An 85,751-nucleotide genomic window follows, 5' to 3' on the forward strand; every position below is an offset into this window, starting at 1 on the left:
GGGGGGGGGGGCGGGGGTATTCCCCACGTCCCGCCGGGCGCCCCGCGGCCGCGCGGGGGGGGGCGGGGGGGGGGGGGGGCGGCCCGGGGGGGGGGGGCGGGCCCCCCCCCCCCCCCCCCACTCGCGTGCCCGCTTCGGCCTCACTCGCCGGCGACCAGCTCCACCGGCACCGCGACGACGTCCACGAGCGCGCCGGAGCGCAGGGCCGTCAGGGCCAGCGGCACTCCTATGGCGTCCTCGAGCATCAGCCGCTGCAGAGCCTGGGCGCTGGTCACCGGGGCGCCGTCGGCGCTGAGCAGCAGGTCGCCGTCCCGCAGGCCCGCGCGGTCGGCGGGCGAGGCGGGCACGACCTCGATGATCCTCAGGCCCGTGGACCGGCCGGTGCGGGCCTGGACCGGCGGAGGCAGCGGTGCGGGCAGGCAGGCGAGGCCGAGATAGGCGCGGCGGACCCGACCCTCGGAGAGCAGGGTCGCGATGATCTGCCGGCTGGTGCCGTTCACCGGGACGGCCAGGCCCAGGCCGACGTCGGCGATGGCCGTGTTGATGCCGACGACGCTGCCGTCGGCCGTTGCGAGGGCCCCGCCCGAGCTGCCCGGGTGGAGCGTGGCGTCGGTCTGGACGACGTTGTCGATGACGCGTGTGGCCCGGCCCGCGCCGGCCGGCAGCGACCGGCCCAGCGCGCTGACGACACCGGCGGTGACGCTGCCGGTCAGCCGAGCGGGTTGCCGACCGCCACGACCAGCTGCCCCACCCGCAGCGTGTCGGCCTCGCCGAGCGTGGCCGGGGGCGGAGTGGGCCCGTCGGCGCGGACCACGGCGAGATCGGAGAGCGGGTCGGCGCCGATGACGTGGAAGGGGATGGTCGTGCCGTCGGCGAAGGACGCCGTACCGGCATCGGAGTGCCCGACGACATGGGCGTTCGTGAGCAGGAAACCGTCGTCGGTGAAGACCACCGCGGAGCCGGTTCCCCTCACGAACCGCCCTCTGGAGCGGCGGTGCGCGACGTTCAGGGCCGCCACCTTCGGCGTGAGTTCGGCGGCGACCGACGTGACGATCTGCGAGTAGGAGTCGAGCGCGGCCTGCTCCCTGCCGGAGCGGTCGGGCCCGGAAAACGTGGTGGCCACTGGTCGACCTTTCCGCTTGCCCCAAGGCGTGTATTACATGCTTACACCCTTGCAGGGACAGGCGAAGAGGACTTCGCTGCGGGCTGACGCCGGCCCGCGATCAGCCGACGTCCGGTCGGCCGGCACGCGATCAGCGGGCGCGGGGTCCCTCGTCGCCGGGGTCCGCCCGTCTCGACGTACGCAGTGTGCCGACCGTCTTCAGCAGACGGTCGGCTGGTGCGCGCAGTTCGGGATGGGCGTTCACCGTGTTCCGCAGGCCCCGCACGGGTCTGCGCCACAGCTGGTGGGCCGCCGCGACCGGATGGGGCCGGGTGGCGAATCCTTCCGCCACGCGCAGCTCCCTGGTCTTGAGCCAGTCCTTGTACTCCTTGTCGCCGCGACCCAGGTCGAGCAGCGTCACGCCGTGCCGGGCCGCCGCCTCGGCGGTGCGCAGATGCATCATCAGGCCGGGCGAGTAGCGGTGGAACTCGGGGTCGTAGGCGGTGAACCAGGCGGCCAGCACCGTGCGCGAGCGGGGCCCGAAGTGCGCCGCCACCGGGCGGTCACCGGCGTAGAGCACCGACAGGACGCCGGTGAAGTGCTCCTCGCGGACCTGATGGAGATGGCGCACGAGGTCCACGATCCATGGCCGGGCGAACCGGTCCATCCGGCCCGTCCTGCGGTACTGGGCGGACTTCCACTGCATGAGCCGGCGCAACATCTGCGGATCACGCTCGTCGAACTCGAAGCGCACCTCGCCCACGTCGCGCCCGAGGCGGCGCTCCTTCTTCAGCGTGGTCTTGGCGAGGCCCGGGTAGGCGCCGCGCAGCCACGGCGCGTACCCGCTCTCGTCGGGCTTGAGGTCGACCACCGGGGAGGCGAACATGCCCGTGACGTGCCGGCCGAACGGCTTCTGCTCCTCGACGAGATGATCGAACTCGAAGACGGACAGCCGGCAGGCCTTCAGCAGTTCCTGTGCGTCCCAGGTGAATCCGGGGCGGTGCACGAGCGCCTGGCAGTCGGACAGGCCGAGGCCGATGGCGCGGCCGACGCCGAAGGCGTTGCGCTCGTAGGGAAGGAAGCCGACGGGATCGCCGTCCTCGCGCAGGACGGCGATCCGTGTCCCGGCGCGGTACCTGCCGATCCCGGCCGTGAACTCCGGCGCCAGGAACGGATTGGCGTATTCCGGAGACTCGTCCATCGCCGTGTGCCATGCCGCGCGTACTGCCGCGGTCAGCTCGTCGGCTCTGTGGATCGTGACGTCCACGTCAGATCATCCGCCCTTCCGCAGGCTCCGCGAGAGACGTCCCGACCGCGGCACGGGCCGGCAGAGCATGTGGACCCCTGTTCATCGATCGCATCGGCGATCGCTCCCCCCGTGACGTCCCCCCACGGCGCAGTCTCCGCCGTGGATCAAACCTCGCGAAACAGTACGCATGTTGTCAAGAGTGCCTGCCGCAACAAAGACCGCACTGTGACGAGGCGCCCGGATTCGGCCCGATCGATGTCCTGTCCTGCGGTTGAAGGGAAATCGTCAGGTGGGTGGGATTGCCTGGCGCGGGAGCCCCAACCCCCAGATTGACTCCCCAATCCCCCCTGCGGAAGCGCGAGATGACCAAAGATGGGGCCAGTGGTCCGTGGTGGTGCAGGCGCTGCCGTTGAGGGTGAACGCGGTCGGTGAGGTGTTCGTGCCCCCTTGGCCGCGATCAAGCCAACGGTGACCGAGCCGCCGCTCTGCGTAAGGCGCTGCGCGAGACGATCACCGCCTGGTGCGAGCGGATTCAACCTCGTACCCGCCTCCGCCGCCCTGCACATCCACGACCATGGCCCTCCACCTCGCCTGCCTGGCGGAGCGGCGCGGCGGCGGCTGACACCCAACTCCCGCTGCCAGAGGCCCCGTTGACACCGAACGCGATCCGGGTCACGGTGAGCATCCGTCGTGTCCGGAGGTCGTCCATGGCTCCGTCCTCAGCACTCCCCACCGACGCGGGCCTCGTCGAACGCGCCACGGCGCTGCGGCCCCTCGTGCGCGCGCATGCGCTGCGCACCGAGCAGGAGCGAACGGTGCCGAGTGAGGTCGTCGCGGCGCTCACGGACGCCGGAATCTATCGCATGAACGTCCCCCGGCGGTACGGCGGTTACCAGACCCCGCTGCACACCCAGGTCGAAGCGCTGAGCGAGATCGCCGGCGCGTGCGGCTCGACGGCCTTCACCGCGCTCATCCAAGCCGGCTGCTCCTTCATCGCGGCGCTCTTCCCCGACGAGGCCCAGGACGAGATCTTCACCGGTCCCGATGTGAAGGTCGGCGGCACGCTCATCCCGGACGCCACCGCGGTCGCCACCGGCGACGGCTATGTCGTCAACGGCACCTCGGGGTTCGCGACCGGCTGCCGGCACGCCGACTGGCATCTGCTGACGGTCCGTGTCGAGTCCGGTGACGGGCCCTCCGAGGTGCTGTGGACGGCCGTGCCGATGCGGGAGCTGGAGATCCTCGACGACTGGCACGTCTCCGGTCTCGCGGGCAGCGGAAGCAGCAGCGTCGTCGCCCGGGACGTCATCGTGCCCGCCCACCGCGTGCTGCCTGTCGATCCCCTGCTGCGCGGGGAATTCCCGTCGAAGACCAGCGCCGAGGACCCCTTCTACCGGATGCCGGTGCTGCTGCTGTTCTGTGCCTGGACGGCACCCGACGCGCTCGGACTGGCCCGGGCGGCGCTGGAGGAGTTCACCGAGCGCATCCACCGCCGGGGCATCACGTACACGAACCACCGGCGGCAGCACGAGGCGGCCGTCACCCATCTCCAGGCGGCCGAGGCGGCGATGAAGATCTCCAGCGCCGAGCTGCTGACGCGCGACTTCGTCGCCCGGATCGAGGCCGGCGAACCCTTCACCCAGGAGGAGCGGGCGCGTATCCGGGCGCAGACCGGCTATGTGGCACGGCTGTGCAAGGAGGCCGTGGACCTGCTCGCCTCCGCCTCCGGGGCGTCGTCACTGCACCGGGAGGTGCCGCTCCAGCGGGCCGTACGCGATCTGCACGCGCTGAATGTGCACTCCTTCGTCAACCCCGCGACCAATCTGGAGCTGTACGGCCGCGTCCTGTCGGGGCTCGACGCGGGCACGCCGTTTCTGTGAGACCGGCCCGGTCCCACGGCTCCTGCGAGGGCCGGGCGGTGCTACGGCCGGCCCGCCCCCGGCACCTCGACCGGGACGGTGAGGACCTGACCGGTTCCGGGCGCCACCATCTCGTTCTCCGTCATGCCCTGCCAGCGGGCCGCGGTGACGAACAGCGTCCTGCCGTCGGGGCCGCCGAGCACGCAGGCGAACGCCCCGCGGTCCAGCGGCACGGTCTGCAGCACGGTGCCGCCTTCGGCGACGCGCACGCAGCGGCGGTGCGGGACGTCGGCGTACCAGACCGCGTTCTCCGCGTCGAGGCAGATCCCGTCCGGGGTGTCCTCGCCGAGGTCGGCCCAGACGCGGCGCCGGGACAGTCCCCCGTCGGCCCCGATGTCGAAGGCGACCAGCTGGTGACGGTAGGAGTCGGCGACGATCAGCGTGGCGTCGTCGGCGGTGACCGCCATGCCGTTGGGGAAGGCGATGTCGTCGGCCACCTGGCGCACCGAGCCGTCCGCGGCGGCCAGGTGCACGGAACCGGGTTCGGGGTCCTCCCCCGCCATCGGGTCGAAGTGGGCGCGGTTGACATAGGTGTTGCCGCGGCCGTCCGCCACGATGTCGTTCCAGCCCGGGATGCCGAGATCCGCGTACAGGACCAGGCTGCCGTCGGGTTCGCGGCGCAGCAGCCGTCCGTCCTTGGACGAGACGACCAGCAGTCGGCCGTCGGGGAGCCAGGCGCTGCACAGCGGCAGCGACGCCACCCGGGCGACGACCTCGCTGCGCCCGGCCAGGTCCACGGCGACCACCTCGCCGGCCGACCAGTCGGAGAAGTACAGCCGGTCGCCGTGCCAGCGGGGTGACTCCACCAGGCCCCGGCCGGTGAGCAGTACGGACACCTGGGTCATCGCCATCACAGCCCCTTCGCTCGACCGGCCCCGTGCCGGTCCCTCACCCTCCATACGAACAGGGACCGCGCGAATCGACATCCGCGAGCGGTGATCTCGAAACGGCCGCCGCCCGCCGGACCCTGAGACATCACAGGATGTCTCCTTCGCCGTCGGATGCCATGGTCTTGATCGTCGGCAATCGAACGGAGGAACCGATGGTGAAGTCACGACCGATCCGGTCCCGGCTGGGGTCCACGGCCGCCGCGGGGGCGGCGGTCGCCCTGCTCGCCGGAGCGGGTCTGCTCACGGCCACGCCCGCACAGGCCGATCCGCGTCCCTGCCCGGGCGCCGGGGCCGGCGACCCGGCGCGCTGCGCCCAGGTGATCGGCATCAAGGCGGGCTCGTCCCTGGTGATGCGCACCGCACCGCGCTACGGCGCGGCACAGGTGGCCCGCTTCGGCAACGGGCAGTGGCTGGAGCTGGACTGCTGGACCACCGGCGACCCGGACGCGGACGGCCACGGCTACCGCTACTGGATGCAGGTCTCCACGGGCAGCCGGAACGGCTTCGTCAACGACTGGTACCTGGACAGCGGCGGCCCCGGCACCTGGAAGTCGCAGATCCCCCAGTGCGCCTGATCCCCGACGCGGAAGTCGAAGAACCGGAGGGACCCTCATGAAGCACCTGCGTGCTCTCACCGCGACGGGAGTCGCTCTCACCGCCGCTGCCGCGGCCGTCCTCGCGGGCGCGGGGCCGGCCGGCGCCGCGATCCACTCGTGCAGCATCTCCGGCGACCCGGCCGTGTGCGCGAACGTCACCGGCATCGACGCCGGCTCGTACCTGGCCGTGCGCACAGGGCCCAGCTACGGCGCGGGCAAGTCGCCGGTCTTTGGGCAGTACCACAACGGGGACCAGCTGGGGCTGCTGTGCTGGACCACCGGCGACCCCGACGCGGATGGCCACGGCTACCGCTACTGGATGCGGGTCGACAACGGCATCGGGGACGGCTACGTCAACGACTGGTACCTGAACACGGGCGGCCCGAACACCTGGAAGTCGAAGATCCAGCACTGCTGACGCACGGCGTGCGGTCACGGGCCCTTGCGGCCGACTCCCGCGTACACCCAGTACTCCGAGGGGTTGTCGGGGATCTGGTCGCCGGGGTCCGGGCGCCACAGGGGAACGTAGACCAGGCCGGGCTTCACCAGGTCGAAGCCGCTGAAGAGACCGAGGATCTCGTCGTGGGAGCGGGCGGTGACGGGTGAGGTGGCGCGGGAGCGGTAGAGCTTGCCGACGGCGTCGGCGGTGTCCGGGCGGTCCTCGTTGGTGGCGTGGGTCAGGGCCAGCCAGCCGCCATCGGGCAGGGCGTCGCGGAAGGCGGCCACGATGGCGGCCGGGTTCTCCTCGGGCGAGACGAAGTGCAGGATCGTGATCATCAGTACGGCGACGGGCTGGTCGAAGTCGATCAGCTTGCGCACCTGCGGGGACGCCAGGACCTCGGCCGGCCGCCGGATGTCGCCGTCGACGATGTCCGCGTCCGGGTTGTCGGCGAGCAGGGAGGCGCTGTGGGCCACGGCCACGGGGTCGTTGTCGACGTAGACGACCCGGGCGCCGGGGCTCGCGGCCTGCGCCACCTCGTGGACGTTGCCCTGGGTGGGGATGCCCGAGCCGAGGTCGATGAACTGCCGTACGCCCGACTCGACCAGGAAGCGCACCGCGCGGCCGAGGAAGGCGCGGTTGGCCCGGGCCAGGGTGCGCACCTGGGGGTCGATGGCGGTGAAGGCCGCCAGGGCCTCCCGGTCGATGGCGAAGTTGTGGTCACCGCCCAGCATGGCGTCGTACATGCGGGCGACACTCGCCTTGACGGGATCGGTCCCGGGTGGCATTCCAGCGTTGTCCGGCACTGCAACTCCCTCTATGACCAGGGGCCTTGACGCGTCATCATATAGTTGCCGACGACGCCCGACGAGCCACCCCCCCATCGCCGTGCGCCCGGACCCCGCCCGGAAAGGCACGACCCCTGCGGAACGAATCGCGCAGCCGCACCGAAGACTCCCCCACCGCCCAGCCTTCGCCCAGGCGTTCGGCCTTCTCACCCGCCGCCGACGTCATCGGCTCGGAGCTGGATCTGCGGTTGACCGGCAGTCATGTCGTGCACGCGCTCACGCCCGGATTCTGCGACGCGGCCTCGGTCTATCTGCTGGAGCGCTGGCTGCGCGAGGAGAACGCCTACCCGGCCGCGGATCCACCCCAGATAGAGGCACGCCGGCTGGCCCTGCGGGTGGGCACGGACGCGGTGGAGGACTGGGCGGGGCTGCTGCCGGACGGCGAGGTGATCGTCTTCCCGCGCGAGACGCCGTACGCACGCGCTCTCGCCGATGGACAGGCGCAGTTGCTCGACGCGGTCGACTCCCACACCTCCGAGCGGCTGATCGCGTCCGGCGGCGGCGACGCGCGGATGGACTCCCTGCTGCACGCGTCCTCCTTCCTCGTGGTCCCGCTGCGTCTGCGCGGCACCGCGGTCGGCTTCGTCGCGTGCACCCGCGGCCCGGACCGGGCCCCCTTCCGGACCGCGGAGGTCACCGCCGTGGCGGCGCTGGCCGCACGGGCCGCGACGGCCCTGGACAACGCGCGCCGCTACGAGCGCGAGCGCCGCACCGCCCTGGCCATCCGCAACAGCCTGCTGCCGGGCTCCGCCCACGAGATCGAGGGCTGCCGCATCGCGCACGGCTGTCTGCCGGCCGGGCAGGGCAACATCATCGGCGGGGACTGGTTCGACGTGCTGAGACGGCCGGGCGACCGGGTCAGCCTGGTCGTCGGCGACGCCATGGGACACGGTCCCGAGTCCGCGGTGGCGATGATCCAACTGCGCACCGCCGTCCGCACCTTGGCGGGTTTCGACATCCCCGCCGCGGATCTCGTACGGCGCCTCGACGCGCTCGCCTACGACACCCCGGGCGCCTCCTTCGCGACCTGCATCTACGCCGAGTGGGACGCCCGCGAGCGCACCTGCACCCTCGTCGGCGCGGGCCACCCTCCCCCGCTGCTGCGCGGCCCCGACGGCCGGACGGCGCCGGTGGCGCTGGCCAGTCCGGGTCTGCCTCTCGGGCTGGGCACGGGCAGCTACGAGGCCACCGTGCTCACCGTGGACGAACCGTCCCTGCTGGTGCTCTACAGCGACGGCCTGGTCGAATCGCGCGACGCCGACATCGACCAGGAGATCACCCGGCTCGCGCTCGCCCTGGACACCGCCACGCTCGAGCCCGCCCCGGCCGACGACGATCAGCGGCTCCAGTCCCTGTGCCGCCGGCTGCTGCGCTCCCCCGCAGCAGCCGTTGGCGCGGACGACCGCACGCTGCTGCTCGCCGAACTGACGCCCGGGAAGTACTGACCTCCCTGCCGGACGGGCTCAGACCGTCAGGTTGGCCCAGACGGCGTTGCCGCCGGTGAGTCTGGACCGGTCGACCCCCCAGATGTCCGCGATCGCCTCGACGAGGACCAGTCCGCGGCCGCCCTCGTCGTCGGGGCCGGGTTCGCACCGGGGCAGTCCGCGGCCGGTGTGGTCGTGGTCGTGCACCTCGAGGCGCAGGCACTCGTCGGTGACGAGGCCGATGCCGCACAGGATCCGTGCGCTCAGGGTGTGCCGCAGGGCGTTGGTGGCGAGCTCGGAGACGAGCAGGACGGCGTCGGCGCACAGGTCGGCGGGCACTCGCCAGGCGCTCAGCCGCGCGCTCACCGAGCGGCGGGCGACCTTGATGCTGGAGCGGTGCGGCGGCAGTTCGAGCCAGTGCGTTCGTTCCTGGCTCGCGGCGTCTAACAGCTGCGGTGAGGACGTCATGTGGGGGGTCACGGCAGTTGCCTTCCAGGGGAGAGCGGGCGCGCTGTGATCGTCGCAATGATTCGCGCAAGTAACTATGCTCACAGGCCAGTTCAACCTGCAACCAGCTGCCTGTTATTTTCATCTAGCCGGTATCGTTCTGGTGGCTTCATCAAGTCGCTTGCGCTGAAGCGCTCGTGACGGTTCCTCAGGAGGTAGGGCGTGAACGAAGGCCGGTCGGGCGCAGGCAGCAGCAACAGCCCCAGCGCTCCCACCGTTCTCCGCATGATCCTCGGCCGACGGTTGCAGGAGCGGCGCCAGGACGCGGGCGTCTCCCTGGACGACGCGGCCAAGGCGCTGCGGGTGACGTCCCTGACCATCCGCCGCCTGGAGAAGGCGGAGGTCGCGCTCAAGCCCCTCTACGTGGAGAAGCTGCTCGAGACCTACGGGGCCGACCGGCAGGAGATCGACGAGTTCGTCCCCCTCGCGGAGCGGGCCAACGAGCCCGGCTGGTGGCACATGTACCGCGATGTACTGCCCAACTGGTTCAGCGGCTACGTCAGCCTGGAGACCGGTGCGAGGACGCTGCGGACCTATGAGCCGCACTATGTGACCGGCCTTTTACAGACCCCTCGCTATGCGCGCGCCGTGCTGCGCGGCGGCCTGCCCAACGGCAGCGAGGAGGAGCTGGACCGCCGGGTGGACGTGCGGCTGCGCCGCCAGAGCCTGCTGGAGAAGCAGGACGCGCCCACGCTGTGGGCGGTGCTGGAGGAGGCCGTGCTGCACCGGGTGGTGGGCGGTCCCGAGGTGATGCGGGAGCAGATCGACCGGCTGCTGGAGGTCTCCGATCTGGAGCACGTCAGCGTCGACGTCGTGCCGTTCGCGGCCGGCGCCCACGTCGGCGCCTGCGCGCCCTTCACCTACTTCAGATTCGAGGAGCCGGAACTGCCCGACATCGTCTACAGCGAGGCCCTCACCGGCTCCATGTACCTGGACCAGCGCTCGGACGTGGCGGCCCATCTGGAAGCGCACAACCGCATGTCCCTGCTGACCTCGGACGCGGACAGCAAGGCGCTCCTGAATCGCATGCGAAAGGAGTACTCATGACCGTTACCGGCGGCCGTGTCGGCCATGTCTACAACGGGATGCCGGCCTCGGACCTCGGTGATCAGGGCTGGGAGTCTCCGTGGAGCGGTCCCAACGGGGGCCAGTGCGTGCAGACCAAGCAACTCGCCGACGGCCGTGTGGCGCTGAGACAGTCGACCGATCCCGCCGGACCCGCGCTGATCTACACCCCCGAGGAGATCACCGCGTTCGTCGCGGGAGTCAAACGAGGCCTCGCCGATCATCTGACGGCCGGCTGACGCCACCGGACCGGCGGGAAGAACCCGGGCGCACCCCGGCCACCACCTGCCCGACACCCCCACCGCACACCACCGAAAGGGACAGGATGACCAGCTCGCACGCCGCGCGGGACATTGACACCAGCCGGCCCCACTCCGCCCGGATGTACGACTACTACCTCGGCGGCAAGGACCACTTCGAGGTCGACAAGCTGGCCGCGGAGACCGTCGCCGAGGCCTACCCGGCCATCTTCGTGTGCGCCCGCGAGAACCGGGCGTTCATGCACCGCGCCACCCGGGTCCTGGCCCGGGAGCACGGCATCCGCCAGTGGCTGGACATCGGCACCGGCATCCCGACCGAGCCCAACCTGCACCAGGTTGCGCAGTCCGTGGTCCCCGAGGCGCGGGTGGTCTACGCCGACAACGACCCGCTCGTGCTCAAGTACGCCGAGCGCCTGATGCGCAGCACCGCCCAGGGCCGCACCACGTACATCGAGGCGGACGTCAACGACCCGGCCACGCTGCTGAACTCCCAGGAGCTGTCGGAGGTCCTGGACCTGGACAAGCCCGTGGCCCTGTCCCTGAACGCCCTGATGCACTTCGTGACGGACGCGCAGGACCCGTACGGCATCGTGGAGCGGCTGCTGGCCGTCCTGCCCTCGGGCAGTGCCCTGGCGCTGAGCCACTGCACGCCCGACTTCGACCCGGCCACCTGGCAGAAGGTCACCGACATCTACAACAACGCGGGAACGCCGGTGCAGTTCCGCGCGCAGCAGGACGTGGCCCGGTTCTTCAGCGGGCTCGACCTGCTCGAGCCCGGGATCTCGGTGGGTCACCGCTGGCGCCCGGACGGCGCGGCCACGGCCACGGACGCCGAGGTCAGCCTGTGGACCGGGGTGGGCATCAAGCCGTAGGGGTGCGGCAGTCGGGGGTGCCGTACGGCCCCGGTCCCTCGCGGGGCCGGGGCCGTACGCCGGTCGGACCGGGACGGGAGCCTCAGTTCTGCACGGGCCTGCCCCGGCCCCAGGCCCAGGCGAGGCGGTCGGCGCCGGACCGGTTGGTGGTGGCCAGCCAGGGGCGGGCGGCGTCGCCGGTCAGCTTCTGGATCGAGTAGGTGTCGTCGGTGCGCAGGCCGGGCCAGTAGACCGAGCCCATGCCGAGCTTGCGGAAGGTGTCGGTGTCGGCCTGGATGAAGTTCACCGAGTTGTCGGCGGTGTCCGGCTTGTCGTAGTCGAGGCCGGTGGTCATCGGCGCGCCGAACTCGTCGGCGACCGTACGGCCGGCGCAGTCGCCGATGCGCTCCTTGAGGTCGGACACCCACTGGTCGTAGGTGGCGTAGCTCTTCCAGAAGCCGTAGTGGTGCAGGGACAGATAGGTGCCCTTCAGGCGCGGGTCGGCGCAGACCGAGGTGACGTGGTCGTTGTAACCGGCGCCGCTGACGAAGACCCGGCCGTGCGGGACGGACGGGTAGGTGGCGAGCCACTTGGCGGCGAGGTCGGCCCACTGGGCGTCGGTGTAGCCGTGCGGTTCGTTCATCGGCTCGAAGTAGACGTGCGGGTCGTGCCGGTAGGCGCCCACGACCGTGTTCCACATGGGCCAGTAGGTGGCCTCGTCGTCGATGAAGCCGTCTTTCTGGGCGCCGGTGCCCTCCCAGTAGGACACGATCACCTTGAAGCCCTTGTCGGAGGCCGCGTCGATGACGCCGCGGTACGACTTCCAGTACGCGCCGTTGACCGTGTACGGGTTGATCGGCAGCCGCACGGTGTTGGCGCCGAGGTTGGCGCGGAACGCCGAGATCACCCGGCTCGCCTTGGCATACGTCTGCGCGTAGCTGTCGGAGAGCGTGAGGCCGGACAGGACGACCGGGTCGTCGGCGTAATTGTCGCGCGGATCGGCCCAGTTGACGCCCTTGAACTGGGTGGTTCCGGTGCCCGGGGCGGCGGAGGCGGGGCCGCCGGCCAGGGCGGTGCCGCAGAGCGCGGCGATCGCGGCCGCGGCGCAGGCGGCACGCAGCCGGGGGGTGAGGCGGTTCGTGGCAGTGGGCTTGCGCATCGACGTGCCTTTCGGGAGACGGCGGCTCGGCGCCCGCATGTTTACGTAAACACGCCCTACCTCGGCGACGGATGTTTACGTAAACTCGGCGGCGCCGGAATCGTGGCATCCGTCCCAGCGGCCGTCAAGATGCCTCACGCGTAACATCCGGTGCGTCGAGGAGCCGGGCGGAAGTGGTGCAGCGATGGATCTGAGCGACCGGGAGCAACGGGTGTCCGCCCCCGCGGGCGGCGCGCAGCGGGGCGGCTCCGGCGTGCCCGGCGGGCGCCGCAAACAGCGGGTGTCCATGGCCGACGTAGCCAAGCTCGCGGGCGTGTCCTCGCAGACGGTCTCGCGGGTCTCCAACGGCCATCCCGGCGTGATCAGTTCGACCCGGGAGCAGGTGCTCGCGGCGATGCGGGAGCTGGGCTACCGGCCCAACAGCGCGGCGCGCGCCCTGCGTTACGGCCAGTTCAACACCATCGGCGTGATCCTCTTCAGCCTCGCCTCGACGGGCAACAGCCGTACCGTGGAGGCGATCGCCACGCACGCCGCGGCCGAGGGCTACGCGATCACGCTGATCCCCATCGACGTCCCGACCCAGGACAACGTGCTGGGCGCCTTCACGCGCATGGGCGAGCTGGCCGTCGACGCCGTCATCGTCATCATGGAGATCCATCTGCTGGACACCGGCACGGTGCAGTTGCCGCCCGGGGTGCACGTCGTCGTCGTGGACTCCGACGCCGGCGACCGCTACAGCGTGGTCGACACCGACCAGGCCGACGGCGCCCGCAAGGCCGTGACCCATCTGCTCGGCCTGGGCCACCACACCGTCTGGCACGTGGCCGGACCCGAGACGTCCTTCGCCGGACAGCGCCGCACCCAGGCCTGGCGCACCGTCCTTCGGGAGGCGGGCCGCCCGGCGCCGCAGCCGCTGCGCGGCGACTGGTCCGCCGAGTCCGGCTACACCGCCGGCCTCGTGCTCGCCGAACAGCCGGACTGCACGGCCGTGTTCGCCTCCAACGACCAGATGGCGCTGGGCCTGCTGCGCGCCTTCCACGAGCGCGGCCTGCACGTGCCCGCGGACATCAGCGTCGTCGGCTTCGACGACATCCCCGACGCCGAGTTCTTCGTCCCGCCCCTCACCACCGTCCACCAGGACTTCGCCGAGGTCGGCCGCCGCTGCGTCGAGGGCGTCCTGGAGCAGATCCGCGCCCACGGCGGCGCGCGGGCCGGCACCGACCTCGTCCCGGCCGGCCTCGTGGTCCGGCACAGCACCGCCGCGCCACGGGACGGCCGCCGGTGACGCACGTCGAGACCGAGCCGGTGACCCCGGCCACACCACGGCCCGTGCGCCGCCCGTCGCTGGTGCAGGGCTGGCACCGACTGACCTTCCTGCACTGGCCGGTCGAGCCCGAGCGGGTGGCCGGGCTGCTGCCCGCCGGGACCCGCCCCGACACACTCGACGGGGTCACCTATGTCGGCCTGGTGCCGTTCCTGATGCGCGGCGTGGGCCTCGGCCCGGGACCCGGGCTGCCGTACCTCGGCACGTTCTGCGAGACGAACGTACGGCTGTACTCGGTGGACGAGCAGGGCCGCCGCGGCGTGGTGTTCCGCTCCCTGGACGCCAACCGCCTCCTGGCCGTGCTGGTGGGGCGATGGGGTGTGCGGCTGCCCTACGTCTGGTCCGCGATGCGTCTGCGCCAGGAGAACGGCGTGCTCACCTACACCACTTGCCGCAGGGGGGCGGCGGGTCGCGGGCCCACGAGCCGGGCGGTCGTACGACCTGGCGCGCCCATCGCACGGCCCACACCCCTGGAACACTTCCTCACCGCCCGCTGGGGCATGCACGTCCCGTGGCACGGCCGCACGATGCACCTGCCGAACGACCACCCACCGTGGCCGCTGCACCGGGCCGAACTCCTCGACCTGGACGACGAGTTGGTCGCCGCGGCCGGTCTGCCGCGGGTGCAGGGCGCGCCGGTCAGCGTGCTGTACTCACCGGGTGTCCCGGTCCGGTTCGGGACGCCCGCCGTCGTCCGGCCGCGAGCAGGGAACCCCGCAGCCGGAGAGATCAGCAATGGAGAAGCGCCGAGCCCCGCGCCGCCCGTAGCGTGACCGCGTGATCCGACGTCTCGTCCCCTCCGCCTACCGGCCCGTCCTCGCCAACAGGGTGTTCCGGCGGCTGATCCTGGGCTTCGGGGTCTCCGGCCTCGGGGACGGCATGAGCTTCGTCGCGGTGGCCTGGCTCGCCATCCAGCTCGCGCCCCAGGCGACGCAGGGACTGTGGGTCGGCGGCGCGGTCGCCGCGTACACCTTGCCGGGCGTGGCCGGCGCGCTGGCGTTCGGGCGCCGGCTGCGCCGGGTGCCGGCCAGGCGGCTGCTGATGGTGGACAGCGCGGTGCGCGGCGTGTTCATCGGCGCCGTGCCACTGGCCTGGCTCGCCGGACTCCTGACACCGCCGCTGTACGTCGTACTGCTCGCCGTCTCCTCACTGCTGCACGCGTGGGGCGGCGCGGGCAAGTACACCCTGCTCGCCGAGCTGCTGCCCGAGGAGCAGCGGCTGGCCGCGAACACCTTCGTCAGCTCGCTCGGCTTCGCCGCCACGATCGCCGGACCCGCCGTCGCCGGTGTGCTGGTGACGTACGCGAGCTCCGCGCTGGTCCTCGGTCTGGACGCCCTGACCTATGTGTTCCTCGCCGTGCTCGTCGCGCGCACCCGGCTGCCGGAACCGGGGGACGCCTCCCCCGTCGACCCCGTCGATCAGCCGGCCGCCCGCGGCGGGCTCGCCCTGCTGCGATCCCGCCCCGAACTCCTCGGCCTGCTCACCCTCACCTGGTTCTTCAACTTCCTCTACGGCCCGATCGAGGTCGCGCTTCCGCTGCATGTGACCGACGACCTGCACGCGCCGGGCACCCTGCTGGGCCTGTACTGGATGCTGTTCGGCGTCGGCGCGGTGCTCGGCTCGCTGGCGATCGGGGCGCTGCGGCAGCTCCCGCTGTGGCCCGTGACGGTCGCCATCGTGATCGCCTGGGGGCTCTCGCTGCTGCCGTTCGGACTCGGTGCGCCGACGGCGGCCACGGTCGCGTGCTTCACCCTGGGCGGCGTGATCTACGGCCCCTTCGTCGCGCTCTGGGTGACGCTGATGCAGGCCAAGTCGCCACCCGGGCACCTGGCCGCGATGCTCGCCGCCAACAACGCGGTGCTGCTCACCGCGTCACCGCTCGGCACGGCGCTCGGCGGACCGCTCACCGCGGCGCTGGGCCCCCGGGCGACGATCGGCGGCTCGGGGCTGGCCACCGTGGTGCTCGGCATCCTCGCGTACGTGCTGCTGGCGGCCCGGCGCGGCGACCGGCGCCGAAACCCGTCAGGAATCGAGAAGCGCCGGTCCGCGAGCCACGGTTAACGTGACCGCAGCACCACCCGCCGGCCACCTTCGCACCGCACCCGCCCCGGCCCGACAGATGGAGAAGCGATGACCACGGCCAAGAGGACGGACTCGCAGTCGCCCGCACTGCACGCCGCCGACAGTCACGACCTGATCCGCGTGCACGGCGCGCGCGAGAACAACCTCAAGGACGTCAGCATCGAGATCCCGAAGCGCCGGCTGACGGTGTTCACCGGCGTCTCCGGCTCGGGCAAGAGCTCCCTGGTCTTCGACACGATCGCCGCGGAGTCGCAGCGGCTGATCAACGAGACCTACAGCGCCTTCGTCCAGGGCTTCATGCCGAACCTGTCGCGGCCCGAGGTCGACGTCCTCGACGGACTGACCACCGCGATCAGCGTCGACCAGCAGCGGATGGGCGCCGACCCGCGCTCCACGGTCGGCACGGCCACCGACGCCAACGCGATGTTGCGCATCCTGTTCAGCCGCCTCGGCAAGCCCTACGTCGGCCCGCCCGGGGCCTTCGCCTTCAACGTGCCCTCGGTCTCCGCGGCCGGCGCGATCTCGGTGGGCGGCGGCGCCAAGCAGAAGGTCACCTTCAACAAGGTGGGCGGCATGTGCCCGCGCTGCGAGGGCCGCGGCACGATCTCCGACCTCGACCTGGCCCAGCTCTACGACGCCGGCAAGTCGATCAACGAGGGCGCCTTCACCATCCCCGGCTACACCGGCGGCGGCTGGAACTCCCGGCTGTACGCGGAGTCCGGCTTCTTCGACCCGGACAAGCCGATCAGCAGGTTCACGAAGAAGGAGCTGCACGACCTCCTGCACCGCGAGCCGACCCGGATGAAGATCGCGGGCATCAACATGACCTACGAGGGTCTGATCCCGCGCATCCAGAAGTCGATGCTGTCCAAGGACAAGGAGGCGATGCAGCCGCACGTGCGGGCGTTCGTGGAGCGCGCGGTCACCTTCGCCACCTGCCCCGACTGCGACGGCACCCGGCTCGCCGAGCACGCCCGCACCTCGAAGATCAAGAAGATCTCCATCGCGGACGCCTGCCGGATGGAGATCCGGGACCTGGCCGACTGGGTGCGGGTGCTGGCCGAACCGTCGGTGGCGCCACTGCTCGGGGCGCTGCAGCAGACCCTCGACTCGTTCGTGGAGATCGGCCTCGGCTACCTCTCCCTCGACCGGTCCGCGGGCACGCTCTCCGGCGGTGAGGCGCAGCGGGTCAAGATGATCCGTCACCTCGGCTCCTCGCTGACCGACGTCACGTACGTCTTCGACGAGCCGACCGCGGGGCTGCACCCGCACGACATCCAGCGCATGAACGATCTGCTCCTGAGGCTGCGGGACAAGGGCAACACCGTGCTCGTCGTGGAGCACAAACCGGAGGTCATCGAGATCGCCGACCACGTCGTCGACCTGGGTCCCGGCGCCGGTACGGCGGGCGGCACGGTCTGCTTCGAGGGCACCGTCGACAAGCTGCGCGGCAGCGACACCGTCACCGGGCGCCACCTGGACGACCGCGCCTCCCTCAAGGGCCAAGTGCGCGACTTCAGCGAGGTCCTGGAGATCCGCGGCGCCTCGGAGAACAACCTGCGGGACGTCGACGTGGACGTACCGCTCGGCGTCCTCACCGTGATCACCGGTGTCGCGGGGTCCGGCAAGAGCTCGCTGGTGCACCGGTCGATCCCGGAGGACCTCGGGGTCGTCTCGGTCGACCAGAGCCCGATCCGGGGTTCGCGGCGCAGCAACCCGGCTACGTACACCGGTCTTCTGGAGCCGATCCGCAAGGCCTTCGCCAAGGCCAACGGCGTCAAGCCCGCGCTGTTCAGCGCCAACTCCGAAGGCGCCTGCCCGACCTGCAACGGCAACGGCGTCATCTACACCGACCTGGCGATGATGGCCGGGGTGGCCAGCACCTGCGAGGACTGCGAGGGAAAGCGGTTCGACGCGTCGGTGCTGGAGTACCACCTCGGCGGCCGGGACATCTCCGAGATCCTGGCGATGCCGGTCTCGGAGGCGCTGGACTTCTTCGCCGAGGGCGAGGCGCGCACGCCGGCCGCGCACAAGATCCTCGAACGCCTGGCTGACGTCGGCCTCGGTTACCTCACCCTCGGCCAGCCGCTGACCACCCTCTCCGGCGGTGAGCGCCAGCGCCTGAAGCTGGCCACGCACATGGCGGACAAGGGCGGTGTCCGATCCGTCCTCGTACTCGACGAGCCGACCACCGGCCTCCACCTCGCCGACGTGGAACAACTCCTTGGCCTGCTCGACCGGTTGGTCGACTCCGGCAAGTCCGTGATCGTCATCGAGCACCACCAGGCCGTCATGGCGCACGCCGACTGGATCATCGACCTCGGCCCCGGCGCCGGCCACGACGGCGGCCGCGTCGTCTTCGAGGGCACCCCGGCCGACCTGGTCGCCGAGCGGACCACCATCACGGGCCGGCACCTGGCGGAGTACGTCGGCGGGTGAGCGGGGCGGCACGGGGCTGCTGCCGTGGTGCCGGCCGCCCCGTGCGCGGGACAATGGCCGTATGGCAGGCGACGTCGTGGACGAGGCGGTGCGGGCGGTGCCCGCGGCGCCTCTGCGGGGGCTGGTCGGCTGGTACTCCGGCTACCGTCAGCGTGGTGTGCCGCCCGCCCGGCACCGGGGGCTGCCGTCCCCGTGGCTGACCCTGATCATCACGCTCGACGAGCCGCTGAGCATCGCCGCCCACCCCGACCCGGGCGCGCCCCCCGGCGACTACCCGACCCTCCTGGGCGGCCTGCACCTCACGCCCGCGCTGATCGAGATCCCCGGGCGGCAGTCCGGCATCCAGGTCGCGATCAGCCCGCTCGGCGCACGGGTGCTGCTGGGGCTTCCGGCGGGCGAGCTGGCCGGTACGGACGTCCACGCCGACGACGTGCTGGGCGGGGACCTGCGCGAGGTCCACGACAGGGTGCGCGAGGCGTCCGGCTGGGCCGCCCGCTTCGCCGCGGTCGACGACTGGCTGCTTCGCCGTATGACGCGCCACGACGGCCTGCGGGCGGCCTCCGCCGCGCCGGTCGCGGTCGCCTGGCAGCGGCTGCTGTCGGCCGGCGGGCGACTGCGCGTCGACCGGCTCGCCGCCGAGACCGCCGTCAGCGAACGGCATCTGCGCAACCGCTTCCGCGCGGAGATCGGCCTCACTCCCAAGGCGGCCGCCCGGGTGATCCGCTTCGACCTGGCACGGCGCCGCCTGGCGGGCCGCCCCGGCGCCCTCGACCTCTCGGGCCTGGCCGCCGACTGCGGCTACGCGGACCAGTCGCACCTGGACCGCGAGTTCAGCGCGCTGGCCGCCTGCACGCCAAGCGACTGGCTGGCCCAGGAGTTCCGAAACATCCAATCCGGACACCACCCGCCCACGTGAAGCTGGTGACGACAACCGGCCGAACCGGGCAGCCGCCCGCGACACGGAGGCTCATCACCATGACCACCACGCCCGACCCCGCCAAGCAGCCGCCCGCCCCGCAGGTCTGGCCCACCCTGCGCGCCCACGACGCCCGCGCCCTGATCCGCTTCCTCGTCGACGCCTACGGCTTCGAGGAGACCGTGGTCTACGGCGACGGCGACCAGGTCGACCACGCCCAGCTCGGCTGGCCCGAGGGCGGCGGCGTCATGCTGGGCTCCGTACGCCAGGAGGCCGAACCCGGTACCGGTCCGACACCCCCCGGCGCCTTCAGCGCCTACGTCGTCACCGCCGACCCGGACGCCGTCCACGCCCGCGCCAAGGCGGCGGGCGCCGACATCACCACAGACCTCCACGTCACCGACTACGGCTCCCGAGACTTCGCGTCCCGGGACCCGGAGGGCAACCGGTGGTATTTCGGCACGTACGCGGGGGAACCACGCTGAGCCTCGTTTCGCGAGGTTCCGCGACGCGGTCAGGGACAGCCCCGGTGGCACCGGCGGACACCGATCGGCTGCGGCGAACGCGCCATTCACCGGGCAGGCGGTGTCGCGGCCCGCGAGCGCAGGACGGCGGCGGACAACGGGCTGGGGCGCCGGCCGCTTCAGCACGACTGTCCGCGCCCCGCCCCCGCAACACCACCGGCAACCCGACCGCAGCCCCGGCCCACCGTCACCTCGGCGCGTGCTGCACGCCCTTCGACCGCACGCGCCACGTCACCGCCCGCCCCGCCCGGTCTCACCCGCCCGACAGCCCGAACTTCCGCCCTGAGCCGCCCGCCCTCCGTACATCCACCGCCGTGAGCGCCAATGCCAGCGGTCCCGGTGCCAGGAACGCGAGCGGCACGAGCATCCAGGCGCAGACCGCGGCCGTCGCCACCGCCAGGAGGACCAGGGCACTGCCGCCGACGTCCCGTACCGCGTCCTGGGCGGCCTCGCGCAAGGCGGCGGGCCAGGCCGTGAGGGACTCGGGACGGGCGCACGCGCGCAGGGCGATCACCATGGCGCAGGCACCGATCACCGCGGCCGTCGCGGCGAAGAGGGGCGCTCCGGGCAGTCCCGCCCCCGCCAGGGCCAGGTCCGCGGCGAGCAGCAGCAGGCCCGCCACGGCGACCGCGCCCGCGAGCAGGTCGCCCGGGCGCAGGCGTCGCCGCAGCAGGGCGAAGTAGCGGCCCGCGGTGGCCGGTTGGTCCTCCCGGGCGCCCCGCAGCACCGCGCACGCAGTAGAGAGCGCGGCCGGTGCCGTCAGCAGCGGCAGACAGGCCGCCGCCGTGGCGAGGCCGACGCTCAGCATGTCGGCGAACAGCGTCATACCGGGGCCGAAGACCTCGCCCGGCTCCCGGGTCTGTGCAGTCCGGGTCCGGCTCATCGCGCTCACCCCTTCAGTCCGGAGCTGGCCATGCCCTCCACCAGGAACCGCTGGAAGGCGAGGAAGAACAGCACGATCGGCAGCAGCGCGATCACCGACATCGCGAACATCGGCCCGAACGCCGACTGGCTGGAGGCGTCCACGAACGACCGCAGGGCGAGCGTGAGCGTGAACTTGTCGGGGTCGAAGAGGTAGATCAGCTGGGTGAAGAAGTCGTTCCAGGTCCAGATGAACGTGAAGATCGCCGTCGTGATCAGCGCCGGGCGCGTGAGCGGCAGGATCACCTGGAAGAAGCTCCGGAACGGCCCGCAGCCGTCGATCCGCGCCGCCTCCTCCAGCTCCCTCGGCAGACCGCGCATGAACTGCACGATCAGGAAGACGAAGAACGCCTCCGTGGCGAGGAACTTCGGCAGGATCAGCGGCCAGTACGTGTTCACCAGGCCGAGCTTGTTGAAGATGATGTACTGCGGGATCAGCACCGCGTGATGCGGCAGCATGATCGTCGCGATCATGAACGCGAACATCGGCCCGCGGAACCGGAACCGCAGCCGTGCGAAGGCGTACGCGGCGAGCGAGCAGCTGACGACGTTGCCGACGACCGCCCCGCCCGCGATGAGCAGCGAGTTGCCGAGCAGCCGCCAGACGGACACGCCGTTCACGCCGTCGAGGGCCGTCTTGTAGTTGGACCACTCCAGGTGGCTGGGCAGCAGGTTGAGGCTCGCGATGACCTCGTCGGCCGGTTTGAGCGAGGTGGCGAACAGCCAGGCCAGCGGATAGAGCATCACCAGCAGCGCGACCAGACAGCCGATGTGCACGGCGATCCGGCTTCGGCGAACGGGCTTGCCCACCACGGTGGTTGGGGCGGTGGCTGTCATCGGTCCCCCTCGGAGGCGTAGAAGACCCAGGAGCGCGAGGTGCGGAACAGCACCGCGGTGACGGCGCCGATGACGAGCAGCAGCACCCAGGCCATGGCGGAGGCGTAGCCCATGTGGGAGGCGACGAAGCCGCGGTCGTAGAGGTAGAGGGTGTAGACGAGGGTCGAGTCGGCGGGGCCGCCCTTGCCGCCGCTGACCGCGAAGGCGGGCGTGAACACCTGGAAGGCCTGGATGGTCTGCAGGACCAGGTTGAAGAACAGCACCGGCGACAGCATCGGGACGGTGATGGACACGAACTGCCGCCATTTCCCCGCCCCGTCGACGGCGGCCGCCTCGTACAGCTCCATCGGAATCTGCTGCAGACCGGCGAGGAAGATGACCATCGGCGCGCCGAACTGCCAGACCGTCAGGAGTGCTACGGCCAGCAGCGACCAGCCCGGCTTGTTGATCCAGCCGCCGGTGCCGAAGAGGTTGTCCACCGTGCCGCCGTCGTTGAAGATCGCGCGCCAGACCAGGGCGATGGACATGGAGGCGCCGAGCAGCGAGGGCGCGTAGAAGGCGGAGCGGTAGAAGCCCTTGCCGCGTTTCATGGTCTTCAGTGCGAGCGCGACGCCGAGGGCCAGGGCGAGTTGGAGGGGCACGGCGATGACGACGTAGGTCAGGGTCGTCTCGACCGAACGCCAGTACCGCGGGTCCTCGGTGAACATCTGCGTGTAGTTGCGCAGGCCCACCCAGTGCGGCGCGTTGAACAGGTCGTAGTCGGTGAACGACAGGTACAGCGAGACGGCCATCGGCAGCAGCGTCAGAACGATGGCGCCGAGCACCCATGGTGAGAGGAACACCCAGGCGGCGCCCTCGCGTTCGCGCTTGGGGCGCCGTTTGGGGGCGGCCGCGGAGCGGGGCTGGCGGGCGGTGGACGCGGGGATGTCGGTGGTGGTCATGACCTCAGCTCCGCCTTCGCCTCGGTGACGTAGTTCTCGGCCGCCTCGCGCGGCGACATGCGTCCGTACGACACCTGGTCGTAGTCGCGCGCGAAGGTGGTCTGCAGGGCGTTGTCGCCGGAGGGCGGGGCCTGCGGCGGGTTCTTGAGGGTGCCTTCGAGCGAGTCCTGGTAGTCGGCCACCGTCTTGTCGAAGTCCTTCAGCTGCGCGGCCGTCGCCTTGCGGATGGTCTCGTTGACGGGGATGCCGCGGGTCGCACCGAGGATGTCCGCCGCCTGCCGGTCGTTGAGGAGGAAGTCGATCAGTTCCGCGGCCTGCTTCGGGTGGGAGGTGTGGGCGCCTGCGCCGAGGAACATCGACGGCTTGAAGTACTGGCCGGGCGTGCCGTCCTCACCCGACGGCATCGGCCCCAGCGCCACCCCGCCCTTGACGATCGCGAGGTAACCGCTGGACGGGGCGTCCCAGTTGAAGTCGCTGAGTGCCTTGCCGCGGCCGAGCGGGGTGTTCTCCACGGTGCCGTCGAGCTGGGTGGTCTGCTCGGCCGGGGAGACCGCGCCCTCCTTGCGGAGCCGGTCGGCGAAGGTCCACCAGCGGGTCAGGTCCGCCGCGGTGAAGCCGAGATGCCCGTCCTTGGTGTAGAGGGTCTTGCCCTGGCCGCGCAGCCAGACCTCGAAGGCGTCCTCACTCTGGCCCGGGTCGGTGGCGCCGGGCTTGCCGGTCTTCTTCGCGAGGGCGCGCATGGCGTCCGCCCACTCGCTCCAGGTCCAGCCCTGCCTCGGCAGGGCCACCCCGGACGCCTTCCAGGTCGCGACGTCGTAGACCGCGGTCTCGGTGCCGCGGCCCTGCGGGACGGCGTAGAGCGTGCCGCGCACCCGGCCGGTGGCCAGCAGTCCCGCGTCGATCTCGCTCGTGCGCAGGGCGCTCTTGACCTTGCCGAGGTCGAGGAGCACGTGCCCGGAGGCGTACTGGTCGATCTGGCGGTAGTCGAGCTGCATCACGTCGGGCGCGTCGCCGCCGGTGGCCTGGATGGCGAGCTTCTGCTTGTAGGCGTCGTAGCCGGAGAACGACGTCTGTACCCGCACGCCGGGGTGCCGTTTCTCGAACAGGGCGACGGCCTGCTCGGTACGTGCCGCGCGGTCGGGGTTTCCCCACCACGTGTAGCGCAGCACGACCTTGCCGCCGCCGGCGTTCTCCCCGGATCCCCCGCAGCCGGCCAGCGTCGCGCAGAGCGCGAGTGCGGCGGCCGACGCGCAGAACCCCTTTGTCCTGTGTCCGGGCATGCCGAGGTCACCTCTTTCTCTCCTCGGTCTTCGGTCTTCGGTCGGAAAACCCCCCGGACGCCTCCCCTGACGTCCCATCAACTACCGCGCTGTATGAGTCACTTACTTTCGTACGGCAGCGTCGTGCCCGGCAGCGCGTACTCGTCACGGCGGCCGCACATGCCGAAGCCGCCCAGCCGGGTGGGTTCGGTGCGGTGTGCGGTCGCGTCGGCGAGGTAGTCGTCGTCGCCCGCGGCTAGCGCGTCGAGCTGGGCGCCGGTGCGTTCGGCGGTGGCCAGCGCGCCGGCCCGCCACAACTCCCGCCAGCGCGGCACCTTTTCCCGCACCAGCCGGGCGGCTGAGCGCTGGAACTCCAGATACGGCTCGTTGTCCCCCGCGACCAGCGCCTCGCGCAGGGCGAGGTAGCCCTCGACGGCGAGATCCCTGCGGCGGCGCGCGGACGCCTCCGTGTCAACTCCCGTACCGGGCGGCAGCGTTGCCGCGGCCGCATACTTCTCTGGGTCGGCGAGCACCTCGGACGGGAAGGTGAAGACGGCGTCCCCGGCCTCGGGCAGACCGCTGTTCTGCATCAGCACGGTGATGCGCAGATCGCCGCCCTGCACCATGCGGTGCACGGTGCCCGGCGTGAACCAGGCGACCGAGCCGGCCTCCAGCGGGATGTCCCGGTAGCCGTCTGGGCTCAGGGTCTGCACCGCCCCGCGGCCGCCGGTGACGACGTACGCCTCCGTGCACACCAGATGCAGATGCGGGCTGCCCCCGCACACGCCGTCGGCGGCCTCCCAGTCGTAGGCGCTGAGGTGGGACAGGCCCACCGCGCCGGGCAGCGGGTGCGGCAGGGCCGGCTCGGGCTCGCTCACCACGACAGGCCCTCCAGGTAGGCGCCGACGCGGTCGCGGTCCCAGGCGCCGTCGGCGACCACGACCCGGTAGCGGTAGCTGAAGGACGCGCCGGGCGGCAGCTCGAACTCCTCGAAGAACGCCCAGGAGAAGGCGACCGTCGGGATCGGCTCGGAGCGCACGAACCAGTGCGAGGCGTGGATCGCGGCCGACTCGTCGAGGTTCTCGGGCGCGTGCGCGAAGACGAGCGTGGAGTGCGCGTCGACGTCGTCGTGCTCGGTGGTGAAGGCCAGCCAGGGGCCCTGGGTGCCCATCAGCTTCCCGGCGTCCGCGCCCGCTCCCCCGTCGACGTCGGGGCCGAAGGCGGTGCCGCCGGTGAAGTCGCGGGGGCCGCGCCACTGCAGTCCCGTGTAACCGGCCAGCTCGCGCCCGTGGGTGGTGGGCGAGCCGAAGGCCAGCGGCTGGTCACGCAGGTTGGTGAGCTCGATCGACCAGTCAAGGGCCCAGGCGCCGGCCTCCTCGTCGACCGAGTGGACGGCGATCCCGCGCACCTCGCGGGCCCATTCCGCGCCGCCGTTCTCCACCCAGGTCAGCGCTTCGGTGAAGGCGAGCCGGTCGTTCTCGACCGTGAACTCGGGGAAGCCGTCGTGCCGCATCGAGCCGACGCGCTCCGGCAGCCGCAGATAGCCCTCGCCGTGGACGTAGCAGTTGCCGCCCCAGAAGTTCTGCCCGGACAGGTGGCTCGCCGTCATCTGCAGGCCCTTGTGCCAGCGGTGGTCGTTCGGGCGGTAGCCGGTGACGGTGCGCCCGCCGAGGGTGCGCACGGGGTGGGCGTAGGGCTTGCGCGACTCGAAGGCGTCGGGGTCGGGGCGGTAGACGTAGCGGAGGATCTCGGTGCCGTCCGGCGCCGCCACGGCGATGTGGGCGCCGTACGCGTGACTGACGCGGATGCTCATGCGCGCTCCTTGGGGGCCCAGTCGGGGTGGTCGCCGTGCATGGCCGGGTAGAACGGGTCCCCCGGGGCGATCTCGCCCGCGAGCACGGGCCGTCCGGTGAACGCGGACTTGTAGAGCGCGGCCGCGAACTCCAGCGTGGCGTGCGCGTCCGGGCCGCTGCCCGGCGGCCGTACGCCGCTGTCGTACGCGTCCAGGAGGGCGCCGAGCTGGGCGGCGTGCGAGCTGGGGACGTCCGCGGCGGGCGTGCGCCAGGCAGTGGCGTGCTCGGCGGCGACGTGCGGGGCGGGGGTGTAGACCCAGTCGTCGTTGGTGTGGCCGTACAGGTGGGTGAGCTCGATCGTCGCGTCGGCGCAGTCGATGCGGATACGGCTCACCTCGTCCGGGGAGAGCACGCTGTTGACGACGGTCGCGAGGGCACCGTTCTCGAACCGGACCAGGGCGGTCGAGACGTCCTCGCTCTCGGTGTCGTGGACCAGCCGCGCCGCCATGGCCCGCACCTCGGCCCACGGGCCGAGCAGGTGCAGCATCAGGTCGTACTGGTGGATGCCGTGGCCCATGGTCGGGCCGCCGCCCTCGGTGGCCCAGCGTCCGCGCCACGGCACGGCGTAGTAGGCGGCGTCGCGGTGCCAGGTGGTCTGGCAGTGCGCGACCAGCGGGGCGCCTACCTGGCCGCCGGTGATCAACTCGCGCGCGTGCACGGCGCCGGAGCCGTAGCGGTGCTGGAAGACGACCGAGGCGTAGGCCCCCGACGCCCCCTCGGCCGCCGCGATCTCGTCGTACTCGGCGAGCGAGAGACACAGCGGCTTCTCGCACAGCACCCAGGCACCCGCCTTGAGCGCGGCGATCGTCTGCTCCCGGTGCAGGGACGGCGGGGTGCCGATGAGGACGAGGTCGGGCCGTACGGCGTCCAGCATCGCCTCCATCGAGGTGTACCCGGCGACCTCGCCGCCCGCCAGCTCGCGGAAGGCCGCCAGCCGGCCCTCGTCCACATCGACGGCGGCGACCAGTTCCACGCGGTCGGCGTGGGCTCTCAGCGCGGGCAGATGGCTGTCGCTGACGATGGCACCGGTGCCGACGACGGCGACTGAGCGACGGTGGGGGCGGTGGGGCATACGGCGCTCCTCGGACATACGACGAACAGTCAAGCAGAAAGCGCTTGCACTCGGAGCGACCCTAGGTGCGGGTGCATGTCAGGACAACCCCCCTGCAGGAAGTTCCCGCACTTGGAGGGGCAGGTCGCGGGGGTGGGCGGGGTGGCGTGGGGGTGGATGCGGGCGGTTTTTTTGGGGGGCTGGGGGGTGACTCTTGGGGGTGTGGGTCGGTGACGGTCGAGGGGATCGGTGACGGTTGGGGGCGGGGATCGGTAGCCCACGCGGGCGGGGCGGCGACTCTCTGGGGTGTGGGTCGGTGACGGTCGGGGGCGGGGATCGGTAGCCCACGCGGGCGGGGCGGCGACTCTCTGGGGTGTGGGTCGGTGACGGTCGGGGGCGGGGGTCGGTGACGGTCGGGGGCGGGGATCGGTGACGGCCGGGCGGGACCGGTTACGGCTCCCTGAGTGCCCGGTCCGCGCCCGGCCCCGGGCCCCGGACCCAACCGGGCCCAGGGCCCGCCCCCCGATGCCCGACCCCGCCCAGCCCGGCCCGGCATTGGCATGGACCTGTCCATGATCCCCAGCTATGCTCGGCCACGCACGCCTGAGAGCGCTCTCACGTTCTGCTGTTCCACCCCCACCTTTGCTGGAACAACGAAGGGGCCACTGCCTTGAGACGCACAACAGCGATGCGCACAGCCCTGCCCGCACTCCTCCTGCTGGGCACCTGGGCGACCGTGAACACTCAGCCGGCGTCCGCCGCCGGCGCCCCCGCGCCTACCGCCGAAGCGCCCGCCTCCGCCTCGCTCCTGTCCGCGATGCAGCACGACTTCGGCCTGACGAAGAGCCAGGCCGAGGCGCGGCTGGCCGCGGAGAAGACGGCGACGGCCGTCGAGCGGAAGGCGAAGCACGCCGCCGGCTCCTCCTACGGCGGCTCCTGGTTCGACGCCGGGAGCGGCACGCTGACCGTGGCCGTCACCCGCGGCGCGGACACCGGCGCCGTACGCGCCACCGGCGCGTCCATACGCCTCGTCCAGCACAGCGCGCGGCAGCTCGACGCGGCGAAGGCCCGCATCGACGCCCTGTCCGCGCCCGCCGGCGTCAGCAACTGGTACGTCGACACCAAGGCGAACAAGGTCGTCGTGGACGTCGTCACCGCGCACCGGAATGACAACGATGTCCGCGCCTTCCTGGCGCAGGCACGCAGGACCGGCCCGGTCACCGTGCAGCACACGGCCAAGGCACCGCAGACACTCGCGGCCGGCACCGTCGGCGGCGACCCGTACTACACCGGCAACGTCCGCTGCTCCATAGGCTTCTCGGTGTACGGCGGCTTCGTCTCCGCCGGGCACTGCGACCAGCACACCGGCGCGGTGTACGGCTGGGACCACTCGTACGTCGGCAACTTCCAGGGCTCGTCGTTCCCGGACAACGACTACTCCTGGGTCAACGTCGGCAGCGGCTGGTGGACCGTCCCGGTCGTCCTCGGCTGGGGCACGGTGTCCGACCAGCTCGTCCGCGGCTCCGCCGAGGCGCCCGTCGGCGCGTCCATCTGCCGCTCCGGCTCCACCTCGCACTGGCACTGCGGCACCGTCCTGGCCAAGAACGAGACGGTCAACTACAGCCAGGGCGCAGTCCATCAGATGACGAAGACGAACGTCTGCGCCGAACCCGGTGACTCCGGCGGCTCCTTCATCAGCGGCGACCAGGCCCAGGGCGTCACCTCCGGCGGCTGGGGCGACTGCAGCTCCGGCGGCGAGACCTGGTACCAGCCCATCAACGAGATCCTCAACCGCTACGGGCTGACGCTGCACACCGCGTGATCCTTTGCCACCGCGGCTGAACGGGCTTCGCCGGGCATGGGCCGGGGAAGCCCGTTCGTCACGAGGGGGCTGTCGCCGCGTCTATCGGAAAGCGGAGGTGTGGTCGTGCGCCCAGTCGGCGAACGTGCGCGGCCGGCGGCCGAGGAGTTGTTCGGCGTCGGGACTGACACGCTGCTCGGCCGGGGTCGGTGTACCGAGGATGTCGAGGGTGGTGTCGACCACGGGCCCGGGCATGAACTGCAACATCTGGGCGCGCGCTTCGGCTCGGGTCAGCTCGTCGAGGCGGACCGGTTCGCCGAGGGCGTCGCCGATGGCCTGGGCCGCTTGGCGGGGCGTGACGAGGGCGGGGCCGGTGAGTTCGTGGATCCGTCCGGCGTGGCCGTCCCCGCGCAGCGTCGCGGCGGCGACCTCGGCGATGTCGGCCGGGTCGATCATGGGCAGGCCGACGTCGGCGAAGGGTGCGGCGACGACGCGTCGGGAGCGGATGGTTTCGGCCCAGGCGTAGGCGTTGGAGTCGAATCCGCTGGGGCGCAGGATCGTCCAGTCCGGGGCCGACTGCTTCACGGCGTCCTCGATGGCACGTGCCGTGCCCCCGTGGGAGGCGGACTCGGGCCGGGTCGCGGCTCCTTGGGAGGACAGCAGCACGACGCGCGTGATGCCGGCGGCCTTGGCCACGTCGAGGATGGCGTACGGGTCCAGCAAGTGGGCGCTGGAACCGCCGTTTTGGAGGAACAACGCGTCAGCGCCTTCGAAGGCGGGCCGAAGGGTGTCCGGGTCGGTGAGGTCCGCCGGGTGGTGGCGCACTCCTTGCGGTACGTCGGCGGCCGAGATGCTGCGGGAGGTAGCGGTCACCTGCCGACCGGCTGCCGCGAGGCTCTGCACGAGCGATCGGCCCACATTGCCCGTCGCCCCCGTCACTACGATCATGGCCAACTCCCTTGCTCCGACGCATGGTTGGCGTCTTTTTGATAAAGCCCGAGCGGGCGGAGGCGCCGCTCGGACCCGTCGTCCGGGCGCCTTGAGGACGCTAACACCGCCGGTATAGTAGGTACCTACAGGAAAGTGGCTATCCCGGAGGGATGCACATGCCCGACGAGAGGACCCGGACGGCAACCGCCGTGACCGATCCGGAAGTTGCCTGCCCCATCAGCCCGGTCGTGGACATCGTGTTCAGCCGCTGGACCACGCCGATCCTGTGGAGCCTCCACACTTACGGCCGGCAGCGCTTCGTCGAGCTGGAGCGGCGCATCGCGAAGATCACGCCGAAGGTACTGACCCAGCGGCTACGCCAGTTGGAACGCGACGGTCTCGTCGTGCGCACGTATCACCCGGAGGTGCCGCCCCGTGTCGAGTACGAGATCAGCGAACTCGGCCGCAGCCTCGCCCCGTTGTTCGCGCATCTCTCCGAATGGGCCGCCACCAATCTCGACCGGGTCGAACAGGCCCGGCTGCACTACGACGCCGACTCGGCGTGATCGCGTGTCCGGTGACGATGCCATCGAGTGGGTCGACTACCTTGCTCGGGAAGGTGGTTCGGCAGAGCGCACATTTCGCCTCCCCCTCGGCCGGGATGCGCACACCGTTCCGGGTGCGGTGTGGCTGCCTCCTCCGGCCGACTCGCCGCCCCCTCCCCTGGTCCTGCTGGGGCACGGTGGCAGCGGGCACAAGAGAAGTGAGCGGAACTGCGGCCTGGGTCGGTGGTTCGCTGCACAGGCCGGTTGTGCCGTACTCGCGATCGACGGGCCGTATCACGGCGACCGGGTCCCAAGTCCGCTGCCCGCACCGGAATATCAGGCCCGGATCGCCGCCGAGGGGATCGAGAACGTGCTCGATCGGATGACGCACGACTGGCGGGCGTCCGTAGCCGCGCTCCATGCCACTGGGCTCGCGGACGCTGATCGCCTCGCCTACCTGGGGATGTCCATGGGAACTCGGTTCGGCATTCCCCTTGCGGCCGCCCTGGGCGATCGACTGCGCTGCGTCGTCCTCGGAAAGTTCGGACTCCGGCAAGCTCCGGACATGCACCGGGGGTTGGACGCCGCGGAGCGCATGACGGCGGACGCCTCGCGCATCACCGCCCCGGCCCTGTTCCACGTCCAGTGGTACGACGAGGTGTTCCCCAGGGACGGCCAACTCGCCCTCTTCGACGCACTGGGGTCGCCGGACAAGGAACTGATCGGCTACAGCGGCCGGCACGCCGGGACCAAAGCCGGTGCCGTAACCCTCTGGCGCGGCTTCGTCTGCCGTCATCTCCTCAAGTCCGTTGCTGACGGCGGCGGCGAGTCCCAGGGTGCCGGAGCGCCCGGGTAGATCATCTGGCATTGCCGGTCGTCCGAGACGTGAGGCCGGTCCGCCTTCTCGGTGCGGCGACAGCCCTGGACGCGGCCGCTTCGAGGAGGCGGCGGAAGGTGGGGCACTCGGCGTGGCTCGGTGCGGGGCAGGCCGCGGCGTGGCGCAGGGAGTCACGTAGGACGCCGAGTTCGCGGATCGTGTCGTCCAGCTCCTCCGCCCTGGCCGCGAGCATCTCCCGGTCGAGCGCCGGTCGTCCGTCCGGCGCGAACATGCGCGCGATCTCGTCGAGCGAGAAGCCGGCGGTGCGCCCCAGCGCGATCAGCGCCAGCCGGTCCAGCACGGCGGGGTCGTACTGCCTTCGCAGGCCACGCCTGCCGCTCGCGGCGATCAGCCCCTTCTCCTCGTAGAAGCGCAGTGTCGAGGCGGGAACCCCGGCGCGCTGTGCCACCTCGGCTATGTCCAGCTCTGTCATTCTCTTTACCTCAAGTCGACTTGAAGTGGCACGGTGTCATCCCGGCCGGACGGACGCAACGAGAAGGAGACGATCATGGATGCCACGTCTGGGACCTACGGCGATCGCTGGAACGGGCCCGGCGGTCACGCCTGGGTCGATCTGCAGCCCGTGCTGGACGGTATGTTCCGGCACCTCGAACCTCTGCTCACCGATGCCGTGCCCGCCGATCAGCCTCGTCGCGTGCTCGACGTCGGATGCGGCACCGGCGCTGTCACCCTGGCCGTGGCCAGACGGCTCGGCCCGGCGGGACACAGTGTCGGCGTCGACATCTCCGAACCGCTGGTCATGGCAGCCCAGGAGCGCGCCGAACGAGAGGGCACACCCGCGTCGTTCATCCATGCCGACGCACAGGACCATCCGTTCGAGCCCGCTGTCTTCGACGCCGTCGTCTCACGCTTCGGTGTCATGTTCTTCGGCGACTCCGTCAAGGCGTTCGCGAATCTCCGGCGGGCGGTGACGGACGACGGCCGGCTCCGGCTCGTCGTGTGGCGCGGCCCCGAGGAGAACCCGTTCATGACGACGGCCGAGCGCGCCGCCGCACCACTGGTCGACCTACCGGCCCGCAGCCCGGGCCGGCCCGGACAGTTCGCCTTCGCGGACGCGGACAGGGTCCGCCGCATCCTGGCCGAGAGCGGCTGGTCCGGGATCGACATCCGGCCGGCCGACGTGGAGTGTGTCCTGCCCGAGGCGGCACTGGAGAGCTACTTCACCCGGCTGGGCCCGCTGAGCCAGGTCATGGGCGAACTGGAGGACCGGACACGCGAGGAGGTCGTCGAGAAGGTCCGCGCCGCCTTCGACACCTTCGTACAGGGCTCGGACGTCCGCTTCACCGCGGCCGTGTGGGTCGTGGACGCCCGGGCGTCCTCCGCCTCCGTCGCCTCCTGAGCTGGGCGCCTCGAAACTTTTCGTTGATCCAAGCACCCTTCCCCCCGCCCGGCCGACTGGCGCATAGTGAGGACTCCGTTGTCCGGGGTGAGGAACATGATGACGCGCAAGAAGGCCCTGATCGTTCGCGGCGGATGGGAGGGGCACCGGCCGGTCGAGGCGACGGAGTTGTTCCTGCCCTTCCTCGAGAAAAACGATTTCACCGTCCGGATCGAGGAGTCGACCGAGGTCTACGCCGACGCCGCCGAGATGGCAGGCACGGACCTCGTGGTGCAGTGCATCTCGATGTCGGAGATCACCGCCGAGCAGTTGTCGGGGCTGACCTCGGCGGTCGAGGCCGGTACCGGTTTCACCGGCTGGCACGGCGGCATCGTCGACTCGTTCCGCGCCTCCTCCGACTATCTCCATCTGGTGGGCGGCCAGTTCGCGACCCACCCGGGCAAGGAGCCGTGCGAGCGCCGGGGCGAGGCGGAGGACAACTTCCTGCCGCACGTCGTCAGCGTCACCGAACTCGGCCGCGAGCACCCCGTCACCGCGGGCATCGAGGACTTCGAGCTGTGCACCGAGCAGTACTGGGTGCTGCACGACGACCTGATCGACGTCCTGGCCACCACCACGCACCCGGCCCGCTCGTGGCAGCCGTGGCACCGGCCCGTGACCGTTCCCGCGATCTGGACCCGCCGCTGGGGTGCCGGGCGGATCGTGGTGACGACTCCGGGGCACAGCCTGGACGTCCTGGAGAACCCGAACGTCCGCACCGTCATCGAGAGGGGCATGCTGTGGGCGACGCGCACCGCATCGGCGTCGTAGGGCTCGGCGTCATCTCGCGCGCGTACCTGGACACGCTCGCCGGCCACCCCTCCGTACGCGTCACCGCGGTCGCCGATCTCGACGCCGCGCGGTCGGCCTCCGTCGCCGCCGGGCTGCCCGGTGCGACGGCGCTCACCGTCGAGGAGCTGCTGAGCAGCCCGGAGGTGGACACGGTGCTGAACCTCACCGTTCCGGCCGCCCACGCCGAGATCGCCCTCGGCGCCGTCGCCCGCGGGAAGCACGTCTACGGGGAGAAGCCCCTGGCCGCCACGCTCGACGACGCGCGGGCCGTCCTGGAGGTGGCCGCGAAGGCGGGCGTCGGCGTGGGGTGCGCGCCGGACACCGTGCTGGGCACCGGCATCCAGACGGCGCGGGCGGCCGTGGAGGCGGGGGCCGTCGGGCGGCCGCTGTTCGCCACGGCCGTGATGGTGACGCCGGGCCACGAGCGCTGGCATCCCCAGCCCGACTTCTACTACGCCCCCGGCGGCGGCCCCCTGCTCGACATGGGGCCGTACTACCTGGCGTCCCTGGTCCACCTGCTGGGTCCGGTGCGATCCGTGACCGGGGCGTCCAGCCGGCTGCGGACCGAGCGCGTCATCGGTTCCGGCCCGCGAGCGGGCGAGCGGATACCGGTGGAGGTGGACAGTCATGTCTCCGGCGTGCTGGAACACGCGAGCGGGGCCCTGACGACGATCACCACGAGCTTCGACGGCGTCGTGACCACGGCCGCGCCGATCGAGGTCCACGGCGAGACGGGGACCCTCTCGGTGCCGGATCCCAACTGCTTCGACGGCGAGGTCCGGATCTTCGAGCTCGGCGGCGCGCAGTGGCGCACGCTGCCGCCGTCGGCGGGATACGCCGAGGGCGCACGCGGCGTCGGCCTGCTCGACTTCATCGCCGCCGACGAGGCGCGGGGGCCGCGGGCCGGCGGTGATCTCGCCCTGCACGTGCTGGAGACGATGACCGCCCTCCTGCGCTCGTCGGCCGAGGGCCGGCGGGTCGAGCTGACGACGACTGCGGCGTCCGCCCTGGTTCCGCTCACAACCGCCGAGCAGTGGCGGGACCGGCCCGCAGCACGCTGAGTACTGCGGCGAGGTGAACACCCGGGACGACTGGCGTCACGCCGCCTCGGCGGGCACGTCCCTGCCGCCCGCCCCGGCCCCGGCTGCCGTCGCCGGCCGGGAATCCGCCGGCTTGCGGATCAGGAGCAGTGCCGCGTCGTCGTGGAGGCGGCCGCCCACGTGGTCCAGCAGTTCGTCGTGGAGCGCGTCGAGGGTGCGGGCGGGGTCGTCGCAGACGTGGCGGGCCAGACCCTCGTCGAGGGGGTAGAACTCGCGGCCGCCGTCGCGGGCCTCGGTGACGCCGTCCGTGTAGAGCAGCAGCTGGTCCCCGTCCGCGAAGGGCAGCACCTGAAGGCCGGGAGCGTGATCGGCGAGGGCGCGCAGTCCGAGGGGCGGGGCCGGCTGGGTGGGCTCCACGGCCTCGACGTCGCCGGAGGCGCGCACCAGCAGCGGCGGCGCGTGCCCGCAGTTGACCATCTCCAGCTGCCCCGGCCCCGGGTGACCGGCGACCACGGCGGTGACGAAGTCGTCGCTGCCGAGGTTGCGCGCGAGGCTCCGCTCGATCCGGTCGACGACGGCGAGCAGATCGGGCTCGTCCCAGGCGGCCTCGCGGAAGACACCGAGCACCAGCGCGGCGGTGCCCACGGCCGGCAGCCCCTTGCCGCGCACGTCGCCGACGATCATCCGCACCCCGTACGGCGTGGGGATCAACGCGTACAGATCGCCACCGATCCGGGCCTCGGCCGCCGCCGCGCTGTAGCGGACGGCGACCTGGAACGGGCCGACGGTCTGCGGTACGGGCTTGAGCAGGGCGTGCTGGGCGGTCTCCGCGACCGAGCGCACGGCCGCCAGCACCCGTTCGCGGCCGGCCCGCAGCCTGCTGGCCAGGGCACTCGCCAGGGTGACGGCCACCAGGGCGGACAGTACGGCCGCCAGCTCCTGGTGCGGATTGCCGTCCCAGGCACCGAGGGTCGCGCCCAGCACCAGGGCGAGCAGTCCGACGCACAGGACTCCACGCGGCCCGTTGGTGGTGGCGGCCAGGGCGGGCCCGGCCGCGAGCAGCGGCAGCCAGCACGTACCGGCTCCGCCCGCCAGATCGACAAGGACGATCACGGTGACGATCAGGACCGGCAGGATGGGCGCCGTCGCCGTCAGCTGGGCGAGGGCCCGCCTGCGGGCCGGGACCTCCCGACCGGCGGCTCGGTACCCGCGCGACCATATGGGCCGGCGGCCGTCGTCACGCTGGCGGGCCTGGCTCATGAGTCTTTCGCTGTCCTCTTCTGTGTTGCGCGCACCAGATCTGGGGGCGCGACGACGAAATGCCTGGTTCATCCAGGAAAAGGCCTCGCCTCGGGCCCTCACAAGAAGAGGATTTTCAGATAGTGAGCGACATACCCCTCGTCACCCTGCCCGCGGTCGGGATCAGCCGCTCCCGGATGTCCGGCATGCGGTGCAGCCGCTCCACGGGCAGCGAGACACCGAGGGATCCGAGCGTCTCCCCGCTGTGGACGGGCACGGCGACGCAGACCGTACCCAGGGCGTACTCCTCCAGGTCCGTGACGGCCGGGGCCTCGGCCGGGGCGTCCAGTCGCCTCAACAGCTCGGGCAGGCTGGTGATCGTCCGAGGGGTGAGGTCGGCGAGGTGGTGCCGGGAGAGGTAGTCCATGCGGTCCTCCTCGTCGAGTTCCCGCAGGACGGACTTGCCGAGGGCGGTCGCGTGCCCCGCGTCCTCGAAACCCACCCAGAGGTCGACGCGGGGCGCCCGGGGACTGTCGACGATCTCGGCGACCCGGATCTCGCCGTCCTCGTAGAAGGTGAGATACGCCGCGGCCCCGAGTTCGTCCCGCAGCGCGGCCAGCGTGGGGCGGACCCGGCTGAGCAGTGCCTGGGCACGGCCCGTGGTCTGCAGCGTCTGCATCCGGTCCCCGAGGACGAACCCGCCGTCGCCGAGCTTGCGCAGGTAGCCGTCGTGGACCAGGGTCCGCAGCAGGTGGTAGGCCGTGGCCAGGGGCAGCCCCGTCTCACGTGCCAGCTGTTTCGCCGGCGCGCCGTTCTCGTGCGCGCTCACCGCCTCCAGCAGCCGGAAGGCCCGCTGGACGGACGTGATCAGCGTGGGGCCGTCGTCCGCACCCATGCCTCAAGCGTGCGGCAAGCGGCCGGAGTGGGCAACGTGAGCGGGGCGGCGCACCGGTCAGGACGTACGGACCACGGTGTGGCCGGGCGCGGCGCAGGCGCCCGCGGCGCACGCCGTGAGCCACTGGTCGAAGTCGGCGTCGTAGCGGGTGCCGATGCCGGTGGCGTAGACGGCGTGTCCGCCCGCGTAGTCGCCCACGCGGAAGCGGGCGAGCATGCGCTGGATGTCCTCGGGGTGCCGCTCGGCCATGTACCGGACCGCCAGATAGCCCCAGGGATAGGTGCGGGTCACGTCGCTGTTGGCATAGGTGTTCTGGAACAGCGTGCTCAGCCGGTAGGTGTGCCTGCCCGCCTCCGTGACCGCCTGCTCGTCGGTGAGGCCGCGGTAGCCGTAGGAGACGTATTCGGCCAGGCCCTCGATCCACCACACGTCCGGCACCGACGTCTGCCGGGCGAAGTCGCCCTTCATGTCGTAGCGGGCGTCGAGGACGTGCGTGTACTCGTGGTTGAGGTTCCAGACGCGGGCCGGGAAGCCGTCGTCGGTTTCCTTCTGGTACATGATCGACAGCGGCTGGTCGGCGGGGTCGGACGGGTCTCCTGTCAGCGTGATGCCGCCGTTGTCCGTGCTGACGCCGTAAATCGCCCCGGCGTAGGTCTGGTAGTCCGCACGGCTGCCGAAGACGACGAGTTCGACGGTCGACAGGTACTGGTCCGGTATGGGGCCGTCGTCCTTGACGACGTCGTCGAAGTACGGGTCCTGGGCGCGCAGGCCGGCGCACACGGCGTCGAGGTCGGCGGGCGTGAGCGCCTGCGCCCTGACGGTGCGGCTCGCGTCGCAGGTGTGGGTGATCGGAAGGGCGGCGTCGGTCAGCCGGGTGGGCAGGTCGCAGATGCCGTAGTACGCGCAGTCGGCGCGGTCGTAGGCGTCGGCCTGGGTGGCCACGGCGACCCACAGACCGGCGGTGGGGCCGGTGATCTCCGAGGCGTCGAGCAGGTCCTTGGCTAGGGGCCGGACGGTGTCGCGCAGCGCGGCGTGCTCGACGTAACGTGCCACGTTCATACCGGCGTTGGAGTCCAGATAACCGCGGTCGGTGCCCAGCAGGTCCAGATGCCCGAGCGCGAAGGCGCGCAGCGTCCGCACGACGCTCGGGTCGGCCGCGACCGCGTCGACGTAGACGGGGTTCCAATTGCCGCGCCAGAGCGGGGTGTAGACGTCGTTGACGGCCGCGACCATGCTGCCGACGGTGTCGTAGGAACTGTCGTAGGCGTCGAGCAGCCGCTGATAGACGCTCAGGTAGCGGGCCTGCTGGTCGGCGCTGTCGGTGAGGACGACCGCCTCACCCAGGACGTCTCCGTTTGCCGCGGTGACGTCGCGGGCGTGCTGGTTGGCGAAGAAGGCATCCAGGCCGTACGTGGTGGCCCGGGCGAGGCGCGCGCCGTACGGGCCGACGTCGTCGGGGTGGTTGAACTGCACGTAGTAGCCGGCCCGCAGGAACAGCACGAGCTGCCACACGCCGCCTGAGTCGTCGCCCTGGTAGCGCCGCGCCTCGTGTGTGAAGGCGGTCGCCACGGTGACCATCTGTGCCTCGTGGAAGACGCCACCGGCGTCGGAACCGGTCACGGCGAACAGGCTGTTGACGCAGTCCGTGGTCGAGGCCTCGACGAAGGTGACGAGGGCGGAGCCGGTCCGGCGCGCGAAGTCGGCCGGGGTGCAGGAGCCCGATTTCGGAGGTGCTTTGCGCACATTCTCCTTGCTGTGCCGGGCAGTTGGTGTGCTCGGCCGCAGGGGCGGCAGCTGCGCCGCGGTGAGCGGGCGGTCCTGTACGGCGGGGTGGTCGGTGGGGGCGGCCGTGTCCGCGGTCGAGCCGGTCGGCGGGGGCGTCGCCGTCAGTGGACGGGTCACGGTCGTGGGAGTGCCGCCGTGTCGTGGTGGGGGTGCCGCGAGCGCCGGAGCCGACAGCAGGCCGGTGAGGGTGGCGCAGACGGCGAGGGTGACGGACGTGCGTCGGGGCAGCGTGAAGCGGTGGCGCATCTCTGGCTCCTTCACGGGGGGATGCGCCTCACTGCGGGGGCTGAGGCGCGTGAGGAACCTTCTCAGCGACGGCGCGCGCCAACAATGGAATGTGACATAGCACTGTGCGGCGGCAAGCCATAACACCCACGACCCCCACGCCCACCACGACCCGGAGCCCGCCTACGCCCCACCCCCACGCCACGTCCGCGTCACCCAGTCCCTCAAGTGCGGTGACCGTCCGGCGAGTTCGCGGTACGCGGCGGTCGCGCACTGGAACAGCGTCTCCGCCACCTCTCCGGCCACCGCGTCAGGCCGCCAGGCCAGCACGTACCGGCACCACAGCGGCGTACCGGCCAGTGGCCTGATCACCACCTCCGGGATCGGCCGCAGCGTCGCCTGCACGACGGACACCCCGAGTCCGTCGGCGATCATCCCTTGCAACTGCATCTGGTCACCGAGGAATTCGTGTACGGCGACGGGCGCGAACCCGGCCGCCGCGCAGGCCGTGTGGAAGACGCCCGGCCAGCCCGCTCCGTCGTCCGGCGTCAGAAACCATGCCTCTCCGGCCAGTTCGGCCAGCGGGATCTGCGCGCGGTGGGCCAGGCGGTGGCGGGCGGGCAGCGCCACGAAGGTGGGTTCGGTGACGATGCCGCGGTGCGTCACCGCGTCCGAGTGCGTCAGTTCCCTCCCCGGGTAGTCGGCGGCGACGGCCGCGTCCACCGCGCCGTCCTCCAGGAGTTCGACGATCCGCGAGGAGGCGTAGACGCTGCTCACGGCGAGCGCGACGTCCGGCAGTCGGGCCCGGACCCGCGAGACCATGCCGGACAGCACCGGGGAGTTGGTGGCCGCCACCCGCACGGTTCTGCGCACCCGCGCCCCTGCGGCGGCCGGACGGCAGCCGATGGCGGCGGCACGGGTCAGCACGTCGCGCGCCTGGGCCACGACCTCGACGCAGTACGGCGTCGGCCGCACGCCCGTCGCACCGCGCTCGAAGAGCGGCTCGCCGAAGTAGCGCTCGATCCGGCGGAGTTGGGCGCTCACGGCGGGTTGTGAGTACCCGAGGTCCGCCGCGGCCCGGCCCACGCCTCCCGCGTCGGCGATCGCGCACAGCACCCGCAGATGCCGGAGCTCCAGCTCCATCCGTCCGCTCCCCCGCCGCCGTCGCGCACCTGGCCGAGCCCGTGTCGTTCCGCGGCCTGGTCACGGCCGGCGGAAGGGAAGCGTTCCAGCAGGCCGGGGCGCGCACAAGACACCGGTCGGCCACCGCTGCGCCACGTCGGCCTATGAGGTGAAGCCGGTCCAAGGGGTAAAGCCGGCGTCAACCTTGGCCGGAAATGCCTTCTCAGATACCGGAGTTGTGCTCGGTAGCCTGTTTCCCACCGTACGGGGCCCGCGAGTCCGTCGAAGTGAGGTCGTGCCATGCGAGCGATCGTCGTGGGGGCGGGCATCGGAGGACTCGCCGCGGCACTGAGTCTGCGCCGCGCCGGCCACGAGGTCACCCTGGTCGAGCAGACACCGCGGTTCACGGAGCTGGGCGCCGGGATCCAGCTCGCGCCCAACGCCACCCGCGAGCTGAGCCGGCTGGGCCTGCTCGACGCGGTCGCCGCGCAGTCCGCCCACCCCGCCGTGGCGAGCTTCCGCACCTGGTCCGACGGGACCGAGATCTGCGGCTACGCGCTGGGCCGCGAGGTCGAGGAGGAGTTCGGGGCGCCCTATCTGCAGGTCCACCGGGCCGATCTGCGCGACGTGTTGGCGGCAGCGGTGCCGCCCGGGTGGGTGCGGCTGAACACCCTCGTCGTGGGGATCGACCAGGACGAGAAGTCCGCCTGCGTGCGGACGGCCGGCGGCGAGCGTCTGGTGGCGGACCTGGTCGTCGCCGCGGACGGCATCCGGTCCGCCGCCCGCCAGTGGCTCTTCGGCGCCGACGAGGCGGTGTTCTCCGGGACCGCCGCCTACCGGGCACTGCTCCCGGCCGGCGAGGTGGCCGATCTGGGCCTGCCGGACACCGGCATCTGGCTCGGCCCCGGCCGGCACTTCGTCCACTACTGGCTGCGCCGCGGCGAACTCCTCAACGTCGTCGCCGTGTTCGGCACCGAAGCCGCGCAGGAGTCGTGGACCGCCCAGGCCGAACCCGGAGAGCAGCTGCGCGAGTTCGACGGCTGGGACGCCCGGGTCCTCAGCGTCCTGGAACGCGCGGGCCAGGTCTTCCGCTACGGCATCTACACCCGCGCCCCGCTCACCCGGTGGCGCGTGGGACGGGTGACCCTGCTGGGCGACAGCGCCCACGCGATGGTGCCCTTCCAGGCCCAGGGCGCGGCCCAGGCCATCCTGGACGCCGCCGTACTCGGCGACTGCCTGGCGGACGCGACGCCCGACGACGTGCCCGCCGCCCTCGACCGGTACGAGCGCCGGCGCCTGCCGCACGCCACCGGCATGCAGGCCAGATCCGCCCAGGCGGGCGCGGAGTTCCACCTGCCGGACGGGCCCGCGGCCCAGGAGCGCAACGCCCGCATGGCGGCGTACGCGGCCGAGCACCGTTTCATGCCGGTGGCCACGGCGTGGGGCACCGACGTCCTGGACGAGCCGGCGGGATCGTGAACTCCCGTACAGAACCGGTCGCTTCGGCTAGGGGACGCCGAGTTCGAACAGCACATATCCCGCGTACGAGCCCGACGCCACCGCGGTGACGGCGAGCAGTCCGCACAGCACGGGAAGCCCGACGGTGCGCAGGCGGACGGCGAGCGGGATGAACAGGGGGAAGGCGGGGAGCAGATAGCGCGAGACGTTGCCGAAGATCTGCTGGCTGCCGAGGACCAGGATGAAGGTGAGGACCGTGTAGACGGTCAACACGGACGGCGGGCGCAACCGGATCAGGAGCGGGATCAGCAGCAGGCCCAGCAGGACGGTCAGGACGCCGACGAGGTCCTCGACCAGGCACGGGAAGAGGTAGTCGGTGCGGCCCACGGCGAGGTTGGTGAAGACGTCGAGCGTCTGCCTGCCGTAGTCGAAGGTGTGGGCCCAGGCGCCCTTCTGGAGTCTGAAGTAGCCGGTGAGGTCGCCCATCCGGTCGCCGGCCCAGAGGAGGTAGCCCGCGAGGCCCAGCGGCGCGACGAGGATCGCGGTCATCGGGCGCGCGACGTCGTCCTGCCGGCGGTGCAGTGTCCGCAGCGCGGCGACGGTGAGGGCGGCGACGAGCGCGAGCGCGGTGGGGCGGCTCAGTCCTGCGGCGAAGGTGAGCACGCCCGCGGTCAGCCAGCGGTCGGTCAGGACGGCGTGGCAGGCCCAGACGGCGAGGGCGACGTACAGGGACTCCGAATACCCGGACCACTCGGTGCCGGAGCCGGGCCAGACGGCCCACAGTCCGGCCGCGGCGAGCCCGGCGCGCCGGCCGCCGAAGCGGGCCGTGACGGCGTGGACGCCGAGTGCGGCGGCGAACGACGCGAGGATCGACACCAGCAGTCCCGCGCCGTAGAGGCCGAGGCCCGTGCAGTCGGAGACCAGCCGCATCGCCGCCGGGTAGAGCGGGAAGAACGCCGCCGAGTTGCCTTCCAGGGTGATCAGGCCGGAGGCTCCGGGGATCCGGACGAGCGCGGGGTCGTAGCCGTGGGCGGCGATCTGCTGGTACCACCAGCCGTCCCAGCTGGCCAGGACGTCCCAGGCGTGCGCGCCGCCGCCGAAGCGCGGGTCCTTCCTGCGGAACTCCCCGGTGGAGTCGAGCAGTTGCAGGAAGACGGTGAAGCCGATGAGCTTCGGTACGCCGTACATGGCCAGGACGGGGCCGTAGTGCCGGACGTGACGCCGGACCGCCGTGCGGAGGTGGGGGAGGCGGTCCCTGCCGGTGCGCAGGAGTGAGAAGGCGTCGGGGCGGGCGACCGGGTTCAGGGTGTCGTTCATGCGGCCTGGGATCCCGTCTGTCGGCGGCGGGCCGGGAACACCCAGGCGCGCAGCAGCAGAAAGCGCAGGAGGGTCGCGGCCAGGTTGGCGGCGACGAGCAGCCCTGTCTCGGTGGAGCGTGCCGCCCCGGGCGTCAGGTGCTGCAGGGCGGCGAGCGATCCGCTGGTGAGGGCCAGGCCGACCGCGAAGACCAGCAGGCCCTTGGCGTGGTGACGCAGCGCCCCGCCGCGGCCGCGCAGTCCGAAGGTGAGGCGCCGGTTGGCGGCCGTGTTGGCGAGGGCGCACAGCAGCAGCGCGCCCGCGTTGGCGGCCTGTGGTCCCGTCGCCGGGCGCAGCGCCACATACAGCAGTACGTATCCGAGCGTGCTGACGGCTCCCACGGCGCAGAAACGCAGCAACTGGCCGGCCAGACCGCCCGGCGGCGCGTCGTCGCCGCGGCGCAGTCCGGCCGTCGGGAGTGCGCCGCGAGCCAGGGCGCGGCCGATCCTGGCGATGCCGCGCAGGTCGGCCAGGGCGGTGGCCAGGATGTCGACGCGGCTGTCGGGGTCGTCGATCCAGTCGACCGGCACCTCGTGGATGCGCAGTCCGGCCCGCTCGGCAATCACCAGGAGCTCCGTGTCGAAGAACCACCCGGAGTCCTGCACCAGGGGCAGCAGCCGTTCGGCGACGTCGCGTCGCACCGCCTTGAACCCGCACTGTGCGTCGGAGAAGCCCACCGCCAGGGTGGAGCGCAACAGGGCGTTGTAGCAACGGGAGATGACCTCGCGCCGGGGTCCGCGCACCACCCGGGAGCCGCGGGCCAGCCGGGTGCCGATGGCGATGTCGGAGTGCCCGGAGATCAGCGGGGCGACCAGCGGCAGCAGTGCGGCCAGGTCGGTCGACAGGTCGACGTCGAGGTAGGCGAGCACGGGCGCCCGTGAGCCCGACCAGGCGGCGTGCAGCGCGCGGCCGCGACCCTTCTCGGTCAGCCGCAGCCACTGCACCTCGGGCAGTTCGGCGGCGAGCCGGGCCGCGATCTGCGGGGTCGCGTCGGTGCTGGCGTTGTCCGCGACGGTGATCCGGAAGGGGTACGGGAACGTCTCCCGCAGGTGCGCGTGCAGTCGTCGTACGCACCGCTCCAGGTCCGCCTGCTCGTTGAACACCGGCACGACCACGTCCAGGACGGGCTCGCGCTGGTGCGCCGGCAGCGGCGTTCGGAGCGGCAGGTGGTCCATCAGGTTTGTCACGTTCCATCCCGTTTCGGGTTCTGGCGCGGGGCATGCCGAAGGCACGCACGGCGGTTGTGCGATGCGGATGACGAAGTGGGGTCAGGAGGGGGTCGGAGAGGTGTGGTGTGGTGCGGCGCGTTACCCGGAGTCCGCCGAACCCGTCGCGGATGCCCGCACCGTCGACGGCGTGCCCGTGGGTGTCGCCGGTGCGGTGGGCGTCCCGGTGTCACCGGGGAGCGCCGTCCCGGTCCCGGTCGGGGGCGGGGCGGAGGTCGTCGTGTCCGAAGTGCCCGTCGACGTCGGCGTCGTGGCCGGAGCGGACGGCAGCCCTGCCGCCCCGGTGGGGCTCTCGGTCGCGGTGGCGCTCGGGGGCGCCGACGTGTCCGTCGGGGCCGGGCTCGGGGACACCGGGCTCGTCGCGGGCCGCGGGTGCGGTGCCTGCGGCCTGTTCTCGCCCGGGTCGTGGGGCAGCATGAAGAAGCCGAGGCCGAGTCCGGCGACGGCCAGGACCGAACCGGCCGCCTTCTGCGCCGTGCGGACCCGGCGGCGGGCCTGCACACCGGCCCGCAGTCGCAGCCGGTCCTCCGCCTCGAAGGGGGTGTACTCCTGGGAGTCGCGCATCATCCGCGCGAGCTCCCGCTCGAAGTGATCCATCGGCTCCCCTTCACCCCACCGGCTCGATGACGTCGGACAGGATGCGGCGCAGCCGGGCCACGCCACGCGACGCATGGGAGCGGGCGGTGCCCACCGGGCACCCCAGCGCCTCGGCGACCTGCTTCTCGGGCAGGTCCTGGTAGTAGCGCAGCACCACCGCGGCCCGCTGCCGCGGCGGCAGTTGGGCCAGCGCGGACTCCAGCTGCGAGCGCTCCGCCACGGCGGCGGACACGTCACCGGCCGCGGGCAGGTCCGGCAGCTGCTCGACCGGGCGCTCGCCCCACCAGCGCCGCCGCGCCGAGCGCGCCGCCGCCCGCGCCAGCACCTTGCGCACGTAGGCCTCGGGGGCCTCGTCGGCGATCTTGGGCCAGACGAACCAGAGCTTGACCAGGGCTTCCTGGAGCAGGTCCTCGGCCCGGTGCCGATCGCCTCCCACGAGCAGACGGGCGAGGTGGAAGAGCGCCGACCAGCGAGCCGCCACGAACCCGTCGAACCCTTCGGCTCGACTCTGTTCCACACGCACCGTCCCTGTTCCGACCAGCCCCCTACACCCAGGGAAAGACGTTGGGCACCCCGTCACGATGCAGTGCACCCTTGTGATCCGGGTTACATCGGACGCCGGCCGGCCGGTCCCCGGGCGGACCGGTCAATCCACGGGCCATGTGTGCGCGGGCGCGTTGAGATGCATGTAGTCCATGTACGTGGTGGTCATCCGCCGCAGTGCCTCCCGGCGGTCGGAGGTGGCGGACTTCTCCAGGTGGTGGACGGTCTCGGCCTGCCACAGGGCGCCGTTGCGGGCGGTGACGCAGCGCTGCTCGATGATGCCCAGGAGGGGTTCCCGCCAGGCCGCGTCCATGCCGGCCAGTTCGAGGCCCCGGTGCGCCTCGGGCAGCAGACGCCGCAACACCAGCTCGGTGACCGGCACTTCGCCGCTGCCTGGCCAGTACAGCCGGGCGTCGATGCCGTCGCGGGCCGCGGCGTGCAGGTTCTCCTCGGCGACCGCGAAGGACATCCGGGTCCACACCGGCCGGTCGTCGTCGACCAGGGCGCGCGTCAGGCCGTAGTAGAAGGCGCCGTTGGCGATGATGTCGGCCACGGTGGGTCCGGCGGGCAGCACCCGGTTCTCGATGCGCAGGTGCGGGCCGCTGTCGGTGACGGCGTAGACGGGCCGGTTCCAGCGGTAGATCGTGCCGTTGTGCAGGGTCAGTTCGCCCAGCTCCGGAACGCCGCCGGTGTCGAGCGTCCGCTGCGGGTCCTCGTCGTCGCACAGCGGCAGCAGCGCAGGGAAGTAGCGCACGTTCTCCTCGAACAGATCGAAGACGCTGGTGATCCACCGCTCCCCGAACCACACGCGGGGCCGTACGCCCTGGGCCTTGATCTCCTGGGGGCGGGTGTCGGTGGCCTGCTCGAAGAGCGGGACACGGGTCTCGCGCCACAGTTCCCTGCCGAAGAGGTAGGGCGAGTTGGCGGCCAGGGCTGTCTGGACGCCCGCGACGGCCTGGGCGGCGTTCCAGTAGTCCGCGAACTCCTTGGGCGCGACCTGGAGATGGAACTGGGTGCTGGTGCAGGCGGCCTCCGGGGTGATGGCGTCGGCGTACATCGACAGGTTCTCGACCCCGTCGACCCGGATCCGAAGGTCCTCGCCGCGTGCCGCGAAGATCTGCTCGTTGAGCAGCCGGTAGCGCGGATCGCCGGACAGGGCGGTCTCCCCCACGTCGTCCTCGCCGAGGGTCGGCAGGATCCCGATCATGATCATGTGTGCGCCCAGGGCCGCCGCGCGCTCCTCGGCGTGGTTGAGGGCGTCGCGGATCTCCTGCTCCCAGGCGCCGGGACCGCCCGCGGTCAGCTGCCGCGGCGGGATGTTGATCTCCAGGTTGAAGCGGCCCAGCTCGCTCGACCAGGCGGGGTCGGCGATCGCCTGGAGCACCTCGGTGTTCCGCATCGCCGGCCGTCCGTCGCCGTCGACCAGGTTGAGCTCGATCTCCAGCCCGACCTGGGGACGCTCGCTCTCGAAGCCGGACTCACGCAGCATCTGCGCCAGCACGTCGAGACACGTGTGCATCTTGTCCCGGTAGCGACGCCGGTCCTCGCGCGTGAACACCAGGGCGGGTACGTCACGTCCCATGGGCCCTCCCGAGTCCCCTCGGCGGTCACCTCTCGTCCCAGAGTCGCACTTCGTGCGGTTCCCGGACAGTTGTCGATCGGCGGTGCCCCGGGACCGCGGGCGAGGCACGGCCCTTTGGTCGCAAAGAGCGATGATTCGGCTACTTCGAGTGAGATACCTCGCTCATCGCGGTCAGCCAGCGGTCAACCGGGCCAAGGCTGATCAATCCGCTGCCCGCTCCGGCGAGTTCACCCGTGGCCGGGGAGAGGCAGGTGTGCAGCCGGGCCAGTGTGGTGCGGTCGCCGAGTTCCAGCGCGACCGCGGCCTGGAGGCAGCACAGCGCCTCGTAGAGCAGGTCGGCGGGCGGTTCCGGTGCGGCGTGCAGCAGCTCCGCCGCGTCTTTGCGGGCGCCGGTGCGCAGGTGGACGTACGGCTCGATCCATGGGCGATACGGGCCCCAGTCGTCGTCCGGGTCGACGTGTTCGGCGGCCTGCCGCGCCGAAGTGCGGCCGTCCGCCAGGCGCAGGCAGAACCGGGTGAGGGGGACGAGGCCGTGCTCGACGCCCGGCATGCCGCAGCCCCGCAGTCGCTCCGCGGCGGCCTCGTAGGCGGCCTCGGCCCCGGGCGTCCACCCGGTGGCGGCCAGCCGCAGTGCGCCGTACCACTGGGTGAAGACGCCGACCAGCGGCCGCTCATGGCGCTCGGCCAGCCGGTCCGCGGCGGCGGCGTGTGCGTTGGCGGCCGTGAAGTCGGCGAGCGCGCTGCGGGCCTGCATGCGGATGAGACGGCCGAGCACCTCGAAGTTCTCCAGGCCGTGGCGTGCCCCCAGTTCGACCAGTCGCGCGCCGATGGTGTCGCGCCGCGCCGCGAGCCCCGCGCGGGTGCAGGACTGCATGAAGGCGCCGTTGAGGGCGAACGCCAGCAGGGTGGGGTCGTCCAGGCTGCGGGCGATGTCCTCCGCCTCGCGTGCGGCCTGCGGACCGCGCGGGGAACGGGTGCCGCGCATCTCCAGGGCGACGGTGGCCAGGAGCCTGCCGCGCGCCGCGGCGTGCGCGCCGCCTCGCGGCAGCGCGGCCAGGGTGCGCTCGGCGGCCGCGACGATCTGCCGCGCCTGCTCGGGGTCGTCGCCACGGGTCCAGATCGCGGGGACGTCATAGGCGCCGATGACCCGTGCCGTCAGGACCGGGTCGCCGAACTCCTCCGCCGCGGTCACGGCCGCGAGGCGGTGCTCCTGGGCCGCCCGCAGGCCGCCGCCTCCGGTCACCGCGAGATTGCGGACCAGCTGGACGGTGGACTCCAGCCGGGCCCGGGCGCCCGCCGCGACCGTACGGTCGTAGTCCGTGGCCACCTGGGTCCACAGTCGGGCCGCCGCGCTCTTTGGCCCGGCCGGGAGGGCGAGGCAGGGGTCCTGCGTGAGGATGTCCGCCTCCAGGCGCCGCAGCCCGGGCCCGGGGTCCACGCCCAACTCCTCGGCCAGCATGGTCCGGGCCCGGCGCAGCACGGCGAGCGCGTCCGCCTGACGGCCGGTGCGGTACAGCGCGAGGGCCAGCAGCCGCCAGCCCTCCTCCCGCCAGGGATGCTCGGCCACATGGGCGTGGAGGTCGGGTACGGCCTCGGCCGCCGGGCCCAAGTCCAGCCGGGCCCGGGCCCGTTGCTCCACTACGCCGAGCCGCAGCTCGGACAGGCGGGAACGCTCGCCCCGCGCCCAGTCCTCGTGCGCGAACCCGGCGTAAGCGGGGCCGCGCCACAACTCCAGTGCCGCGTCGAGCTGTTGGAGCGCCTGCGCGGGCGGCAGCTTGGCCGCGTCGGTGACCGCCGCCTCGAACCGCCAGGCGTCCACGGCGCCCGGCGCGGCGCGCAGCGCGTAACCGGGGCCCTCCGTCACCAGCAGCCGGGCCGGTGCGCGGGACGGGCGGTCCGGTTCCAGGGCGCGGCGCAGGTCGGCGACGAAGGTCTGCACGGCCCCGGCGGAACCCGTGCCGGGCTCGTCCCACAGGTCCTCGACGAGACGGGCGAGGGGGACCACGCGCCGGCGCGCCGTGATCAGCCGGGCCAGCACCGCCCGGTGCCGTGGGCCCTTGAGCGGCAAGGCGTCGCCCGCGCAGTCCCAGGCCGTCACCGGCCCGAGCACACCGAAGGTGATCGGCTCCATCCTCGCCTCCCGCGCCTGCCTCACCGGCCACAGTACGTGCTGATCGGATGCTGATTCGCGCGCGGGACGCTCGTCGTGCCCGCCCCCAGGCGGCGGCCCTCGACACCGACGAAAGCAGCGCACCGTGACTTCCCGCACGCACTCCGCGACATCCGCATCCGCCGAGCCCGTCGGCATCCACGGCTTCGAGCACCACCGCGTCCAGGTCGCCGACGGGGTCGCACTGCACGCCGCCGTCGGCGGCTCGGGCAGCCCGATCGTGTTGCTGCACGGCTTCCCGCAGACGCACCTGATGTGGCGCCACGTCGCGGCCGACCTCGCGGCGGACCACACCGTGGTCTGCCCCGACCTGCGCGGTTACGGCGCCAGCGACAAGCCCGCCGACACCGACGGGTCGGCCTACAGCAAGCGCACCATGGCCGCCGACGTCCTGGAGCTGGCCCGCGCCCTCGGCCACGAGCGGTTCGCGCTGGCCGGGCACGACCGCGGCGCCCTGGTCGCCTTCCGCGCCGGACTCGACCACCCGGCCGCCGTCACACATCTGGCCTGCCTGGACGTCCTGCCGACGCTGGACATGTGGCAGGTGATGCACGGCGTGGACGCCGCGGTGGGCTTCCACCTCTACCTGATGGCCCAGCCGCCGGGCCTGCCCGAGCGGATGATCGCCGCCGAGCCGGATCTCTTCTTCGGTCACTTCCTGGACCTGTGGGGCGGTGGTCCCGAGACGATTCCGGCCTCCGTGCGCGCCGCGTACCTGGACGCCTGCCGCGCGGCGGTGCCGTCGATCGTCGCCGACTACCGGGCCTCCGCCCACGTCGACCTGGAGCACGACCGGGCCGACCGGGACGCGGGCAAGGTGCTGACGATGCCGGTGAACGTGCTCCAGCAGGACTGGGGCGCGGCCCTCGGCTTCGACGCCCGCGACCTGTGGTCGCCCTGGGCTCCGCAACTGGCCCACCGCACCGTCGGATTCGGCCACTTCATGGCCGAGGAGGCCCCGGAGCAGGTCGCCGACGAACTCAGGAAGCTGCTCGCGCGCTGAGACCGTCTCCGGGCACGAACGCGAAAAACGTTACAGGCGCAGCCGGGGTAGACTGACGTCGCCTTTGAGGACCACGTCGTGCCTGGTCGCACGGCTTCCACAGCGAGGGGGGTGGACGCCATTCCGGCTCGCCCCGCCCGCATCCAGGACGTCGCAGCCGCCGCCGGCGTCTCGGTGTCGACGGTCTCGAACGTGCTCAACCGCCCCGAGCGCGTCAACGCGCGCACCGCCGAGCGGGTCCGCGACGCGGTCGCGGCGCTCGACTACGTGCCCCATCCGGGCGCCGCCGGACTGCGCACCGGACACTCGTCCTCGATCGGCCTGGTGCTGCCCGACGTCACCAACTCCTTCTACGCGCGCATCGCGAGAGGTGCCGCCGACGCAGCGTACGACCACGGCTATTCGCTCGTGCTGTGCCACAGCGGGGACGCACCGGAGCGCGAGCAGGGCTACTTCACCATGCTGGTCGAGCAGCGGGCCCTCGGCGCCGTGGTCGTCCCGCTCAGCGCGGACCCCAGCCGGCTGACCCGGCTGCGCGAGCGGGGCATCCCGCTGGTCCTGGCGGACCGTGCGCTGCCGGCCCAGGAGGGCTGCTCCGTCTCCGTCGACGACATCGGCGGCGGCCGGATCGCCGTACAGCACCTGCTGGACTGCGGGGCCCGCGACATCCTCGTGGTGAACGGCGAACGCTCGATACGGCAGTGCGCCGACCGCTACCAGGGTGCCCGCCAGGCCGTCCGAAGCCGGCGAACGGCGCGGCTCGACCAGGTGGTCGCCGAGGAGATGACGGTGGCGTACGGCCGGGAGATCGCCCGCGGTCTGACCGACCTGCCCGACGGGGTGTTCTGCACCAACGACTTCCTCGCGGCCGGACTGTGCCGCGGGCTGGCCGAGCGTGATGTGAAGGTCCCCGAGGACGTGCAGGTGGTGGGATACGGCGACCTCGACATCGCGAGCTTCGTCGGTACGACCCTGACCACGGTCCGCCAGCCCGTCGAGGACCTCGGCAGGGCCGCCGTCGAGATGCTGCTCGACGAGGTGGAGGCGCGCGCCGAACACACCCATGAGACAAGGGTGTTCGCGCCCGACCTGGTCCTGCGGGACTCCACCCGGTCACTGCCCGGCGTCTGATTCCCGCACCTGGAGCGTCACCGGTCCCAGCAGTCCGGAGGGCCGCCGGGAGGGGAACGCCCAGGCTGTCGGGGTGGCTTCGGCGAGATACGGGGCCAGGGTGTTGTGGACGGTCACCTCGATCCGCACGCTGCGCCCGGCGGCACCCGGCAGTGGGAACCGGTACGGAGCGCAGAACGCCTCGCCGACCGGTGCACCGTCGACGGCGACCGCGACGCTGCCCCGCACCTCCCCCAGGTCGAGCACCGGGTCCGGCCCGTCGGGCACCTCGACATCGCGCGCGTAGGTGACACCGCCGCTCCAGCTGCCCAGTCCCAGCGACCGCCACTCCCCCAGTGGAAGAGGGGCGGGCGCGGTGCGGACGCGCACCGGTCCGCGCCAGGCGGAGCCGCCTCGCAGGACGGCCGTGGGCTCGGTGACGACCTCGATCTCCGACGGCTGCGCAAGAGGCTGATGGAGCGTCAACATCTGTCCCTGGAGAGGCCGTTGAGCGCCGTCCGCGATCCGCACCCGCGCGGGCAGCTCCAGCGGCAGGTCGAGTGCGACGGTGCCGGGCGGGACGGTGAAGCGGAAGCGCTGTGCGCTCTCGCGGACGTCGTCGGTGGAGCGCAGCGGCAGGACGGGAGCGCCGAGCGCCGGGGCGCCGGTGAGCCATTCGGTGTCCGGCAGCGGGTGCGGCCGTACGGCGGCGTGGCAGTGCTGCAACTCCCCCCACCGGCCCTCGTGTTCGACGGTGCGCCCGCCCCACTCCCCCGTCGCGGCCTCCCAGCCGGCGCCGCTGACGAGCGCCGTCACCTCGGGCCCGCCGGAGGCCACGAGGTCGACGAACACCGCGTCCCGCGCGCGGACGCTGTCGGCCACGACGTCGAGCACGTGCTCGCCCGCCGCGAGGGCCAGTTCGTGCCGGAAGAACATCGGCACCGCGCCCCAGGCGGACTCGTAGTACTCGACCTTCTCCTGCCGTGCCACGACCGCGCCGTCCAGCAGCACGGTGACACCGGCCGCGGCTCCGACCACGAGCACCGCCCGCGCATCGTCACCGGCGTGACTCAGCCGGCCCCGGTAGGTCACGCCGCCGTCCGGCCGTACTCCGTCGGGCAGGCACATGAACCGGGGGCGCGGCACGAACCCGTCCGGGAGGGTCAGGCAGAAGTAACTGCCCAGCGGGGCATGGGCCTTGGCGGAGATCGCGGACGGGCGGTCCTCGGTGTCCGACAGCTCGTACTCCAGGACGTTGTACCGCTGCTCCACCTCCACCCGGGCGGTCGCCAGGTAGCCGGTGCCGGTGGCCGTCCGCTCGCCGTTCCACCACACGCGCTTGACCGCCTCCGCTGCGACGTGCAGGTCGGCGGGTCCGCGGTGGCCGGTCTCGACGACGGTACGGACCCGGGCGACGGTTCCGGGCCCGGGCACCGGGACCCGTACGAACTCCTCGGTCACCAACCCCTTGTTGCCCAGCAGTCCTTCGGGGTCCGGGGTGCCACGGCTCGACGAGAACAGCGCCACGGTCCAGCTCTCGTCCCAGGGAGCCAGGGGCAGCTCCCCGGCCAGGACGCGTGCGGCGGACGCGCGGTCCAGCGGGTCGGGGGCCTTCGCGGCGGGCACCGGCGGCAGGACGCGCACCCGGTTGCCGTAGGTCGCGCGCGTCTGCTGCCAGTCGGCGTCGGGAGCACCGGACTCGGTCCAACTCATGGTCCAGATCTGCGGCTCGTCGACGGACGTCCCGCCGGGCAGTGCGAGGTCGCCCCAGGTGTTGTCCATGGTGGGGACCAGCCGGCCCTGCCAGCCGGTCGACAAGTCGACGGTGACGATCGGCTCGGCCGGTTGGGCCGGTGCCGGGGGTGGCGGGGTGCCTTCGCGCCATACGAGGAGGGCCGCGGGGGCGCCGTCCAGCGGCACCTCCACGGTCGAGGCGCCGTCGGCGACGGTGACGCGGGCGGGGCGCCGGGTGCCGGTCGCCGGGTTCCAGACCTCGGCCTCGGCCACCGGGGCGCGCACGGTGACGGACCTGGTGCGGGCGTAGCGCGCGGGGTCGATGTCGTGACGGCCCCTGGGCGGATGCGTACGGGCGTCGGGGAACGCGCCCGTCACCAGGGCGATGGCCGTCTCCCCCTGCCGCCTGACGAGGAGTGGCACGTCGCCGGTCGCGTGTCCGGCGGCGTCGGCCACCGCGAGCGCCGCGGCCTCGGCGTCGCTCGCCCGTTCCAGCCTCGGATGAGCAGTCAGCGCCGATACGACGGAGTCGTCTCCGCCGCGTCCGGCCGCGGTCGCGGGCGGGCGGCCCACCGCCACCACCCGGCCGCCGGCGTCGAGCAGTTCGGCCAGCCGGCGGGCCGTGTCCTCCTCCAGGACGCTCACCGAGGGCAGCAGTACGGCGGTGTAGGCCAGGTCGCCGATCCGCAGGGCGCCGCCGGCGGCCGTGGCCCGCTGCACCGAGGCGTCGTCGACGACGTCGAAGGAGACGCGGTGCCGGTCCAGCGAACCGACGTGCGGCCGCAGCCAGTTGTTGGTGCCGCACAAATCCAGGTAGTGCCGCTGCGTCTCGTCGACGTCGGCGTGGGCCTCGCCGAGGCGGCCGTCGCCGAAGTGCTTGACGGGGGCGTCCAGCGGGATGAGGGCCTGCATGGTGGCGGTGGGGTGCAGGACCGCGACGTCGGCGCTGTAGGTGCCCCACGACATCAGGGAGCAGATCCGGGCGACGGCACGGGAGAAGGCCGGGTACTGCCGCCAGTAGGGCTGGCGCCAGTCGGTGGAGGGCGGCGCCCACTCGAACCAGCCGCCCGCGGTGCCGAAGTAACTGGCGTGCGGGTTGTAGAGGTTGGCGCCGCTGCGCAGGAACGGCAGCAGCCAGTCGTAGGTGTCCTCCAGGGTGCCGCCCCAGCCGGAGGAGTGGAACGCCTCGATCCAGACGCGCTCGTGTCCGTAGAGGTGGGCCATGGAGGAGTGGACCTTGGAGTCGCCGTGATGGTCGCTGCCCGCCGCGCCGTACCAGCGGTGGGTGCGGAAGTAGTCCGAGTAGATCTGGGTGGACTGGGCGGGGAAGCCGGAGCGCGCGGGGTGGCTCTGGTCGCAGCCCAGGAGCATGCCGCGCTCCTCGTGCCAGGCGGCGAGGGGCTTGAACAGGGCCTCTTCGGTGAGTTCGGCGCGGACCGCGTAGTAGTCGGCGCGGATCTTCGCCGCCTGAGCGCTGTCCGAGATGTCGGTGGTCCGGTGGAACAGCGCGGGCAGGTGGTCCACCAGGTCGTAGCCGCGGCGGGCGCGGAAGGCCTCGGGGAAGCCGCGGCCGAAGGCGTTGGTGCCGGGCAGTTCGTCCTGGAAGCTGCCCGCGACGACGTTGCCCAGGTAGGCGGGGACGCGGCGGTCGAACTCGTGGTGGACGGCGTCCATCAGCAGGCCGACGGCCTGCGGGTCCAGGTAGTCGAAGGCCGTGGGGACGGCGGTGACGAGCTCGACCTCGGTGCCGTCGGCCGCCTCGATCCGCGTGCCGGTGACGGTCAGGCGCCGGCCCTGCGTCGAGTAGGCGCCGACGAGGGTTTGCGAACTCCCCAGCGGGACCTCGCCGTTGGAGAGCCTCACCCGGTGGGAGCGCAGGGCGAGCCCGGTGGCCTCGGGGTGCCAACGGGTGACGCCTCCCTGGACGTTGGCGCCGGAGAAGCCGATCTGGTCGTAGAACCACAGGCGTGTGCCCAGGTCCTGGGCGATCTCGCAGGCGTCGGTGAAGCGTGCCCACCACTCCTCGCCGAACCAGGCCGGTTCGTCGGCCCGGGCGCCGAAGCTCGGCCCGGCGGGCGCCAGGTTGATCACGACCAGGTTGTGGATGCCGCCCTCGGCGAACCGGCGCATCTGCCAGGCGAGCCGTTCGCGGGTGACTCTCGCTCCCGACCACCACCACAGCGGGGTGGGGCCGAAGTCCCGGGGCGGGTCGTCGAACAGCTGCTGCAGCGCGGAGGAGATCACGAATACGGTCCTTCCGAGTACGGCTGAGGCACCCTCACGGATCAAAAACGTTTTACACAGAACGAGTCATCGACCACCTGGAATGTTGGCACCGGATCCGAAAGGCGGGAAGGAGGCTGTCGCGTCTTCCTGCAAATGGGCGCATGAGGGGTTGTTGGAACGTTTTTCTGCTCCTATATTCACTGCGCATCGGCCTCAGCGCCGCGACGTCCCCCTCCGCTCGGCCCCTCCCCAGACGACGGAGTCGCATCATGGTCCGAACCCCGACTGCTCCAGAACGCTCGGAACAACCCATCCCCTGGCGCCTGTGGAAGGTCGCGGCCCTGTCCGGCATGGCCTCCTATCTCGACGCCGCCCTCATCGTCAGCATCGCCGTCAACCTGGCCATCTACCGCGACAGCTACGGCATGGGCGTGTGGATGGCGGGCGCGATCAGCGCGATCGTCACAGGCTGTATCGCCGTCGGTTCCCTCGTCGGCGGCCGGCTGGCCGACATGTTCGGGCGCCGCCGCGTCTACAACTGGGACATCTTCTGCTACGCGGTGGGCGCGGTCGTCATCACCCTGGCGCCGAACGACATCGTGCTGTTCATCGGAGTACTGGTGGCGGGGCTCGCCGCGGGTGCCGATCTGCCGACCTCCCTGGCCGTGGTCTCGGACGCGGCGCCCGCCGAAGGCCGGGCGCGTCTCGTGTCGTTCACGCAGGTCATGTGGGTGGCGGGCATCGTCGTCGTGATCTTCCTCGGCTATCTGCTCTCCGACACGGGCATGACCGGGGCGCGCATCATCACCGGCCATCTGGCCGTCGCCGCGCTGGTCACCTGGCAGCTGCGCTCCCGGCTCCAGCTGGCCGACGAGCCGTCGGACACCGAGGTGGCCGAGGAGGCGGCCGCGCTGGCCGCCCCGCGCGGCATCGAGTGGAAGAACGTGCTCAACCGCGCCGCGCTGCTGCCGATGGCCGCGACCTTCGCCTACTACGTCACCTGGGGCATCGGCGCCAACACCTTCGGCCAGTTCGGCACCTATCTGCTGGTCACGGTCAGCGGCGCCTCGCAGAGCCTGGCCACCGGGATCAACCTGGCGTTCCTCCCGATCGCGCTGGTGCTGACCTTCGTCTTCGTCCGCATCGCCGACACCCCCTGGCGCGATCGGATGTTCTACGTCTTCACCGTCGTGCAGATCATCGCCTTCTGCATCGCCTCCTTCACGGCCGGCGCCCTGACCGGCATGCTCGTCTTCTTCGTGCTCTACCAGATCTCCAACCCCTTCGCGGGAGAGGCCAGTTACAAGGTCTGGTCGCAGCTCACGCTGCCCCCGGACACCCGCGGCACCACACAGGGCCTCACCTACGCCCTGTCGCGGGGGGTCTTCGCCGGCGTCGCCTTCGTCACGCCGGCCCTGATGGAGTACAGCGCCTCCGCCCTGCTCTGGGCGATCACCGCCTGCATGGCGGCGTCGGCGGTCGCGGGCGTCTACATCGTCCGTGTCCTCATCCGGCGCACCGCCGGCGTCCCGCACACCCCGACGGACCTGCGGGTGGCCCCGACCTGAAGCGCAGCAGACCCCGCTACCCACGAGGAGCACCGCCCATGACCACCGCCGAACACCCCACACCCGTAGCGGAGTTGCTGCCCCCGGCGCGTCGCCGCCACACCCGGATCGGCCTGGTGGCCGGCGGACTCGGCACCTACTGGCCCCAATTCCCAGGACTGCTCCCGCAGTTGCAGGAATCGGCCCGGTACGTCGCCGAGCGGCTCGGGAGCATGGACACAGAGGTGACGGACGTCGGCTTCATCTCCGACGCCGAGGAGGGGGCGGCCGCCGCCGAGGAGCTGCGCAAGGCCGACTGCGATCTGATCGTGCTGTTCCTGACGACGTACCTCACCTCCTCGATGGTGCTGCCGATCGCCCGGCGTGCGCACACCCCGGTACTGGTCATCGACCTCCAGCCGTCCGAGCGGATGGACCACGCCTCCTTCGACACCGGGGCCTGGCTGGCCTACTGCGGACAGTGCCCGGTGCCCGAGGTCGGCAACGTCTTCCGCCGGGCCGGCATCCCCTTCCGGTCGGTCTCGGGCTGGCTGCGCCAGGAGTCGGCCTGGCGCCGCATCGAGCAGTGGATCCGCGCCGCGCACGTCCGCGCCGCGCTCCGGCACGCCCGGCACGGCCTGATGGGACATCTGTATCCCGGCATGCTCGACGTCTCGACCGACCTGACGCTGCTGCCCACGACGTTCGGCTCGCACGTGGAGGTGCTGGAGTTCGACGACCTGCGGCACCGCGTGGAGCGCGTGACCGAGGCGGAGACCCGCGACCGCATGAAGCTCGCCCGGCAGGTCTTCACCCTCGACGACAGCGTGGTCGACGAGGACTTCGCGTGGGGATCGACCGTCTCCGTCGCCCTCGACCGGCTGGTGGAGGACTTCGGCCTCGACACGCTCGCCTACTACCACCGCGGGCTCGACGGCGAGCTGCACGAGCGGCTCGGCGCCGGCATGATCCTGGGCGCCTCCCTGCTCACGGCGCGGGGCGTGCCCGCGCCCGGCGAGTACGAACTGCGCACCAGTGTCGCCCAGTTGGCCTCGCAGAGCGTCGGCGCCGGCGGCTCGTTCACCGAGATCCAGGCCCTCAACTTCGAGGACGGCGTGGTGGAGATGGGCCACGACGGCCCGGCGCATCTGGCCGTGAGCGCCCGCGACCCGCTGCTGCGCGGGCTGGGTGTCTACCACGGCAAGCGCGGCTGGGGCGTCAGCGTGGAGTTCGACGTCCAGCACGGCCCGGTCACCCTCCTGGGACTCGGCCAGGACGCCGACGGCAGCCTGTCCTTCGTCACGTCCGAGGGCACCGTCGTGCCCGGCCCGCTGCTGGAGATCGGCAACACCACCAGCCGGGTCGACTTCGGCCGTGATCCCGGCGAGTGGGTCGACGCGTGGAGCGCGACGGGCGTGGGCCACCACTGGTCCCTCGCGGTCGGCAGCCACGCGGCCGACTTCCGGGCCGCGGCGAGCCTGCTCGGCATCGACCACCGGGAGGTGTGAGCGGGCCCCGCGCATCCCTCATGACGCCTGATCGGCGCCGGGGCCCTTCGCCGCCGGCGCGCGTTCCGCCGTGAGCCTGATGCACGGCCCGTCCCACGGCAAGGCGCCGCGGCGCCGCGGGGTCCGGTCGGGAAGGTGGGCAGTCCGTCGCCGTAGACAGGGCGGCGGCCCACCGTCCCGAGGAGAGCTTCGTGCGCCTGCACCCCGTCGCGGCTGCCCTGGCCTCGTCCGTCCTGCTGGCCTCGCCGGTCCGGGCGGAGTCCTCCACCCCCGCCGTGGCCGAGGCCGCGCGTGCCGTGGCCGATCCCGCCGCCTACGTCAATCCGTTCGTCGGTACGGCACCGGGCGGCACCGACTTCGGTCACGGCGGAGGGGCCGGGAACACCTTCCCAGGAGCGTCGGCGGCTCTGGGCGGGGTGCAGTGGAGCCCCGACACCGTCACGCACCAGCACGGCGGCTACGCGTACAAGGACAACCGGATCCGCGGCTTCAGCCTCACCCACATCTCCGGCGCGGGCTGCGACGACTACGGCAACGTGCCGTTCATGCCGCTCACCGGCCGCCCGGACCCGGACCCCGCGGCCCGCCACGCCACCTTCTCGCACGCCAACGAGCAGGCGTCGCCCGGCAGTTACGGCGTCACCTTCGACAACGGCATCCGTACGCAGATCGCCGCCACCCAGCGCTCCGGCATCGCGCGCTTCACCTATCCCGCGGACGACGCGCGGCCGGCCGGGCTGACGGTGGACGCGGGACGGGCGTTCAACAAGGCCACCGGGGACATCAGCATCGGCACGCGCACCCTGTCCGGCTACACCGACAGCGGCGCCTTCTGCGGTTCCACGAACCGCTACCGCCTCTACTTCCACGCCGTCTTCGACCAGCCCTTCGCCCACGCCGAGCACCTGGACGGCAAGGCGTCCGGCGCGTACGTCTCCTTCGCGCCCGGCACCCGTACGGTCACCGCCCGGGTGGGGGTGTCCTTCGTCGACCTCGACGGCGCCCGCCGCAACGCCACCGTGGAACAGGGCAGCGGCTCCTACGACTCCGTCCGGCAGGCCGCCCGCAGTCGCTGGAACGAGTGGCTGGGCCGGATCGCCGTCACCGGCGGCACCGAGACCCAGCGCCGGATCTTCTACACCGCGCTCTACCACGCGCTGCTGCACCCCAGCGCCTTCAGCGACACCGACGGCCGCTACCGGGGCATGGACGGCCAGGTCCATCGCACCCGGGCCGGGCATGTGCAGTACGCGAACTTCTCCGGCTGGGACGTCTACCGTTCCCAGGTCCAGCTGCTCGCCCTGCTCGCCCCGCACGAGGCCTCCGACGTCGCCCGGTCGATCCTCGAACAGGGCCGTCAGGGCGGTTACTTCGACCGGTGGACGCTGGCGAACGGCGGCACCCGCGTCATGGTCGGCGACCCGCTTCCGGCGATCGCCGCCGCGATCCACGCCTTCGGCGGCACGGACTTCGACGCCGCGGCGCTGCTGCGCACGGCCGTGGCGGGCCGCACCGACGACCGGCAGCGGCCGGGGCACGAGCTCTACGACAGCCTGGGCTACATCCCGGCCGGCACCAAGGGCGTCTGGGGCACCGCGTCCACCACGCTGGAGTACGCGGTCGCCGACGGCGCGCTCGCCCGCCTGGCCGCACGCCTCGGCGACACGGGCACCCAGGCGACTCTCAACCGCGCCGCGGGCAACTGGCGCCACCTGTTCAACCCCGCGACCGGCTACCTGCAGCCCCGCGCCGCCGACGGTACCTGGCCCGCCTTCACGCCCGCCCAGCGCACCGACTACGTCGAGGGCAACGCGGCCCAGTACACGTGGATGGTCCCGCAGGACCTGCCCGGGCTGTTCACCGCGATGGGCGGCAACGCCGCGGTCGCCTCGCGCCTGGACACCTTCTTCACCGAACTCAACGCGGGCGCCGAGAAGCCGTACGCCTACCTCGGCAACGAGCCCTCCTTCGGCACCCCTTGGGCCTACGACGACGCAGGGCGCCCCGACCGCGCCCAGGACACCGTGCGGCGCGCCCTGACCACCCTGTTCGCCGACCGCCCGGACGGCCTGGTCGGCAACGACGACCTGGGCGCGATGTCCTCCTGGGCGGTCTGGGCCAGTCTGGGCATGTACCCCCAGATCCCGGGCAGCTCCCAACTCGCCCTGGCCAGCCCGCTGTTCCCCGCCATCACGGTGCACCGCGGCAACGGTGTCACCCTCAGCGTCCTCGCCCCGGACGCGTCGACGGCGCGCTCCCGCGTGCGCTCGCTGGACCTCGACGGCCGCCCGGTCACCACTCCCTTCCTCCCGTCCGCGTTCGTGAGCGAGGGAGGTGTCCTGCGCTACCGGCTGACCGCCCCGTGAGCGGGCCACCGGCCGCGGATTGGCCCGCGACGGGGACCTGGCCCGCCTGAGACGCTGCGGCTCCCGTGCCGTGAGGAGTCGCCATGCAGGTAGCCGTCGTCACCTTCGACGGATTCAACGAGCTCGACAGCTTCATCGCCTCCGCGCTGATCAACCGGTGCCGCAAGGACGGCTTGGAGGCGTTCATCACGACGCCCACGCCGGTGGTGACGTCGATGAACGGCGTCGAGGTGACCGGGCAGCGCCCGCTGGAGTTCGTGACCGAGGCCGACGTCGTGCTGATCGGCAGCGGCGTGCGGACGCGGGACGTCGTCGCCGACGACCGGCTGATCTCCCGGCTGCCGCTCGACCCCGCGCGGCAGCTGATCGGCGCGCAGTGCTCCGGCGCGCTGGTGCTCGCCCGGCTCGGCCTGCTGGGCACCATGCCCGCCTGCACGGACATCAAGAGCCGGCCCTACGTCGAGGCCTGCGGCGTCACCGTGCTGGACGCGCCGTTCCACGCCGAGGGCAGCATCGCCACCGCGGGCGGCTGCCTGGCCTCGCAGTACCTCGCCACCTGGGTGATCACCCGGACCCTGGGCGAGGCCGCCGCACGCGGCGTCCTGGACTACGTCGCTCCGGTCGGCGAGAACGAGGAGACGGTCGAGCGGGCGTTTCGCGCCGTCGGCGCGGGCGAGGCGCAACGCTGCGCGGCTGAGGAGGCGCCGGTCCGGTCAGCCGGCCGCGGTCGCGACGACGAGACCGGAGCCGATCAGTACGACGCCCGTGACCCGGCCGAGCACGCGCCGGGTCCGCGGCCTGCCGAGGAGGTGCCCGGCCCTGGAGAGCCACCCGGCCGTCCTGGCCTGGCGGGCCGCTCTCCTGCAGCCCGTCGATCAACTCGCCGAGCAGGCACAGGAGTTCGCCGCGGCTACCGGTGTCTCAGGCGCGCAGCTGGCGCAGGGCGCGGGCGGCGGCGTGGGCTCCGCACATACCGTGCGCGCCGGCTCCTGGTGGGGTGGCCGCCGAGCACAGGTAGTGGCCCGGCACCCCGGTGTCGTAGGGCTGGAGGGTGGGGCGGGGGCCGAAGACGAGGCGGGAGACGCTCGTGGCGCCGGTCATGATGTCGCCGCCGACGTGGTTGGGGTTGTACTCGGCGAATCCGGGCGTGGTGCGCACCGCGGTGCCGACGATCCGGTCGCGGAAGCCCGGTGCGAACCACTCGATCTGCGCGGTGATCGCCTCGGTGGCGTCGCCGGTGTAGCCGTTCGGGACGTGGGCGTAGGACCACACGGGGTGGACGTCGCCGGCCGACCGGGAGGGGTCGGCCAGGTACTGCTGCCCCACCAGGACGAACGGGCGCTCCGGCATCCGTCCGGCGTGGATGTCCCGCTCCGTGGCCGCGATCTCGGCGTACGTGCCGCCGAGGTGCACCGCGCCCGCCCGGCGCGCCGAGTCGGACCGCCAGGGGACGCCGCCCTCGACCGCGAAGTCGACCTTGAACGCGCCCGGGCCGTAGCGGTAGCTGCGGTAGGCGCGGGCGATCCGGGGCGGCAGCAGATCGCCGAGGATGTCGGCCAGGGCCGTGGGCGCGACGTCCCAGAGGGTCACGTCCGAGGGCGGGAGCTGCGCCGCCGAACGCACCCGGATCCCGGTCTCGATCGTCCCTCCCAGCTCGATGAGGAGCGCCGCCAGCGCGTCGGTGATACGGCGCGAGCCGCCCACGGCGACCGCCCAGCCGTAATGGTGTCCCGCGGTGATGATGCCCAGCCCGACGCTCGCGGTCAGCGGCCGCTCCAGGGGGTGGAACGCGTGCGCCGCGACGCCGGCCCACAGGGCTCTGGCCTGCTTTGTCCTGAACACCCGCGCCAGCAGCGACGCGGGGGCGAGTGCGGGAAGGCCGAAGCGGGCGAGGTGAACGGGGTGCCGGGGCAGGCGCAGGAGCGGGCCCATGATGTCGTCGGCGAAGGTGCCGAACGCCGCCGAGGGGCCCTCGAAGAGCCGCCGCCAGACCTCGCCGTCGGGGCCGAGACCGGTGGCGGTGGCGGTCACCGAGCGGTGCAGCGTCCCGGCCGTGCCGCCGTCCAGCGGATGCGCGCAGTCGATCTCCGGCCACGCCCAGCGCAGGCCGTGGCGATCGAGGCCGAGCTCGTTCAGGAACGACGAGCCCACGGCCATGGGGTGGATCGCCGAGCAGTGGTCGTGCAGCAGGCCCGGCAGGATCGCCTCGCCGGAGCGGGTGCCGCCGCCGATCCGGTCGGCCGCCTCCAGCACCGTGACCCGCACGCCGGCCCGGGCCAGCGCGACGGCGGCGGCCAGGCCGTTGGGCCCGGCCCCCACGACGGTCGCTGTGGTCATGACGTGCCGCCTTTCCGGAGATCCCCACCATGCCTACGGGGCACGCGCCTCCGCCACCGGGCGCGCGCGTGTCGCCGTAGGTCTAACGCGCGACGGTGTGGTCGTCCGGGCCCGCTCCCTTGCGGGCGGCGTCGCTCTCGCGGCTCACCTCGTGGTGCCGGCCGTCGGGGCGCGGCAGCGGCTTGAGGTCGACCTGGATGCGGTGCGTGTTGTCGCGGCTCACCGAGCCGCCCAGCCGGGCCTCGACCACGCCCAGACGCAGCCCCGCCCCGCCCTCGCCGGCCCGGTGGAACTGCACCGAGAACTCCAGGCTGACCTGCTCCACGCTGAACCGCCAGTCGCTCTCGGCGCCTTCGGCCTGGGCCCGCGCCAACTCCGCGCGTACTGTGCCGATGGCCTCCGCGAGACCGACAGGTTCCGTATCCCCCATGTCAACACACCGCCGACTTCCGTAAATTGGCCGATCAAACCTGGTCATAAGTCTAGGGACCCACCATGCTCCGCGCGTAGTGTGAGGCGGCATGGGGGAACTGCGTGCGGACTGGAGGCTCAGGCTGCGCCGCGGGGGCGCCGAGGGCCCCATCTGCGGCGCGGGCGTGCTCATCGACCAGCACACGGCGCTGACCTGCGCGCACGTGGTGGGCGAGGACCCAAGCACCGTCATGTGGCTGGAGTTCGCGGAGAACGACCGACTGCGGCCGGTGGCCGCGCGCGTGATGCCCGGCGGCTGGCTGCGGGAGAGCGGGAGCGGCCAGGACGTGGCCGTGCTGCACCTGGAGAGCCCGCGCCCGCAGGCGCGCCCCGCCCCGCTCGAAACCGAGCTGTGGGGTGGCATGGAGGTCTACACGGCCGGCTATGCGGAGGGGTTCGACGAGGGCATGAACCTGTGGGGCCGCATCGGCGGCGCCAGCGGCGAAAGGGTGCAGCTCGACGCGGTCACCAAGTCGGAGGTGGTACGCGCCGGGTTCAGCGGCGCCGCCGTGTGCACCCGGCCGCGGGAAGGCTCTCCGACCCGTGTGGTCGGTATCGTCGTCAGCTGGCGCGGCGACCTGAGCCGGCCCCTGCCCGAGGACAACCGGGTGGCCTTCTCCTATCTGCTCCCCATCGACCGCATCGCCGAACTCTCGCCCGTGGTGAAGGAGTTGAGCAGCCCGCATGCCTGGGATCACGCCTTCGAGGAGCGGCTGATCCAGTGGTTCGAAGACCCGGACGAGGACCCGGTGAAGATCACCGTGGTGGCCCCGGACAGCGGCAAGGACCGCTCGCTGCGCCATCTGCTGCATCGTGCCCACGTCGTGCACCGCGGCGGCGGCAGCAGACCGGACCTCGCCGACCACGCGCTGGACCACATCGACCGTACGGCCGGTGAATACCTGGCGTACTGGGACTGGTTGCGCGGCACCAAGCCCCAGCCCGAGCGGGTGGCCGACCGCGCGCCCGCGCACCCGGTCACGGTCCTCGTCGACGGCCTGGACGAGGAACCGCAGCCGGGGCCGCTCATCGAACTCCTGGCGAGATTACGGGTGTTGAACTTCCGCCTGCTGCTCGTCTTCCGGCACGAGGGCGGCACCGGCTGGAGCGCGGCCCGGGACGAACTGCTGCGGCCCGCGCTGCTCGGCCACGCCGACACCCTCATCGGCCTTCTGGAGCGCGCGGAGTTCGGCGCCGCGGTCCGCCGCGACGTCATCGACAGCGCCTCCCTGGGCTCGGTGACCGAGACGGCCGACCTGCGCCGGGCCGAGCGCCGCAGGATCGACGGCGTGAAGGACCCCCATCAGCAACTCACCCGGCTGCGCAAGCTGCTCAGGACGCTGCGCGCCGACCTGAGCCGCCACGGAGAACTGTGACGAGGTGCCCGGTGCGGCCCGGGCGAGGGAGGAGGACGACCGGAGGATGACCACCTGCCCGCACCGGCACTTCGACGGAACCGCCTGCACCGGCACCGTGCTGCCCACCGGTCACTGCGCGGTGTGCGGCCGCGCGGAGAACGGAACCGGGCTGCCCGCCCTGCCCGAGGACCCACGCGAACGCGGCCCCCACGACCTGCTCGACGTCCCTGAGCGCGCACCGCGCCCCGCCGAGGAGCGCCTCATCCGGGCCGAGGGGCCGCTGCGCATCCGGATGGCCTGCTCGTCCGCCACCTGCGGCATCGTCTTCGCCCCGCCCTACACCGAGGGCCCGGTGCCGATCAAGGGCTTCTGCCCGGCCTGCGGCGAGCGTTACTCGTACGAGCCCGAGCTGGCCGAGGGCGACCTGCTGCGCGACCAGTACAAGATCATGGGTCCCATCGCACACGGCGGCCAGGGCTGGGTCTACCTCGCCCGGGACACCCATCTCGGTGACGTCGTCGCCGTCAAGGGACTGCTCAACCGCTACGAGCACGACGGCGCCCGGCTCGCCGACGTCGAGCGCCGCAACCTGGTCGCCATCCGCCACCCCCGCATCGTCCAGATCCGCGACTTCGTCGCCCGGCGCGACGACCACCATCAGGTCACCGGCGGCTACATCGTCATGGACGACGTCGGCGACGGCACCCTGGCGAAGGTCGTCGAGGAGACCCGGCGCGGCGAGTCCGTCCTCGACATCGAGCACGTCGCGGCGTACGGCTGCCAGATCCTGGAGGCCTTCGTCCATCTGCACGCGGGCGGTGAACGGGTCTTCGTGTACGGGGACATGAAGCCGTCGAACGTCGTGCATCACGGCGACGGCGTCAAGGTCATCGACCTCGGCGGCATGCGCGAGAAGGGGCAGAGCGAGCCGCCCGCCCATGTCACGCCCGACTACATGGCGCCCGAGACCGGCTCCTCCGCGATGCCCACCGTCGCGCACGACCTGCACACCGTGGGCGTCACCCTGCGCGAACTCGCCCGCTGGGCCGTGGACGGGGTGCCCGGCCTGGGCACCACCTCCTTCTGGTGGGTCGTCGAGCGCGCCGTACGGACCGATCCGGGCCGGCGCTTCGCCGACGCCCGGGAGATGGCCGGCCAACTGCGCGGCGCCCTGCGGGAGATCCGTGCCCTGCGCGGCAAGAGCGACCCGCCCGAGCCGTCCGACTACTTCCGGCCCTCCCCGCAACTGCTGGGCGCCCGGCTCGGCACCGTGCCGGGCATCGAGCACTGGCTGGCGCGCCCGCGCCGCGACCGGTACGAGCCGCCCGTGGCCCCCGCCCTCGACCTCGGCGCCCCCACGCCCACCGAGATCGCCGGGTGCCTGCCGGTGCCGAGGCGGTTCCCGGGCGACCCGCAGACCGCCCGGTTCGAGGTGAGCAGCGGTTACGACCCGGGCCAACTCCTGGACCAGCAGGACGAGAAGCCGCGCTCGGTGGAGATCTGCCTGCACAACGTACGGGTCCTGCTGGGCCGGAACACGCTCGCGGACCTGGAACGGGCCCAGGAGGAGCTGGACATCGCGGACTCCATCCCCGGACCGTCCGCGGTACGGCGGTGGCGGCTGGAGTGGCACCGCGCCCTGCTCGCGCTGCGCGGCGCCGGCCTCGCCGACGACCCGCGCCGGGCCTCCCAGGCCCAGAGCCATCTGATCCAGGCCAGGAACCACTTCCTGCAGGTGCACTTCGAACTGCCCGGCGAGTACGCGCCCAAGCTGGCTCTCGCCTACTGCGGGGAGCTCCTCGGCGACGACACCGCCGGGCCCAGTGCCAAGGAGCTGTACGAGGCCGTGTTCGCCCGCAACCCCGCGCACGGCGGCGCCGCGCTCGGCCTGGCCAGGCTCGCGCTGCGCGCGGGCGACCGCCGGGCGGCCCTCGACGTGCTCGCCCGGGTCGGGCCCGGCACGCTGGACCACACCGTCACCCGGATCGCCTCGGTGCGCATCCGCGCGGCAAGGCTGCCCGGGGACGGTGATCCGCTGCCCGCGCCCGGCGAGGTCGACGCGGCGCTGGAGGAACTGCACGGCCTGGTCGGCCGGAGTCCGGGCGCCGGCGAGCCCAGCCTGTCCGAGGACGAGGCGCTGCGCCTGGGCACCGAACTGCACGAGTGGAAGCTGGACGCGCTGCACAGCCTCGGCGACCGGCCCGGCCCGGCGGGAGGTGCCGGACGGCTCGACGCCCGCCGGCTCAGACGCCTGAGCGGCCCGGAGCGGAAGCTGCGCCGGGAGTTGGAGTCCCGCTACCGGCAACTGGCCGTACGCCACCGGGAGTCGGCCGCCGCCCACGAGCATCTCGTGGACCTGCTGCACGCGGTGCGGCCGCAGACCGTGTTCTGACCGCACGGCACGACAGCCCGCAGGACGGACCGCACGGCTTTCAGACCGCAGCACCGGTGCGCGGTACGGCGACGAAGGGGAAGGAGCGGTGACGCAGGAGATGAGCAGCCACACCCGGCCGCAGCCGGGCATCCGACTGCACGTCGATCTCGAGGGCGATCTGCGCCCGCACCGCAACGTGAAGATCGAGGCCCATCTGCAGGTCGACGTGGCCGCCGACGGGGCCCCCACCGATCTGCCCGCGGTCGAGCTCGCGGTGATCATCGCGGTGGACGTCGCCGAGTCCAACCGGGCGGCGGTGCACGCGCTGGCGGCCGCCCTGCGCGCCCTGCCCGACGGCATCTCCTTCACCCTGCTCGGCGCCGGCCCCGAGCCGAGACGGTGCTACCCGCTGGGCGACGACGAGTGGGCCGTCGCCAACCAGTACGAGCGGCGCCGGGCCGCCTTCGTCGCCAGCTCGCTCCCGCTGCACAAGGACGGGCCGCGGCCCGCCGGTTACGCCACCTGGGCGGGCGCCTCGCGTGCCCTGCTCGCCGGCCGCCCGCTGTCCGTGCAGCATCTGGTGCTGATCACCGACGGCAGCAGTGCCGAAGGCGAGAGCCCGGCTGGAGGAGGAACTGGACGTCTGTGCCGGGCAGTTCACCTGCGACGTGTTCGCCGTGGGCACGGACTGGTCTCCCGACCCACTGCTGACCCTCGCCGAACGACTGCACGGCACCGCCGAGTTCGTGGACGACGGCCTCGCCCAAGCGATCACCGGTGCCATCCAGCGGCTGCGCCGGGTGCACACGCCGCAGTTGCCCATCGAGGTGACCGTGCGGCCCTCCGTCCGCCAGGTCTCGCTCACCGAGAAGGCGCCCCGGGCGCACCGCCTCGGCGGGCTGCCGCAGCCCGGCCGGCCGCACCGCTGGAGCTTCCCGACCTACCAGTGGGAGCAGGGCCGCCGTGACTACCTGCTCACCCTGGTCACCGACGCCGACGCCGACCCGCTGGAGACGGAGCTGCAGTTCGCCATGGTCGCCGTCGGCGAGGTCCACGCCCCCGTCCTCGCCCGCTGGCACCTGCCCGACCGGTCCCCGCCGCACGCCCCGGCGGGCGGCGACAGCGTGCGCAGCCTCAATGTCACCGCCCGGATGCGCAGCGCCCTTCGCCAAGGACTCGTCGCACTCGAGGCGCGGCAACGGGACACCGCCGAGAACCACTTGGGGCAGGCCGCCCGCCTGGCGGCAGAGCTCGGCAAGGAGTGGGTGCTGGACGAGATCCGCACGGTCGCCGACATCGAGGACGCGGCCGCGGGCCGGATCCGGCTGCGCACCGTCGACGCCGGCACCCTGGCCCCGATGATCCTGCGCGCCGGATCCCGGCCCGGCGGGCCGCTGACCGAGGCCGTCGGGGCGCGGCCGGGCCCGCGCTGCCGCGCGTGCCGCACCCCGGCCGGGAGCGAGGCCCGTTACTGCATCACCTGCGGAAAGAAGCTGCTGTGACAACCGGACGCGCCGTCTCCTGGCGCCGATACTCGCCGGCCTCCTTATGGCGCCGGCGGCTGAGCCGTTGGCGCACCCGCCGGCTCCTGGAGGCTCACCTGCTGATCCTGTTCCTGTGCGCGGCCGTGGCGGCCACCGCGCTGTTCTTCTCCTACCGGCAGACCCAGCGCGGCGCCGTGGCCCTCGCGTCGCGGGAGGCGCCGGCCGTGCAGGGGCTCGCCGGCTCCCGGCTCGCGGCGCTGCGCTCGTACCAGGAGGCGGAGGCCCTGCTGCGGTACGGACTCGTCGACGTCGCGGGCTCGGGCGAGGCCTACCGCTCCCAGCTCTCCGCCGCCGACCAGGGCCTGTCCCGCATCGCCGACCGCACCGACCAGGACCTCGGCACCGTGAACGGTCTGCTCGCCACCTACGGCAATTCGCTCAACCTCGGCACGTCCATGTACCGGGACCAACGTCTCATGCGGGAGCTGAAGTTCCAGGAGGCGAAGTCGCTGCTCGTCCGCGACAAGGTGGGACTCGCACCCCGGCTCAAGAGCCTCCAGCGGACCCAGATGACCCAAGCCAGGCACACGGCCGCCGTGGGAGCCTGGCAGCGCGCGGGCTGGTGGCTCGCCGAACTCGCCCTGGCCGCGCTCGCGTCGACCCTGCTCTCCGCGCTGTTCGTACTGCGCGACCGCTGCGGCCGCGACTGGGACCCGTACCTGCTCGCGGCCCTCGCCCTCACCGTGGCGCTCGCGGTGGTCCCGCTGATGGCGACGTCCACCACCGAGCACGACCTCGACGGGGCGCTGAAGGACCTGGGGCAGATCACCGAGGTGTCCGGGCAGATCACGGACGTGCCCCGGATCACCGAGGTGCCGCGGAAGAGCGACTCGGAACTGATCGACGCACAGCAGAGCGTCACCCGGACGTCGGAGCGGGTCCGGCAGCAACTCACCGACGACACCTGGACCGACCGGGTGTACCGGGGCACCTTCGTCGGCGGACTGCTGATCGTCGTCCTGCCCGCGCTGGGTCTCGGCCTCCGGCTCGACGGCGACTACTGGAGGCGACGGTGACCCGCCGGTTCAAGATCCTGGTCCTCATGGTGGTCATGCTGCTGATCGCCGCCGTCGGTGTGGTGGTGGTCTGGACGCAGCACGACGACGAGGAGCCGGTGACCATCCTCGGCACGTGGACCGGGCAGCAGGAGGAGCAGTTCAAGACGGTGCTACGGGGGCTCGGCATCCCGTTCCACTACCAGGGCACCGCGGCCCAGCGCGAGGTGCTGCTCTCCAAGGTGCAGTCGGGCGAGCCCCCGGACGTCGTGATCATGCCGGGCATCGGCGAACTCGCCGAATACCGGGACCAGAACCGCCTCAAACCGCTGGACCATCTCTACGACCCGAAGCAGTACGGCGCGCCCTGGAACGCTGCCGGCACGGCCTCCGGCCACGTGTACTGGGTCCCGGTGAAGGCGGACCTGAAGAGCGTCGTCTGGTACCGCGAGGGCCACCGGCCCGCCAACACGCCCGCGCCCATGAGGAGTTGGTGCATGGGCATGGACGACGACGGCGCCTCGGGCTGGCCCGGAACCGACTGGATCGAGGACCTCGTGCTGCAACGGGCGGGCCCCGGCCTCTATGCGCAGTGGGCACTGAACTCGGGCGGACCGAGGAAGAAGTGGTGGCGGAGTGACCAGGTGCGCACCGCCTGGGCCGCCTGGGCGGGTCTGCTCAAGCAGGACACGACGGCGGCCAAAACGGCCCTGCTCACCGACCATCGTGGCCCCTCGCGCGGCCACGGGCTGCTGTTCGGCGGCGCGCACGGCTGCACCCTGGAGCACCAGGGCTCGTTCGCGCGTTCCTTCTACGGCGAGAAGGACACGGAGCACGCACGCCTGATGGACTCCGCTCCCCTGCTGCCCGGGGGCGCCCGGCTCCGCGCCCATGAGGTGACCGGCGACTTCGCGGCCCTGTTCAGCGGCAGGCCGCGGGCCGCTGAACTGATCCGCAGGCTGTCCTCGAAGGAGACCCAGCAGAAGTGGGCGAGAGTGGCGGGCGTCTTCTCGGCGAATCGCCAGGTGGTCCCGAAGGACCAGGCGGTCGAGCATCAGATCGCCCAGCGGCTCCTCAAGGGCCCGCGCTGCCTCGACGCCTCGGACGTCATGGCACCGGCCGTACGGGACGCCTTCTACGAGGCCGCCCTGCTGACCATGGCCCGGGTCGCCGAGGGACAGGACCCTCATATCGGCACTCTTCTCGGCAATGTGCAGCGGGTGCAGGACGTGTCCACGCAGAACGCCGGGCACGCGGCGCTGCAGACGGTGTGCAGTACCCACTGAGCCGGCCCCAGCAGGCCGCACCCCGTCGCCGCCGGCCGTGGGGCGGTCAGTGGGATTCGCGGGTCACCTCCGAGCCGCTGGAGCCGACCAGGAAGTCCAGGTCGGCTCCGGTGTCGGCCTGGAGGACATGGTCGACGTAGAGGCGCTCCCAGCCGCGGCAGGGGTCGGCGAAACCGGCGAGGGTGGCCTTGTCCGGCGTGCGGCGGGCGAGTTCGTCCGCCGGCACGTCGACGTCGATTCGGCGGGCCTCGACGTCGAGGATGATGAGGTCACCGGTGCGCACCAGGGCGAGGGGGCCGCCCGCCGCGGCCTCCGGGGCCACGTGCAGGACGACGGTGCCGTAGGCGGTGCCGCTCATCCGGCCGTCGCAGACGCGGACCATGTCGCGGACGCCCTGTTCGAGCAGCTTCTTCGGCAGCGGCATGTTCGACACCTCGGGCATGCCCGGATAGCCCTTGGGCCCGCAGCCGCGCAGGACGAGCACGGAGTCGGCGTCCACGTCGAGTTGGGGGTCGTCGACGCGGGCGTGGAAGTCCTCGATGCTGTCGAAGACGACGGCGCGGCCGCGGTGCCGCAGCAGGTGCGGTGAGGCGGCGGCCGGTTTGATCAGGGCGCCGTCGGGCGCGAGGTTGCCACGCAGGACGGCGATGCCGCCCTCGGCGACGAGCGGCTCGGCGCGGGTGCGGATGACCTCGCCGTCCCAGATCGGCGCGTCGTCGAGGAAGTCGGTGAGGGGTTCACCGGTGACCGTCAGGGCGGTGGGGTCGAGGAGGTCGCGCACCTCGCGCAGTACGGCGAGCAGTCCGCCGGCCCGGTGGAAGTCCTCCATGAGGTAGCGGCCGGCCGGCAGCAGGTCCACCAGAACCGGCACGCGGGAGCCGATACGGTCGAAGTCGTCGAGCGTCAGGTCGATGCCCGACCGGCCCGCGATGGCGAGGAGATGGACGACCGCGTTGGTGGAGCCACCGATGGCGGCGAGCGCGACGATCGCGTTGTGGAAGGACGCCCGGGTCAGGAGCGTCGCCGGCCTGCGGTCTGCGCCCACCATCTCCACCGCGAGCCGGCCCGTGCGGTGCGCGGCCGCCAGAAGCCGGCTGTCGGGGGCGGGAGTTCCGGCCGTGCCGGGCACGACCGTGCCGAGTGCCTCGGCGACCAGGGCCATCGTCGAGGCCGTGCCCATGGTGTTGCAGTGCCCGCGGCTGCGGATCATCGCCGACTCGGAGCGGATGAACTGCTCCTGGGAGAGCGTGCCGGCCCGGACCTCCTCCGACAGCCGCCACACGTCGGTGCCGCAGCCCAGCGGTTCGCCGCGGAAGGTGCCGGTGAGCATCGGCCCGCCGGGCACGACGACCGCGGGCAGGTCCACCGACGCGGCGGCCATGAGCAGCGCCGGGATGGTCTTGTCGCAGCCGCCCAACAGCACCACGCCGTCAAGGGGGTTGGCCCGCAGCATCTCCTCCGTGGCCATCGCGGCCATGTTGCGCCAGAGCATGGCGGTGGGCCGCATCTGGGTCTCCCCCAGCGACACCACGGGCAGCTCCAGGGGGATGCCGCCCGCCTCGTACACGCCGTTGCGCACCGAGGCCGCGACCTCGGTGAGATGCCTGTTGCAAGGGGTCAGGTCCGAGGCGGTGTCGGCGATGGCGATCTGCGGCCGCCCGCCGAAGGCGTCGTCCGGGGTTCCCCGCCGCATCCACGCGCGGTGGATGTAGGCGTTGCGGTCCTGGCCCTCGTACCACTGTGCGCTGCGGAGCCCGGCCATGCGGTTCCTTCCGGCCGTCGGGTACGGCGGTCTACAGTCTGGATCGCCATGGAGCATACGCAGACGTCCGATGACCGCGGTATCCCGACGGCGCCGGCCCCTGCCCGGGCGCCCGCGGGGCCTGGCCTCATGCGCGCGTTCGTCCTGACGGCGCCGGGCGAGTACGCGGTCCAGGAGGTTCCGGTGCCCGTGGCCGGTCCCGGCGAGGTCGTCGTCGACGTCGAGCGGGTCGGCGTGTGCGGCACCGATGTCGAGTTCTTCACCGGCGAGATGGCCTATCTCCACCAAGGGCACTGCGCCTACCCGATGCGGCCGGGCCACGAGTGGTCCGGCCGTGTCTCGGCGGTCGGCGACGGTGTCGATCCCGGCCGGCTGGGCCGCCGTGTCATGGGTGACACGATGCTCGGCTGCGGCACCTGCCGCCGCTGCCTGCGGGGGCATCAGCACGTGTGCGAGCAGCGGCAGGAGGTCGGTGTCCGCGGGGCGCGGGCGGGCGCCCTGGCGGAGCAACTCGCCGTGCCCGCCTCCTCCTTGCACCTGCTGCCCGACGCCGTCGACCCCGTTCTGGGCGCGCTGGTCGAACCGGGCGGCAACGCGCTGCGCGCCGCCCAGGCCGCCGCACCGCACCCCGGGGACCGCGTCCTGGTCCTGGGGCCGGGCACGATCGGGCTGCTGGCCGCGATGTTCCTGCGGGCCACCGGCGCGGAGGTCCATCTGATGGGCTGCACGGACGACTCCCTCTCCTTCGCCCGTGGGCTGGGCTTCGAGCACGTCTGGGCGGAGGGCACCCTGCCGGACCTGCCGTTCGACGCGGTGGTGGACGCCTCGAACGCCGCTCATCTGCCCGAACTGGCCCTGGAGTTGATCGAGCCGGGGGGTCGCCTCGTGTACATCGGGCTGGCGGGCGAGCGCAGCGGGATCGACGCCCGCACCCTGGTCCTGAAGGACGTGACCGCGGTGGGCATCCTGTCCGCCTCCCCCGCCCTCGACGCCACCATTCGTGCGTACGCGTCCGGTTCGGTCGACCCGAGGCCGCTCGTCGCCGCGACCGTGAGCCTCGACGAGGTGGGGCCGGTGCTCACCGGTGAACGTCCGCGGGGTGCCGGACCGGGGCCCAAGGTCCATGTCGATCCGGCCACTTAGGGGACGGCGTACCGGGAGCAGGCCGCTCCCCGCAGGCGGCCCGGGCTTCGTCATTCGTCCGGCGGCTGCTCCGTCCGCCCCGGCACGGCGATCTCGCTCCAGACCTGCTTGCCGCCGGCCACCGGCATCGAGCCGAAGGCCTCCGACATCGCCTCGACCAGCAGCAGGCCCCGGCCGCCGGTCGACTCCCAGTCCACGATCACCGGCTTGGCGGGCGCGCGCGGCGAGGAGTCGGTGACGCAGACGCGCACCTTGTCCCCGCGGAGCGTGAGATCGAGGCGGACCGGGCCCTGGGTGTGCACCAGCGCGTTGGTGACCAGTTCGGACACCACCAGCAGCACCGCGTCGGCCACGTCCCCGATGCGCCAACTGCGCAGCGTGCGCGCGGTGAAGCGACGGGCGTGCATGACGGCGTCGGGCAGCCGCCACACCACCCAGCCGGCCCGGATCGGCCGGGTCCGCATGCCGTCGTAGCGGAGCAGCAGAAGCGCCACGTCGTCCTCGCGGCGGCCGTCCTCACCGAGCAGGCGGTCCGCCATGCGCCCCAGATCACCCGGCTCGGCGGCGGCGAGTGCCGCGCGCGTCCGGTCCATGCCCTCGTCGACGGGGAGGTCCGCCGCTTCCACCAGGCCGTCGGTGAGCAGGGCGAGCACCGTGCCGGGGGCCAACTCGATCGAGGTCATGGGGAATTCGGCGTCGGCGAGGATGCCCAGCGGGAGGCCGCCCTCGACCTCTATCTCCTGCGTGCTGCCGTCGGGGTGGCGCACCAGTGGTGCGAGGTGCCCGGCCCGGACGAACAGGGTGTTGCCCTGCTCCAGGTCGAGTTCGGCGTAGCAGCAGGTGGCGAAGAGGTCGGTCTCCATGCCGACGAGGAGGCGGTTGGCGTGCGAGACGACCACGTCGGGCGGGTGGCCTTCCACCGCGTAGGCCCTGACCGCCGTACGCATCTGGCCCATGATGGTGGCGGCTCCCGCGCTGTGCCCCTGGACGTCGCCGATGACCAGCGCCACCCGGTCCTCGGACAGGGCGATGACGTCGTACCAGTCGCCGCCCACCTGCAGTCCCCGCCGTGCGGGCAGGTAGCGGGCCACGGCCGTCGCGCCGGGCAGTTCGGGCAGGCGCCGGGGCAGCAGGCTGCGCTGGAGCATCGTGGCGAGCTCCTGCTCGGCGTCGTGCTCGTGCGCGCGCTGGAGGGCCTGCCCGACCAGCGCCGCGGTGGCGGTCAGCAGGGACCGCTCGTCGGGCAGGAACACGTGCGGCCGGTCCCAGCCGACCAGGCACACCCCGGCGATCCGGCCCCGGGCGGGCAGCGGCAGGACGGCCAGCCCGCCCTCGCCGATGCCCGCGAGTCCGGCCTCGAAGGCCGAGCCGGCGGGCCACAGGTCCAACCGGCCGTCGCGTAGGGCCAGTTGCAGGGTGGGCAGGGAGCTGACCGGCGCGTCGGGCCACTCCGAGCGCCACTGGGTGCGCCAGGTCTCCGGCCAGGCGGCGGGTTGCGGCGGGTCGAGCACGGTGACCGTCAGCCGCCCGCCCTGCAACTCGGCCAGCGCCACCCGGTCGGCGCCCAGCGGCTCACGCAGCGCGGTGACCACGACGCGGCCCACGTCGGGGACCGTGGTGGCGTCGTCGAGTGCCGCGGTCAGCCACTGGATCCGGGAGACGTCGTCGGAGCCGCGGCGCAGCACCCGGGTCGCCGTCACCACTCCCAGGACGCGCTCCGGCCCGGCGTCGCCGCTCGCCACGACCCGGCAGCTCAGGCTCAGCCAGCGCATCTCGCCCGCGGGGCCGCGGACGCGGAACTCCAGCTCGCGCCGGGCGGACGGCTGGGCGGCCGGCTCCAGGACCGACACCAGGGCGTGCATGTCCTCCGGCAGGGCGTGGGCGAGCAGGGTGTCGGCCTTGCCGTCGAAGTCGGCGGGCGCGATGCCGAGCAGGCCGAGCAGGGTCTCGTCCGCCTCGACCACGCCGGTGTCGGGCACCAGGACGAAGGAGCCTGCGTGCAGGTTCCGCAGGGCGGGCCGCAGGACCGGTGACGGCACGGATCCGGGGGCATCGGCCGGGAGCACGCGGGCGACGGCGTCGGCGTACCGCTCCAGGAAGTGCCGCTGCTCGGCCTCGAAGCCGCTCCCGGAGACGCCCACCACGACGAGGCAGCCGAGCCGTACGCCGTCCGCGGCGAGCGGCAGCGCCCCGAGCGGCACGCCGGCCCGCGGCTCCCCGTACGTGGCCAGGTCGGCGGGGCTCAGCCACAGGGGCCGGCCGGTGCGGAAGGCGTGCGCCGCGGGCGAGCCCTCGGCCAGGGGCAGACGCTCGGGCGGCCGGTACTCGGACATCTGGCGGCGGAGCGTCTCGGCCTGCAGCAGCTCCTGCTCGCCGGCTCCGGGCACGTAGACGGCCGCCACGGCCACCCCGGCGAAGGCCAGGACCTGGTCGCCGGCCGCCGCCTCGGGCGGCGGCGGCGCCACACCGGTGGCCGCGGTGTCGGCCCCGGACGCCCGCGGCGGAGAGACTCCCGCCCGGGCTCGGCCGTCGTGAGGCATGTCTACACCTACCTCCCGTCCGGGCCGCAGCGGCTGAGATCGGGCATCTACTCCCCAGAGTCCCATACCCAGCCGTAGCGCAGTGGACCGTCCGCGGGCCCCCGCAAGCGGGCCGATCACGCGGCGGCGCCCAGCCGTTGCGGGGCCGCCGCCGCGTTCGCAGATCATCGCGGCCGGTGCCACACTGACGACAGGTCGTCCCGCCACGCGCACGTGGGCGTCCCAGAAGGATCTCCGTCCCGGAGGGAGGTCCCCCGGCATGAAGGCCTGCGTACGGGGTGCGGCGGTCGCCATGACGGCGGTCTCGACGGCCGTCGCCCTGGCCGCGTGCGGATCGGGCGCGGCGAGCGACCCCGGCGGCGGGAACGCACCGAGGATCGCCGTGCTGCTGCCGGACGCCACCACGGCCCGCTGGGAGACCCAGGACCGGCCCCTGCTGGAGAAGAAGATCACGCAGTTGTGCGCCGACTGCACCATTCAGCACGCCAACGCCCGCGGTGACGTGGCGATCCAGCAGGAGCAGATGGACTCGGTGATCACCTCGGGCGTCGACGCCATCGTGCTGGTTCCCGTGGACGCCCGGTCGCTCGGCACCGCGGTCACCAAGGCGGCCCAGGCGGGTATCCCGGTGATCTCCTACGACCGCCTGTCCGAGGGCCCGATCTCCGGCTACGTCTCCTTCGACGGCGAGCAGGTCGGCAGGCTCCAGGGCAGGGCGCTGCTGCGGGCGATGGGCCCGCAGGCGAAGAGCCCGCAGATCGTCATGATGAACGGCGATCCGACCGACCCCAACGCGGTGTCGTTCAAGAAGGGGGCCCTCTCCGTGCTCACCGGGAGAGTGAAGATCGGCAAGGCGTACGACACCCTGGAGTGGCGGACCGAGACCGCGTACATGAACATGTCGGGCGCGATCGCCGCTCTCGGCGCCGACAGGATCCAGGGGGTCTACGCCGCCAACGACGGCCTCGCCTCCGGCAGCATCTCCTCCTTGAAGGCGAACAAGGTCGCCCCGCTGCCTCCCGTCACCGGGCAGGACGCCGAGCTCGGCGCCGTGCGGCGCATCGTCGCCGGCGAGCAGTACATGACCGTCTACAAGCCCTTCGGTCCCGAGGCCTCCGCGGGCGCCGCCATGGCGGTTGCCGCGGCCCGCCGGGCCCCCCTCACCGAGGTGGGCAAGGACAAGGTGCGCACCAGCGGGGGCAAGACGGTGCCGGCCGTCCTGCTCAGGCCGATCTCGGTGACCGCGCCCACCATCAACGACACCCTGGTGAAGGACGGCGTCTACACCGTCAGGCAGATCTGCGTTCCCAGGCTCCGGGCCGCCTGCAGCAAGGCCGGACTGATCTGACAAGCCCGCCTCGGCCGGGCCGGGCCCCGGGAAGGAGATGGTTTCTGTGCCGGCTGCACCCTTGCTGGCGCTGCGCGGGGTGTGCAAGCGCTTCGGTGTCGTCGAGGTACTGAAGGACATCGAACTGGAGATCCACGCCGGCCAGGTCGTCGCCCTGCTCGGCGACAACGGCGCCGGCAAGTCCACCCTCGTCAAAGTGATCTCCGGCGTCTCCCCCGCCGACAAGGGCGTCATCGAGTGGGAGGGCCGGACGGTGCAGATCAGACGCCCGCACGACGCCCGTGACCTCGGCATCGCCACCGTCTACCAGGACCTCGCGCTGTGCGGGAACCTCGACGTCGTCGGCAATCTCTTCCTCGGCCGGGAGATCCGCAGGTTCGGCTTCCTCGACGAGATGGAGATGGAGAGCCGCACCATCGGCCTGCTGGAGCGCCTGACCCGGACCATCCCGGATCTGCGCGCCCCCGTCGTCTCCCTGTCCAGCGGCCAGCGCCAGGCTGTGGCCATCGCGCGCTCGCTCCTCGGCGACCCCCGGGTCCTGCTGCTGGACGAACCGACCGCGGCGCTGGGCTTCGAGCAGACCAACGAGGTCCTGGACCTGGTCGACGCGCTGCGCGAACGCGGTATGGGCGTGCTGCTCATCAGCCACAACATGGGCGACGTCAAGGCCCTCGCGGACCGGGCCGCGGTGCTGCGGCTCGGCCGCAACAACGGGTTCTTCAACGTGAACACCGCGTCCCAGGAACAGATCATCGCCTCCATCACGGGCGCCACGGAGAACGTGCCGCGCCGGGCGGCCTCCTACGAGACGGGGTGGTGATCGCGATGCGTGACACGGCGGAAAACCCGCAGGCCGAAGGAGCCGAACCCGCCACCCGGGCCCGCCCGGCACACAGCGGGCACGCGCTGGCGCTCGCCCTGCGGAGCGGAGGCGTCGCCCTGCAGCGCAGGTTCCGCGCCGGTGATCTGGGCTCGTTCCCCGTCGTCCTGGTGCTCGCCACGGTCTGGATCATCTTCCAGTCCCTCAACACGAACTTCCTCTCGCCCCGGAACCTGTCGAACATCAGCGTCGACATCGTGGGCACGGGGATGATCGCGGTCGGCATCGTCTTCGTGCTGCTGCTCGGGGAGCTCGACCTGTCGGTCGGCTCGATCAGCGGGCTCGCCGCGGCGATCTTCGCCGTGCTGAACGTGAACCAAGGAGTGCCCGGGTGGATCGCCCTGGTCGCCGCGGTGCTCGCGGGCACCGCCGCGGGCGCCGTCCAGGGCTACTCCTGCGCCAAGACCCGGGTGCCGGCCTTCGTCCTCACCCTCGCGGGGCTGCTGACCTGGAACGGCCTCATGCTCGCGGTGCTCGGTACGAGCGGCACCGTCAACCTCGACGAGAACGGCCTGGTGGCCCAGCTGACCACCTACTACTTCACGAACGACGCGGTCGCCTACTGCCTGGCGGCGGTCTGCGCGGGCGCGGTGTTCACGATCTCGTACCTGGACCGGCGCCGCCGCGTGGCCGCCGGCATGCCGCACCGCTCGATGCGGTACATCGGGGTGCGCACAGGTGGACTCGCGGTGATCGCGTTCGTGTCGGCCTATCTGCTCAACCGGTTCCAGGGCCTGCCCCTCGCCCTGCTGATCTTCCTCGTTGTGGTGGCCGGCCTCGACGTGGTCCTGCGCCACACGCGCTACGGCCGGCAGGTCTACGCACTCGGCGGCGGCGTCGAGGCGGCCCGCCGCGCCAGCCTCAACGTGACGGCCATCCGGACCGCGGTGCTGGCGGTCTCGGGGACGATGGCCGCGATCGGCGGTCTGTTCCTGGCCTCACGGATCACCTCGGTGAGCCAGAACTCGGGGTCGGGCCTGCTGCTGCTCAACGCCATCGCGGCAGCCGTCATCGGCGGCACCAGCCTGTTCGGGGGCCGCGGCACGACCTGGTCCGCGGTGCTCGGCATGCTGGTCATCCAGTCGATCTCCTCCGGCATGGCGATCACCGACACCCCTACGGCCGTTCAGTTCGTCATCACGGGCGGGGTGCTCTTCGCCGCGGTGGTCATCGACGCGCTGGCGCGCCGCTCGCAGGAGGCCCACGGGCGGGCCTGAGCGGAGACGGCCGTGGGCCCCGGATCAGGCGATCCGGGGTCCACGGTCAAGCGGTCGGTGTCAGGCCGACAGCGGGGTCTGCAGGCTCGCACCCGCGGTCACGCCCTGCGGCGAACCGGAGGCGACGAGGCCGCCGGAGATCTCACCGAGCGGCGTCTGCAGGTTCAGGCCGCCGGAGCCGCCGAGCGCGAGGGCACCGAGCGGAAGGCCGCCGAGCGGGAGGTCACCGAGACCGAGACCGCCCGAGACGTTCTCCAGCTCGGCGTCGGACATCTCGGTCGTCTCGACCTGGGGGACAAGGTTCATGACGCGCGATTCCTTTCGAATGACCATTATGGAATGGCAGAGTTCGCCCGATTCCCGAAAAGGAGAACCTCTCCCGCGATCTGCACCACGCGGAGGATCAAAGCATGACCGCAATCGCACAGCCACCCGTGTGAGGCGCCCACGGAAGCCGCTGCGACGTGGGACTTCACCGGCGTGTCCGCCCGGTGACCGAACACTCCGACTCCTTCACAGAGTTCACCGCCGCGCTGCACTCTCGGGCGTTGCCCCCGGTTTCCCATCGACGGCTTTTCCGGCATTGCCAGCGGCCTCCGGATCAAACATCACGACTCTTCGGATTCCCTGCACCCCGGCTGTGAAAGGTGTGCAGGTTCACCGGAGTTTCAATGACCCGGGCTTGAATCGGGCTCATCGCACCAGGCAGGGACGCTTGGCGTCGAAGGCCCAGTCGTCGATCAGGTACCGCATCCCGACGGCGTCGTCACGGCCCCCCAACGCCTTCTCCTCGTAGAGCTCGTGGGCCGCGAGGAGTTGGTTGCGGTCCAGGCGGACGCCGAGGCCGGGAGTGTCCCGGACGGCGACCTCGCCGCCGGTGATCCGCGGAGGTTCCACGGTGAGGCGCTCCAGCCCCTCCTGCCAGATCCAGTGGGTGTCGAGGGCGTTGTAATCGCCCGGGGCGGCCGCCCCGCAGTGCGCCATCATCGCCAGGGAGATGTCGAAGTGGTTGTTGGAGTGGCAGCCCCACGTCAGGCCCGTCGCATGGCACAGCTGCGCGACCCGTACCGAACCCTGCATCGTCCAGAAGTGCGGGTCGGCCAGCGGGATGGAGACCGACTGCAGGGCGAGGGCGTGGGTCAGCTGACGCCAGTCGGTGGCGATCATGTTGGTCGCCGTGGGCAGCCCGGTGGCGCGGCGGAACTCGGCGAGGATCTCCCGGCCGGAGTAGCCGTCCTCCGCGCCGCACGGATCCTCGGCGTAGGCGAGCGTGCCGACGAGCGGGCGGCACAGCTCGACGGCCTCGCGCAGCGACCAGGCGCCGTTGGGGTCCAGGGTGATGCGGGACCCGGGGAACCGCTCCTTGAGCGCGACGACCGCCTTGACCTCCTCGCTGCCCGGCAGGACACCGCCCTTGAGCTTGAAGTCCCGGAAGCCGTACCGGTCGTAGGTGGCCTCGGCCTGGCGGACGATCGCCTCGGGGGTCAGCGCCTCCTCGTGCCGGACGCGGTACCAGTCGACGTCGGCGTCGGGTTCGCGGACGTAGTCCAGGTCCGTGCGGTCCGGGTCGCCGACGTAGAAGAGATAGCCCAGGACCCGTACGGCGTCGCGCTGTTGGCCGTCGCCGAGCAGGGCCGCGACGGGGACCTCCAGATGCTGGCCGAGCAGGTCCAGGAGGGCCGACTCGACGGCGGTGACCGCGTGCACGGTGGTGCGCAGGTCGAAGGTCTGGGCGCCGCGTCCGCCCCGGTCGCGGTCGGCGAAGGCGTCCTGGAGTGTGCGCAGGACGCGCTTGTGGTCGCCGAGGCGGGCGCCGGTGACGAGGTGTTCGGCGTCGCGCAGCGTCCGGGTGATGCTCTCGCCGCCCGGGACCTCGCCCAGGCCGGTGCGCCCTTCGGAGTCCTCCAGGACGAGGACGTTGCGGGTGAAGTACGGGGCGTGCGCGCCGGAGAGGTTGAGGAGCATGGAGTCCCGGCCGGCGACGGGATATACGGAGAACCTGGTGACGACGGGCTGGCTCATGACGGCGGTTCTGCTCTCGTGAGTGCGGACGGGACGGCGGCGGGACTCGGGGCGGCGCTGCGTGTGATCAGATTTTGAGCACGTCCAGGACCTGTTCCAGGACCAGTACACCGCCCAGGCCCAGGATCGCGAGGACCGTCGTATAGGTGGTGCGTGCCTTGATCGCGTCGATGACGGACAGGTTGAAGTACTCCTTGAACATCCAGAATCCCGGGTCGTTGACGTGCGAGAAGGCGATCGACCCGCAGGAGACGGCGAGCACCATGACCTCGGCGTGCACCCCGCTGCCCGCGAGCAGCGGCAGCGCCACACCGGACGCGGTGACGACGGCGACGGTCGCGGAGCCGAGCGCGATGCGCAGGATGACCGCGATCAGCCACGCGAGGACGATCGGCGAGATGGACCAGGTGCCGGTCACGTCCTTGATGTAGTCGGAGATGCCGCCTTCGACGAGGACGTTCTTGAAGGCGCCGCCCGCCCCGATCACCAGCAGGATCATCGCCATCGCCTGGGCGGCCCCGCGGCAGGAGGTGCTGACCTCGGCCAGGCTGCGGCCCATGCGCGGCCCGAACGCCCAGATGGCGGCGCCGAGCGTGAGCAGCAGGGCGATCGGGGCGGATCCGATGAAGTTCACGAAGTGCAGCAGGGGGCTGTCGCCGGAGTCGGCCAGGTCGGTCACCGCCGCGCCCGCGATCAGCACCACGGGCAGCAGCGCCACCGACAGCGACCAGCCCAGGCCCGGCATCTCCTCCTCGTCGAAGACCTCCTCGCCGACCAGGCCCTTGGGGACGGTCGGGTTCATCGCCCGGACGAAGGGGAGGCGCGGCCACACCAGCGCGATGAGCGCGCCGACCGGGACCGCGATGAACAGGCCGTAGAACAGCGTGAGTCCGACGGAGGCGTGGAAGGTGGCGGCCACCGCCGTGGGGCCCGGGTGGGGTGGCAGGAAGCTGTGCATGGTGGACAGCGCGATGGACATCGGCAGACCCACCCACAGCAGGTTCGAGCGCGTGACCCGGACGAGCGTGAAGGCGACCGGCACGATGATGACGAACGCGACCTCGTAGAACATGGTCACGCCGATGAGCATCGCCGAGAGCACCATGGCGACCTGGACCCAGCGCGGGCCGCAGAGGTCGAGGAGCCGGCCGGCGATGCGCTGGGCGGCGCCGGAGTCACCCATCACGCGGCCGACCATGGCGCCGAGCCCGATGGTAAGCATCGTGTCGCCGACCTGGTCGCCGATTCCCTCGGAGAGGACGTCCGGGATCTTCTCGAGCGGTATGCCACGGACCAGGGCGACACCCACGGCCACCAGGAGGAGGGCGGCGAAGCCGTTCAGTCTCAGCTTCGTCATCAGGAGGAGCAGGACCACGACACTGACCCCGACCACGACGAGCGGCATGTTCAGTTCTCCTTTGAACTGTTCGCTTCGATGAACAGCGTCCTCATAGAGAGACACCGTCTACATATGAGGACAGAATCTAGGTCCGGTGATCAGTCCGGTCAATGGGCGCGCGGGAATCGGCTCAGGATCTCCAGAGGGAGACGGCGAGCCCCAGGCCGGCCAGGGCGATGGCGATCCGCAGCGGCTTCTCGGGGATCCGCCGCACCACGACCGGCCCGATCCGGCTGCCGACCAGACAGCCGAGGCCGAGCGCGGCCGCGGCCCGCCAGTCGACGGGCGCGAGGAAGACGTAGGCGAGGGCTGCGACGGCGTTGGCCGCGCCGGTGGCGATGTTCTTCACGGCGTTCGTCACGGGCAGCGGCTCGTTCACGAACAGGGACAGCACCGCCAGCATCAGGACGCCCGACGCCGCGCCGAAGTAGCCGCCGTAGAGGCCCACGAGAAGTACCGCGAGGGCCGATGGCAGCAGCGCCCAGGTGCCGGCCCGGGTGCCGCCGCCGGTCAGCTCCGGGCGGCTCGCGGTCAGTCGGCGCAGCGGGTCGCGCACCAGGATCAGCACCGAACCCAGGGCGATCAGCCAGGGCACGACGCCTTCGAAGGCCGAGGCCGGCGTGCCGAGCAGCAGGGCCGCCCCGGCCGCGCCACCGGCGGCGGCGAGGAGCGAGAGCCGGACGAGGCGGCGGCGCTGACCGCGCAGCTCCTCACGCGAACCCGCGGCGGTGCCGACGGTGTTGGCGAACAGGGCCACCGTGTTGGTGACGTTGGCGGCGACCGGAGGAAGTCCCGCGGCCAGCAGGGCCGGATAGCTGAAGAGCGAGGCGAGCCCCGCGATGGATCCGCTCAGCCCCGAGGCGACGCCCGCCGCGGCGAGCAGGAGTACGGAATCGGCCCCCACAGTTTTCCCTTTCCGTCCGAGAACGCCTCATCCTCCCCTTGAGCTGTCCCATATGAATGACGGTGTCTACATAGGGAGACGAACCAAAGGCGCGGCGGGACGCGTCCACCAGGCGGAACCGATGCCTCCTGGTCGGTGTCGAGCACCTTGTCGATACGTCATGACAAAGCTATTGACATCACCTGTGGGCCACTTCATAGTACGAGCACCTAGCGCGCACTAGTAACGCGCTCTAGTAGCTCCGCAGCGGCCCACACCCAGGGCCGTCGAGCACCACAACTCCCCCGCCGCACAAGGCGCTCCCGAGCCGTTCGCCTCTCTCGCCGGACCGGGCGACGACCTTCGGCAAGGCCGAATCTCCACTCCCAACCTGATCAGTACAGCGAGGTGCAAGGGACATGCACAGACTCCACCGAGCCGCCACTCTCACCGCCGCGATCGTCGTCGGCACCCTGATGGCCACCGGCTGCTCCAGCGGCACCGGCGGGAAGAAGGCCGAGGAGGGCGACGCGGCGGCTTCGGCAGGCAAGGCCTCCACGCCCCGTATGACGGTGGCCATGGTCACCCACGCCTCCCCCGGCGACACCTTCTGGGACCTCATCCGCAAGGGTGCCCAGGCAGCGGCCGCGAAGGACAACATCAAGCTCGTCTACTCGTCCGACCCGAACGCGGGCAACCAGGCCAACCTGGTACAGAACGCCATCGACCAGAAGGTCGACGGCATCGCCCTGACCGCCGCCAAGCCGCAGGCCATGAAGGACGTCATCGCCAAGGCCGGCTCCGCGGGCATCCCTGTCGTCGGCTTCAACTCCGGTGTCGGCGACTGGAAGAAGCTCGGCATGCTCGAGTACTTCGGCCAGGACGAGAACATCGCCGGCCAGGCCTTCGGGCAGCGCCTGAACCAGATCGGCGCCAAGCACGCCCTGTGCGTCATCCAGGAGCAGGGCCAGGTCGCCCTCGAATCCCGCTGCGCGGGCCTGAAGAAGGGCTTCAGCGGCAAGACCGACATCCTCTACGTCAACGGCACCGACATGCCCTCGGTGAAGTCGACGATCACGGCGAAGCTGAAGCAGGACTCCTCCATCGACCAGGTCGTCACCCTCGGCGCCCCCATCGCCCTGACCGCCGTGCAGTCGCTCTCCGACGCCGGCTCCAAGGCGAAGGTCGCCACCTTCGACCTCAACAAGGACCTGGTGTCCGCGATCCAGAAGGGCACCATCGAGTTCGCCGTCGACCAGCAGCCCTACCTCCAGGGCTACTTGGCGGTCGACGCGCTGTGGCTCTACAAGACCAACGGCAACTTCAGCGGCGGCGGCGCCGCGCCCGTCCTGACCGGACCGGCCTTCATCACCAAGGACAACGTGGACGCCGTCGCCAAGTTCGCCGCGAAGGGCACCCGGTGATGAGCATGACCCAGCGCGCCGAACCGGCGGTGAAAACGCCGCCGGCCTCCGGCCCCAGACAGGCCGACGGCCGCACGGCCCAACGACCCCTGCTCGTCAGGACGTTGGCCCGCCCCGAGGTGGGGGTCCTGCTCGGTGCCGCAGCGGTGTACGTGTTCTTCCTGATCGCCGCGCCGCCGGTGCGCGACGGCAGTTCGATGGCGACGGTCCTGTACCAGTCGTCGACCATCGGCATCATGACGCTCCCGGTCGCCCTGCTGATGATCGGCGGCGAGTTCGACCTGTCCGCCGGCGTCGCGGTCATCACCTCCGCACTGACCGCGAGCATGATCAGCTATCAACTCACCATGAACGTATGGGTCGGTGTGGTCGTCGCGCTGATCGTGTCGCTGGCGATGGGCTTCTTCAACGGCTGGATGGTCGTCAAGACCGGGCTGCCCAGCTTCCTGGTCACCCTCGGCTCGTTCCTGATCCTCCAGGGCGTCAACCTCGCGGTCACCAAGATGGTGACCGGCAACGTCGCCACCGACGACATCAGCAACATGGCCGGCTTCGACCAGGCCAGGAAGGTCTTCGCGTCGTCCTTCGACATCGGCGGCGTCCAGGTGAAGATCACCGTCTTCTACTGGCTCGCCTTCGCCGCCCTGGCCACCTGGATGCTGATCCGTACCAAGTACGGCAACTGGATCTTCGCGGTCGGCGGCAGCAAGGACAGCGCACGGGCGGTCGGTGTGCCCGTGACGTTCACCAAGATCTCCCTGTTCATGCTGGTCGGCCTCGGCGCCTGGTTCATCGGCATGCACCAGCTGTTCACCTTCAACACCGTGCAGTCCGGTGAAGGCGTCGGCCAGGAGCTCATCTACATCGCGGCCGCGGTCATCGGCGGCTGTCTGCTGACCGGTGGATACGGCTCGGCGATCGGCCCGGTCTTCGGTGCCTTCATGTTCGGCATGGTCAACCAGGGCATCGTCTTCGCGGGCTGGAACCCCGACTGGTTCAAGGCCTTCCTGGGCGTCATGCTCCTGGGCGCCGTCCTGATCAATTTGTGGGTCCGCCAGTCGGCGACCAGAAGGTGACCTCATGACATCCTCCGACAAGACCGGCACGCACGGTGCGATCATCGCGGACCCCGAGGGCGAGAGCGAGGGCGGCGACGTGGTCGTCGAACTGCGCAACGCGGGCAAGTCCTACGGCAACATCCGCGCCCTGCACGGGGTGAGCCTTGAGGTCCGCCCC

General features: G+C 72.1%; 70 protein-coding genes and 4 pseudogenes. 39 read left to right on the forward strand and 35 right to left on the reverse strand.

Annotated features, from left to right (window positions below; translation table 11 throughout):
• Positions 1–140: 140 nt before the first annotated feature.
• From ACGFYN_RS12390 to ACGFYN_RS12400, 3 genes and pseudogenes are all read right to left on the reverse strand, one after another.
• Positions 141–500: a PDZ domain-containing protein gene (locus ACGFYN_RS12390; RefSeq protein WP_393865821.1), complete on the reverse strand. Its 360-nt coding sequence runs from the start codon at positions 498–500 to the stop codon at positions 141–143.
• 102 nt (positions 501–602) lie between these two features.
• Positions 603–1,123: pseudogene (locus ACGFYN_RS12395) on the reverse strand (S1C family serine protease); the annotation flags it as partial.
• A 130-nt stretch (positions 1,124–1,253) separates the two neighbouring features.
• Positions 1,254–2,369: a GNAT family N-acetyltransferase gene (locus tag ACGFYN_RS12400; RefSeq protein ID WP_393865734.1), complete on the reverse strand. Its 1,116-nt coding sequence runs from the start codon at positions 2,367–2,369 to the stop codon at positions 1,254–1,256.
• A 689-nt stretch (positions 2,370–3,058) separates the two neighbouring features.
• On the opposite strand from ACGFYN_RS12400, the gene ACGFYN_RS12405 reads away from it, so the two are divergent.
• Positions 3,059–4,231 carry an acyl-CoA dehydrogenase family protein gene (locus ACGFYN_RS12405; protein WP_393865735.1) on the forward strand — a complete coding sequence of 391 codons (1,173 nt, stop codon included), beginning with the start codon at positions 3,059–3,061 and terminating at the stop codon, positions 4,229–4,231.
• Between the two features lie 41 nt (positions 4,232–4,272).
• Here the strand turns inward: ACGFYN_RS12405 and ACGFYN_RS12410 are convergent, their stop codons facing one another.
• A complete protein-coding gene (locus ACGFYN_RS12410) occupies positions 4,273–5,121 on the reverse strand; it encodes an SMP-30/gluconolactonase/LRE family protein (RefSeq protein WP_393865736.1) in 849 nt (282 codons plus the stop codon).
• A 191-nt stretch (positions 5,122–5,312) separates the two neighbouring features.
• Here ACGFYN_RS12410 and ACGFYN_RS12415 point away from each other — a divergent pair, with 191 nt between their 5' ends.
• Positions 5,313–5,735 carry a hypothetical protein gene (locus tag ACGFYN_RS12415; protein ID WP_393865737.1) on the forward strand — a complete coding sequence of 141 codons (423 nt, stop codon included), beginning with the start codon at positions 5,313–5,315 and terminating at the stop codon, positions 5,733–5,735.
• 37 nt (positions 5,736–5,772) lie between these two features.
• On the forward strand, positions 5,773–6,174 hold the full coding sequence (locus tag ACGFYN_RS12420; protein ID WP_393865738.1) for a hypothetical protein: 402 nt from the start codon (positions 5,773–5,775) through the stop codon (positions 6,172–6,174).
• Positions 6,175–6,188: 14 nt separating this feature from the next.
• Here the strand turns inward: ACGFYN_RS12420 and ACGFYN_RS12425 are convergent, their stop codons facing one another.
• A complete protein-coding gene (locus tag ACGFYN_RS12425; RefSeq protein WP_393865822.1) occupies positions 6,189–6,983 on the reverse strand; it encodes an SAM-dependent methyltransferase in 795 nt (264 codons plus the stop codon).
• A 248-nt stretch (positions 6,984–7,231) separates the two neighbouring features.
• Between ACGFYN_RS12425 and ACGFYN_RS12430 the strand changes: the two genes are divergently transcribed.
• Positions 7,232–8,488 carry a PP2C family protein-serine/threonine phosphatase gene (locus ACGFYN_RS12430; protein ID WP_393865739.1) on the forward strand — a complete coding sequence of 419 codons (1,257 nt, stop codon included), beginning with the start codon at positions 7,232–7,234 and terminating at the stop codon, positions 8,486–8,488.
• A gap of 18 nt (positions 8,489–8,506) precedes the next feature.
• Here ACGFYN_RS12430 and ACGFYN_RS12435 read toward each other — a convergent pair whose 3' ends face one another.
• Positions 8,507–8,935: an ATP-binding protein gene (locus ACGFYN_RS12435; RefSeq protein WP_393865740.1), complete on the reverse strand. Its 429-nt coding sequence runs from the start codon at positions 8,933–8,935 to the stop codon at positions 8,507–8,509.
• A gap of 201 nt (positions 8,936–9,136) precedes the next feature.
• Here ACGFYN_RS12435 and ACGFYN_RS12440 point away from each other — a divergent pair, with 201 nt between their 5' ends.
• The 3 genes from ACGFYN_RS12440 (at position 9,137) to ACGFYN_RS12450 (ending at position 11,171) form a co-directional block, all read left to right on the forward strand.
• Positions 9,137–10,021: a helix-turn-helix domain-containing protein gene (locus ACGFYN_RS12440; protein WP_393865741.1), complete on the forward strand. Its 885-nt coding sequence runs from the start codon at positions 9,137–9,139 to the stop codon at positions 10,019–10,021.
• A complete protein-coding gene (locus ACGFYN_RS12445; RefSeq protein WP_393865742.1) occupies positions 10,018–10,278 on the forward strand; it encodes a DUF397 domain-containing protein in 261 nt (86 codons plus the stop codon). The genes ACGFYN_RS12440 and ACGFYN_RS12445 overlap by 4 nt, the downstream gene beginning before the upstream one ends.
• An 86-nt stretch (positions 10,279–10,364) precedes the next feature.
• Positions 10,365–11,171: an SAM-dependent methyltransferase gene (locus ACGFYN_RS12450; RefSeq protein WP_393865743.1), complete on the forward strand. Its 807-nt coding sequence runs from the start codon at positions 10,365–10,367 to the stop codon at positions 11,169–11,171.
• An 82-nt stretch (positions 11,172–11,253) separates the two neighbouring features.
• Here ACGFYN_RS12450 and ACGFYN_RS12455 read toward each other — a convergent pair whose 3' ends face one another.
• Positions 11,254–12,309 (reverse strand): glycoside hydrolase family 5 protein, encoded by a 1,056-nt coding sequence (locus tag ACGFYN_RS12455; RefSeq protein WP_393865744.1) that lies wholly within the window; start codon positions 12,307–12,309, stop codon positions 11,254–11,256.
• A 184-nt stretch (positions 12,310–12,493) separates the two neighbouring features.
• Between ACGFYN_RS12455 and ACGFYN_RS12460 the strand changes: the two genes are divergently transcribed.
• The 6 genes from ACGFYN_RS12460 to ACGFYN_RS12485 all read left to right on the forward strand — a co-directional run bounded on the left by ACGFYN_RS12460 (position 12,494) and on the right by ACGFYN_RS12485 (position 19,555).
• A complete protein-coding gene (locus tag ACGFYN_RS12460) occupies positions 12,494–13,594 on the forward strand; it encodes a LacI family DNA-binding transcriptional regulator (protein ID WP_393865745.1) in 1,101 nt (366 codons plus the stop codon).
• Positions 13,591–14,406, forward strand: a complete 816-nt coding sequence (locus tag ACGFYN_RS12465; RefSeq protein WP_393865746.1) for a YqjF family protein — start codon at positions 13,591–13,593, stop codon at positions 14,404–14,406. Before ACGFYN_RS12460 ends, ACGFYN_RS12465 begins: the two co-directional genes overlap by 4 nt.
• Before the next feature lie 4 nt (positions 14,407–14,410).
• Positions 14,411–15,694 (forward strand): MFS transporter, encoded by a 1,284-nt coding sequence (locus tag ACGFYN_RS12470; protein ID WP_393865747.1) that lies wholly within the window; start codon positions 14,411–14,413, stop codon positions 15,692–15,694.
• 69 nt (positions 15,695–15,763) lie between these two features.
• Complete coding sequence (locus ACGFYN_RS12475; RefSeq protein WP_393865748.1) at positions 15,764–18,154, forward strand: ATP-binding cassette domain-containing protein; 2,391 nt, start codon at positions 15,764–15,766, stop codon at positions 18,152–18,154.
• Positions 18,155–18,215: 61 nt separating this feature from the next.
• Positions 18,216–19,070: a helix-turn-helix domain-containing protein gene (locus ACGFYN_RS12480; protein ID WP_393865749.1), complete on the forward strand. Its 855-nt coding sequence runs from the start codon at positions 18,216–18,218 to the stop codon at positions 19,068–19,070.
• A 59-nt stretch (positions 19,071–19,129) separates the two neighbouring features.
• Positions 19,130–19,555 carry a VOC family protein gene (locus ACGFYN_RS12485; protein ID WP_393865750.1) on the forward strand — a complete coding sequence of 142 codons (426 nt, stop codon included), beginning with the start codon at positions 19,130–19,132 and terminating at the stop codon, positions 19,553–19,555.
• Positions 19,556–19,847: 292 nt separating this feature from the next.
• Here the strand turns inward: ACGFYN_RS12485 and ACGFYN_RS12490 are convergent, their stop codons facing one another.
• The 7 genes from ACGFYN_RS12490 to ACGFYN_RS12520 all read right to left on the reverse strand — a co-directional run bounded on the left by ACGFYN_RS12490 (position 19,848) and on the right by ACGFYN_RS12520 (position 26,477).
• Complete coding sequence (locus ACGFYN_RS12490; protein WP_393865751.1) at positions 19,848–20,477, reverse strand: hypothetical protein; 630 nt, start codon at positions 20,475–20,477, stop codon at positions 19,848–19,850.
• Positions 20,478–20,482: 5 nt separating this feature from the next.
• Entirely contained in the window at positions 20,483–21,352 is an 870-nt protein-coding gene (locus tag ACGFYN_RS12495) for a carbohydrate ABC transporter permease (protein ID WP_393865752.1), read from the reverse strand.
• On the reverse strand, positions 21,349–22,293 hold the full coding sequence (locus tag ACGFYN_RS12500; protein WP_393865753.1) for a carbohydrate ABC transporter permease: 945 nt from the start codon (positions 22,291–22,293) through the stop codon (positions 21,349–21,351). The genes ACGFYN_RS12495 and ACGFYN_RS12500 overlap by 4 nt, the downstream gene beginning before the upstream one ends.
• Positions 22,290–23,573 carry an ABC transporter substrate-binding protein gene (locus tag ACGFYN_RS12505; protein ID WP_393865754.1) on the reverse strand — a complete coding sequence of 428 codons (1,284 nt, stop codon included), beginning with the start codon at positions 23,571–23,573 and terminating at the stop codon, positions 22,290–22,292. Before ACGFYN_RS12505 ends, ACGFYN_RS12500 begins: the two co-directional genes overlap by 4 nt.
• Before the next feature lie 98 nt (positions 23,574–23,671).
• Positions 23,672–24,433: a cupin gene (locus tag ACGFYN_RS12510; protein ID WP_393865755.1), complete on the reverse strand. Its 762-nt coding sequence runs from the start codon at positions 24,431–24,433 to the stop codon at positions 23,672–23,674.
• A complete protein-coding gene (locus ACGFYN_RS12515; RefSeq protein WP_393865756.1) occupies positions 24,427–25,365 on the reverse strand; it encodes a PmoA family protein in 939 nt (312 codons plus the stop codon). Before ACGFYN_RS12515 ends, ACGFYN_RS12510 begins: the two co-directional genes overlap by 7 nt.
• A complete protein-coding gene (locus tag ACGFYN_RS12520) occupies positions 25,362–26,477 on the reverse strand; it encodes a Gfo/Idh/MocA family protein (RefSeq protein ID WP_393865757.1) in 1,116 nt (371 codons plus the stop codon). Before ACGFYN_RS12520 ends, ACGFYN_RS12515 begins: the two co-directional genes overlap by 4 nt.
• 667 nt (positions 26,478–27,144) lie before the next feature.
• Between ACGFYN_RS12520 and ACGFYN_RS12525 the strand changes: the two genes are divergently transcribed.
• Complete coding sequence (locus ACGFYN_RS12525) at positions 27,145–28,278, forward strand: S1 family peptidase (protein WP_393865823.1); 1,134 nt, start codon at positions 27,145–27,147, stop codon at positions 28,276–28,278.
• Positions 28,279–28,359: 81 nt separating this feature from the next.
• Here the strand turns inward: ACGFYN_RS12525 and ACGFYN_RS12530 are convergent, their stop codons facing one another.
• Entirely contained in the window at positions 28,360–29,205 is an 846-nt protein-coding gene (locus ACGFYN_RS12530) for an SDR family oxidoreductase (RefSeq protein WP_393865758.1), read from the reverse strand.
• Positions 29,206–29,357: 152 nt separating this feature from the next.
• Here ACGFYN_RS12530 and ACGFYN_RS12535 point away from each other — a divergent pair, with 152 nt between their 5' ends.
• Complete coding sequence (locus tag ACGFYN_RS12535; RefSeq protein WP_393865759.1) at positions 29,358–29,753, forward strand: winged helix-turn-helix transcriptional regulator; 396 nt, start codon at positions 29,358–29,360, stop codon at positions 29,751–29,753.
• Positions 29,754–30,297: 544 nt separating this feature from the next.
• Positions 30,298–30,588, forward strand: a complete 291-nt coding sequence (locus ACGFYN_RS12540) for a hypothetical protein (RefSeq protein WP_393865760.1) — start codon at positions 30,298–30,300, stop codon at positions 30,586–30,588.
• A gap of 1 nt (position 30,589) precedes the next feature.
• On the opposite strand, the gene ACGFYN_RS12545 is transcribed toward ACGFYN_RS12540, so the two are convergent.
• Positions 30,590–31,042: a helix-turn-helix domain-containing protein gene (locus ACGFYN_RS12545; protein ID WP_393865761.1), complete on the reverse strand. Its 453-nt coding sequence runs from the start codon at positions 31,040–31,042 to the stop codon at positions 30,590–30,592.
• Positions 31,043–31,117: 75 nt separating this feature from the next.
• Here ACGFYN_RS12545 and ACGFYN_RS12550 point away from each other — a divergent pair, with 75 nt between their 5' ends.
• The 3 genes from ACGFYN_RS12550 (at position 31,118) to ACGFYN_RS12560 (ending at position 33,861) form a co-directional block, all read left to right on the forward strand.
• The gene (locus ACGFYN_RS12550; protein WP_393865762.1) at positions 31,118–31,969 is read left to right on the forward strand and encodes a class I SAM-dependent methyltransferase; all 852 of its coding nucleotides are present in this window, start codon (positions 31,118–31,120) and stop codon (positions 31,967–31,969) included.
• A 99-nt stretch (positions 31,970–32,068) separates the two neighbouring features.
• Positions 32,069–32,779: a ThuA domain-containing protein gene (locus ACGFYN_RS12555; RefSeq protein WP_393865824.1), complete on the forward strand. Its 711-nt coding sequence runs from the start codon at positions 32,069–32,071 to the stop codon at positions 32,777–32,779.
• Entirely contained in the window at positions 32,749–33,861 is a 1,113-nt protein-coding gene (locus tag ACGFYN_RS12560; protein ID WP_393865763.1) for a Gfo/Idh/MocA family protein, read from the forward strand. Before ACGFYN_RS12555 ends, ACGFYN_RS12560 begins: the two co-directional genes overlap by 31 nt.
• A gap of 36 nt (positions 33,862–33,897) precedes the next feature.
• Here the strand turns inward: ACGFYN_RS12560 and ACGFYN_RS12565 are convergent, their stop codons facing one another.
• The 4 genes from ACGFYN_RS12565 to ACGFYN_RS12580 all read right to left on the reverse strand — a co-directional run bounded on the left by ACGFYN_RS12565 (position 33,898) and on the right by ACGFYN_RS12580 (position 39,127).
• The gene (locus ACGFYN_RS12565; protein WP_393865764.1) at positions 33,898–35,100 is read right to left on the reverse strand and encodes a PP2C family protein-serine/threonine phosphatase; all 1,203 of its coding nucleotides are present in this window, start codon (positions 35,098–35,100) and stop codon (positions 33,898–33,900) included.
• Between the two features lie 115 nt (positions 35,101–35,215).
• A complete protein-coding gene (locus ACGFYN_RS12570; protein WP_393865765.1) occupies positions 35,216–35,974 on the reverse strand; it encodes an IclR family transcriptional regulator in 759 nt (252 codons plus the stop codon).
• A gap of 57 nt (positions 35,975–36,031) precedes the next feature.
• Positions 36,032–38,005 carry a collagenase gene (locus ACGFYN_RS12575; protein WP_393865766.1) on the reverse strand — a complete coding sequence of 658 codons (1,974 nt, stop codon included), beginning with the start codon at positions 38,003–38,005 and terminating at the stop codon, positions 36,032–36,034.
• Positions 38,006–38,167: 162 nt separating this feature from the next.
• On the reverse strand, positions 38,168–39,127 hold the full coding sequence (locus ACGFYN_RS12580) for a LysR family transcriptional regulator (RefSeq protein ID WP_393865767.1): 960 nt from the start codon (positions 39,125–39,127) through the stop codon (positions 38,168–38,170).
• A 279-nt stretch (positions 39,128–39,406) separates the two neighbouring features.
• On the opposite strand from ACGFYN_RS12580, the gene ACGFYN_RS12585 reads away from it, so the two are divergent.
• Complete coding sequence (locus tag ACGFYN_RS12585) at positions 39,407–40,585, forward strand: FAD-dependent monooxygenase (RefSeq protein WP_393865768.1); 1,179 nt, start codon at positions 39,407–39,409, stop codon at positions 40,583–40,585.
• A 27-nt stretch (positions 40,586–40,612) separates the two neighbouring features.
• On the opposite strand, the gene ACGFYN_RS12590 is transcribed toward ACGFYN_RS12585, so the two are convergent.
• The 6 genes from ACGFYN_RS12590 to ACGFYN_RS12615 all read right to left on the reverse strand — a co-directional run bounded on the left by ACGFYN_RS12590 (position 40,613) and on the right by ACGFYN_RS12615 (position 47,999).
• Positions 40,613–41,881 (reverse strand): hypothetical protein, encoded by a 1,269-nt coding sequence (locus ACGFYN_RS12590; RefSeq protein WP_393865769.1) that lies wholly within the window; start codon positions 41,879–41,881, stop codon positions 40,613–40,615.
• Positions 41,878–43,095 (reverse strand): glycosyltransferase, encoded by a 1,218-nt coding sequence (locus tag ACGFYN_RS12595; protein WP_393865825.1) that lies wholly within the window; start codon positions 43,093–43,095, stop codon positions 41,878–41,880. Before ACGFYN_RS12595 ends, ACGFYN_RS12590 begins: the two co-directional genes overlap by 4 nt.
• A 132-nt stretch (positions 43,096–43,227) precedes the next feature.
• Positions 43,228–43,743 carry a hypothetical protein gene (locus tag ACGFYN_RS12600; RefSeq protein ID WP_393865770.1) on the reverse strand — a complete coding sequence of 172 codons (516 nt, stop codon included), beginning with the start codon at positions 43,741–43,743 and terminating at the stop codon, positions 43,228–43,230.
• A 10-nt stretch (positions 43,744–43,753) separates the two neighbouring features.
• The gene (locus ACGFYN_RS12605; protein ID WP_393865771.1) at positions 43,754–44,260 is read right to left on the reverse strand and encodes a SigE family RNA polymerase sigma factor; all 507 of its coding nucleotides are present in this window, start codon (positions 44,258–44,260) and stop codon (positions 43,754–43,756) included.
• Between the two features lie 129 nt (positions 44,261–44,389).
• Positions 44,390–45,868 (reverse strand): glutamate--cysteine ligase, encoded by a 1,479-nt coding sequence (locus ACGFYN_RS12610; protein WP_393865772.1) that lies wholly within the window; start codon positions 45,866–45,868, stop codon positions 44,390–44,392.
• A gap of 139 nt (positions 45,869–46,007) precedes the next feature.
• Positions 46,008–47,999, reverse strand: a complete 1,992-nt coding sequence (locus ACGFYN_RS12615; RefSeq protein WP_393865773.1) for a BTAD domain-containing putative transcriptional regulator — start codon at positions 47,997–47,999, stop codon at positions 46,008–46,010.
• Between the two features lie 124 nt (positions 48,000–48,123).
• On the opposite strand from ACGFYN_RS12615, the gene ACGFYN_RS12620 reads away from it, so the two are divergent.
• Positions 48,124–49,041 carry an alpha/beta hydrolase gene (locus ACGFYN_RS12620; RefSeq protein ID WP_393865774.1) on the forward strand — a complete coding sequence of 306 codons (918 nt, stop codon included), beginning with the start codon at positions 48,124–48,126 and terminating at the stop codon, positions 49,039–49,041.
• A gap of 111 nt (positions 49,042–49,152) precedes the next feature.
• Positions 49,153–50,172, forward strand: a complete 1,020-nt coding sequence (locus ACGFYN_RS12625; RefSeq protein ID WP_393865775.1) for a LacI family DNA-binding transcriptional regulator — start codon at positions 49,153–49,155, stop codon at positions 50,170–50,172.
• On the opposite strand, the gene ACGFYN_RS12630 is transcribed toward ACGFYN_RS12625, so the two are convergent.
• Entirely contained in the window at positions 50,155–54,129 is a 3,975-nt protein-coding gene (locus tag ACGFYN_RS12630) for a glycosyl hydrolase (RefSeq protein ID WP_393865776.1), read from the reverse strand. The genes ACGFYN_RS12625 and ACGFYN_RS12630 overlap by 18 nt on opposite strands.
• A 251-nt stretch (positions 54,130–54,380) precedes the next feature.
• On the opposite strand from ACGFYN_RS12630, the gene ACGFYN_RS12635 reads away from it, so the two are divergent.
• From ACGFYN_RS12635 to ACGFYN_RS12650, 4 genes and pseudogenes are all read left to right on the forward strand, one after another.
• Positions 54,381–55,679: an MFS transporter gene (locus tag ACGFYN_RS12635; protein WP_393865777.1), complete on the forward strand. Its 1,299-nt coding sequence runs from the start codon at positions 54,381–54,383 to the stop codon at positions 55,677–55,679.
• A 38-nt stretch (positions 55,680–55,717) separates the two neighbouring features.
• Positions 55,718–57,166, forward strand: coding sequence for an arabinose isomerase (locus tag ACGFYN_RS12640; protein ID WP_393865778.1), 1,449 nt, complete (start codon positions 55,718–55,720; stop codon positions 57,164–57,166).
• A gap of 191 nt (positions 57,167–57,357) precedes the next feature.
• Positions 57,358–59,532, forward strand: a complete 2,175-nt coding sequence (locus tag ACGFYN_RS12645; RefSeq protein ID WP_393865779.1) for a GH92 family glycosyl hydrolase — start codon at positions 57,358–57,360, stop codon at positions 59,530–59,532.
• Between the two features lie 83 nt (positions 59,533–59,615).
• Positions 59,616–60,212: pseudogene (locus ACGFYN_RS12650) on the forward strand (DJ-1/PfpI family protein); the annotation flags it as partial.
• A gap of 241 nt (positions 60,213–60,453) precedes the next feature.
• On the opposite strand, the gene ACGFYN_RS12655 reads toward ACGFYN_RS12650, so the two are convergent.
• Together ACGFYN_RS12655 and ACGFYN_RS12660 are read right to left on the reverse strand one after the other, a co-directional pair.
• Positions 60,454–61,869, reverse strand: a complete 1,416-nt coding sequence (locus ACGFYN_RS12655) for a phytoene desaturase family protein (protein ID WP_393865780.1) — start codon at positions 61,867–61,869, stop codon at positions 60,454–60,456.
• An 82-nt stretch (positions 61,870–61,951) separates the two neighbouring features.
• Positions 61,952–62,299, reverse strand: coding sequence for a trypco2 family protein (locus ACGFYN_RS12660; RefSeq protein ID WP_393865781.1), 348 nt, complete (start codon positions 62,297–62,299; stop codon positions 61,952–61,954).
• 91 nt (positions 62,300–62,390) lie between these two features.
• Between ACGFYN_RS12660 and ACGFYN_RS12665 the strand changes: the two genes are divergently transcribed.
• The 6 genes and pseudogenes from ACGFYN_RS12665 (at position 62,391) to ACGFYN_RS12690 (ending at position 69,897) form a co-directional block, all read left to right on the forward strand.
• The gene (locus ACGFYN_RS12665) at positions 62,391–63,716 is read left to right on the forward strand and encodes a serine protease (RefSeq protein WP_393865782.1); all 1,326 of its coding nucleotides are present in this window, start codon (positions 62,391–62,393) and stop codon (positions 63,714–63,716) included.
• A 46-nt stretch (positions 63,717–63,762) separates the two neighbouring features.
• Positions 63,763–66,090 (forward strand): tetratricopeptide repeat protein, encoded by a 2,328-nt coding sequence (locus tag ACGFYN_RS12670; RefSeq protein WP_393865783.1) that lies wholly within the window; start codon positions 63,763–63,765, stop codon positions 66,088–66,090.
• A gap of 100 nt (positions 66,091–66,190) precedes the next feature.
• A pseudogene (locus tag ACGFYN_RS12675) lies at positions 66,191–66,625 on the forward strand (hypothetical protein); the annotation flags it as partial.
• Positions 66,626–66,674: 49 nt separating this feature from the next.
• Complete coding sequence (locus ACGFYN_RS12680; RefSeq protein WP_393865784.1) at positions 66,675–67,574, forward strand: hypothetical protein; 900 nt, start codon at positions 66,675–66,677, stop codon at positions 67,572–67,574.
• Positions 67,571–68,632: a hypothetical protein gene (locus tag ACGFYN_RS12685; RefSeq protein WP_393865785.1), complete on the forward strand. Its 1,062-nt coding sequence runs from the start codon at positions 67,571–67,573 to the stop codon at positions 68,630–68,632. Before ACGFYN_RS12680 ends, ACGFYN_RS12685 begins: the two co-directional genes overlap by 4 nt.
• Complete coding sequence (locus ACGFYN_RS12690; protein ID WP_393865786.1) at positions 68,629–69,897, forward strand: carbohydrate ABC transporter substrate-binding protein; 1,269 nt, start codon at positions 68,629–68,631, stop codon at positions 69,895–69,897. The genes ACGFYN_RS12685 and ACGFYN_RS12690 overlap by 4 nt, the downstream gene beginning before the upstream one ends.
• Positions 69,898–69,943: 46 nt before the next feature.
• Here ACGFYN_RS12690 and ACGFYN_RS12695 read toward each other — a convergent pair whose 3' ends face one another.
• Entirely contained in the window at positions 69,944–71,659 is a 1,716-nt protein-coding gene (locus ACGFYN_RS12695) for an IlvD/Edd family dehydratase (RefSeq protein ID WP_393865787.1), read from the reverse strand.
• Positions 71,660–71,788: 129 nt separating this feature from the next.
• On the opposite strand from ACGFYN_RS12695, the gene ACGFYN_RS12700 reads away from it, so the two are divergent.
• Positions 71,789–72,802 (forward strand): zinc-binding dehydrogenase, encoded by a 1,014-nt coding sequence (locus ACGFYN_RS12700; RefSeq protein ID WP_393865788.1) that lies wholly within the window; start codon positions 71,789–71,791, stop codon positions 72,800–72,802.
• Positions 72,803–72,852: 50 nt separating this feature from the next.
• Here the strand turns inward: ACGFYN_RS12700 and ACGFYN_RS12705 are convergent, their stop codons facing one another.
• Positions 72,853–75,342 carry a SpoIIE family protein phosphatase gene (locus ACGFYN_RS12705; RefSeq protein ID WP_393865789.1) on the reverse strand — a complete coding sequence of 830 codons (2,490 nt, stop codon included), beginning with the start codon at positions 75,340–75,342 and terminating at the stop codon, positions 72,853–72,855.
• A gap of 259 nt (positions 75,343–75,601) precedes the next feature.
• Here ACGFYN_RS12705 and ACGFYN_RS12710 point away from each other — a divergent pair, with 259 nt between their 5' ends.
• From ACGFYN_RS12710 to ACGFYN_RS12720, 3 genes are read left to right on the forward strand one after another with little or no spacing between them, the layout of a single operon-like run.
• The gene (locus ACGFYN_RS12710; protein ID WP_393865790.1) at positions 75,602–76,690 is read left to right on the forward strand and encodes a sugar ABC transporter substrate-binding protein; all 1,089 of its coding nucleotides are present in this window, start codon (positions 75,602–75,604) and stop codon (positions 76,688–76,690) included.
• 37 nt (positions 76,691–76,727) lie between these two features.
• The gene (locus ACGFYN_RS12715) at positions 76,728–77,510 is read left to right on the forward strand and encodes an ATP-binding cassette domain-containing protein (protein WP_393865791.1); all 783 of its coding nucleotides are present in this window, start codon (positions 76,728–76,730) and stop codon (positions 77,508–77,510) included.
• A 5-nt stretch (positions 77,511–77,515) separates the two neighbouring features.
• Positions 77,516–78,787, forward strand: coding sequence for a sugar ABC transporter permease (locus tag ACGFYN_RS12720; protein WP_393865792.1), 1,272 nt, complete (start codon positions 77,516–77,518; stop codon positions 78,785–78,787).
• Between the two features lie 60 nt (positions 78,788–78,847).
• Here ACGFYN_RS12720 and ACGFYN_RS12725 read toward each other — a convergent pair whose 3' ends face one another.
• The 4 genes from ACGFYN_RS12725 to ACGFYN_RS12740 all read right to left on the reverse strand — a co-directional run bounded on the left by ACGFYN_RS12725 (position 78,848) and on the right by ACGFYN_RS12740 (position 83,112).
• Positions 78,848–79,093 carry a hypothetical protein gene (locus ACGFYN_RS12725; protein ID WP_393865793.1) on the reverse strand — a complete coding sequence of 82 codons (246 nt, stop codon included), beginning with the start codon at positions 79,091–79,093 and terminating at the stop codon, positions 78,848–78,850.
• A 387-nt stretch (positions 79,094–79,480) separates the two neighbouring features.
• Complete coding sequence (locus ACGFYN_RS12730) at positions 79,481–80,809, reverse strand: enolase C-terminal domain-like protein (RefSeq protein ID WP_393865794.1); 1,329 nt, start codon at positions 80,807–80,809, stop codon at positions 79,481–79,483.
• A 67-nt stretch (positions 80,810–80,876) separates the two neighbouring features.
• A complete protein-coding gene (locus ACGFYN_RS12735) occupies positions 80,877–82,271 on the reverse strand; it encodes a gluconate:H+ symporter (RefSeq protein ID WP_393865795.1) in 1,395 nt (464 codons plus the stop codon).
• Between the two features lie 67 nt (positions 82,272–82,338).
• Positions 82,339–83,112 carry a sulfite exporter TauE/SafE family protein gene (locus ACGFYN_RS12740; RefSeq protein ID WP_393865796.1) on the reverse strand — a complete coding sequence of 258 codons (774 nt, stop codon included), beginning with the start codon at positions 83,110–83,112 and terminating at the stop codon, positions 82,339–82,341.
• A 398-nt stretch (positions 83,113–83,510) separates the two neighbouring features.
• Between ACGFYN_RS12740 and ACGFYN_RS12745 the strand changes: the two genes are divergently transcribed.
• The 3 genes and pseudogenes from ACGFYN_RS12745 to ACGFYN_RS12755 form a co-directional block, all read left to right on the forward strand.
• Positions 83,511–84,515, forward strand: a complete 1,005-nt coding sequence (locus tag ACGFYN_RS12745; RefSeq protein WP_393865797.1) for a sugar ABC transporter substrate-binding protein — start codon at positions 83,511–83,513, stop codon at positions 84,513–84,515.
• Positions 84,515–85,591: an ABC transporter permease gene (locus ACGFYN_RS12750; RefSeq protein ID WP_393865798.1), complete on the forward strand. Its 1,077-nt coding sequence runs from the start codon at positions 84,515–84,517 to the stop codon at positions 85,589–85,591. Before ACGFYN_RS12745 ends, ACGFYN_RS12750 begins: the two co-directional genes overlap by 1 nt.
• A 4-nt stretch (positions 85,592–85,595) precedes the next feature.
• Positions 85,596–85,751 (forward strand): annotated as a pseudogene (locus ACGFYN_RS12755) (sugar ABC transporter ATP-binding protein); the annotation flags it as partial.

The organism is Streptomyces sp. NPDC048419 (assembly GCF_043200415.1).
GTDB lineage: Bacteria > Actinomycetota > Actinomycetes > Streptomycetales > Streptomycetaceae > Streptomyces.

Coding starts and splice junctions, on each gene's coding strand:
- ACGFYN_RS12720 (WP_393865792.1), top strand. CDS start 77,516: ATGCGTGACACGGCGGAAAACCCGCAGGCCGAAGGAGCCGAACCCGCC.
- ACGFYN_RS12490 (WP_393865751.1), bottom strand. CDS start 20,477: ATGAGCCGGACCCGGACTGCACAGACCCGGGAGCCGGGCGAGGTCTTC.
- ACGFYN_RS12595 (WP_393865825.1), bottom strand. CDS start 43,095: ATGGACCACCTGCCGCTCCGAACGCCGCTGCCGGCGCACCAGCGCGAG.
- ACGFYN_RS12705 (WP_393865789.1), bottom strand. CDS start 75,342: ATGCCTCACGACGGCCGAGCCCGGGCGGGAGTCTCTCCGCCGCGGGCG.
- ACGFYN_RS12480 (WP_393865749.1), top strand. CDS start 18,216: ATGGCAGGCGACGTCGTGGACGAGGCGGTGCGGGCGGTGCCCGCGGCG.
- ACGFYN_RS12695 (WP_393865787.1), bottom strand. CDS start 71,659: ATGGCCGGGCTCCGCAGCGCACAGTGGTACGAGGGCCAGGACCGCAAC.
- ACGFYN_RS12750 (WP_393865798.1), top strand. CDS start 84,515: ATGAGCATGACCCAGCGCGCCGAACCGGCGGTGAAAACGCCGCCGGCC.
- ACGFYN_RS12475 (WP_393865748.1), top strand. CDS start 15,764: ATGACCACGGCCAAGAGGACGGACTCGCAGTCGCCCGCACTGCACGCC.
- ACGFYN_RS12525 (WP_393865823.1), top strand. CDS start 27,145: ATGCGCACAGCCCTGCCCGCACTCCTCCTGCTGGGCACCTGGGCGACC.
- ACGFYN_RS12600 (WP_393865770.1), bottom strand. CDS start 43,743: ATGGATCACTTCGAGCGGGAGCTCGCGCGGATGATGCGCGACTCCCAG.
- ACGFYN_RS12730 (WP_393865794.1), bottom strand. CDS start 80,809: ATGAGCCAGCCCGTCGTCACCAGGTTCTCCGTATATCCCGTCGCCGGC.
- ACGFYN_RS12410 (WP_393865736.1), bottom strand. CDS start 5,121: ATGGCGATGACCCAGGTGTCCGTACTGCTCACCGGCCGGGGCCTGGTG.
- ACGFYN_RS12725 (WP_393865793.1), bottom strand. CDS start 79,093: ATGAACCTTGTCCCCCAGGTCGAGACGACCGAGATGTCCGACGCCGAG.
- ACGFYN_RS12660 (WP_393865781.1), bottom strand. CDS start 62,299: ATGGGGGATACGGAACCTGTCGGTCTCGCGGAGGCCATCGGCACAGTA.
- ACGFYN_RS12530 (WP_393865758.1), bottom strand. CDS start 29,205: ATGATCGTAGTGACGGGGGCGACGGGCAATGTGGGCCGATCGCTCGTG.
- ACGFYN_RS12515 (WP_393865756.1), bottom strand. CDS start 25,365: ATGAGCATCCGCGTCAGTCACGCGTACGGCGCCCACATCGCCGTGGCG.
- ACGFYN_RS12615 (WP_393865773.1), bottom strand. CDS start 47,999: ATGGAGCCGATCACCTTCGGTGTGCTCGGGCCGGTGACGGCCTGGGAC.
- ACGFYN_RS12565 (WP_393865764.1), bottom strand. CDS start 35,100: ATGAGCCAGGCCCGCCAGCGTGACGACGGCCGCCGGCCCATATGGTCG.
- ACGFYN_RS12610 (WP_393865772.1), bottom strand. CDS start 45,868: ATGGGACGTGACGTACCCGCCCTGGTGTTCACGCGCGAGGACCGGCGT.
- ACGFYN_RS12535 (WP_393865759.1), top strand. CDS start 29,358: ATGCACATGCCCGACGAGAGGACCCGGACGGCAACCGCCGTGACCGAT.
- ACGFYN_RS12575 (WP_393865766.1), bottom strand. CDS start 38,005: ATGCGCCACCGCTTCACGCTGCCCCGACGCACGTCCGTCACCCTCGCC.
- ACGFYN_RS12635 (WP_393865777.1), top strand. CDS start 54,381: ATGGTCCGAACCCCGACTGCTCCAGAACGCTCGGAACAACCCATCCCC.
- ACGFYN_RS12405 (WP_393865735.1), top strand. CDS start 3,059: ATGGCTCCGTCCTCAGCACTCCCCACCGACGCGGGCCTCGTCGAACGC.
- ACGFYN_RS12555 (WP_393865824.1), top strand. CDS start 32,069: ATGACGCGCAAGAAGGCCCTGATCGTTCGCGGCGGATGGGAGGGGCAC.
- ACGFYN_RS12445 (WP_393865742.1), top strand. CDS start 10,018: ATGACCGTTACCGGCGGCCGTGTCGGCCATGTCTACAACGGGATGCCG.
- ACGFYN_RS12590 (WP_393865769.1), bottom strand. CDS start 41,881: ATGAACGACACCCTGAACCCGGTCGCCCGCCCCGACGCCTTCTCACTC.
- ACGFYN_RS12580 (WP_393865767.1), bottom strand. CDS start 39,127: ATGGAGCTGGAGCTCCGGCATCTGCGGGTGCTGTGCGCGATCGCCGAC.
- ACGFYN_RS12545 (WP_393865761.1), bottom strand. CDS start 31,042: ATGACAGAGCTGGACATAGCCGAGGTGGCACAGCGCGCCGGGGTTCCC.
- ACGFYN_RS12495 (WP_393865752.1), bottom strand. CDS start 21,352: ATGACAGCCACCGCCCCAACCACCGTGGTGGGCAAGCCCGTTCGCCGA.
- ACGFYN_RS12450 (WP_393865743.1), top strand. CDS start 10,365: ATGACCAGCTCGCACGCCGCGCGGGACATTGACACCAGCCGGCCCCAC.
- ACGFYN_RS12460 (WP_393865745.1), top strand. CDS start 12,494: ATGGATCTGAGCGACCGGGAGCAACGGGTGTCCGCCCCCGCGGGCGGC.
- ACGFYN_RS12585 (WP_393865768.1), top strand. CDS start 39,407: ATGCGAGCGATCGTCGTGGGGGCGGGCATCGGAGGACTCGCCGCGGCA.
- ACGFYN_RS12425 (WP_393865822.1), bottom strand. CDS start 6,983: ATGCCACCCGGGACCGATCCCGTCAAGGCGAGTGTCGCCCGCATGTAC.
- ACGFYN_RS12500 (WP_393865753.1), bottom strand. CDS start 22,293: ATGACCACCACCGACATCCCCGCGTCCACCGCCCGCCAGCCCCGCTCC.
- ACGFYN_RS12520 (WP_393865757.1), bottom strand. CDS start 26,477: ATGCCCCACCGCCCCCACCGTCGCTCAGTCGCCGTCGTCGGCACCGGT.
- ACGFYN_RS12745 (WP_393865797.1), top strand. CDS start 83,511: ATGCACAGACTCCACCGAGCCGCCACTCTCACCGCCGCGATCGTCGTC.
- ACGFYN_RS12435 (WP_393865740.1), bottom strand. CDS start 8,935: ATGACGTCCTCACCGCAGCTGTTAGACGCCGCGAGCCAGGAACGAACG.
- ACGFYN_RS12505 (WP_393865754.1), bottom strand. CDS start 23,573: ATGCCCGGACACAGGACAAAGGGGTTCTGCGCGTCGGCCGCCGCACTC.
- ACGFYN_RS12655 (WP_393865780.1), bottom strand. CDS start 61,869: ATGACCACAGCGACCGTCGTGGGGGCCGGGCCCAACGGCCTGGCCGCC.
- ACGFYN_RS12540 (WP_393865760.1), top strand. CDS start 30,298: ATGCACCGGGGGTTGGACGCCGCGGAGCGCATGACGGCGGACGCCTCG.
- ACGFYN_RS12570 (WP_393865765.1), bottom strand. CDS start 35,974: ATGGGTGCGGACGACGGCCCCACGCTGATCACGTCCGTCCAGCGGGCC.
- ACGFYN_RS12420 (WP_393865738.1), top strand. CDS start 5,773: ATGAAGCACCTGCGTGCTCTCACCGCGACGGGAGTCGCTCTCACCGCC.
- ACGFYN_RS12455 (WP_393865744.1), bottom strand. CDS start 12,309: ATGCGCAAGCCCACTGCCACGAACCGCCTCACCCCCCGGCTGCGTGCC.
- ACGFYN_RS12665 (WP_393865782.1), top strand. CDS start 62,391: ATGGGGGAACTGCGTGCGGACTGGAGGCTCAGGCTGCGCCGCGGGGGC.
- ACGFYN_RS12670 (WP_393865783.1), top strand. CDS start 63,763: ATGACCACCTGCCCGCACCGGCACTTCGACGGAACCGCCTGCACCGGC.
- ACGFYN_RS12715 (WP_393865791.1), top strand. CDS start 76,728: ATGGTTTCTGTGCCGGCTGCACCCTTGCTGGCGCTGCGCGGGGTGTGC.
- ACGFYN_RS12485 (WP_393865750.1), top strand. CDS start 19,130: ATGACCACCACGCCCGACCCCGCCAAGCAGCCGCCCGCCCCGCAGGTC.
- ACGFYN_RS12640 (WP_393865778.1), top strand. CDS start 55,718: ATGACCACCGCCGAACACCCCACACCCGTAGCGGAGTTGCTGCCCCCG.
- ACGFYN_RS12710 (WP_393865790.1), top strand. CDS start 75,602: ATGAAGGCCTGCGTACGGGGTGCGGCGGTCGCCATGACGGCGGTCTCG.
- ACGFYN_RS12700 (WP_393865788.1), top strand. CDS start 71,789: ATGCGCGCGTTCGTCCTGACGGCGCCGGGCGAGTACGCGGTCCAGGAG.
- ACGFYN_RS12550 (WP_393865762.1), top strand. CDS start 31,118: ATGGATGCCACGTCTGGGACCTACGGCGATCGCTGGAACGGGCCCGGC.
- ACGFYN_RS12415 (WP_393865737.1), top strand. CDS start 5,313: ATGGTGAAGTCACGACCGATCCGGTCCCGGCTGGGGTCCACGGCCGCC.